Origin of the sequence: Nocardioides insulae DSM 17944, assembly GCF_000422825.1 — a bacterium.
In the GTDB taxonomy this organism is placed as follows: Bacteria; Actinomycetota; Actinomycetes; order Propionibacteriales; family Nocardioidaceae; genus Nocardioides; species Nocardioides insulae.
In genome coordinates, this window is record NZ_KE383929.1 from 688,086 (window position 1) to 803,428 (window position 115,343).

102 protein-coding genes and 2 tRNA genes (2 of these 104 cut by a window edge) are annotated in these 115,343 nt (G+C 71.2%); 46 read left to right on the forward strand and 58 right to left on the reverse strand.

Annotated elements, in window-relative coordinates; genetic code table 11:
• Positions 1-180, forward strand: partial view of a hypothetical protein gene (locus G515_RS0117695; protein ID WP_028661227.1) — the 3' portion only. It extends 414 nt beyond the left edge of the window; 180 of the gene's 594 nt are visible here — the last part of the coding sequence; its start codon lies off the left edge, out of view; its stop codon occupies positions 178-180.
• A 143-nt stretch (positions 181-323) separates the two neighbouring features.
• Here G515_RS0117695 and lysA read toward each other — a convergent pair whose 3' ends face one another.
• Positions 324-1,736, reverse strand: a complete 1,413-nt coding sequence (gene lysA, locus G515_RS0117700; RefSeq protein WP_028661228.1) for a diaminopimelate decarboxylase — start codon at positions 1,734-1,736, stop codon at positions 324-326.
• 7 nt (positions 1,737-1,743) lie between these two features.
• Entirely contained in the window at positions 1,744-3,417 is a 1,674-nt protein-coding gene (gene argS / locus G515_RS0117705) for an arginine--tRNA ligase (protein ID WP_028661229.1), read from the reverse strand.
• Between the two features lie 97 nt (positions 3,418-3,514).
• On the opposite strand from argS, the gene G515_RS0117710 reads away from it, so the two are divergent.
• A tRNA-Arg gene (locus G515_RS0117710) sits at positions 3,515-3,587 on the forward strand.
• A gap of 89 nt (positions 3,588-3,676) precedes the next feature.
• Here the strand turns inward: G515_RS0117710 and G515_RS0117715 are convergent.
• The 3 genes from G515_RS0117715 to G515_RS0117725 form a co-directional block, all read right to left on the reverse strand.
• Complete coding sequence (locus G515_RS0117715) at positions 3,677-5,434, reverse strand: class I adenylate-forming enzyme family protein (RefSeq protein ID WP_036555949.1); 1,758 nt, start codon at positions 5,432-5,434, stop codon at positions 3,677-3,679.
• Positions 5,435-5,677: 243 nt separating this feature from the next.
• Complete coding sequence (locus tag G515_RS22835; RefSeq protein ID WP_157571179.1) at positions 5,678-6,529, reverse strand: glycerophosphodiester phosphodiesterase; 852 nt, start codon at positions 6,527-6,529, stop codon at positions 5,678-5,680.
• Between the two features lie 97 nt (positions 6,530-6,626).
• Complete coding sequence (locus G515_RS0117725) at positions 6,627-7,544, reverse strand: LysR family transcriptional regulator (protein WP_036555951.1); 918 nt, start codon at positions 7,542-7,544, stop codon at positions 6,627-6,629.
• 70 nt (positions 7,545-7,614) lie between these two features.
• Here G515_RS0117725 and G515_RS22185 point away from each other — a divergent pair, with 70 nt between their 5' ends.
• A complete protein-coding gene (locus G515_RS22185) occupies positions 7,615-8,700 on the forward strand; it encodes a YeiH family protein (protein ID WP_084653693.1) in 1,086 nt (361 codons plus the stop codon).
• 93 nt (positions 8,701-8,793) lie between these two features.
• Here the strand turns inward: G515_RS22185 and G515_RS0117735 are convergent, their stop codons facing one another.
• Both G515_RS0117735 and G515_RS0117740 read right to left on the reverse strand, forming a co-directional pair.
• A complete protein-coding gene (locus G515_RS0117735) occupies positions 8,794-9,738 on the reverse strand; it encodes an LCP family protein (RefSeq protein ID WP_245565459.1) in 945 nt (314 codons plus the stop codon).
• Entirely contained in the window at positions 9,735-10,442 is a 708-nt protein-coding gene (locus G515_RS0117740; RefSeq protein ID WP_028661234.1) for a hypothetical protein, read from the reverse strand. The genes G515_RS0117735 and G515_RS0117740 overlap by 4 nt, the downstream gene beginning before the upstream one ends.
• 242 nt (positions 10,443-10,684) lie before the next feature.
• Here G515_RS0117740 and G515_RS0117745 point away from each other — a divergent pair, with 242 nt between their 5' ends.
• Entirely contained in the window at positions 10,685-14,398 is a 3,714-nt protein-coding gene (locus tag G515_RS0117745) for a multifunctional oxoglutarate decarboxylase/oxoglutarate dehydrogenase thiamine pyrophosphate-binding subunit/dihydrolipoyllysine-residue succinyltransferase subunit (RefSeq protein WP_245565460.1), read from the forward strand.
• Positions 14,399-14,529: 131 nt separating this feature from the next.
• Positions 14,530-14,706 carry a DUF6104 family protein gene (locus G515_RS23525; protein WP_169570674.1) on the forward strand — a complete coding sequence of 59 codons (177 nt, stop codon included), beginning with the start codon at positions 14,530-14,532 and terminating at the stop codon, positions 14,704-14,706.
• A 166-nt stretch (positions 14,707-14,872) separates the two neighbouring features.
• Here the strand turns inward: G515_RS23525 and G515_RS0117755 are convergent, their stop codons facing one another.
• The 4 genes from G515_RS0117755 to G515_RS0117770 form a co-directional block, all read right to left on the reverse strand.
• The gene (locus G515_RS0117755) at positions 14,873-15,550 is read right to left on the reverse strand and encodes an SDR family oxidoreductase (RefSeq protein ID WP_028661236.1); all 678 of its coding nucleotides are present in this window, start codon (positions 15,548-15,550) and stop codon (positions 14,873-14,875) included.
• Positions 15,547-16,515 (reverse strand): zinc-binding dehydrogenase, encoded by a 969-nt coding sequence (locus G515_RS0117760; RefSeq protein ID WP_028661237.1) that lies wholly within the window; start codon positions 16,513-16,515, stop codon positions 15,547-15,549. Before G515_RS0117760 ends, G515_RS0117755 begins: the two co-directional genes overlap by 4 nt.
• 135 nt (positions 16,516-16,650) lie before the next feature.
• A complete protein-coding gene (locus tag G515_RS22195; protein WP_036555958.1) occupies positions 16,651-17,835 on the reverse strand; it encodes an NAD(P)-dependent malic enzyme in 1,185 nt (394 codons plus the stop codon).
• A 195-nt stretch (positions 17,836-18,030) separates the two neighbouring features.
• Positions 18,031-18,393 (reverse strand): S26 family signal peptidase, encoded by a 363-nt coding sequence (locus G515_RS0117770; protein WP_245565461.1) that lies wholly within the window; start codon positions 18,391-18,393, stop codon positions 18,031-18,033.
• Positions 18,394-18,466: 73 nt separating this feature from the next.
• On the opposite strand from G515_RS0117770, the gene sodN reads away from it, so the two are divergent.
• The 3 genes from sodN to G515_RS0117790 all read left to right on the forward strand — a co-directional run bounded on the left by sodN (position 18,467) and on the right by G515_RS0117790 (position 20,319).
• A complete protein-coding gene (gene sodN, locus G515_RS0117780; protein WP_028661239.1) occupies positions 18,467-18,868 on the forward strand; it encodes a superoxide dismutase, Ni in 402 nt (133 codons plus the stop codon).
• A gap of 124 nt (positions 18,869-18,992) precedes the next feature.
• On the forward strand, positions 18,993-19,409 hold the full coding sequence (locus tag G515_RS0117785; RefSeq protein ID WP_028661240.1) for an ATP-binding protein: 417 nt from the start codon (positions 18,993-18,995) through the stop codon (positions 19,407-19,409).
• A 13-nt stretch (positions 19,410-19,422) separates the two neighbouring features.
• Positions 19,423-20,319 carry an RNA polymerase sigma factor SigF gene (locus G515_RS0117790; RefSeq protein ID WP_211221072.1) on the forward strand — a complete coding sequence of 299 codons (897 nt, stop codon included), beginning with the start codon at positions 19,423-19,425 and terminating at the stop codon, positions 20,317-20,319.
• A 26-nt stretch (positions 20,320-20,345) separates the two neighbouring features.
• On the opposite strand, the gene G515_RS0117795 is transcribed toward G515_RS0117790, so the two are convergent.
• Positions 20,346-20,723: a hypothetical protein gene (locus tag G515_RS0117795; protein ID WP_028661242.1), complete on the reverse strand. Its 378-nt coding sequence runs from the start codon at positions 20,721-20,723 to the stop codon at positions 20,346-20,348.
• 231 nt (positions 20,724-20,954) lie between these two features.
• On the opposite strand from G515_RS0117795, the gene G515_RS0117800 reads away from it, so the two are divergent.
• On the forward strand, positions 20,955-21,209 hold the full coding sequence (locus G515_RS0117800; protein WP_028661243.1) for a WhiB family transcriptional regulator: 255 nt from the start codon (positions 20,955-20,957) through the stop codon (positions 21,207-21,209).
• A 78-nt stretch (positions 21,210-21,287) separates the two neighbouring features.
• Here the strand turns inward: G515_RS0117800 and G515_RS0117805 are convergent, their stop codons facing one another.
• Positions 21,288-22,760 carry a sensor histidine kinase gene (locus G515_RS0117805; RefSeq protein WP_028661244.1) on the reverse strand — a complete coding sequence of 491 codons (1,473 nt, stop codon included), beginning with the start codon at positions 22,758-22,760 and terminating at the stop codon, positions 21,288-21,290.
• A gap of 83 nt (positions 22,761-22,843) precedes the next feature.
• On the opposite strand from G515_RS0117805, the gene G515_RS0117810 reads away from it, so the two are divergent.
• From G515_RS0117810 to G515_RS24030, 4 genes are all read left to right on the forward strand, one after another.
• On the forward strand, positions 22,844-23,686 hold the full coding sequence (locus tag G515_RS0117810; protein WP_028661245.1) for a DUF2785 domain-containing protein: 843 nt from the start codon (positions 22,844-22,846) through the stop codon (positions 23,684-23,686).
• A gap of 65 nt (positions 23,687-23,751) precedes the next feature.
• The gene (locus G515_RS0117815; protein WP_036555961.1) at positions 23,752-25,410 is read left to right on the forward strand and encodes an acetolactate synthase; all 1,659 of its coding nucleotides are present in this window, start codon (positions 23,752-23,754) and stop codon (positions 25,408-25,410) included.
• 3 nt (positions 25,411-25,413) lie between these two features.
• Positions 25,414-25,800 carry a thioesterase family protein gene (locus G515_RS0117820; protein ID WP_028661247.1) on the forward strand — a complete coding sequence of 129 codons (387 nt, stop codon included), beginning with the start codon at positions 25,414-25,416 and terminating at the stop codon, positions 25,798-25,800.
• 168 nt (positions 25,801-25,968) lie between these two features.
• Positions 25,969-26,043, forward strand: a complete 75-nt coding sequence (locus G515_RS24030; RefSeq protein WP_369759046.1) for a 50S ribosomal protein bL37 — start codon at positions 25,969-25,971, stop codon at positions 26,041-26,043.
• A gap of 92 nt (positions 26,044-26,135) precedes the next feature.
• Here G515_RS24030 and rsrA read toward each other — a convergent pair whose 3' ends face one another.
• Both rsrA and G515_RS22200 read right to left on the reverse strand, forming a co-directional pair.
• Positions 26,136-26,411 carry a mycothiol system anti-sigma-R factor gene (gene rsrA, locus G515_RS0117825; RefSeq protein WP_028661248.1) on the reverse strand — a complete coding sequence of 92 codons (276 nt, stop codon included), beginning with the start codon at positions 26,409-26,411 and terminating at the stop codon, positions 26,136-26,138.
• A complete protein-coding gene (locus tag G515_RS22200; protein ID WP_036556253.1) occupies positions 26,408-27,058 on the reverse strand; it encodes a sigma-70 family RNA polymerase sigma factor in 651 nt (216 codons plus the stop codon). Before G515_RS22200 ends, rsrA begins: the two co-directional genes overlap by 4 nt.
• A gap of 333 nt (positions 27,059-27,391) precedes the next feature.
• On the opposite strand from G515_RS22200, the gene G515_RS0117835 reads away from it, so the two are divergent.
• Positions 27,392-29,263, forward strand: a complete 1,872-nt coding sequence (locus tag G515_RS0117835) for an alkyl/aryl-sulfatase (protein ID WP_028661249.1) — start codon at positions 27,392-27,394, stop codon at positions 29,261-29,263.
• Positions 29,264-29,337: 74 nt separating this feature from the next.
• Here G515_RS0117835 and G515_RS0117840 read toward each other — a convergent pair whose 3' ends face one another.
• The 3 genes from G515_RS0117840 to G515_RS22205 all read right to left on the reverse strand — a co-directional run bounded on the left by G515_RS0117840 (position 29,338) and on the right by G515_RS22205 (position 31,582).
• The gene (locus tag G515_RS0117840; RefSeq protein ID WP_245565462.1) at positions 29,338-29,985 is read right to left on the reverse strand and encodes an alpha/beta hydrolase family protein; all 648 of its coding nucleotides are present in this window, start codon (positions 29,983-29,985) and stop codon (positions 29,338-29,340) included.
• Entirely contained in the window at positions 29,982-30,758 is a 777-nt protein-coding gene (locus G515_RS0117845; RefSeq protein ID WP_036555965.1) for an SOS response-associated peptidase, read from the reverse strand. Before G515_RS0117845 ends, G515_RS0117840 begins: the two co-directional genes overlap by 4 nt.
• Before the next feature lie 137 nt (positions 30,759-30,895).
• Positions 30,896-31,582: a hypothetical protein gene (locus G515_RS22205; RefSeq protein ID WP_051218536.1), complete on the reverse strand. Its 687-nt coding sequence runs from the start codon at positions 31,580-31,582 to the stop codon at positions 30,896-30,898.
• A 130-nt stretch (positions 31,583-31,712) separates the two neighbouring features.
• Here G515_RS22205 and G515_RS22840 point away from each other — a divergent pair, with 130 nt between their 5' ends.
• Genes G515_RS22840 through G515_RS0117885 form a run of 7 tightly spaced genes read left to right on the forward strand, consistent with a single transcriptional unit; the run spans position 31,713 to position 39,029 of the window.
• Complete coding sequence (locus G515_RS22840; protein ID WP_084653696.1) at positions 31,713-34,325, forward strand: sigma-70 family RNA polymerase sigma factor; 2,613 nt, start codon at positions 31,713-31,715, stop codon at positions 34,323-34,325.
• Between the two features lie 56 nt (positions 34,326-34,381).
• Positions 34,382-34,906: a DoxX family membrane protein gene (locus G515_RS0117860; protein WP_028661252.1), complete on the forward strand. Its 525-nt coding sequence runs from the start codon at positions 34,382-34,384 to the stop codon at positions 34,904-34,906.
• A 49-nt stretch (positions 34,907-34,955) separates the two neighbouring features.
• On the forward strand, positions 34,956-36,248 hold the full coding sequence (gene aroA / locus G515_RS0117865) for a 3-phosphoshikimate 1-carboxyvinyltransferase (protein WP_028661253.1): 1,293 nt from the start codon (positions 34,956-34,958) through the stop codon (positions 36,246-36,248).
• Positions 36,249-36,261: 13 nt separating this feature from the next.
• The gene (gene rsgA, locus G515_RS0117870; protein WP_028661254.1) at positions 36,262-37,260 is read left to right on the forward strand and encodes a ribosome small subunit-dependent GTPase A; all 999 of its coding nucleotides are present in this window, start codon (positions 36,262-36,264) and stop codon (positions 37,258-37,260) included.
• A 5-nt stretch (positions 37,261-37,265) separates the two neighbouring features.
• Positions 37,266-38,135 carry a histidinol-phosphatase gene (gene hisN, locus G515_RS0117875; RefSeq protein WP_036555968.1) on the forward strand — a complete coding sequence of 290 codons (870 nt, stop codon included), beginning with the start codon at positions 37,266-37,268 and terminating at the stop codon, positions 38,133-38,135.
• A gap of 39 nt (positions 38,136-38,174) precedes the next feature.
• Entirely contained in the window at positions 38,175-38,609 is a 435-nt protein-coding gene (locus G515_RS0117880; RefSeq protein WP_028661256.1) for a CBS domain-containing protein, read from the forward strand.
• Between the two features lie 51 nt (positions 38,610-38,660).
• Positions 38,661-39,029, forward strand: coding sequence for an FKBP-type peptidyl-prolyl cis-trans isomerase (locus tag G515_RS0117885; protein WP_028661257.1), 369 nt, complete (start codon positions 38,661-38,663; stop codon positions 39,027-39,029).
• A gap of 157 nt (positions 39,030-39,186) precedes the next feature.
• On the opposite strand, the gene G515_RS0117890 is transcribed toward G515_RS0117885, so the two are convergent.
• A complete protein-coding gene (locus tag G515_RS0117890) occupies positions 39,187-39,447 on the reverse strand; it encodes an RNA-binding S4 domain-containing protein (protein WP_028661258.1) in 261 nt (86 codons plus the stop codon).
• Between the two features lie 70 nt (positions 39,448-39,517).
• Positions 39,518-40,780: a DUF445 domain-containing protein gene (locus G515_RS0117895; RefSeq protein WP_028661259.1), complete on the reverse strand. Its 1,263-nt coding sequence runs from the start codon at positions 40,778-40,780 to the stop codon at positions 39,518-39,520.
• A 43-nt stretch (positions 40,781-40,823) separates the two neighbouring features.
• On the opposite strand from G515_RS0117895, the gene G515_RS0117900 reads away from it, so the two are divergent.
• Together G515_RS0117900 and trxA are read left to right on the forward strand one after the other, a co-directional pair.
• A complete protein-coding gene (locus G515_RS0117900; protein WP_028661260.1) occupies positions 40,824-41,219 on the forward strand; it encodes an FAD synthase family protein in 396 nt (131 codons plus the stop codon).
• Between the two features lie 95 nt (positions 41,220-41,314).
• Positions 41,315-41,695 carry a thioredoxin gene (gene trxA / locus G515_RS0117905; protein ID WP_028661261.1) on the forward strand — a complete coding sequence of 127 codons (381 nt, stop codon included), beginning with the start codon at positions 41,315-41,317 and terminating at the stop codon, positions 41,693-41,695.
• Positions 41,696-42,002: 307 nt separating this feature from the next.
• On the opposite strand, the gene G515_RS0117910 is transcribed toward trxA, so the two are convergent.
• The 4 genes from G515_RS0117910 to G515_RS0117925 all read right to left on the reverse strand — a co-directional run bounded on the left by G515_RS0117910 (position 42,003) and on the right by G515_RS0117925 (position 47,689).
• Positions 42,003-44,087 (reverse strand): DEAD/DEAH box helicase, encoded by a 2,085-nt coding sequence (locus tag G515_RS0117910; protein WP_245565463.1) that lies wholly within the window; start codon positions 44,085-44,087, stop codon positions 42,003-42,005.
• A gap of 364 nt (positions 44,088-44,451) precedes the next feature.
• Positions 44,452-45,642 carry a fumarylacetoacetase gene (gene fahA, locus G515_RS0117915; RefSeq protein ID WP_028661263.1) on the reverse strand — a complete coding sequence of 397 codons (1,191 nt, stop codon included), beginning with the start codon at positions 45,640-45,642 and terminating at the stop codon, positions 44,452-44,454.
• Positions 45,639-46,508, reverse strand: coding sequence for a hypothetical protein (locus G515_RS0117920; protein WP_028661264.1), 870 nt, complete (start codon positions 46,506-46,508; stop codon positions 45,639-45,641). Before G515_RS0117920 ends, fahA begins: the two co-directional genes overlap by 4 nt.
• A complete protein-coding gene (locus tag G515_RS0117925) occupies positions 46,505-47,689 on the reverse strand; it encodes a homogentisate 1,2-dioxygenase (RefSeq protein ID WP_028661265.1) in 1,185 nt (394 codons plus the stop codon). Before G515_RS0117925 ends, G515_RS0117920 begins: the two co-directional genes overlap by 4 nt.
• 285 nt (positions 47,690-47,974) lie before the next feature.
• Between G515_RS0117925 and G515_RS0117930 the strand changes: the two genes are divergently transcribed.
• Positions 47,975-51,436 (forward strand): glycosyl hydrolase, encoded by a 3,462-nt coding sequence (locus G515_RS0117930; protein WP_084653698.1) that lies wholly within the window; start codon positions 47,975-47,977, stop codon positions 51,434-51,436.
• 252 nt (positions 51,437-51,688) lie between these two features.
• On the forward strand, positions 51,689-51,880 hold the full coding sequence (locus tag G515_RS0117935; protein WP_157571181.1) for a hypothetical protein: 192 nt from the start codon (positions 51,689-51,691) through the stop codon (positions 51,878-51,880).
• A 10-nt stretch (positions 51,881-51,890) separates the two neighbouring features.
• Here G515_RS0117935 and G515_RS0117940 read toward each other — a convergent pair whose 3' ends face one another.
• From G515_RS0117940 to G515_RS0117950, 3 genes are all read right to left on the reverse strand, one after another.
• The gene (locus G515_RS0117940; protein ID WP_245565464.1) at positions 51,891-52,514 is read right to left on the reverse strand and encodes a PaaI family thioesterase; all 624 of its coding nucleotides are present in this window, start codon (positions 52,512-52,514) and stop codon (positions 51,891-51,893) included.
• Positions 52,511-54,214: an AMP-binding protein gene (locus G515_RS0117945; RefSeq protein WP_051218538.1), complete on the reverse strand. Its 1,704-nt coding sequence runs from the start codon at positions 54,212-54,214 to the stop codon at positions 52,511-52,513. Before G515_RS0117945 ends, G515_RS0117940 begins: the two co-directional genes overlap by 4 nt.
• 145 nt (positions 54,215-54,359) lie before the next feature.
• Positions 54,360-55,559: a 4-hydroxybenzoate 3-monooxygenase gene (locus G515_RS0117950; RefSeq protein WP_028661270.1), complete on the reverse strand. Its 1,200-nt coding sequence runs from the start codon at positions 55,557-55,559 to the stop codon at positions 54,360-54,362.
• Positions 55,560-55,697: 138 nt separating this feature from the next.
• On the opposite strand from G515_RS0117950, the gene G515_RS0117955 reads away from it, so the two are divergent.
• Complete coding sequence (locus tag G515_RS0117955) at positions 55,698-56,027, forward strand: DUF4286 family protein (protein WP_036555975.1); 330 nt, start codon at positions 55,698-55,700, stop codon at positions 56,025-56,027.
• A gap of 109 nt (positions 56,028-56,136) precedes the next feature.
• Here the strand turns inward: G515_RS0117955 and G515_RS0117960 are convergent, their stop codons facing one another.
• Positions 56,137-56,877 carry an IclR family transcriptional regulator gene (locus G515_RS0117960; RefSeq protein ID WP_028661272.1) on the reverse strand — a complete coding sequence of 247 codons (741 nt, stop codon included), beginning with the start codon at positions 56,875-56,877 and terminating at the stop codon, positions 56,137-56,139.
• A gap of 77 nt (positions 56,878-56,954) precedes the next feature.
• Between G515_RS0117960 and pcaH the strand changes: the two genes are divergently transcribed.
• From pcaH to pcaC, 4 genes are read left to right on the forward strand one after another with little or no spacing between them, the layout of a single operon-like run.
• The gene (pcaH, locus tag G515_RS0117965) at positions 56,955-57,716 is read left to right on the forward strand and encodes a protocatechuate 3,4-dioxygenase subunit beta (protein ID WP_028661273.1); all 762 of its coding nucleotides are present in this window, start codon (positions 56,955-56,957) and stop codon (positions 57,714-57,716) included.
• Positions 57,713-58,279, forward strand: a complete 567-nt coding sequence (pcaG, locus tag G515_RS0117970) for a protocatechuate 3,4-dioxygenase subunit alpha (protein WP_211221073.1) — start codon at positions 57,713-57,715, stop codon at positions 58,277-58,279. Before pcaH ends, pcaG begins: the two co-directional genes overlap by 4 nt.
• A gap of 37 nt (positions 58,280-58,316) precedes the next feature.
• A complete protein-coding gene (locus G515_RS22215; RefSeq protein ID WP_051218539.1) occupies positions 58,317-59,552 on the forward strand; it encodes a lyase family protein in 1,236 nt (411 codons plus the stop codon).
• The gene (gene pcaC / locus G515_RS0117980) at positions 59,549-59,983 is read left to right on the forward strand and encodes a 4-carboxymuconolactone decarboxylase (protein ID WP_084653699.1); all 435 of its coding nucleotides are present in this window, start codon (positions 59,549-59,551) and stop codon (positions 59,981-59,983) included. Before G515_RS22215 ends, pcaC begins: the two co-directional genes overlap by 4 nt.
• 29 nt (positions 59,984-60,012) lie before the next feature.
• Here the strand turns inward: pcaC and G515_RS0117985 are convergent, their stop codons facing one another.
• Positions 60,013-61,005, reverse strand: coding sequence for a LacI family DNA-binding transcriptional regulator (locus G515_RS0117985; RefSeq protein ID WP_028661276.1), 993 nt, complete (start codon positions 61,003-61,005; stop codon positions 60,013-60,015).
• Positions 61,006-61,137: 132 nt separating this feature from the next.
• Here G515_RS0117985 and G515_RS22845 point away from each other — a divergent pair, with 132 nt between their 5' ends.
• From G515_RS22845 to G515_RS0118015, 6 genes are all read left to right on the forward strand, one after another.
• Complete coding sequence (locus G515_RS22845; RefSeq protein ID WP_169570680.1) at positions 61,138-61,737, forward strand: TRAP transporter small permease; 600 nt, start codon at positions 61,138-61,140, stop codon at positions 61,735-61,737.
• Entirely contained in the window at positions 61,734-63,008 is a 1,275-nt protein-coding gene (locus G515_RS0117995) for a TRAP transporter large permease (protein ID WP_028661277.1), read from the forward strand. Before G515_RS22845 ends, G515_RS0117995 begins: the two co-directional genes overlap by 4 nt.
• A gap of 74 nt (positions 63,009-63,082) precedes the next feature.
• Positions 63,083-64,099, forward strand: coding sequence for a DctP family TRAP transporter solute-binding subunit (locus G515_RS0118000; protein WP_028661278.1), 1,017 nt, complete (start codon positions 63,083-63,085; stop codon positions 64,097-64,099).
• Entirely contained in the window at positions 64,096-65,091 is a 996-nt protein-coding gene (locus tag G515_RS0118005; RefSeq protein ID WP_051218541.1) for a phosphotriesterase family protein, read from the forward strand. Before G515_RS0118000 ends, G515_RS0118005 begins: the two co-directional genes overlap by 4 nt.
• Positions 65,088-65,966 carry a shikimate dehydrogenase gene (locus tag G515_RS0118010; RefSeq protein WP_036555977.1) on the forward strand — a complete coding sequence of 293 codons (879 nt, stop codon included), beginning with the start codon at positions 65,088-65,090 and terminating at the stop codon, positions 65,964-65,966. The genes G515_RS0118005 and G515_RS0118010 overlap by 4 nt, the downstream gene beginning before the upstream one ends.
• 50 nt (positions 65,967-66,016) lie before the next feature.
• On the forward strand, positions 66,017-67,861 hold the full coding sequence (locus tag G515_RS0118015; RefSeq protein ID WP_036555980.1) for a sugar phosphate isomerase/epimerase and 4-hydroxyphenylpyruvate domain-containing protein: 1,845 nt from the start codon (positions 66,017-66,019) through the stop codon (positions 67,859-67,861).
• 107 nt (positions 67,862-67,968) lie between these two features.
• Here the strand turns inward: G515_RS0118015 and G515_RS0118020 are convergent, their stop codons facing one another.
• The 6 genes from G515_RS0118020 to G515_RS0118045 are packed head-to-tail and all read right to left on the reverse strand — an operon-like array spanning position 67,969 to position 74,784.
• Positions 67,969-69,249 (reverse strand): ABC transporter substrate-binding protein, encoded by a 1,281-nt coding sequence (locus G515_RS0118020; RefSeq protein ID WP_245565465.1) that lies wholly within the window; start codon positions 69,247-69,249, stop codon positions 67,969-67,971.
• A 31-nt stretch (positions 69,250-69,280) separates the two neighbouring features.
• Complete coding sequence (locus tag G515_RS0118025) at positions 69,281-70,420, reverse strand: branched-chain amino acid ABC transporter permease (RefSeq protein WP_169570683.1); 1,140 nt, start codon at positions 70,418-70,420, stop codon at positions 69,281-69,283.
• Complete coding sequence (locus G515_RS0118030; RefSeq protein WP_028661284.1) at positions 70,417-71,328, reverse strand: branched-chain amino acid ABC transporter permease; 912 nt, start codon at positions 71,326-71,328, stop codon at positions 70,417-70,419. The genes G515_RS0118025 and G515_RS0118030 overlap by 4 nt, the downstream gene beginning before the upstream one ends.
• Positions 71,325-73,217, reverse strand: a complete 1,893-nt coding sequence (locus tag G515_RS0118035; RefSeq protein WP_051218542.1) for an AMP-dependent synthetase/ligase — start codon at positions 73,215-73,217, stop codon at positions 71,325-71,327. The genes G515_RS0118030 and G515_RS0118035 overlap by 4 nt, the downstream gene beginning before the upstream one ends.
• On the reverse strand, positions 73,214-73,999 hold the full coding sequence (locus G515_RS0118040; protein WP_028661286.1) for an ABC transporter ATP-binding protein: 786 nt from the start codon (positions 73,997-73,999) through the stop codon (positions 73,214-73,216). The genes G515_RS0118035 and G515_RS0118040 overlap by 4 nt, the downstream gene beginning before the upstream one ends.
• Entirely contained in the window at positions 73,996-74,784 is a 789-nt protein-coding gene (locus G515_RS0118045; protein ID WP_028661287.1) for an ABC transporter ATP-binding protein, read from the reverse strand. Before G515_RS0118045 ends, G515_RS0118040 begins: the two co-directional genes overlap by 4 nt.
• Positions 74,785-74,951: 167 nt before the next feature.
• Here G515_RS0118045 and G515_RS22225 point away from each other — a divergent pair, with 167 nt between their 5' ends.
• The gene (locus G515_RS22225; protein ID WP_169570686.1) at positions 74,952-76,175 is read left to right on the forward strand and encodes a PucR family transcriptional regulator; all 1,224 of its coding nucleotides are present in this window, start codon (positions 74,952-74,954) and stop codon (positions 76,173-76,175) included.
• Between the two features lie 47 nt (positions 76,176-76,222).
• Here G515_RS22225 and G515_RS0118055 read toward each other — a convergent pair whose 3' ends face one another.
• Positions 76,223-77,725: a hypothetical protein gene (locus tag G515_RS0118055; RefSeq protein ID WP_028661288.1), complete on the reverse strand. Its 1,503-nt coding sequence runs from the start codon at positions 77,723-77,725 to the stop codon at positions 76,223-76,225.
• A gap of 216 nt (positions 77,726-77,941) precedes the next feature.
• Here G515_RS0118055 and G515_RS0118060 point away from each other — a divergent pair, with 216 nt between their 5' ends.
• Complete coding sequence (locus G515_RS0118060) at positions 77,942-79,414, forward strand: AMP-binding protein (RefSeq protein ID WP_028661289.1); 1,473 nt, start codon at positions 77,942-77,944, stop codon at positions 79,412-79,414.
• A 26-nt stretch (positions 79,415-79,440) separates the two neighbouring features.
• On the opposite strand, the gene G515_RS0118065 is transcribed toward G515_RS0118060, so the two are convergent.
• A complete protein-coding gene (locus tag G515_RS0118065; RefSeq protein WP_036555982.1) occupies positions 79,441-79,950 on the reverse strand; it encodes an LURP-one-related/scramblase family protein in 510 nt (169 codons plus the stop codon).
• A gap of 203 nt (positions 79,951-80,153) precedes the next feature.
• Between G515_RS0118065 and kynU the strand changes: the two genes are divergently transcribed.
• On the forward strand, positions 80,154-81,398 hold the full coding sequence (kynU, locus tag G515_RS0118070) for a kynureninase (protein WP_028661291.1): 1,245 nt from the start codon (positions 80,154-80,156) through the stop codon (positions 81,396-81,398).
• Between the two features lie 38 nt (positions 81,399-81,436).
• Here the strand turns inward: kynU and G515_RS22230 are convergent, their stop codons facing one another.
• The 6 genes from G515_RS22230 to G515_RS22245 form a co-directional block, all read right to left on the reverse strand.
• Positions 81,437-82,435, reverse strand: coding sequence for an aldose epimerase family protein (locus tag G515_RS22230; RefSeq protein WP_169570689.1), 999 nt, complete (start codon positions 82,433-82,435; stop codon positions 81,437-81,439).
• 23 nt (positions 82,436-82,458) lie between these two features.
• Positions 82,459-83,472 (reverse strand): LacI family DNA-binding transcriptional regulator, encoded by a 1,014-nt coding sequence (locus G515_RS0118080; protein WP_028661292.1) that lies wholly within the window; start codon positions 83,470-83,472, stop codon positions 82,459-82,461.
• A gap of 251 nt (positions 83,473-83,723) precedes the next feature.
• Positions 83,724-93,035 (reverse strand): putative Ig domain-containing protein, encoded by a 9,312-nt coding sequence (locus tag G515_RS22850; protein WP_084653701.1) that lies wholly within the window; start codon positions 93,033-93,035, stop codon positions 83,724-83,726.
• Between the two features lie 207 nt (positions 93,036-93,242).
• Entirely contained in the window at positions 93,243-93,521 is a 279-nt protein-coding gene (locus G515_RS22855) for a vWA domain-containing protein (RefSeq protein WP_051218546.1), read from the reverse strand.
• 29 nt (positions 93,522-93,550) lie between these two features.
• Positions 93,551-93,688, reverse strand: coding sequence for a hypothetical protein (locus G515_RS23395; protein WP_157571183.1), 138 nt, complete (start codon positions 93,686-93,688; stop codon positions 93,551-93,553).
• Positions 93,689-93,761: 73 nt separating this feature from the next.
• On the reverse strand, positions 93,762-94,322 hold the full coding sequence (locus G515_RS22245; protein ID WP_084653702.1) for an SDR family NAD(P)-dependent oxidoreductase: 561 nt from the start codon (positions 94,320-94,322) through the stop codon (positions 93,762-93,764).
• 201 nt (positions 94,323-94,523) lie between these two features.
• Here G515_RS22245 and G515_RS0118095 point away from each other — a divergent pair, with 201 nt between their 5' ends.
• Together G515_RS0118095 and G515_RS0118100 are read left to right on the forward strand one after the other, a co-directional pair.
• A complete protein-coding gene (locus tag G515_RS0118095; RefSeq protein ID WP_028661293.1) occupies positions 94,524-94,961 on the forward strand; it encodes a universal stress protein in 438 nt (145 codons plus the stop codon).
• 252 nt (positions 94,962-95,213) lie between these two features.
• On the forward strand, positions 95,214-96,428 hold the full coding sequence (locus tag G515_RS0118100) for an oxygenase MpaB family protein (RefSeq protein WP_028661294.1): 1,215 nt from the start codon (positions 95,214-95,216) through the stop codon (positions 96,426-96,428).
• A gap of 25 nt (positions 96,429-96,453) precedes the next feature.
• Here G515_RS0118100 and G515_RS0118105 read toward each other — a convergent pair whose 3' ends face one another.
• Positions 96,454-97,620, reverse strand: coding sequence for a TetR/AcrR family transcriptional regulator (locus G515_RS0118105; RefSeq protein ID WP_028661295.1), 1,167 nt, complete (start codon positions 97,618-97,620; stop codon positions 96,454-96,456).
• Between the two features lie 249 nt (positions 97,621-97,869).
• Positions 97,870-97,946 (reverse strand) — tRNA-Met (locus G515_RS0118110).
• Positions 97,947-98,040: 94 nt separating this feature from the next.
• On the opposite strand from G515_RS0118110, the gene G515_RS0118115 reads away from it, so the two are divergent.
• The 5 genes from G515_RS0118115 to G515_RS0118135 all read left to right on the forward strand — a co-directional run bounded on the left by G515_RS0118115 (position 98,041) and on the right by G515_RS0118135 (position 102,499).
• Positions 98,041-98,547, forward strand: coding sequence for an O-acetyl-ADP-ribose deacetylase (locus G515_RS0118115; protein ID WP_028661296.1), 507 nt, complete (start codon positions 98,041-98,043; stop codon positions 98,545-98,547).
• Between the two features lie 365 nt (positions 98,548-98,912).
• The gene (locus G515_RS0118120) at positions 98,913-99,410 is read left to right on the forward strand and encodes a copper chaperone PCu(A)C (RefSeq protein WP_169570691.1); all 498 of its coding nucleotides are present in this window, start codon (positions 98,913-98,915) and stop codon (positions 99,408-99,410) included.
• Positions 99,411-99,433: 23 nt separating this feature from the next.
• Positions 99,434-100,669, forward strand: a complete 1,236-nt coding sequence (locus G515_RS0118125; RefSeq protein ID WP_028661298.1) for a Dyp-type peroxidase — start codon at positions 99,434-99,436, stop codon at positions 100,667-100,669.
• Positions 100,666-101,298, forward strand: a complete 633-nt coding sequence (locus G515_RS23675) for a copper resistance CopC family protein (RefSeq protein WP_051218548.1) — start codon at positions 100,666-100,668, stop codon at positions 101,296-101,298. The genes G515_RS0118125 and G515_RS23675 overlap by 4 nt, the downstream gene beginning before the upstream one ends.
• Entirely contained in the window at positions 101,279-102,499 is a 1,221-nt protein-coding gene (locus G515_RS0118135; protein WP_028661299.1) for an MFS transporter, read from the forward strand. The genes G515_RS23675 and G515_RS0118135 overlap by 20 nt, the downstream gene beginning before the upstream one ends.
• A 5-nt stretch (positions 102,500-102,504) precedes the next feature.
• Here the strand turns inward: G515_RS0118135 and G515_RS0118140 are convergent, their stop codons facing one another.
• The 13 genes from G515_RS0118140 to G515_RS0118200 all read right to left on the reverse strand — a co-directional run.
• Positions 102,505-105,348 (reverse strand): FAD/NAD(P)-binding protein, encoded by a 2,844-nt coding sequence (locus tag G515_RS0118140; RefSeq protein ID WP_051218549.1) that lies wholly within the window; start codon positions 105,346-105,348, stop codon positions 102,505-102,507.
• 19 nt (positions 105,349-105,367) lie between these two features.
• A complete protein-coding gene (locus tag G515_RS0118145; RefSeq protein WP_051218550.1) occupies positions 105,368-105,907 on the reverse strand; it encodes an NADPH-dependent FMN reductase in 540 nt (179 codons plus the stop codon).
• Between the two features lie 9 nt (positions 105,908-105,916).
• Positions 105,917-106,429, reverse strand: a complete 513-nt coding sequence (locus G515_RS0118150; RefSeq protein WP_028661302.1) for a flavin reductase family protein — start codon at positions 106,427-106,429, stop codon at positions 105,917-105,919.
• A gap of 52 nt (positions 106,430-106,481) precedes the next feature.
• Positions 106,482-107,189, reverse strand: a complete 708-nt coding sequence (locus tag G515_RS0118155; protein ID WP_028661303.1) for an alpha/beta hydrolase — start codon at positions 107,187-107,189, stop codon at positions 106,482-106,484.
• Positions 107,186-107,791, reverse strand: coding sequence for a cysteine dioxygenase family protein (locus tag G515_RS0118160; RefSeq protein ID WP_211221075.1), 606 nt, complete (start codon positions 107,789-107,791; stop codon positions 107,186-107,188). The genes G515_RS0118155 and G515_RS0118160 overlap by 4 nt, the downstream gene beginning before the upstream one ends.
• Positions 107,788-108,513: an enoyl-CoA hydratase/isomerase family protein gene (locus tag G515_RS22255; RefSeq protein ID WP_051218551.1), complete on the reverse strand. Its 726-nt coding sequence runs from the start codon at positions 108,511-108,513 to the stop codon at positions 107,788-107,790. The genes G515_RS0118160 and G515_RS22255 overlap by 4 nt, the downstream gene beginning before the upstream one ends.
• A gap of 67 nt (positions 108,514-108,580) precedes the next feature.
• Positions 108,581-109,729: a CaiB/BaiF CoA transferase family protein gene (locus G515_RS0118170; protein WP_028661305.1), complete on the reverse strand. Its 1,149-nt coding sequence runs from the start codon at positions 109,727-109,729 to the stop codon at positions 108,581-108,583.
• 1 nt (position 109,730) lies between these two features.
• On the reverse strand, positions 109,731-110,885 hold the full coding sequence (locus G515_RS22260) for an LLM class flavin-dependent oxidoreductase (RefSeq protein WP_051218552.1): 1,155 nt from the start codon (positions 110,883-110,885) through the stop codon (positions 109,731-109,733).
• Entirely contained in the window at positions 110,882-112,000 is a 1,119-nt protein-coding gene (locus G515_RS22265; RefSeq protein WP_084653707.1) for an ABC transporter ATP-binding protein, read from the reverse strand. The genes G515_RS22260 and G515_RS22265 overlap by 4 nt, the downstream gene beginning before the upstream one ends.
• Positions 111,997-113,088, reverse strand: a complete 1,092-nt coding sequence (locus G515_RS22270) for an ABC transporter ATP-binding protein (protein WP_084653708.1) — start codon at positions 113,086-113,088, stop codon at positions 111,997-111,999. The genes G515_RS22265 and G515_RS22270 overlap by 4 nt, the downstream gene beginning before the upstream one ends.
• A complete protein-coding gene (locus G515_RS22275; protein ID WP_051218553.1) occupies positions 113,072-114,013 on the reverse strand; it encodes an ABC transporter permease in 942 nt (313 codons plus the stop codon). The genes G515_RS22270 and G515_RS22275 overlap by 17 nt, the downstream gene beginning before the upstream one ends.
• Entirely contained in the window at positions 114,010-115,068 is a 1,059-nt protein-coding gene (locus tag G515_RS22280; RefSeq protein WP_084653709.1) for an ABC transporter permease, read from the reverse strand. Before G515_RS22280 ends, G515_RS22275 begins: the two co-directional genes overlap by 4 nt.
• On the reverse strand, positions 115,065-115,343 hold the 3' portion of the coding sequence (locus G515_RS0118200) for an ABC transporter substrate-binding protein (RefSeq protein ID WP_028661306.1). It continues 1,290 nt past the right edge of the window; 279 of the gene's 1,569 nt are visible here — the last part of the coding sequence; its start codon lies off the right edge, out of view — the gene reads right to left on this strand; it ends in the stop codon at positions 115,065-115,067. Before G515_RS0118200 ends, G515_RS22280 begins: the two co-directional genes overlap by 4 nt.

Here is a 115,343-nt window from a genome sequence, read left to right on the forward strand (position 1 = left end):
GTACTCGCGGAGCACCTGGCCACCTCGATCGGGCGGGAGAAGCGAGCGTTCAAGGCCGACGTACGGCGGCTCAAGGAGCTCGGTCTCACCGAGAGCCTTCCCGTCGGCTACCGCCTCTCCCCCCGCGGCGAGGCAGTGCTGGCCCGGTTCCGCTCCTCCCCCACCGACCAGTCCGGTTGAGTTGCGCCTCGTGGACGGTTCATTCGGTCCAAGTGGACGTGCCACGAGGCCCAACTCAACGTGCCACCAAGCCCAACTCGACGTGCCAGCAGGACCGACTCGACGTGCCAGCAGGACCGACTCGACGGGCGGGAGAGGGGCGGTCAGCCGAGGTCGGTGGCGAAGAGGTCGTCCTCGGTCTCGCGACGCACGATCACCCGGGCCTCGCCGTCCTTGACGGCGACCACGGGCGGGCGCAGGGCATGGTTGTAGTTGGAGGCCATCGATCGGCAGTACGCCCCGGTCGCGGGTACGGCGAGCAGGTCGCCCGGTCGGATGTCACCGGGCACGAACTCGTCCTTGACCACGATGTCGCCGGCTTCGCAGTGCTTGCCGACCACCCGACCCAGCACCGGCGGCGCGTCGGAGGAGCGCGAGGCCAGGGTGCAGGAGTAGTCGGCGTCGTACAGGGCGGTGCGGATGTTGTCGCTCATCCCACCGTCGACGGACACGTAGGTACGCCGGGCGCCGCCGTCGAGCGCGACCTCCTTGACCGTGCCCACGGTGTAGACCGTGCACATCGACGGACCGACGATCGCACGCCCGGGCTCGATCGAGAGCCGGGGGGCATCGATGCCGAGGGTCCGGCACTCGTGCGCCACGATCCGGGTCAGCTCCGCGGCGAGGTCGGCCGGGTCGGCCGGGTCGTCCTGGGAGGTGTAGGCGATGCCGAAGCCGCCGCCGAGGTCCATCTCCGGGAGAGTGGCACCGAGTTCGTCGGCGATCCGGGCGTGCAGCGCCAGCACGCGCCGGGCGGCCACCTCGAAGCCCGCGGAGTCGAAGATCTGCGAGCCGATGTGCGAGTGCAGTCCGAGCAGCTCCACCCCGCCGTCGGCCGGGTTGCCGGCCGCGAGCAGGCGACGGACCGCCTCGAACGCGTCGCCGGAGGAGATCGAGAAGCCGAACTTCTGGTCCTCGTGGGCGGTGGCGATGTACTCGTGGGTGTGGGCCTCCACGCCCGCGGTCACCCGCACCATCACCCGCGCGGTCAGGCCGGTCTCGCGGACGATCTCCACGACCCGGTCGACCTCGTGGAAGGAGTCGACGATGATCCGGCCGACGCCGAGCACGATCGCCCGGCGCAGCTCGGGAGCGCTCTTGTTGTTGCCGTGGTAGCCGATCATGGCCGGGTCGACCCCGGCCCGCTCGGCCGCCGTCAGCTCGCCGTTGGAGCAGACGTCGAGGAAGAGCCCCTCCTCGGCCACCCAGCGGGCGATAGCCGTGGACAGGAAGGACTTGCCGGCGTAGTAGACGTCGTAGTCGGCGAAGCCGTCGCGGAAGGCGCGGGCGCGGGCGCGGAAGTCGGCCTCGTCGAGGATGTACGCCGGTGTGTTGAGGTTGGCGACCAGCTCGGGCACCGGCAGCCCGCCGACGTGCAGCTCACCGTCGACCTTGGCGGCGGTGGCGGACCACAGTTGCGGCAAGAGCGCGTTGACGTCGCCCGGTGTAGCCAGCCAGGAGGGGCCGCGCAGGGCACCGGAGGCATGGGCCCACCCGGCCTCGTGGGTCGTGGTCATCGCCCGATCACATCCGCTCCGGCGCGGACACGCCGAGGATGTCGAGGCCGTTGGCGATCACGGTGCGGGTCGCCAGCACCAGCATCAGCCGGGACTCGTTGACCGGGCGGACCGGCTCGTCGCCCTGCGGCAGCATGCGGCACTCCTTGGTGTCGTACCACTTGTTGAACACCGACGCGGTGTCCTCCAGGTAGCGGGCCACCCGGTGCGGCTCGCGCAGCTCTGCGGCAGCGGCGATCACGCGCGGGAACTCGGCCAGGGCACGCAGCAGCTCGCCGTCGCGCGCATGGGTGAGCAGCGCGGGGTCGTACTCCTCGGCGGAGGGCACCTTCATCCCCAGGTCGGCGGCGTTGCGCATCATCGCACAGGTGCGGGCGTGGGCGTACTGGACGTAGTAGACCGGGTTCTCGTTGGAGGCCTTGGTGATCTCCGCGACGTCCAGGGTCAGGGGGCTGTCGGCGGGGTAGCGGGCGAGGGAGTAGCGCAGCGCGTCGACGCCGATCTCCTCGGTGAGCTCGTGCAGGGTGACGATGGTGCCGGCCCGCTTGGACAGCTTCATCTCGGCGCCGTCCCGCATGATCTTGACCAACTGCCCGATGAGGACCTCGAGGGTCTGGGCGGGGTCGTCGCCGGCGCAGGCCGCCATCGCCCGCAACCGGCCGACGTAGCCGTGGTGGTCGGCACCGAGCAGGTAGATGCAGCGGTCGAAGCCGCGGGAGCGCTTGTTGAGGTAGTAGGCGGTGTCGCTGGCGAAGTAGGTCAGGGCGCCGTCGGACTTGATCAGGACCCGGTCCTTGTCGTCGCCGAAGTCGGTGGTGCGCATCCACAGCGCGCCGTCCTGCTCGTAGACGTGGCCGAGCTCCTTGAGCCGGGCCAGGGTCTCGGGCACCTTGCCGGACTCGTGCAGGGAGACCTCGGAGAACCACACGTCGAAGTGGGTGTTGAAACCGTCGAGCTGGCCCTGCTGCTCGGCGAGCTGGAGCTCGTACCCCTTCGCCCGTACGGCGGCCAGCCGCTCGGACTCGGGCAGCTCGAAGATGCCGGGTGAGGCCTCCCCGACCTGCTTGGCGAGGTCGTCGATGTAGCCGCCGGCGTACCCGCCCTCGGGGGTCGGCAGACCGGTCGCGGCGGCGATGATCGAGGCGGCGAAGTGGTCCATCTGCACGCCGCGGTCGTTGATGTAGAACTCCCGGGTGACCTCGGCGCCGGCGGCGCTCAGCGCGCGGCCGATCGCGTCACCGAGTACCGCCCAGCGGGTGTGGCCCAGGTGGAGCGGACCGGTCGGGTTGGCCGAGATGAACTCGACGTTGACCCTCTGACCGGCCAGGGTCCGGGTGTGCCCGTAGGCCGACCCGGCGGCGACGATGTCGGCGGCGACCTCACCCTGCGCGCCCGCGTCGACGGTGATGTTGAGGAAGCCCGGCCCGGCCACCTCCACCTCGGTGATCCCGTCGTTGGCCTCGAGCCCGGCCCTGATCAGTTCGCCGAGGGCCCGGGGGTTGGTCCCGGCCTTCTTGGCCAGTTGCAGCGCCACGTTGGTCGCATAGTCCCCGTGCCCCTTCTGCCGGGGTCGCTCCACGGTGACGCTGGCAGGGACGCCGTCCGGGAGGGCGAGCTCGCCCCTCTCGGAGAGGGCCGTCAGAACGTCGACGATGGTGCTGGAGAGCTGCTGCGGAGTCACCCCCGAAGCCTAGCCGTGGGCCCGGTTTCCCGGTTATTCGATAGGGGCTGTAAGGTCTCCCTCGCACCGACCGGCCGTTCGCGGCAAGCCGGGGCGGGCCCTCGTAGCTCAGGGGATAGAGCACTGGTTTCCGGTACCAGGTGCCGCAGGTTCGAATCCTGCCGAGGGCGCGTTTTTCTTCACGAACATCACACGACACCCGGGTCCACGCCTCGCGCGGACCCGGGTGTCGTGTTTCTGGGGCCGGATCTCTCGGATCTCAGCGGCCGACCAGCTCCTCACGCAGGTCACGCTTGAGGATCTTGCCGGCCGGGTTGCGCGGCAGGTCGTCGTTGCGGAACCACACGTGCTCGGGCACCTTGAAGCCGGCCAGCCGCCCGCGGACGTGGGTCCGGATCTCCTCCACCGAGACCTGCTGACCGGGCTTGAGCTGGACGACGGTGCCGACCTCCTCGCCCAGGACCTGGTGGGGCACCGGGATGACTGCGGCGTCGAAGACCCCGGGGTGCTCGAAGAGCACCGCCTCGATCTCGGAGCAGTACACGTTCTCCCCGCCCCGGATGATCATGTCCTTGGCCCGGTCGACGATGAAGACGAACCCCTCCTCGTCGATCCTGGCGACGTCACCGGTGCGGAGCCAGCCAGCGGTGAAGGCCTTCTCGGTGGCCTCGGGCTTGCCCCAGTAGCCGCGCACCACGTTCGGACCGGCGATCCACAGCTCGCCGACCTCGCCCTGCGGCAGCTCGTTGTCCAGGGCGTCGACCACCTTGACCTCGCACACCGCCACGGGGACGCCGACGCTGTCGGGCTTGCGCAGGTAGTCGGTGCCACCGTTGCTCGTGGTCATGCTGGACGTCTCGGTCAGGCCGTAGCCGTTGGACGGCACCCGGCCCGGGAACATCTCGTCGATCCGGCGGACGAGCTCAGGCGGGGCCGGCGCACCGCCGTAGCCGATGGTCTGCACGCTGGAGAGGTCGCGCTTGTCGAAGTCGGGCGATTCGAGGACCTGCCAGACCATCGAGGGCACTCCCCCGAAGCTGGAGACCTGCTCCCGCTCGATCAGCTCGAGCGCCCGCTCGGCGTTCCACTTGTACATCATCACCAGCTTCGACCCCATCAGCATCGTGCCCTGGAGGACCGAGTGCGAGCCGGTCGCGTGGAAGAGCGGCACGGAGATCAGGGAGGCCAGCTGCGGCGCATCCGGGTCGACGACCGGCGCCACGGTCGGGTCGAAGCCGGGGGCGCGCATCGCGGCACGAGTGCCCGCGAAGGTCATCGAGACCACGTTGGTGGTGAAGTTGCGGTGGGTGCCCAGCGCCCCCTTCGGGCGGCCGGTCGTGCCCGAGGTGTACATGATGGTCGCGTCGTCCCCAGGCGCGATGTCGACCTCCGGCAGCGCCGGCGGGTTGGCCGGGTCGGGGTCGCCCACGACGTCCTCCCACCCGCGGGTGCCGTCGGACACCTCACCGCGCACCACGATCGTGCGCAGGCCGGACAGTCCGGGCAGGTCGTCGCGGAGCCGCTCGACGCGCTCGCCGTCGGCGACCAGCACCGTCGAGCCCGAGTCGGTGAGTCCGTAGAGCAACTCCGGCCCGGTCCACCAGGCGTTGAGCGGCACCACGATCGCACCCGCGGAGACCGCTCCGAAGAAGGCCATCGGCCACTCCGGGAAGTTGCGCATGGCGATGGCGACGCGGTCGCCCTTGCCCACGCCGTAGTCCTCGGTGAGGGCACGGGCGAAGGCCGCCGCCCGGGCGTAGAACTCGGCGTAGGTGTAGCGCTCGTCCTCGTAGACGATGAAGGTGGCCTCCCCGTGGGTGCGGCTCAGTTCGAGCAGTGCCCGCATCGAGGGCAGGGCACCCTTCCACGCCCGAGTGGGACGGCCGTCGATCTCGACGATCTCCATCTCGAAGGGCGCACCCGGCGCGGTGAGCGCCTGGTGGATGCTCGCGATCGGCATCGAGGACGCGCTCGGCCCCACGCTCGACCCCGCCTCCGTGGCTGCCTCGGCACTCATCGACCCACCTCCCCGCTGGTGACCTTCGGGTGTGTTCCAGGCGTCGACGTCATGCGTCCTCCTCGTCGGTGATGGCGCGATCCGGGTCGGCCCCGCCGCGTCGTCCGCGACCGGGCACCGGTGACCCGAATCACACTCCGGTGATCCGCCGCGACCCTAGCCCCTCACCGGGCACCGAGGTGTCCACCCTCCGCGGATCGGGCTGGCGAGTCACCGAACGAGATCCGGGCCGGGTCGGCCGGGTCAGCGCCGACGCCAGGCGGCGTACGCCGCAACGTCGCCGACCACCAGGCCACGGGCCCCCGCGGCATGGGCGCGCTGCCACCAGACCGGATTCGTGCTGCTCCGGATCAACACCTGCGCTCCACGGGCACGGAGCAGGCGTACCCGCGCCCGGGTGGCCTGACTGGCATGCAAGTTGACCCCGTCCGCGATCCCGGCGCCTCGGAGCGCGAGCCGCCAGCCGGGGGCGAGGTACTGGGTGTGGTTGTGCCGAGAGGCGAGCTCGATCCGCCGCAGGACAACCGGTCGGCGCGACAGGTAGCGCACCCGGTCGGCCATCCCCGCCCGCCGTACCATCGTCGTGACCACCCGGAAGTCGCGGACCCGCCACTGGAGCCCGCCCCGGGTCTTGATCTCCATCAGCAGGTTGGCCTCGTGATGGGACGCCCACTCCAAGAGCCCCCGGAGGGTGGGGATGGGGGTGCCTCGCACGCCGGTGCAGTGCTCCCGCAGCGAGCGCACGGTGCGCGCCGCGACCGGACCGCTGCAGGTGGTCGTGCGGTCGAGGGTGGCGTCGTGCATCAGCACCACCCGCCGGTCCGCGGTCAACCGCAGATCCACCTCCACCGCGCTCGCCCCGAAGTGGAGCGCGCGGGCCAGGGCCGGGATGGTGTTCTCGGTCTGCCAGCTCGCGGCGTCACCCCGATGGCCCACCAACCGGTAGTCGCCCGGCTCGGCCGCCCGCGCAGCGGGTGCCTGACCCAGACAGAGCGCCGCGAGGAACAGCGCGGTGCCCAGGGACGCGGCCCGACGCGGCCTGACGGAGCAGCGAGGGGCTCGCCAGGGCATGGGGAAGCGACGGCGGGGAAGCACCGCCCGATGCTATGGGCGCCGCGACCCCGGATGGCGCAGACTCCCCGGAGCGGGTGGAAGTTGCCGACACGCGTGTGGCCGGCCGACCCCCGCCGGGTCACTCCTCGCCCGGGCCGCCGACCGAGCCTTCGAGCGCCACGGCGACCAGGGCCCGGGCACCTGGTGCGAGCAGTTGTCCGGTACGCCACACCGCGGTGAGCGGACGGCGCAGATCCAGGTCGGGCACCGCCACCTCGACCAGCGAGCGTGCCGCCAGTTCCCGGCGTACCGCCAGACCCGAGACGATCACCGGAGCCACCCCGCCGGTGGCCGCCGAGACCAGTGCTGCGTTGGACCCCATGGTGACGGCGTTGGCGAGCGCCAGTCCCGCCCGATCGAGCGCCTCGTCGAGCGTCTCCCGGGTGCCGGAGCCCAACTCGCGGACCAGGACTCGCCCGGCCGCCACCCGCTCGGCCGTGACCTCTCCGCCGTCCGCCCAGGGGTGGTCGGGGCTGACCGCCACGACCAGCCGGTCCCAGCCGATCCTGCGGCGGCTGAACGCCGGCCGGATGCTCGGCGACTCCAGGAACCCGATGTCGACCTCCCCGCGCTCGACCAGATCGGCCACGTCGGTGGAGTTGTGCACCTCGAAGGAGATCTGGAACTCGGGTGCCACCTCCTGGAGCCTGACCAGCCAGCGCGGAGCGAGGTGCTCGGCGACGGTGAGGCTGACGGCCGCCCGGACGGTGCCAGTGCGCTCGGAGCGGAGCGCCGAGACCGACAGGCCGAAATCCTCCGCCGCGGCGAGCAACTGCTCGGACCAGCCCACCACCGCCTGTCCGGCCTCGGTCAGGCGGGTGCCCTGGCGGGAGCGCTCGAGGAGGGGCACCCCGATCTGGCGTTCCAGGGCGCTCATCCGTCTGCTCACGCTCGGCTGGGAGAGCCCCCGTCCCACGGCCGCCTTGCCGATGCTGCCGGAGGTCGCGACGTCGACGAACAGGGCCAGGTCGTCGAGGTCGGGCAACCGTTGGGTCATACGCCCAGCGTATGACGTGATGCCGAACTGCCGGCTACCGGCGACCCGGCAGATCCCGGACCGTTGTCCTATGGCCCAGATCCAGACACCCGCAGCGCCGGTGACACCCCCCACCCGGTGGTCGAGCACCTCGCTCTCCGAGTGGCTGGCCGGGCGCGTGCCCGGGTGGCTGCCCGGACTCGGCCTGGTCGCGCTGGGCGCCCTCGCCTCGTACGCCGGCCACAAGTTCGTGCCCGCGATCGGCGTGCTCACCTGGGCGGTGTTCCTCGGCATCGCCGTCGCCAACCTCGGACTGGTGCCGGCCGCGGCCGCTCGCTCGCTGCCCGCGATCACCAAGCGGACACTGCGGATCGGCGTGGTGCTGCTCGGCTTCTCGCTCTCGCTCTCAACGATCGCCGCCCTGGGCCTGCCCCTCATCGCGGTGATCGTGCTGACCCTGGTCGGCACCCTGGTCGGCACCCTGTGGCTGGGCTCGCGGCTCCGTCTGGGCTGGCCGCGACGCCTGCTGATCGCCACCGGATTCTCGATCTGCGGCGCCTCGGCGATCGCGGCGATGGAGGAGACCGCCCGGGCGGACGAGGACGATGTGGCGGTGTCGGTGGCGCTGGTGACCGTGTGCGGCACCGCCGCGATGGTGCTGATCCCGCTCCTCCAGGCCCCGCTGGGGCTCACCGACACCCAACTAGGGATCTGGGCCGGGGCCAGCGTCCACGAGGTCGGTCAGGTCGTCGGAGCGGCCGGCCCGGCGGGAGCCACCGCCGTCGCGATCGCGATCGCGGTCAAGCTGACCCGGGTCCTGTGCCTGGCTCCGGTGGTGGCCACCTTCTCCGCCCTGCACCGCCGTCAGGTCGTCCGTACGGCGTCGGCGTCGGGTGACACGGACCGCCCGGCCGGCCTTCCCCCGCTGGTGCCGCTGTTCGTGATCGGGTTCCTCGTCTGCGTCGGTCTCCGGACAGTCGGGGCGGTGCCGGCCGTCCTGGACGCGCCCATCACCGTCGTGCAGCAGACCACCCTGGCCGCGGCACTGTTCGGCATGGGCACCGCGGTGCACGTGAAGACCCTCGCCGGCGCGATGGGCCGGGCCTTCGTCCTCGCCGTCGTGGCCACGCTCACCGTCGCCGCACTGTCGCTGGCCGGCATCCTGCTCATCGCCTGAGCGGTCGACGCGGGTCCGAGACGATCCGCCCCGGCCGACCCAGCACGAACGGCCCGCCCCGAACACCGGCGCGGGCCGTTCGGCAGGACACCGTCAGCAGCGCTTGATGGTGGCGTCCTTGCGGGCGTCGTCGCCGTACCGCTTGGCGGCCGCGGTGTCGGGGAGAACGACGCTCGCCGCGCCCACCTGCCCGATACCACCCTGGACCACGCAGCCGGTGATCTTGGCGGGGTCGACGTCGGCGACGGCCTGGGCGAGGCGGTAGAGCTCCGCGGGCGGCACGTCGGTGTGCATGTGCTTCATGACGGTCAGGACGCCCTCGGCCATGAACCCGGGCTTGTCCTGCTTCTCGGCCACCGCGGCCTGGATGCCTTCCAGCACCCGCTGCTGGTTGGCCGAGCGGCCGAAGTCGCCGTCCGGCAGGGTCTTGCGGATCCGGGAGAACGCCATCGCGTCGTACCCGTTCAGCTTGATCCTGCCCGCCTTGAAGCCGTCGTCCTTGAGGTTCTCGTCGGAGAAGGCGCGCGGGTTGGCCACGGTGATGCCGCCGATGTCGTCGATCATGTCCTCGAAGAAGGGGAAGCGGGTCACGAACACGTAGTCCGGGTGGACACCCACCAGGTCGCCGACCGTCTCCCCCAGCAGCTTCGGGCCGCCGTAGTAGAGCGCCGCGTTCACCCGGTTGGAGCCGACGCCGGGGATCGACACCCAGGAGTCGCGCGGGATGCCGATCGACGTCGCCGCGCCCGTGCGCGTGTTGAGACCGACCAACTGGAGGGCGTCGCCCCGGGTGCGCGTCATGTCCTCGCCGGGGCGGGCGTCCGACCCGACGGCGAGGATCCAGATGGTCTCCGCGCCGACGTCGACTCCGGTGGCGCTCTCGGTCTTGACCAGGGTGGCCTCGGTGGAGGCGACCTCGCTGTCCGGCACCGCCAGGACCGTGAGGGCCAGCACGACGCCGAGCGCGACCGCACTCAGCAGCCGGCGGCCGAGGACCTTGCGCACCGGGCTCACCGGGGGTACTCGAAGGCTGCTCACTGGGACTCCTCGGAGGATGTGGCCGCGCCAGGGGCGGCGCTGGTGCTGGGGCTGCTGCTGGCACTCGAACCGGGGTTGCCCGCACTAGGGCCACCGGCCTTGCCGCGCCCGGCCGGGACTGCGGTGTTGCTCACGTCGAAGGCGAAGACCCGCCAGGTGCCCTCGACCTTGGTGAGGTCGAGCCGGGCGTTGACCCGGCGGCGCTGTTCGGCCTCGCCGGTGGTGTCGAAGACCATCGCGACGTTGGCCCGCGCGGCGACCGGCTTGCCCTTCGGCGCGAACAGGTCGACCTTGACGATCCGGCGCTTGGCCGTGGCGCCGTCGATGGTGCCGGCGATCGCGGCGTTGGTGGTGAGCTGGGCCTGGCGCGATGCCTGGGCGGCCGCGCCCTTGGTGAACCCCCGGAAGGACGCCGAAGCCAACTGCGGTCGCGTGCTCGGGTAGGTGCCGAGGTACGCCGCGTCCAGCCACCCGTCGACGACCTTGCCGACCGCCGCGCTGGCCTGCTGACGCTGAGCGCGGGGCAGCTTGCCGGTGACCACGCCGATCTTGAGATTCGTGGCGATGGGCGCGGGCGTCGTGCTCGGAGTGGGCGTCGGGCTCGCAGCCTCGCCGCCGTCGTCCTCGCCGCTGCACGCGCCGAGCCCCACGACGACGCCCAGCGCCGCGGTCGCGGCGAGGAGCCGCCTGGCCGATGACTGCATGTTCTCTCCTGCTTGTGTTCGACACCGTGTCGGTTCTTGGAAGGCTCGGGATCGGGTCCCGGCCGGCTCCGAGGGGCGGGTGGCGGCGACGAGCCACCACCAGGACCGCCCCAGAATGTGGCGCTGGCAACACCTTGACCGAATCCCGGGCCCGAGCCCTGCATTAGACGGTAGGTGGGTCTAGCCTTGACCCTCGGATACCACCCACCCATGCGCGCAATTCGGAAGAGGCGAAGCAAGCCGTGCCGCAGCCGTCAGGCAACCTGCCTACCACCGCACCCGTAGTCCCCGAGGAATTCGGGGCCAACGAGTGGCTCGTCGAGATGATGCACGACCAGTACCGCAAGGATCCAAATAGCGTGGATCAGGTCTGGAAGAGGTTCTTCGAGGGCGGTGGCGCGAACAGCGCGGCCGCGACCACGAGCCCGGCCAAGCCGGCCCCGGCCAAGCCGGCGGCCACCCCCGCCCCCTCCGCGGCGAAGCCCGCCGCCACGCGCACGCCGGCCCCGGCGGCCACTCCGCCGGCGGAGGCGAAGAGCGCGCAGCCGGCCAAGCCCGCCGCCGCGCCGGTGCCCAAGGAGTCGCCCAAGCCGGCTCCTGCCGCCGCCGACGACAAGCCGACCTTCACCGTGCTCCGTGGCGCCCCCGCCCGTACGGCGAAGAACATGGACGCCTCCCTGACCGTCCCCACGGCCACGTCGGTGCGCTCGGTGCCGGTGAAGCTGCTGTGGGACAACCGCACGGTCATCAACAACCATCTCGCCCGCGCCCGCGGCGGCAAGGTCTCCTTCACCCACATCATCGGCTACGCCCTGGTGCAGGCGGTCAAGGCGATGCCGGACATGAACGTCGGCTTCGACGTCGTGGACGGCAAGCCCAACCTGATCACCCCCGCCCACATCAACCTGGGCCTGGCCATCGACGTCCCGAAGCCGGACGGCTCCCGCCAATTGCTGGTGCCCAGCATCAAGGGCGCGGAGTCGATGGACTTCGCGGCGTTCTGGGCCGCCTACGAGGACGTCGTACGCAAGGCGCGCGACAACAAGCTCACCGTCGCTGACTTCCAGGGCACCTCGATCTCCCTGACCAACCCCGGTGGCATCGGCACCGTCCACTCGGTCCCCCGCCTGATGAACGGCCAGGGCGCCATCATCGGTGTCGGTGCGATGGAGTACCCCGCCGAGTGGCAGGGCGCCTCCGCCGAGGCGATCGCCCGTAGCGCGATCAGCAAGGTCATGACCCTGACCTCGACCTATGACCACCGCGTCATCCAGGGCGCTCAGTCCGGTGAGTTCCTCAAGGTCCTGCACCAGCTGCTGCTGGGCAAGGACGGCTTCTACGACGACATCTTCCGCTCGCTGCGGATCCCCTACGAGCCGATCCGGTGGGCGCAGGACATCGCGACCAGCCACGACGACGAGATCGGCAAGCAGGCCCGGATCCTGGAGCTGATCCACGCGTTCCGGGTGCGGGGTCACATGATGGCCGACACCGATCCGTTGGAGTACAAGCAGCGCTCGCACCCCGACCTCGAGGTCGAGTCGCACGGGCTGACCCTGTGGGATCTGGACCGGGAGTTCGCCACCGGCCGGTTCGGCAGCGACAACCAGCCGTTCATGAAGCTGCGCGACATCCTCGGCATCCTGCGCGACTCCTACGTCCGCACCACGGGCATCGAGTACATGCACATCCAGGATCCCGAGCAGCGCCGCTGGATCCAGGAGCGGGTCGAGCTCCCCCACGAGAAGACGCCCCGCGAGGAGCAGCTCCGGATCCTGGAGAAGCTCAACCAGGCCGAGGCGTTCGAGACCTTCCTGCAGACCAAGTTCGTCGGTCAGAAGCGGTTCTCCCTGGAGGGCGGCGAGACCGCCATCCCCGTGATCGACGAGATCTGCGAGGCCTCCGCCCAGAGCGGCCTGGACGAGGTCGCCATCGGCATGGCCCACCGCGGCCGGCTCAACGTGCTGGCCAACATCGTCGGCAAGAACTACAGCCAGATCTTCCAGGAGTTCGAGGGCAACATCGACCCTCGCACCGTGCAGGGCTCCGGAGACGTCAAGTACCACCTCGGTGCCGAGGGCGAGTTCCACGCCGGGTCCGGCGACACCGTCAAGGTCTCGGTCGCGGCCAACCCGTCCCACCTCGAGACCGTCGACCCGGTGCTGGAGGGCATCGCCCGGGCCAAGCAGGACGTGCTCGACCAGGGCGAGGTGTTCCCCGTGCTGCCGCTGCTGGTGCACGGTGACGCCGCGTTCGCGGGCCAGGGTGTGGTCGCCGAGACCCTCAACCTCTCCCAGCTGCGCGGCTACCGCACCGGCGGCACCATCCACGTGGTGATCAACAACCAGGTCGGCTTCACGACCTCGCCGGCCGCCTCGCGCTCCTCGCTCTACTGCACCGACGTGGCACGGATGGTCCAGGCGCCGATCTTCCACGTCAACGGCGACGACCCCGAGGCCTGCGTCCGGGTGGCCCGGCTGGCCTTCGAGTACCGCCAGGCCTTCCACAAGGACGTCGTCATCGACCTGGTGTGCTACCGCCGCCGTGGTCACAACGAGGGCGACGACCCGTCGTTCACCCAGCCCCTGATGTACGACCTGATCGAGCAGAAGCGCTCGGTGCGCAAGCTCTACACCGAGTCCCTGATCGGCCGCGGCGACATCAGCATCGAAGAGGCCGAGGAGGTGCTGCTCAACTACCAGCAGCTCCTCGAGCGGGTCTTCACCGAGGTGCGCGAGGCCACCAGCCAGCCGTCCAGCTGGACCACGGTGCCCGACTACCCCGACAAGCCCGCGCTGGAGGCGACCACCGCGGTCACCCCCGAGGTGCTCAAGCGGATCGCGGACGCCTACGTCTCGCCGCCGGAGGGCTTCACCGTCCACCCCAAGGTGATGCCGCAGCTGCAGCGCCGGGCCACCGCCATCACCGAGGGCAACATCGACTGGGCCACCGGCGAGATGCTCGCCTTCGGCTCGCTGCTGATGGACGGCCGCCCGGTCCGCATGGCCGGCCAGGACTCCCGCCGGGGCACCTTCACCCAGCGCTTCGCCACCATCATCGACCGGATCACCGCGGCCGAGTGGACCCCGCTCTCGCACCTGACCGACGACCAGGCGAAGTTCCTCATCTACGACTCCCTGCTCAGCGAGTACGCCGCGCTCGGCTTCGAGTACGGCTACTCGGTGGCCCGCCCGGAGGCCCTGGTGCTGTGGGAGGCGCAGTTCGGCGACTTCGTCAACGGCGCCCAGACCGTCATCGACGAGTACATCTCCTCGGGCAAGACCAAGTGGGGCCAGGACTCCGGCGTGGTCATGCTGCTGCCGCACGGGTACGAGGGCCAGGGCCCCGACCACTCCTCCGCCCGGATCGAGCGGTTCTTGATGTTGGCCGCCGAGGACGCCTTCGTGGTGGCCCAGCCGTCCAGCCCGGCGTCGTACTTCCACCTGCTCCGCAAGCACTCCCTCACCGGCGAGCACAAGCCGATGATCGTCTTCACGCCGAAGTCGATGCTGCGTCGCAAGGAGGCTGCGGCCGCGCCGGCGGAGTTCACCTCCGGCACGTTCCGGCCGGTGATCGGCGACGACCCGACCGACCCCGGCAAGGTCGAGACCCTGCTGCTGTGCTCGGGCCGGGTCACCTGGGACCTCAAGGTCGAGCAGGGCAAGCGGGAGAACGCCGACCGCTACGCCATCGCCCGGGTGGAGCAGCTCTACCCCTACCCGGTCGAGTCGCTGCAGGCCGAGCTGGCGAAGTACCCCAACCTGAAGACGGTCCGCTGGGTGCAGGACGAGCCGGCGAACCAGGGTCCCTGGCCGAGCTACGCGCTCAACGTCTTCCCGCAGCTGGACCTCGCGGTCGAGCCGATCACGCGGCCGGCGTCGAGCACCACCGCGGTGGGCACGATGAAGCGTCACGTCGCCGAGCAGAAGGGGCTCGTCGACCGCGCCTTCGCCTGACCTTGCATCGCCAGGGCCCGGTGCGGCGACCGATCCGGTCGCCGCACCGGGCCTTCGGCGTATGTCGTCCTCGGGTGGTCATCGGCCCCGGCGACTTCCTGGCCTCCGCGACCGGATGGGATGATGGGCGCATGTACTTCACCGACCGCGGCATCGAGGAGCTGGAGAAGCGGCGGGGTGATGAGGAGGTCACCCTGGCCTGGCTGGCCGAGCAGCTCCAGGCCTTCGTCGACGTCCACCCGGAGTTCGAGACGCCGGTGGAGCGGCTGGCGACCTGGTTGGCGCGCCTCGACGACCCGGAGGACTGACCCGCCCGGTCCCCTGTCGTGGGGTCCGGGCGCGACGGGCTGCCTGGCGCCTGCATCCTGATCCGCGGCGCCGAAGCCCGACGGGGTCGACCGCTACGGGTCAGGACGAGGCCAGGTTGCCGGCGTCGTCGGGTCCAGGCGGCTCAGCCTTCAGCCGAGCCCGTCCTCACCGCGGCCGGATCGTGATCTCCGGGATGACGGCGTCCTCGGGTGCGTCGATCGCGGAGAGGATCGCCTCGGCGACCGTCTCCGGCCGGATCCAGCGGGCCTCGTCGTACTGCTGCCCCTCCTGATCGTGCACCTTGCGCTGCATCGGTGTCGCGGTGCGTCCGGGGAAGACCGAGGTGACCCGCACGCCCTGCTCCCGCTCCTCCTCGCGCAGCGCGTCGGCCAGCGCCCGCAGCCCGAACTTGGAGGCGGCGTACGCGGCCCAGTCGGGGTTGGCCCGCAGACCCGCCCCGGAGTTGACGAACACGACCGTGCCGCGTGCCGCCCGGAGCCCGGGCAGGAGCCGCCGGGTGAGGACGGCCGGGGCGACCAGGTTGACCGCGAGCTGACGCTGCCAGTCCTCGGTCGAGAGGTCGCCGACCCTACCCAGCTCCACCACTCCGGCGGCGTGGGTCACGGAGGCGACCTCGGGGCACTCGGGTGCGGCGAGCACCGCACCCGGATCGGCGAGGTCGACCACGACGATCTCGGCCTCCGGAAACACCGGGGTCAGCTCCTCGACCCGCTGGTGCGAGCGGACCGGCAGGAGCAGCCTGGCCCCACGGTCACGCAGGCGAAGGGCGACCTCGCGCCCGATCCCCGACGCGGCCCCCGTGACGACGTGGGTGGCGCTCATCTGGTCAGGACGATCTTGCCGAACAGGTCGCCGGCGGCCATCGCCTCGAAGCCCTCGCGGGCCTTCTCCATCGGGAGGACCCGGTCGATCAGCGGCGCGGTGCCGGTGGCGTCGAGCAGCTGCACCAGGGCGGCCAGCTCGCTGCGGGTGCCCATGGTGGAGCCCACGATGCGCAACTGGAGGAAGAAGATGTGGGTGAGCATGGCGTCGTCCAGCTTCGGCCCCGACGTGGTGCCCGAGGTGACGAGGGTGCCCCCGGGTCGCAGGGAGCGCACCGAGTGCTGCCAGGTGGCCCGCCCCACGGTCTCCATCACCGCGTCGACCTTGACCGGCAGCCTCTCGCCGGACTCGAAGACCTCGTGCGCACCGATCTCGAGGGCACGGGCCCGCTTCGCCTCGTCGCGGCTGGTGGCGTACACCCGCAGTCCGCCCGCGCGCGCCAAGGTGATCAGCGCGGTGGCCACGCCACCTCCGGCGCCCTGCACCAGCACGCTGTCACCGGCCTTGAGCTCACCGCGCCCGAACAGCATCCGGTACGCCGTCAGCCAGGCCGTCGGCAGGCAGGCGGCCTGCTCGAAGGAGAGCCCGGCCGGCTTGGGCACCACGTTGCGCCGGGGCACCACGACCCGGTCGGCGAAGGTCCCCTGGTGGCGCTCGGAGAGCAGCGACCGCTTCGGGTCGAGCGTCTCGTCGCCGGCCCAGTCCGGAGAGCTGATCACCGCGTGCACGACCACGTCGTTGCCGTCCTCGTCGACGCCGGCGGCGTCGCAGCCGAGGATCATCGGCAGGGCCTCCTGCTTGAGCCCCTGGCCCCGCAGCGACCACAGGTCGTGGTGGTTGAGGGAGGCCGCCTTGACCGACACGGTAGTCCAGCCGTCGGGTGCGACCGGGTCGGGGCGCTCCCCCAGGGCCAGGCCCTTGAGCGGGTCGTCGGGATCGATGGACTCGGCATAGACGGCGAACATGCCCCCGAACCTACCGAGGCCTCGCGGGCGGCGTCAGCCTGCTCACCCAGTGAGCCGGATCACGCGGCCGCGAGCCCCTGCACCGACCCACCTGACCGGATCAGGTGGGTCGGTGCAGGGGCCGACGAGCGGGGCTCAGGCGCGGGCGACGCGGTCCTGGCGGGCGGCCTCGGCGACGGCAGCGGCCACGGCCGGCCCGACCCTCGGGTCGAAGGGTGAGGGAATGACGAGGTCCTCGGCCAGGCCGGAGCCGACGAGATCGGCCAGCGCCTCGGCGGCGGCGAGCTTCATGCCCTCGGTGATCGCGCTGGCCCGGGCGTCGAAGGCGCCACGGAAGATGCCGGGGAAGGCCAGGACGTTGTTGATCTGGTTGGGGAAGTCCGACCGGCCGGTGGCGACCACTCGGGCGTAGCGGTGGGCGACGTCGGGGTGTACCTCGGGATCGGGGTTGGCCATCGCGAAGATGATCGCCTCCGGCGCCATCGTCGCCACGATCTCCTCGGGGACAGTCCCTCCGGAGACGCCGATGAAGACGTCGGCCCCCGCCATCGCCTCGGCGAGGGTGCCGCTGCGACCGGTGAGGTCCGCGGTCATCGCCGCCAGCCGACGCTTCACCGGGGTGAGGTCGGTGCGCTCGGAGGACACCACGCCCTTGCGGTCGGTGACCACCAGGTCCTTGACCCCCGCCTCGAGCAGGATGGTCGCGATCGCCACCCCGGCGGCACCCGCACCGGAGATCACCACCCGGGTCGACTCGGGGTTGCGTCCGGTGAGCTTGAGCGCGTTGGTGAGCGCGGCGAGCGTCACCACCGCGGTGCCGTGCTGATCGTCGTGGAAGACCGGGATGTCGAGGCGCTCCTTGAGCCGGGCCTCGATCTCGAAGCAGCGCGGCGCCGAGATGTCCTCGAGGTTGATCCCACCGAAGCTGGGCGCCAGCCGCGCCACGGTGTCGATGATCTCCTCGGTGTCGGTGGTGTCCAGGCAGATCGGCACCCCGTCCACGCCACCGAACTGCTTGAACAGGACCGCCTTGCCCTCCATCACCGGCATCGCCGCGGCGGGGCCGATGTCGCCGAGGCCCAGCACCGCGGTGCCGTCGGTGACCACGGCGACGGTGTTGGGCACCCAGGTGTAGTGCTGGGTCAGCGCTGGGTCCTCGGCGATCGCCGTACACACGCGGGCGACTCCGGGGGTGTAGGCCAAGGAGAGGTCCTCCTTGCCCTCCAGCGGGGTGGCGGCCACAGAGAGCTTGCCGCCGACATGCAGGTCGAAGACCGGGTCACCGGCGCGGGGGTGATTGACGGGAGAGGTGTGGGACATGGTCGTCACAGCTTTCTGGAGCGGAGAGAAGGGCCGACAGGGCTCGGACCGTGGCATCGGCGACACGGAAGCGGCACGGAGGCAACACGGACGGCGTGCGGACGACGGAGTGATGCGTCACGCAGCCACGAGGGGATGTTGGCCCCGGGCGAGTGTCTCACAAGCCCGCGTCGGATTCCGGGATCGTGGGCCGGGTCACGTCACCCTGCGCGGATGCGGCCACAACCGGGCACGCACCACACCGAGGACGTCGCCCTCCCCGATCGGTCCGCGGTGCCGGGAGTCGACGCCTGCCCGGGGGTCGTCGCTGAGCAGCCACCAGCCCGGCCGGCCCGAGACCGTCGTACGTCGCTCGGCGGCGCGCTTCACCACGATCGTGCCGTCGGGGAACCTGGCCACCACCACATCGCCGGGTCGAGGCGGGCGACGGTAGGAGACCCACAGCCGGTCGCCGGGACGCAGGCCGGGCCCCATCGAGGTCCCACGGACCCGCGCCAGCCCCCAGCGTGGGCCCGCCCCGACGGCACTCCCGGGGACACCCTGTGGCGCTGAAGTCACGCAGAGTAGTGTCGCATCAGCAAGCACACGTACTCAGCACGACCCAGCCTGTACGACTCGAGAGAGGACACACATGTTCGCGCGTCTGTTCGCCCCCACCATCGAGGTCTCGGCCCACTGTGACCTGCCCTGCGGCGTCTACGACCCGGCCCAGGCACGGATCGAGGCGGAGTCGGTCAAGGCCATCATCGCCAAGGCCAACGACAGCGACGACCCTGACTTCCGCACCCGCGCGGTGCTGATCAAGGAGCAGCGCTCCCAGCTGGTCAAGGAGCACCTGTGGGTGCTGTGGACCGACTACTTCAAGCCCCCGCACTTCGAGAAGTACCCGCAGCTGCACACGCTGGTCAACGAGGCCACCAAGCTCGCGGGTGCCGGTGGCACCAAGGGCACGATGGACGCCGACGCGGCCGACCAGCTGCTCGCCAAGATCGATGAGATCGCGGAGATCTTCTGGGCCACCAAGCAGGGCTGAGCCCCCTGCTCCGATCTGCTCCCGACGCCGCCCGGTCCGAGACCGGGCGGCGTCGCGCATCTGGCACCATGGCCGACGGGCCGCCGCAGCGGTCCGAGACGCCGAGCACACGAAGGACCACGACATGTCCGAGAACGGGTCGCCCGAGTCAGCGCTGGCTCGCCCCGACGTCGAGCTTCGCCTGCCTGCGGACGGTGCCTACGTCTCCGTGCTTCGCACCACCGCGGCCGGCCTGGCCGCCCGCCTCGACTTCACCCTCGACGACATCGAGGACCTGCGGATGGCGGTGGGCGAGGCCAGCGCCCTCGTGCTCGACGCCGCCGCTGAGGGCAGCGACCTCACCGCGGCCTTCTGGCTCGCCCCCGGGCTGATGACGGTGACCGTGGGTGCCGGAACGGACACGCCGTCGCAGCCCGATCAGGACAGCTTCGCCTGGCAGGTGCTCACCGCCCTCGCCGAGGACGCCAGCGCGGAGGCGGCCCAGGGCCGGCTCACGGTCACCTTCGCGATGGAGTCGACCCCGCTCGGCGCCGGCCTGTGACATGGGTCCCGAGATGAATCCCGAGCCGGACGTCGGGACGGGCCCCGACCGGGCCGCCGAGACAGACCAGGGCGCGGACTCCCAGACCCTCGAGCCGGTCGCGTTCGAGGAGATCTACGCGCGCGTGGACTCCCGCTCGGTCGGGATCGAGGAGACCCGGCGACGCAGCGCCGAACTGTTCGTCGCGCTTCGGGACGACGACCTCCCGGCCGGGCGCAGGCAGCACGCCCGCGACGACCTCGTCCACCTGCACCTCCCCCTGGTGGAGCACTGTGCCCGGCGCTTCCGCAACCGGGGTGAGCCCTTCGAGGATCTTGTCCAGGTCGGCACCATCGGACTGCTCAAGTCGGTCGATCGGTTCGACACCGAGCGCGGCGTCGAGTTCTCCACCTACGCCACCCCCACGATCATCGGCGAGATCAAGCGGCACTTCCGCGACAAGGGCTGGGCGATCCGGGTGCCGCGCCGGCTCCAGGAACTCCGGATGCAGATCAACTCCACCACGGCCGAGCTCACCCAGTCCCTCGGCCGCTCCCCCACGGCGCGCGAACTGGCCGAGGCGATCGGCTGCTCGGTGGAGGAGATCGTCGAGGGCCTCGAGTCGGGCCACGCCTACTCGACCCTGTCCCTGGACGCCGGCGACCAGGACGACGACGGACCCGGCTCCAGCCTGCTCGACACGCTCGGGTCCGAGGACGCGAGCCTGGCCCACATCGAGACCCGCGAGTCGATCAAGCCATTGCTGCGCGGACTCGGCGAGCGGGAGAAGAAGATCCTGCTGCTCCGGTTCTTCAAGAACATGACCCAGGCCCAGATCGCCGAGGAGATCGGGGTGTCCCAGATGCACGTCAGCCGCCTGCTCAGCCGCACCCTCGGTCAGCTGCGCAGTGGCCTCGAGGATCCCGACTGACACCCACGAACGGGTCTCAGGAGTCCTCAGGAGTCATCGGCGTCCAGCGCCGCCGAGGTCGCCGGGTGCACGGCGCACACCAGCGTCGCCACCGCGAACGCGGCCAGCGCGAGCGCCACCATCGGCGCGTCCCGGAAGTTCCAGGCCAGGCCAAGCTGGATCAACTGGGTGAGCACCACCGGGCCGCGGGACCAGTACCGGTGCCCGAGCAGCCCCCACACGCACACGGCCAGGGCGGCGCCGTACCCGAGCAGGAAGATGCTGGTGGTGATCGCCATGGTGGCTCGGCCAGGGGTCAGGTCGAGCATCTCGAAGACCGCCCAGCCGATCAGCACCACGCTCTGCAGGGCGCCGAGACCGGCGGCGACGAGCAGGGGTACCGGGCGGAGGGACACGGTGTTCACAACGACCGAGCGTACGGGGAGCCGCGCGGCGCCCACCTATTCCCGGGGGTGACGCCGGCCTCTCGGTGATCAAACACACCACCGCCAGGGGTTGTTCAGCCGCCGTTTCCTTGGAACTCTTGGGGGTGCTCGTGAAGGCGTTCACATCGCCCTGCCCTCGAGCCACCCAGGGGCGCCGCAATCCGGCGCCACCTCCCTAATCACTTCCCAGAAAAGAGGGATTCCCAAGCCATGGATTGGCGCAGCGAATCGGCATGCCTCGACGAGGACCCCGAGCTCTTCTTCCCGATCGGCAACACGGGTCCCGCGATCCTACAGATCGAGGAGGCCAAGCAGGTCTGTCGGCGGTGCACCGTGCGTGAGCAGTGTCTCGCGTGGGCACTCGAGGCCGGACAGGACCACGGCGTGTGGGGCGGACTCTCCGAGGACGAGCGCCGCGCACTCAAGCGCCGTACCGCCCGCGCCCGCGTCCGAACCAGCGCCTGACACCCGACCCGGTCCGGCATATGCCGGCCGGGTCAGTCCCCTGAACGGCCCCCGGCTCGATCGAGCCGCTCGGGCCGTTCACGCTTTCTCCACCGGGATGTCGATGACGGCGCGGGCACCATTCGCGTCCTGCCGGTTCCCGAGCCGCAGCCGTCCCCCCAGTTCCGAGGCCACCAGCGTGCCCGCGATGGAGAGCCCCAGATTGGTCGAGGTCGCCAGGTCGAAGCCGTCCGGCAGCCCCTGGCCATCGTCCTCGACGACCACGCGCAGCCGTCCTCTGCCGCGCTCGACCAGCAGCCTCAGCGACGCATAGCCGGGCTCGGGATAGCCATGCTCGACGGCGTTCTGGAGGAGTTCGGTCAGCACCATCGCCAGCGGTGTGGCCGTGTCCGAGTGCAGGTCGCCGAAGGACCCCTCGCGGTGCAGCCGCGCGGAGACCCCCACGCCGCTCACGTCGGCGACCATCGCGCCGAGCCGGTCCGCGATCTCGTCGAAGTCGACGTTCTCCTGGGAGGCCTGGCTCAGTGTCTCGTGCACGAGCGCGATGGTGCCCACCCGACGCACCGCCTCGTCCAGGGCCTCGCGCGCGTCCGCGGAGTCGATCCGACGCGACTGGAGTCGGAGCAGCGCGGCGACGGTCTGCAGGTTGTTCTTCACCCGGTGATGGATCTCCCGGATGGTGGCGTCCTTGGTGATCAGTTCGCGGTCCCGCCGCCGCAGGTCGGTGACGTCGCGCACCAGCACGATCGCACCGATCCTGTCACCGGACGGACGGAGCGGGATCGCCCGGGCGATGAGCGCGGCGTTCTCGGTGTCGATCTCGGTGTCGCGCTGGGCACGCCCGCCGAGGACCGCGCTGAAGGTCTCCTCGTCGGGTCGCCGGCGCGGGGGCACCAGTTCGCGGGAGAGATCCACCAGCGACCGTCCGACCAGATCTCCGGACAGCCCGAACCGACGGTAGGCCGAGAGCGCGTTCGGGCTGGCGTACTCGACGACCCCGGCCCGGTCCAGCCGGATGAAGCCGTCGCCGACGCGTGGGGTGTCGGCGTGATCGCTGCGCGACACCATGGCGGGGAAGTACCCGGAGGCGATCATCTGGGTCAGGTCGGAGGCCGTCTGCAGGTAGGTGAGCTCGAGCCGGCTCGGGGTCCGGACGCCGAGCAGGTTGGTGTTGCGGGCCACCAGCGCGATCGTGCGGCCGGCACGACGCACCGGGATCGCCTCGACCCGCACAGGCACGTCCTCACGCCACTCGGGGTCACCCTCCCGGACCAGCCGGTCGCTCTCCCACGCCTGGTCGAGGAGCGCACGACGCCCCATCGGGACGAAGGTGCCGAGCACGTCCTCGCCGTACGCGGTCGCGCTGGTGGTGGGCCGGATCTGGCCGGCCGCCCAGAAGCCCTCCCCCCGGCGGTCCCGAAGCCACAGCACCAGGTCGGCGAAGGAGAGGTCGGCGACGATCTGCCAGTCGGCCTGGAGCCGCTGCAGCCAGGCGATGTCGTCCTCGTCGAGGTCGGTGTGGCTGCGGACCAGTTCGGTCAGGGTCGGCACGTCGGCAGGCTACGCCCCCGGTCCGGCCGATCTGCGGGCAGCCCACCCCACGGTCCCCGGCGAGGCTTTGGCACGATGGAGCCGTGTCGGAGTCGTACTGGAACCAGGTCGTCGCGACAGGTCTGGCCCTGCCAGATGACCGTCCTCTCGATGAGTTGACCGCGGAACTCACCAGCATGCTCGGCGACCCCGATCCGGAGGTGCGTGAGCGCACCGCCCTCCCCGCCCTGACCGCCTGGCTGCGGCGCGGCGTGTACGACGACCTGCTCGCCGGTCTCGGCGACGGGATAGCCGCCGGCCTACGCGCGGGGCTGGGTGAGACGGGCACCGACTCGGTGCTGCGTCGCAGTGCCTCGGCACAGTTGCTGGCGGCCTGCATCGAGCGTGACAACCAGCGGCCGCTGACCACCGGCGGCAAGGTGCTCGAATGGGGTGACCGGCTGGCCGCCTGGCTCCTGCGCGAGCAGGATCTGCGCTCCCGCGTGCCCGGAGGTGCTCAGGCTGAGGCGCTCGGGCACGGCGCCGACGCCATGACCGTGCTGGCGCGCTCGCCGCACCTGGCCAAGCCCGAGCTCACGGTGGTGCTGGACGTCATCGCCGACCGGGTGGTCGCGCCGGTGCCGACGCCGTACCTGCTGAGCGACAGCGACCGGCTGGCCTCGGCCACGATGGCGGTGCTCCGCCGCAACCTCATCCCGCTGTCGCTGGCCGAGCCGTGGATCGCCCGCATCTCCGCGGTCGCGCAGGGGGCGAGCGCGCCCCCGGCGGACGGGGACGAGACCGCCGTCCGCGCCGACGCCGAGGCCTTCCTGCGTTCGCTGTACCTCCAACTGGCCCTCGGACACCGGCCACCGCAGATCCGGGCCGACCTGCTCCTGGTGGTCGTCGAGGCCCTCAAGGCCGGCAACGGATTCCTCCGTCGCTGACCCCCTCAGGATCCCTGGGCCACGCCCCTGTCCACGGGTGCTGACTCGCACGTAGCCTGCGTCACATGACGCAGCTCTCCGGCCATGCCGGCGTCCTCGGAGTCGAGGTCGCTCGCGCCCACGGGATCCAGACCATGTACACGCTCTCGGGAGCACACGTGTTCCCGCTCTACGACGGGGCGGTGAAGGCCGATCCGCCGATGCGGCTGCTCGACGTCCGGCACGAGCAGACCGCGGCGTTCGCCGCGGAGGCGACCGGCAAGCTCACCCGGACCCCGGGCCTGGCTGTGCTCACCGCCGGACCGGGCGTGACCAACGGTGTCAGCGCCATCACCCAGGCGCATTTCTCCGGCTCCCCGATGGTCGTCGTCGGCGGGCGGGCGCCCAACAACCGCTGGGGCTCGGGCCTGCTCCAGGAGCTGGACCAGCCGCCGCTGGTCGCCCCGGTCACCAAGCTGGCCCGCACCATCGGCACCGCCGACGGTGTCCTCACCGGCCTGGACGAGGCGTTCCGGGTGGCCGGTTCCTCCCACCGCGGGCCGGTCTTCGTGGACGTCCCGATGGACGAGCTGTTCGGCTCGGCGGAAGGAGAGGTCCCCACCGTCCCCGAGCGCGCGCCCCTGGTGCCGGACGGAGACGCACTGGAGCGCATCGCGGGGCTGCTCGCCGGCGCGGAGCGCCCGGTGCTCGTGCTCGGCACCGACGTATGGGCCGATCGGGCCGAGGCGGCCGCCCTGCGGCTGGTCGAGCTCACCGGCGTACCCGCGATCACCAATGGGATGGGTCGTGGCGTGGTTCCCGGCGGACACCCCCTGCTGGTCACCAAGGCCCGGGGCCAGGCACTCGGCGGCGCCGACCTGGTGATCGTGGTCGGTACGCCGCTCGACTTCCGGCTCGGGTTCGGCGTCTTCGGCGGCAAGGACGGCGCCCAGCCGGCCGCCGTCGTCCACGTGGCCGACTCCCCCGACCAACTCGCCACGCACGTCCCGCTCGCGAACTCCGTGGCCGGTGACCTGACCCTGGTGCTCGACGGGCTGCTGGAGGCCCTCGAGCGCAGCCCCGAGCGCCGGTCCTCCGCCTGGAAGAGCTGGGTCGCCGGCCTCCAGGAGACCGTCGCCGCGGCCACCGATCGCGACCGGGCGATGCTCACCGCCGACGCCGACCCGATCCATCCCGGCCGCATCTACGGCGAACTCAACCGTCGCCTCGCCGAGGACGCCGTGGTGATCGGCGACGGCGGCGACTTCGTCAGTTTCGCCGGGAAGTTCGTCGAGCCCAAGCAGCCCGGCGGCTGGCTCGACCCCGGCCCCTACGGTTGCCTCGGCGCCGGTCTCGGCGCCGCGATCGCCGCGCGGATCGCGCGGCCCTCCGCACAGGTGGTGCTGCTGCTCGGCGACGGCGCCGCCGGCTTCTCCCTGATGGACGTCGACACCCTGGTGCGGCACGATCTGCCGGTCGTGATGATCGTGGGCAACAACTCCGCCTGGGGCCTGGAGAAGGGGCCGATGCAGATGCTCTACGGCTACGACGTCGCCGCCGACCTCGGGCGCCACACCAAGTACGACGAGGTGGTCCGCGCCCTCGGTGGCGCGGGCGAGACCGTTGCCGACCCGCGCCAGATCGGACCCGCGCTCGACCGCGCCTTCGCCTCCGGGGTGCCCTACCTGGTCAACGTGCTCACCGATGTCGAGGCGACCTACCCGCGCACCACCTCGGGGATCTGAGGGATGAGCACCGCCACCCTGCGTTTCACGGTCACTGACGCCGATACCGCCCGGGCGATGGGCTCGGGCAGCCTCCCGGTGCTGGGCACCCCCCGGGTCCTCGCCTGGCTGGAAGCCGCCACCTGTCGTGCGATCGAGGCGGAGCTGGCGCCGGGCGCGACCTCGGTCGGCACCAGGGTCGCCGTCGAGCACCAGGCAGCCAGCGCCGTGGGCCAGCTCGTCGAGGTCACCGCCGCGACGGCGTACACCGACGGCCGGTTGCGCCGTTTCTCGGTCGCCGCCCGGCACGTCGGCGCCGACGGGACGCCGGCCAAGACCGTGGCCACCGGCGAGATCACCCGGGTGATCGTCGACGGCGAACGCTTCCTCGCCCGCGTGCCCGCCCCCTGATCCTCATGCCCCCGAGTCCCGCACAGCGCTCCCGGACCGTCCTGCTCGCGGGCGGTACGCCGGTGCCGATCGGGAGCGGACCCCGACTCGATTAACGACGGCGCGCGGGGATTTGAGATACTTCGCCGAGGCCCTTCGGGGTCGTCGATTCGATCCAGGAGGAACGCCATGGGCAAGACCGGCCGCAAGCGTCGCGCTCGCAAGAAGAAGGGCGCCAACCACGGCAAGCGTCCCAACGCCTGACCACAGGCGCAACAGCAGGGCCCCCGACCAGTTCGGTCGGGGGCCCTGCTGTGTTGTCGGAGGCTCTGCGCGCCGTCGGTCCGGAGCGGTGCTCAGGCCTCGGTGATCTGGATGCGCACCTGCTGGAGGCGGAAACGCACCCGGTCGCGGAGCTCCGCCGGAGCGGGCTCGCTGCACGAGCGGGCGATCACGGCCTTGACGGTCCGCTGGACGTCGTACCTCTCCAGGCAGGGGTGGCAGGTGTCCAGGTGGGCTCGCACCTCGGCACATTCGGCGTCGGCGAGCTCGTTGTCGAGCAGGTAGACGATCTGGTCGAGGAAGTCCGCACACTCGCGGGCGGAGATGTCGTCGAAGGGGTCGGTGCTCATTTGCCCGCTGCCTCCCGTCCGGCAGAGGTGAGCAGGTCGTTGGCCCGCACGTAGTCGGAGAGCAGGTCGCGCAGCTGGCGACGACCACGATGCAACCGCGACATGACGGTGCCGATGGGAGTGTCCATGATCTCCGCGATCTCCTTGTAGGCGAATCCCTCGACATCGGCGAGGTAGACCGCGAGCCGGAACTCCTCGGGCAGGCGCTGGAGCGCGTCCTTGACCTGGGAGTCCGGAAGGTGCTCGAGCGCCTCGGTCTCCGCCGACTTCAGGCCGGTGGAGCTGTGCGACTCGGCACGAGCGAGCTGCCAGTCCTCGACGTCCTCGGACATCGACTTCTGCGGCTCCCGCTGCTTCTTGCGGTAGGTGTTGATGAAGGTGTTGGTGAGGATGCGGTACAGCCAGGCCTTCAGGTTGGTGCCCGGCTTGAACTGGTGGAAGGAGGCGTACGCCTTGGCGAAGGTCTCCTGCACCAGGTCTTCGGCGTCCGCCGGATTGCGCGTCATCCGCATGGCTGCGGAGTAGAGCTGATCCAGGAACGGCAGCGCCTCGGTCTCGAACCGCAACGACCGCTCGGCCTCGGTCTCGGTGGCCGGGTCGGCCGCCGAGGCGGGAGCGGTGATGGTCTCACTCGTGGGATCGGTCATCACCCTCCAGCCTACGCCGGTGGACACGTGGCCCACGTCGGCACGGTCGAGAAGAGCTGCGGTCATGGTTGGTTCAACCATCGCTGCGCGGTTCTCATTCCCAGCCTTTTCTTGGCAGGAGCTTCGTTTCCCGTCGGCGTCGCGATCAGCCGTCGGCCATCGGCGTCGGTCGCTCTCCTGAGCCTGGTGGCGCGGCTCACAGGGCGGCAGGCGGGTACCTCGATGCGGGTCGTGGACGGCCCGTGTGCTCCCCAGTAGCGTGGCTCGCGGACGTTCACGTCCTGCATCCGGGCTGCCGTCGGGGTGGTCCGGGCAACGAAGAGGAGCGCACTAGTGGATCAGAACGAACCGGCTCCGTCGATCGAGGCAGCGCACACATCGCTGCTGGACTCGCTTCCGCTCAGCGATGTGGAGGATTTCGCTGACGCCGATCGCGGTTTCCTCGGAACGCTGGAGGACCCGGCGATCCGCAACGCGGCCGGCGAGGTCGTTTGGGACGCCTCGACGTACGACTTCCTCTCCGGCGAGGCCCCGACGTCGGTGAACCCGAGCCTGTGGCGGCAGGCGCAGCTGGTCGCCAAGCACGGCCTGTACGAGGTCGTCGAGGGGCTCTACCAGGTGCGCGGCTTCGATCTCTCGGTCGTCTCGTTCGTCGAGGGTGAGACCGGGGTGATCGTGGTGGACCCGTTGCTGACGGCCGAGACCGGAGCTGCCGCACTGGCGCTCTACCGCCGACACCGGGGCGACCGGCCGATCAACGCGATCGTGTACACCCACTCCCACATCGACCACTTCGGTGGTGTCTTCGGGATGGTGACCCAGGATGAGGTCGATTCCGGCCGGGTGCAGATCATCGCCCCGGACGGTTTCTTGGAGCATGCCATCGCCGAGAACGTCTACGCCGGTACCGCGATGTCGCGACGATCCGCCTACATGTACGGCGCTCCCCTGGCCCGCGGGCCGAAGGGTCAGGTCGGTGCGGGTCTGGGACAGAGCACCTCGACCGGCGAGCCCGGCCTCATCGTCCCGACGCTGCTGGTCACGACCACGGGTGAGACCCACACCTTCGACGGTGTCGAGATCGAGTTCCAGATGGCCCCGGGGACCGAGGCGCCCAGCGAGATGCACCTGTACTTCCCGAAGTTCCGCGCGCTGTGCATGGCCGAGAACGCCACCCACACCCTGCACAACATCCTCACCCTCCGAGGAGCCGTGGTTCGCGATCCGCACGTGTGGTCGCAGTACCTCACCGAGGCGATCGTGCGGTACGGCGAGAAGACCGAGGTGCTGTTCGCGCCGCACCACTGGCCCACGTGGGGCAAGGACAAGGTGCGCGCTCATCTGGCCGTCCAGCGCGACCTCTACGCCTACCTGCACGACCAGACCCTGCGGATGATCAACAAGGGTCTCACCGGCGCCGAGATCGCCGAGGTCATCGAGTTGCCGCCGGCGATCACCAACACCTGGAGCACCCACGGCTACTACGGGTCTGTGTCGCACAACGTCAAGGCGATCTACCAGCGCTACATGGGTTGGTTCGACGGCAACCCCGCCCGGTTGTGGGCCCACCCGCCCCAGGCCTCGGCGGAGCGGCACGTGGCCGCCATCGGTGGCATCGACCGGACCGTCGAGCTCGCCCAGGATGCCTACGACGCCGGCGACTTCCGCTGGGCCGCGACGCTGCTCGACTACGCGGTTTTCGCCGACGAGGGCCACGCCGGGGCGCGGACGTTGTACGCCGACACCCTGGAGCAGCTCGGCTACGGGTCCGAGAACGGCACCTGGCGCAACTTCTTCCTCGCCGGCGCCACCGAACTCCGCGAGGGCAACTTCGGCACGCCACTGGTCGCCAACTCGCCGACCATCCTCACCCAGCTGTCTCCTGAGCAGATCTTCGACTCGATCGCGATCACCATCGACGGACCGCGTGCGTGGGACCTCGACCTCGCCTTCGACATCACCTTCAGCGACCTCGGCCGGAGCTTCCATCTCACGCTGCGCAACGGTGTCCTGATCTACATCGACCAGGAGCCCGACGGCTCCGCGCCACTGCGCCTCACCCTGACCAAGCCGCGCCTGCTCGCGCTGTTGGGTGGGGACACCGCCTCCGAGGGTCTGGACGTGGACGGCGACATCGGCGTCCTGCAAGCACTGGTCGGCGTGCTCGACCCGGGCGACCCCGACTTCGACATCGTCGTCCCGTAACCCGGGCCAACGCTCCGGGGAGAGGCTCGAGGAGGCTCTCCCCGGAGCGCCGGCGACGTGCTCGGGCTGGAGCCTCAGCCCAGCTCGCCGACGATCTCGCGGACGAGCCACTCCAGCGTCGACTCGACCACGATCTCCCATGCGACGTCCTGGGGGATGGGGCCGGACTTGGCCACCTTGAGACCGTGGTCCGCCCCGGGGACGACGGCGAGGTCGACCCCCGACAGTTGCGGGAACTCCTCGGGCCGGCCCATGGGGTCGCGTTCGCCCTGGATCACCAGGGTGGGCAGACCGGTGCCCCGGAGCTCCTCGACCCGGGACTTCTCGGGCTTCCCCGGCGGATGCAGCGGGAAGGAGAGCGCCAGACACCCGACCGCACCCAGCGACTTCGCGACCCGGCAGGAGGCACGGGCACCCGCCGAACGCCCGCCGATCACCAGCGGAGTACGCGCCCGCATGAAGTCGGCGGCCGCAATCAGGCCGACATCCAGGGTCGCGGGGGCCGAGGCCACCGGACGGCCGGCGACCTTCCAGGGCTGCTCGAACAGGACGACCGAGACGCCCTGGCGGGGCAGATCCGCGCCGAGCGCCTCCAGGTCGGCCGTGTCGATGCCGTTCCCGGCCCCGTGGGTGAGCAGCAGGGTCGCCTTCGGCGAGCGCGCCCGGTGGGCGACCATCCTGCCCTCGCCGTACCGGGTGGGGATGACGTACTCGTTGCTCACCACAGGGTCTCCGCTCCCTCACCGGCAGCCTCGGCGGGCAGCGGCTCGATCAACTCCGGTCCGTTGTTGCGCACATTGCTCACGAGGGTCGAGACCGGGAAGGCCTCCAGCCGGCCCGGGGCGGCCGGCACCAGCAGATCGAGCTCACCCGGCCGGGTCGGGTCCAGCCAGTGCGCCCAGCGATCGCGCTCGACCATGAGCGGCATCCGGTCGTGGATCTGGCCGAGGTCGTCCTCCGCCTCGGTGGTGATCACCGTGCAGGACCACACCCACCGGGACGGGTCGTCGGCCTCCTTGGCGGGGTCCGGCCAGAGCTCGTAGAGGCCGGCCATGGCGAGGACGCCCCGGTCGGCCGGACGGATGAAGAAGGGCTGCTTGACCGGCTTGCCGTTCTTCCCGGTGCGCTGGGTGGGGTACCACTCGAAGTAGCCGTCGGCGGGCAGCAGGCAGCGACGCTTCTCGAAGGCCCGGCGGTACGCCGGCTTCTCGGCCACCGTCTCCATCCGTGCGTTGATCATCCGGGAGCCGATCGAGACATCCTTGGCCCAGGACGGGACCAGCCCCCACCGGACCGTGCGCAGTTGGCGCTGCGGGGCCTCCGGCTGTGTGGATTCACTCTCGGACCTCGGTGGACGCTCCACCACGGCGTACACCTCGTCGGTGGGGGCGACGTTGTAGCTGCTCTCCAGCGGCGCGGCGACCCGGGCGTCGACGACCTCGAACTCCTCGATGAGGTCCTCGGGGCGTCGACTGGACGCATAGCGGCCGCACATGCCGCTCACCCTAGGCGACTGCCGAACGGGACGGGCGAAAAGCGGTGCCGTGGGCACCATCGGCCCGGTGGGCGAGGGCAGGCACCGGATCGCGCCGGCCATGCTCACCCCACCCGGCGTCGGGGCGCGCGGATGGGTCAGCTGCGGGCGAGTTCGTCGAGCAGGCGCCCGGCCGACTCGTCGGTGCCGGGCAGCCCTTCGATCCAGACGCGATCGGCGAGCTGGTCGGCCATCCGACGCAGCAGCGAGGTGCGGGGGGCGATCAGCTCGTCGCGGGGGGCGAGGACCACCAGCCTGGCCCGGCCCACCTGACCGATCGTCTCGAGCCCTCCGAACACGCTCCGGGCGTGCCGGCCGAGCAGCGTCATCTGCCTCGCCTGGCGCCATCGGTCGGGTTCGGTGATCCGGGCCTCGGTGACCACCAGCGCGTGGGAACGATGCTCGGGTCTACTGCGGTAGAGCTCCGAGAGCCGCTCGCGCAGATGCGCCTGGGTGGCCAGGCCGGTGAGCGGATCTGCGCAGGAGAGTCCGTGGAGGTAGCTCAGGGTCGCCTCGCTCCAGCCCGTCGCCACCGCGCACGTCTCGTCGTACGACGGGTCCCGGCCGCGCATCAGGGAGGTGGTGCGTCGGAGTTGCTCGAGTGCCTCGGCCAGGGAGAGACCCTGCTCCGCCAGCCGGCCGCCGGTGATCGAACAGCGCTCCGCGAGGACGCCGCCATCCGCGGCGGGCCCCTCGGCGAGAACCTCGGCGACCCCGATGAAGGCGTCCGGCACCGAGATCCGGGCCGCTTCCGGCCGGCGCCCTCGTACGCGTCCCAGCCCCACTCCGCCCTCCTCGCGAACCGCGCCCACGGCGCGCCTGGATCCACTCCCCCACCGACGAGACGTGTGGGGCGGCCGGTCATGACGCGGAATCGCCGGTTCTTTCGCCTTCCTCGTCACGGACGGTCGGTTCATGCGTCAATGGAGCGTGACCGAACCAGGACACGGGCTTGAGAGCGCCCTGACGCCACTGGACGAGCCGAGCGATGCCGAGCTCATCTCGTCCGTGCGCGCGGGTGACGTCGACGCCTACGGCCTGATGTTCGAGCGACACGTGGACGCCGCCCGCCGACTGGCGCGACAACTGGTGCCCCCCGCGGATGCCGACGACCTGGTGTCCGAGGCGTTCGCCAAGGTGCTGGGGGTGCTCCAGCGAGGTGGCGGGCCCGACCTCGCCTTCCGCGCCTACCTGCTCACCGCCCTGCGGCGCATCCACGTCGACCGGATCCGGGCCAACGCCCGCCTGCAGCCGACCGACGACCTGACGCCGTACGACCCCGGAGTGCCGTTCCAGGACACCGCGGTCGCGGGGTTCGACAACCAGGCCGCCGCGAAGGCCTTCGCCCAACTGCCCGAGCGCTGGCAGCAGGTGCTCTGGCACACCGAGGTCGAGGGGCAGAAGCCCGCGGACATCGCGCCGCTGCTCGGCATCAGCCCCAACTCCGTCTCCGCGCTCGCCTACCGTGCGCGGGAGGGCCTGCGTCAGGCGTTCATCTCCGTGCACGCCCAGGATGCCGTCGAGGACGCATGCGCCACCACCCGGGCGAACCTCGGTGCCTACATCCGCAACGGCGTCTCCCGTCGCGACGCCGCCCGGGTGGAGGCGCACCTCCAGGAGTGTCGGCCGTGCTCGGCGATCTACCTCGAACTCATGGAGGTCAACTCCGACCTCGGTGCCCTGTTGGCCCCCCTCGTGCTCGGCACGGCCGGGGCCGGCTACCTGGCCTCCGCCGGACTCGCGCAGGGCGGGCTGGTGGCCTCGCTGGCCCAGGGGCGGGACCGGCTGCTCAACAACCCGGCGGGCATGGCGCTGGCGGTCTCCGGCCTGGTCGGCGTCGCGGTGGCCGGAGTCGTGCTCGGGCTGGTGGTGACCTCCGAGGACGAGCAGCCCACCGCCACACCGCCGTCGGCCTCCGCTCCCCCGGCCGATCCAGGTGGCCCCGGGCAGGCCGGGCCGGACCCCGCCCAACCGCCCCAGCAACAACCCCAGCAAGGCCAGCAACCCCAGCAACCCGAGCAAGGCCCGGACCGCTCCGCGGCGCCGCCGTCCTCACCCCAGACCAGCGACCAGACCGGCGACCAGACCAGCGACCAGACCAGCGACCAGACCAGCGACCAGACCAGCGACCAGACCAGCGCGCCGCCGGCGGGAGCCCCCGATCCGCCCGGCTCCCCCACCGCACCACAGCCGCCCGAGGGTCCTTCGCCCTCGGACCCGAGCGGCCCCTCGCCCGATGATGACCCCTCTCCCGATGGCCCACCGTCGGGCCCGCCATCGGGTGGCGCGCCGGTCATCGACCGGGATCTGGTGTCGGTCGACACCCCCGGACCTGGCAGGCCGGTCACCATCGAGGTCACCCGCGGCGCGAGCGACCCCGACGGCGACCGGGTCACCGTCGCGTCGGCCCGGGTCGCACGCCCCTCGCACGGGCGGGTCACCCTCGGGCGTGGCAGTGCCCGGGCGCTCGACGAGGGCCTGTCGGGACGGGCCGCGCCCGGCCGGTCAGCAGCGGGGCGCCCCCGGGGAGCCACCGCCCTCACCTACACCTCCCACGCCGCCTGGCGGGGCGCCGACACCGTCGTCTACGTCCTGACCGACCCGGACGGCAACACCGCGACCGGCCGGGTGCGCGTGCGTACGCCGAACGCACCGCCGGTGGCCCGGGCCGCTGCTGCGGAGGTGCCGGCCTGGCGAGCGCGGGCCCACCAGGTGCGGATCGATCTCGCCCGCCGGGTCAGCGACGTCAACCGCGACGCCCTGCGGATCCGGTCGGTGGCCGCGCCGGCGTACGGCGGTGTGCGGATCGCCGGACCGACCAGCCTCGTCTACACCGCCCCACCGGGCGTGGGCGCCTTCCCGGTGCGCTTCGCCTACACCGTGGTCGACGGTCACGGCGGCTCCGACACCGCGACCGTGACCGTGCGCCGCCGTCCCGATCTGCCCCCGGTCGCCGTGGACGACTCGGTGCGCACCGGGTTCGGAGTCGAGGCCGAGATCGACGTGCTCGCCAACGACACCGACGAGGCACGTGGCGCGCTCGCGCTCACCGGCACGACCGACGGGCAGCACGGTGAGGTCCGGGTCGAGCGCGGGCTGGTCGTCTACTCGCCCGACCCGGTGTTCAGCGGCACCGACGTCTTCTCCTACACGATCACCGATGTCCTGGGCGCGACCTCGACCGCGCGGGTCACCGTGACGGTGGCCGACCCGGACTTCGAACTCATACCCGAGCACATCGAATTCGGGTCCTACCAGCATCTGCTCTTCACGGTCGGCGCGCTCCCCGAGGGACGGACCGCCACCTTCCGGCTCACCGTGCGCGGCACCACCGGGTGGAGCGTGGTCCCCACCTCGCAGTTCTGCGAGATACCACCGGAGGTCAGCGGCACCTGGACCCTCACCTGCACCGTGCCCGGCGACGGCTCGGCCGGCCTGGAGATCCTGCATGCCGACGTGGAGGTGGAGGAGGGATGGAGCTTCGCCACGGATCTCGACGTCTCGCTCACCCTGGACCCGGTCGGGTGAGGGACGGATCCGTGTCGCCCTTGCGTAGGAACCCTCCGCCCGGGTACTTCTCGGGTATGACCCTCAGTCGAGTCCTCGCCCGTCCCATGCTGACCGCCGTCTTCGCCCTCGGCACGATCAACGCGTGGAAGAACGCGGACAAGATGCGGGAGCGGGTCAGGCCCGTCACCGATCCGGTGGTGCGGGCCGGACAGAAACTCGGGCTGCCCGTCCCCGAGGATCCGGCCACGCTGGTGAGGATCAACGCCGGCGTCCAGGGTGTCGCCGCGGCGGCACTGGCCACCGGCCGCTTCCCGCGCACGGCCGCCACCATCCTGGTCGCCTCGATGGTGCCGACCACGGTCGCGGGTCATGCGTTCTGGAAGTCCGAGACGCCCGAGGAGCGCAAGGCCCAGATGCTCCAGTTCGCCAAGAACCTGTCCATCACCGGCGGGCTGATCCTGGCGGCCGTGGACACCGAGGCGAAGCCCGGACTGGCCTGGCGCGCCCGCGCGGCCACCCGCCAGGCGCGTCGAGAGGCCCGCCACCTGGCCCATTCCGCCCGCCAGGAGGCACGGGTCGCCAAGGCCTCCCTGACGTGACCCGACCTGCGCCACCCGCCCGCCGGCGCGAACTCGATAGCCTGGGTGGGTGAGTGCAGCGATCAGTGACCCCTGGCCGGCCCCCCGTGTGAAGGAGCCGCTCGACGCGGTGGTCCGCCTGCCCGGCAGCAAGTCGCTCACCAACCGCGCCCTGGTGCTGGCCGCGATCGCCGAGGGCCCCTCCGTCGTACGCCGTGCGCTGCGCTCGCGCGACAGTCTGCTGATGGCCAGGGCGCTCACCGCGCTGGGCAGCACCGTCGACACCTCCGGGGACGACTGGACCGTCACCCCCGGTGAGTTCGTCCGCGACGCCGAGATCGACTGCGGCCTGGCGGGCACGGTGATGCGGTTCGTGCCGCCGCTGGCCGCCCTGTCCGCGGGCACGGTCTCCTTCGACGGTGACCCGCACATGCGCAACCGCCCGGTCGGACCGGTGCTCTCCGCGCTGGGTGACCTCGGGGTGCCGGTCACCGGCACCGCGCTGCCGTTCTCGGTGGTGGGCACCGGTCAGGTGCGCGGGGGCACCGTCGTCCTCGACGCCAGCGGCTCCAGCCAGTTCGTCTCGGCCCTGCTGCTCGCCGGTGCCCGCTACGAGCGCGGCATCGAGATCCGCCACAACGGCCCCTCCGTCCCTTCGCTCCCCCACATCGACATGACGGTGTCGATCCTGCGTGAGCACGGCGTCGAGGTGGAGGCCCCCGAGCCGGGGGCGCCGGCCACGCGGTGGCGGGTCGTCCCCGGGCCGATCGCGGCCGTCGATCACACCATCGAGCCCGACCTGTCCAACGCGGCGCCCTTCCTCGCGCTGGCCGCGCTCTCCGGCGGGTCCGTCACGGTGCCCGGCTGGCCCCAGCACACCGACCAGCCCGGCGACCGGCTGCGCGACCTGCTCACCGAGATGGGCTGCACCGTCCAGCTCCACCACGACGGGCTCACCCTCACCGGCCCGACCCCGGGCACCCTGCGCGGCCTGGACGCCGATCTGCACGACGTCGGCGAACTCACTCCCGCGGTCGCCGCCCTGTGCGCCCTTGCCTCGACCCCGTCCAGGCTCACCGGGGTCGGCCACATCCGGGCCCACGAGACCGACCGGCTCAGCGCGCTCGCCGCCGAGCTCGGCGGGCTCGGCGCCGACGTCACCGAGCACCCCGACGGGCTCGAACTCCGCCCCGCGTCCCTGCACGGTGGCCTCTTCCACACCTACGCCGACCACCGGATGGCCCACGCCGGTGTGATCGTCGGGGCAGCCGTCGACGGGGTCGAGGTGGAGAACGTCGCCACCACCAGCAAGACCTTCCCCGACTTCGCGCCGTTCTGGGCCGACCTGACCCGGACGGCCTGAGGAGCACCGCAGGATGGGGCGCGCCCGCTACACCGACGAGGACGTCGAGCACTACGACCGACCGCGCCGGCGTACCAGACCCCGCACCAAGGAGCGCCCCACCTACGACGACGCACTCGACGGGTTGGTCGTCACCGTCGACCGTGGTCGCCTCACCCTGCTGGTCGAGGGCCGCACGGTGCTGGCGGTCAAGGCCCGGCCGCTCGGCCGCAAGGGTGTCGTGGTCGGCGACCGGGTCCGCGTCGTCGGTGACGTGTCCGGCTCCGAGGGCACGCTGGCCCGCATCGTGGAGGTGCAGCCGCGGGCGAGCATCCTGCGGCGTACCGCCGACGACGACGACCCGGTCGAGCGCGTCATCGTCGCGAACGCCGGACAACTGGTGGTGGTCACGGCCCTCGCCGACCCCGAGCCCCGGAACGGTCTGATCGACCGCGCCCTGGTGGCGGCCTACGACGCCGGCCTGGAGCCGCTGCTGTGCCTGACCAAGGCGGATCTGGCCGACCCCGAGTCGTTCCTGTCCACCTACCGTTCGCTGGGCGTGCCGTGGGTGGTCACCCGTAAGGGCGGCGACCTGACCGAACTGCGCGATCGGCTGACCGGCCGGATCAGCGTCCTGCTGGGCCACAGCGGGGTGGGCAAGTCCACCCTGGTCAACGCGCTGGTGCCGGACGCCGACCGGCAGGTGGGCCACGTCAATGCGGTGACCGGACGCGGTCGGCACACCTCCACCTCCGCCCTGATGCTGCCGCTCCCCGGCGGGGACGCGGCCGGGTGGATCATCGACACGCCGGGCATCCGCTCCTTCGGCCTGGCCCATGTGGAGCCACAGCAGCTGATCTCCGCCTTTCCCGATCTCGAGGCGCTCACCGAGGTCTGTCCCCGCGGCTGCACGCACGGCGAGGACGCGCCCGAGTGCGGCCTGGACGAGGGCGTCGAGGCAGGGCGGGCCGACCCGGACCGGGTCCAGTCCTTCCGTCGCCTGCTCGCGGCCCGCAGCGAACAGGCATACTGACGCCCGTGCCCACCCCCGACTACACCGACGACCTCCGGCTCGCGCACCTGCTCGCCGATGATGCCGACTCGCTCACCACCGCGCGGTTCAAGGCTCTCGACCTGCACGTCATGACCAAGCCCGACCTCACCCCGGTGAGCGACGCCGACCAGGCCGTCGAGGAGTCGATCCGGCGTACCCTCGGCCGCGCCCGCTCGCGAGACGCCGTCCTCGGCGAGGAGCAGGGCGCCAGCGGGCACAGCCAGCGCCGCTGGATCATCGACCCGATCGACGGCACCAAGAACTTCGTCCGCGGCGTCCCGGTGTGGGCCACCCTGATCGCGCTCGAGGTCGACAACGAGATCGTCCTCTCGGTCGTCTCCGCTCCGCAGCTGCAGCGCCGCTGGTGGGCGATGACCGGCCAGGGCGCCTGGACCGGCAAGTCCCTGATGAAGGCGACCCGGTGCCAGGTCTCCGACATACGCCGCCTCGAGGACGCCTCGCTGTCCTACTCCTCCCTCAGCGGCTGGGAGGACCGGGAGCGGCTCGAGGACGTCCTCTCCCTGATGCGTCGGGTGTGGCGCACCCGCGCGTACGGTGACTTCTGGTCCTACATGCTGGTCGCCGAGGGGGCGGTCGACATCGCGACCGAGCCCGAGCTGGAGACCTACGACATGGCCGCGCTCGACATCATCGTCCGGGAGGCCGGCGGCACCTTCACCTCCCTCGACGGCAGCGACGGCCCCTGGGGGGGCAACGCCTTGGCGACCAACGGACACCTGCACGAGTCCGTGCTGGCGTTCCTCGGCACCGGTCGCCTCGACGGTGAGGATCCCGACCTTCCGCGCAGCGGTCACGGCACCGTGTCGACCCTGCGTCCCCGACCCGAGTCCTGACCTCTTCCCACAACCCCTCCCAGGGCCTACCGTCGAAAGATGCACATCACCGAGATCCTGGCGCGCAAGGCCTCCTCGGAGGTGGTCACCGTCCACCCCGACAGCGGCGTTCGCGATCTGTTGGCCCTGCTGGCCCAGTACAACATCGGCGCGGCCGTGGTGAGCTCGGATCGCAGCACGGTGGAGGGCATCGTCAGTGAGCGCGACGTGGTGCGTCGCCTCGACACCGACGGCGAGCGCATCCTCGACCAGCCGGTCGGCACGATCATGACCCGAGTGGTCGCCACCTGCACCGGCGCCGACACGGTCGACGCGCTGATGGCCGTGATGACCGAGAAGCGGGTCCGTCACGTCCCCGTCGTGGAGGAGGGCGAGTTGAAGGGCGTGATCAGCATCGGTGACCTGGTCAAGCACCGCATCGATGAGCTCACCTTCGAGCGCGACCAGTTGGAGGGCTACCTCCACCAGGTCTAACCGGCCCACCGGCGGTTCGCACCCCGCCGCCGGCACCGTAGGCTGAGCCCCATGGAGAAGCCTGAGATCGATTTCGTCGACCCAACCCCGCCGACCGACCTCGTGGTCACCGACCTGTCCGTGGGTGACGGCGATGAGGCCGTCGCCGGCCAGCCGGTGAGCGTCCACTACGTCGGCGTCGCGCACAGCACCGGCGAGGAGTTCGACGCGTCGTACAACCGCGGCGAACCGCTGCGCTTCCGCCTCGGTGTCGGTCAGGTCATCGAGGGCTGGGACAAGGGCGTCCAGGGGATGAAGGTCGGCGGTCGCCGTCAGATCGTGATCCCCCCGCACCTCGGGTACGGCGACCGCGGCGCCGGCGGTGTGATCAAGCCCGGCGAGACCCTCGTCTTCGTCGTCGACCTGCTCCAGGTCGGCTGATCGTCTCTTCCGTCGCGAGCGTCCCCTGTCGCTGAGTCCCTCGGCGACAGGGGACGCGGGCGTGTGAGGTCGGCCGGACTCGCGGGCGGCAACCAGTCCGCCGGGTACCGCGCCGCCAAGATCTGAGCCGTCCGACCGCGCGACTCGACGGCCCGCGTCACCAGGGCAGGCCGTCGTCGTACGACGCCTCGTCGGCGACGCGGGAGGATTGGCGGCCCAGGGTGACCACATCGCCGTGCACGAGCTGCCGGCCGCGCCGGGTCTCCACCTCGCCGTTGACGCTCACCTGACCGCCCGCGATCACCGGCTTGGCGTCGGCACCGCTCTCCACCAGGTTGGCGAGCTTGAGGAACTGGCCGAGCCGGATGGACTCGTCCCGGATCGGTACGTCGACGGGGTCGGGCGCTGGGGTGTTCACCCGACCAGTCTCCCACCGGTGCGGCACCGCCCCGACCGCCCCTCGTCGTCCGCGTGGGCGGCGACACGGTTCAGGGCAGCAGCACGGTGACGGTGTGGATGAGCACGCCGACCAGGCCACCGACGATGGTGCCGTTGATCCTGATGAACTGCAGGTCGCGGCCGACGTGCAGTTCGATCTTGCGGGCCGCCTCGCGGCCGTCCCAGCGGTCGATGGTGTGGGTGATGATCCCGGTGACCTCGACGCCGTACCTGTCGACCGCGAACACCGCGGCGTCGGCGAGGTGAGCGTCGATCCGGTGCTGCAGCTCGGTGTCGCCGGCCAGCCGGCGAGCGAACGCCGTCACCTCGGTGACCAGGGTGGCCCGCACCGCCCCGTCGGGATCGTGCAGCGAGGTCGTGAGGGCACGGCGTAGGGCGTTCCACAGCGAGATGCTGGAGGCGATCACCTGGGGGTGGTCCAGCACCCGCTCCTTGAACCGCTCCGCCTTCTCCTGCGTCTCGGGGTCGTGGAGCAGGTCCTCGGCCAGGGTGGCGAGCATCGAGTCGAGGGCCTTGCGCGCCCGGTGGTGCGGGTCGTCTCGGATGTCGGCGACCCAGCGCACCAGTTCGAGGTGGATCCGCCCGGTCACCCGGTCACTGATCGCGGGGGGCGTCCACCACGGAGCCCGCTCACCGAGCACCTCGGTGACGGTGTCGGGGTTCTCGACCAGCCATTCGTGCAGCTCGACCAGCGCGAGATCGACCAGACTGTGGTGGAGACCGTCCCGGACGGTCTCCTCGAGCAGTCCCCCGGCCAGCGGGGCCAACGACTCCTCGCGCAGCCGGGGCACCACAGCCTCGTTGATCAGGCCGGCCACGTGCTCGTCGCGGACGCGCTCCAGGCCGATCGCGGCCACCTCGGCGACCTCGTCGACGACCCGCTTGGCGTGGCGGGGCTCGCTGAGCCAGACCGCGACCCGCCTGGAGATCTCGGAGGAGGCCAGCTTGTCGCGGACGACCGTCTCCTGGAGGAAGTTCTCCCCCACGAACTCCTCCAGCCCGCGACCCAGATCGTCCTTGCGGCGCGGGATCAGCGCGGTGTGCGGAATCGGCAGACCGAGCGGGTGGCGGAAGAGTGCTGTGACGGCGAACCAGTCCGCGATGGCACCCACCATCGACGCCTCGGCGCCGGCGTTGACGAAGCCCCACACCCCGTCGGTGTCGCGGGTCGCGACGTACACGACGGCGGCGAACAGCAGTAGTCCCAGCGCGATCGCCTGCATCCGGCGTAGCGCCCGCAGCCGTTCGGCGTCACCGGCTTGGTCCCCGACAATCATCCCCAGAGTGGTCACGCTCTGATTCTTCCCTGTGTGGCAAGCGTGCAAGAATCCCCCAATGCCGCGCACCGTCCTGACCTTCGGCACGTTCGACGTGTTCCACCTCGGCCACCTGCGCATCATCGAGCGCGCAGCCAGCTACGGGGAGCGGCTCGTGGTCGGCGTCAGCGCAGACAAGCTCAACCTGCTCAAGAAGGACCGGCTCCCGGTCTTCAGCGAGGACGAGCGACTCGCGATCATCGCCGCGCTCAAGCCCGTCGACGAGGTGTTCGTGGAGGAGAGCCTCGAGCTCAAGCGGCACTACATCGAGCGCTACAACGCCGACGTCCTGGTGATGGGCGACGACTGGGCCGGCCGGTTCGACGAGTTCAGCGACATCTGCGAGGTCGTCTATCTGCCCCGTACGCCGGCGATCTCCACCACGGCCCTGATCGAGAAGATCAGCGCGACCTGAGCTTCGTGCTCGCGGGCGGCGTCCCGGTTCGAGCGCCGGGAACATCGCACCCGGATACGGCGTTGCCCCTCAAGCCGACGACCGGAAGGAATTCCATGGCCACCATCGCACTGGGCGCTGAGAACTTCGAAGAGACCGTGACGAGCAACGACATCGTGCTCGTCGACTTCTGGGCCTCGTGGTGCGGCCCCTGCCGCAACTTCGCCCCCGTCTTCGAGAGCGCCTCCGCCGAGTACCCCGAGATCGTCTTCGGCAAGGTCGACACCGAGGCCGAGCAGGCGCTCGCCGGTGCCGCCCAGATCACCTCGATCCCGACCCTGATGGCCTTCAAGCAGGGCCACCTGGTCTTCTCCCAGCCGGGCGCGCTGCCCAAGCAGGCCCTCGACCAGGTGATCGGTGCCGTCGTCGACCTCGACATCGACAAGGCCCTCGCCGACCAGGCCGACAAGGGCGGCCAGGCCGAGACCGACGCCTGAGGCACCCGGCCTCGGGGCGGGGCGTAGTTCCCGCCGCGGTACGCCGCGCGCCTCGCCGCACGGCTGAGCGTGGGGCACCCTCACGCAGTAGGTCAGCGCACGCCCGCCGGGCTCGTCGAGTTGCCTCGACGAGCCCGGCGGGCGCATTCCTGACCCTCGGCGCTCATCTGGATCCACCGATCGTCGCCGTGCGAGCCACTCCGGACGGGTGTGTCGACGAGGCGCCGCCGACGGCTGGCCGCAAGCCCGCCGAGGCGCGACAGCGCGGCCGGGCTGACCGGCGCCGCAGCGGCCGCAGGGTCGAGGCTCAGACCAGCCGGCGCTCGCGCTCCTCGAGGGCATCGGTGAGCATGCTGACCAGGGCCTCGAGCTGGACGTCGGCGGAGCTGGTGATCTCCTCGTCCGAACCGTCCAGGGCACGGGCGGCGAGCCCGGCCTTGGCGTCGATCAGCTCGGCGATCCGGGTGTCGACGGTCTGCGAGGCGATGATCCGCCAGGCGGTGACCGGCTCGTCCTGGCCGATCCGGTGGACCCGGTCGATCGCCTGGGTCTGCTCGGCGTCGGTCCAGGACAGCTCGGCGAGGACCAGGTTGGAGGCCACCTGGAGGTTGAGCCCCACCCCGGCCGCGGTGAGCGAGCAGACCACGATCGCCACGTCGGGGTCGGTGGTGAAGTCGTCGATCGCCTTCTTCCGCGCGGATGCGGACTGGTCGCCGCGGATCGAGGTGTAGCGGAGTCCGGCCTTCTCGAAGGTCGCCTCGGCCTCGTCCATCACGTCGATGTGCTTGGCGAAGAAGACCACCTTGCCCACGCTCCGGGCGAGCTGGGCGGCGTAGTCGGCGGCCAGGCCGGCCTTGGCCTGGCCGATGCGACGCATCATGCCGAACACGTTCTCGCCGGTCTCGGTGGCGCTGTCCTCGCGCTCCCAGGTGGCCACCTGGCGCACCAGGCGGTGGTCGATCCCCTCGACCGTCCGTCCCGAGGTGCGCGTCTCGATCGCCTTGTCGTAGCGCTCCACCAGCCGCCGGGCCAGCTCGCGCTCGGCCGCGCGGATCGAGCGACCCTCGGCGTCGTCCAGCTCCACCGGCAGGTCGGCCACGCGGCGGGCGGGGATGTCGGCGGCCACGTCGACCTTGCGCCGACGCACGATCCCGCGGTCGATCACGGTCTGCCTGGCCGCCGGGTAGAAGCCGGGGTCGGCCGGGGTGAGGCCGGTGTCCTCGAGCCGGTCCATCAGCTCGTCGAGCGGCCGCTTGTCGTCGATCCAGCCGAGGAACTGCCAGATCGCCCGGAAGTCCTCGATGTCGTTGATCAGCGGCGTGCCGGTGAGCGCCATCAGCAGGGGGCGTGCGGTCCAGGAGCGGATCTGCTCGGAGAGGTGGAGCACGTGTCGCGAGCGCTGCGAGCTCTTGTTCTTGATGAAGTGCGCCTCGTCGACGACCATCCCCTTGAACCCGAAGCGGCTCATCCAGCCGACGTGCCGGTCGAGGATCTCGTAGTTGATCACGAAGATGTCGGCGTAGGCGTCCATCGCCTCGCCGTTGCCGTGGATGACGGTCGCCTTCTTGCCCGGCGTCCACATGTCGGCCTCGCGGGCCCAGTTGACCTTCACGACATTGGGGACGACGACCAGCAGCGGGTAGGCGTCGGCGGCGTAGGCCGCGGTGAGCGCCTGGGCGGTCTTGCCCAGACCGGGCTCGTCCGCGAGCAAGAAGGTGCGGTGGCCCGAGGCCGCGGACGCGACCAGTTGGGCCTGGTGGCCCATCAGCGGCAGACCGCCGGGGGCCTTCTCCACCAGGGCTCCGTGCAGCGTGGGATCGGGCAGAGGCATGCAGGCGCCGGCGCCGCTGCCGACGTACTCGAAGGATCGGAACAGCGGCCCGAGCAGCTCCCAGGTCGCGAGCCGCTGGTGCTCGACGTACGGACGGACGCCGCTGAAGTCGGGCACCAGGAAGGGGTTGGCGAGTCGCCGGGAGGTCACCTGCGGAGGTACGACGCGGTGGTCGGTCTCCAGGTGGGCGGCCGGGTCGTCGGGCGAGGGCTCGGGCTCCGGCGGCGGGGTCAGGCCCGCCTGTTCGAGCATCTCTCGCTTGAGTTCCTTGGCGGAGTCGCTGATCTCGGCGTCCTCGGCCAGCAGGTCGAACAGCGTAGGGGCGGCGGCCGCGGTCTTGGCCAGGATCGTGCCGATGCCGTCGAGGCGCTTGAGCTGCTCGGCGGTCTGGGCGTCGCTGGCGGTCTCGTCCGCCTTGACCCGGTGGCGCTCCTCGCGGGCGAGCAGCGCGATCACCTGGTACTTGGTACGCACCGAGGACGCCTGCCCGCGCTGGACGGCGGTCTCGACCTCGCGGACCGCCTTGGCGAGCACCGGGATGATGCCTTCGTTGTCGAGCACCTTGCGCTTGCCGCGCTGGTTGCGGCGAGCGCCGGACTGTCCTCGTGACTGTCCACGAGAACGTCCTCGTGACTGGCCCTGTTGAGCCACAGACTCCTCCTGTAACCGCGTGGAGGGCTCCTCCCCCGACACGCAGGCGACGCGCGGGTCCTGGTGACCCGCCATCAACACATTGCGCCACCGCGCGACCGGGCAGTCCCGGACGCGGAGCCGGCGGGCAATTGTGGTCACCATCGCGGTGACCGGCACGGGCGTCGGCCGCTCTGGAGGGACCTCACGCCGGTGCGCTCCAGCAAGGATACCCGGTCGGGTCCCCGATCCCGCCCTCAGGGTCGGGCGCGTCCCCAGGACAGGTGAGGGGACGCTAGCTCGGCGGCTCGACGGGGGCCGGCACGATCCGTCCACGCGCCTCGCCGAAGCCGATCCACGCGCCCTCCGGACCGGGCGCCACTGCCCGCAGGACCACCTCGTCGCCGTCCTCGAGGAAGGAGCGCTCCTCGCCGCCGACCAGGACCGGCTCGGCGCCGCCCCAGGTCAGCTCGATGAAGGCACCGCGCTGGTCCTTGGCCGGCCCGGAGACCGTGCCGGACGCGAACAGGTCCCCGGTGCGGGTGGGCGCGCCGTTGACGGTCTGGTGGGCCAGCATCTGGGCGGGCGACCAGTACATCGAGGCGTACGGCGGGCGCGAGACCACCTGACCGTTCCACTCCACCTCGAGCCGGAGGTCGAGTCCCCAGGGCCGGTCCAGCCGAAGGTAGGGCAGCACCTCGGGCTCCTGCGGCGGGGTCGCCACCCGGGCATGGTCCAGCGCGAGCAGCGGCACCACCCACGGTGAGATGGTCGAGGCGAAGCTCTTGCCCAGGTTGGGACCGAGCGGGACGTACTCCCAGGCCTGGATGTCGCGCGCCGACCAGTCGTTGAACAGCACCAGGCCGAAGATGTGATCCTCGGCCGCGTCCACGGCGATCGGGTGACCCATCGCGTTGCCGGTGCCGACCACGAAACCGACCTCGGCCTCGATGTCCAGCCGGGTGGTGGGCCCGAAGACGGGTGCGTCCTCGGCCGGGGGCTTGCGCTGCCCGTTCGGTCGGACGATGTCGGTGCCGGAGACCACGATCGACGCCGACCGGCCGTGATAGCCGACCGGGAGATGCTTCCAGTTCGGCATCAGCGGGTCCGGGTTGTGCGGCCGGAAGAGCCGGCCGAGGTTGGCGGCGTGGTGCTCGGAGGCGTAGTAGTCGACATAGTCGGCGACCTCGAAGGGCAGATGCATCCTGACGGCGTCCAGCGGGTGCACCGCCTCCGGCGACACCTCGCCCCGGACCAGTCGGGCGATCCGGGCCCGGACCTCCACCCAGCTGCCGCGTCCGCTCGCCATGAACGGGTTGAGGCTGGGCCGGGCGAACACGTCCTCGCCGGTCAGCGCAGCCAGGTCGATCACCTGATCCCCGAGCCGGGTGGCGACCCGCGGGGTCTGCCCGGGCACCGAGTAGACACCGTAGGGAAGGTTGGCCAGGCCGAACAACGAGTCCTCGGCGAGATCGAGCCGGGTCACCCCCGCACGCCGCCCGCCGGGTCGAGCAGGCCCGCGGGCAGCAGGCCGAGAGCGGCCAGTTCCTGGGCCGGCTCGCGGACCGAGCAGGTGCCGAAGGAGCGGAACTGCCGCCGGACGCGGGGCTGGGCGTCGCGGACCAGGCCGGCCAGTCGGGGACCATCGCGGTCCTCCAGAACGGAGACCAGGTCGGCCACGGCGGCCCCTTCCAGGGCGGCCGCGGTCGTCGCGAGCAGGTTCAGGAATCCGTGCTGCTCGAACCCGGTCACAGGATCGGTGTTGCGCACCGCATGATGCAGCCCGGCGGTCGCCTTGAACGGCACGCCGGCGCGAACGGCGCTCCGGATCCCGCCGGCCAGTTCGGCCGCGTCCGGGTAGAGCGCCGCACGCACTCCCCCGGTGCGGAACTTGGCCAGGTGGCGGGTACCGCTCAGCTCACCGAGCAGTGCGGCGCGGCGCTGGTCGCGCGGGATCTCGACGTACGCCGTCACCCCGGACGGCACGCGCGCCTCCAGCCTCCCCACGACCGCGGACGGGGCGAATCCGTCGGGAAGGACGACCTCCAACCCCACCAGTCGGACCGTCGGCAAGGCGCCCACCCGGCTCACCGCGCCGGAGACCTCGGCCAGCGGGAGCGTCAGCGACACCTCCAGCTCGGCCGGCAGCTCGGGCAGAGCCCCGAGCCGGTCGAGGTCCGTGGCCGCGAGGACCAGCGGCCCCACCAACGCGGCATACCCGCTCCGCCGGTGAGTGACATGGGCCGGGACCGCTTCGACCAACGGCAGGTTGCCGGGTGGGAACACAGCTGCGTCGTCACACAGCCCGGCGAACATCCGGGAGATGCCGGCCCGCGTGGTCAGGGCGGTCATGAGTTGCGCTCCCAGGAGTAGACATAGGTGCCGTCGTCGGTGGCACGGCCGGCCTCACCGAGCAGGAGCGGCCGGAAGGTGTCGACCATGATCGCGAGTTCGTCGAAGTACTCGATCCCGAGCGAACGCTCCATCGCGCCGGGCTGCGGGCCGTGGGGGTGGCCGCCGGGATGCAGCGAGATCGACCCCTGGCCGATCCCTGACCCCTTCCGGGCCTCGTAGTCGCCGCCGCAGTAGAACATCACCTCGTCGGAGTCGACATTGGAGTGGTAGTAGGGCACCGGGACGGCCAGCGGGTGGTAGTCGACCTTGCGAGGCACGAAGTTGCAGATGACGAAGTTGTTGCCCTCGAACACCTGGTGCGCCGGCGGCGGCTGATGCACGCGACCCGTGATCGGCTCGAAGTCGCGCACGTTGAACGCGAACGGGTACAGGCAGCCGTCCCAGCCGACGACGTCGAAGGGATGCTGCGGCAGGGTGTGGACCGTGCCCACGACACCGCGAGGGCCCCGGTGCTTGAGATGCACCTCGACGTTCTCCTCCTCGACCACCCTCGGGTCGGTCGGCAGCCGGAGGTCCCGCTCACAGAAGGGGGCATGCTCGAGCAGTTGGCCGTGCTTGGAGAGGTAGCGGCGGGCCGGCGTGATGTGGGAGTTGGCCTCCACGGCGTACACCCGCACGGAGCCGCCGAGCGGGACGAAACGGTAGGTCGTGGCGCGAGGGATCACGACGTAGTCGCCCTGGCCGACGGTGAGATCCCCGAAGATCGTCTCGACCAGCGCGTCGCCCTCCTCGAGATAGAGGCACTCGTCGCCGATCCCGTTGCGGTAGTAGGGCGAGACCGAGTCGGCGACGACGTAGGCGATCCGGACGTCGTCGTTCCCCAACAGCAGGCGGCGGCCGGTGACGGCGTCCACGCCCGTGTCACCCTCGGCGAAGATCTTGTGGGTGGAGAGATGCCGCGGGATCAGCGGATGGTTGGGCACCAGGGTCTGGTCCCGCAGCTCCCACTCCCGGTACGCGCGGATCGCGGAGGGGAGGAAGCGGTGGTAGAGCAGCGAGGAGTCGGAGGAGAAGCCCTCCTCCCCCATCAGTTCCTCGTAGTAGAGCTGCCCGTGCTCGTCCCGGTGCTGGGTGTGGCGCTTGGGGGGTACGAGCCCGGCGGAGTGGTAGTAGGGCATGGGTGGCCTCCTCGCAATGGTGCTGCGTACGTCGGATCACGACGGCGCGATCGTACCTTCGAGTGTGACTCACACCACACACTGACCCGGACTCTGCGGTGGCGGGCGCCGGCGCGGCCGTTGGATCCCTCCGTCACCACCACCCGCGGTCGCGTGGCCGGATCCGGACGCATCGGCGCTGAATCGTTCCAATCCGGGCCTTCCCGGGCTTACCCTCCGCTGGGCGCTCCCTGTGTGTCACCAGTCACAAGCGCCTCAGTCGATCTCGAAGGGACCTCAGGGAACGTGAATCGCCATCAGACTCGCACGCGCGGCCTGCTCGCCGGCTCCATCGCCCTCTCGGCCGTGGCCGGCCTGGCCGTGACCGCCTCGCCACCCAGCAGCGCAGCACCGGCGGGTGCCTCGGCCACCGGACAGGTGAGCCAGGACCGCGGGTTCTCGGCCGCGGACTTCGCCGACCCGCGCAAGGACAGCCGACCATCGTTCTACTGGTACTGGACGGGCAACGTCACCCCGGAGGTGGTGGACGCCCAGATGGCCGAGATGCGCGACAAGGGCGTCTACGAGGCGGTCCTGTTCCCGTACGGCGGCGAGAAGATGCAGCCGGCCTTCCTCACCCCGGAGTGGTTCGACATCGTCGAGCACGTGCTTCGCACCGCCCAGCGCACCGGGATGCGGATCTGGCTGTTCAACGACAGCAACTTCCCCAGCGGCAAGGCCGGTGGGGTGATCGCCAACGGCGGCAAGGTCGGGGATCGCGAGGTCCAGGCGCGCCCCGAGCTCCGGCTCAAGGCGTTGCAGCGCTCGACGCGTGTCGTCGAGGGACCGGCGACCGTCGACCCGGCCGAGTCCAGCGGGCTGAGCGTCGAGGGCGGTCGCCTGATCGTGGACGGCTCTCTGCGCGAGGGTGCCCACCCGATCGCCGGCGGAGCGGCGTGGGACGACTACACCGTGACCGGCAAGGCGGGCTTCACCGCCTCCGGCGTCCAGCTGATGGTGCGCTCCTCCGCCGACGGCAGCAAGGGCTACCTCGTCGACGTCGACGTCAAGGGGCGGGCGAGCGTCTGGCGGCTCGACGGCGAGACCCGGACGCAGCTGACCACCGGCGTACCCACGCCGGGCTTCTCGCCCCGGCGCGAGCAGACCATCAGCGTCACCGTGACCGGTGACCAGATCCAGCCGGTGATCAACAAGACGGTGCAGCCCGCGGCGCACGACGCGACGTACCCGACCGGTTCGGCCGCCGTCAGCGCCGAGTTCGGTGGGGTGGGCGTGGAGGACGCGGTCGAGGGGCTCCAGCGGGTGCAGTGGGCCGACCTGACCGTGACCGGTGCGGACGGCTCGGAACTGTGGTCCCAGGCCTTCGAGGACAGCGAGGCGATCGGCGACTTCGGCGGACCGCTGATCCGACTCGACGGCGCGGTCGCCGCCTCGGCGCGCCCGGCGGGCTCGACCGACGGTGAGGACCTGGTCGAGCTGACACCCAAGCTCGAAGACGGCTCCTGGCAGGTACCCGCCGGTCGCTGGCAGATCGACACCTTCGAGTCGGTGACGCTCGTCGACGACACCAGCGGCTACCACCGCGGCTACCTGAACCTGCTCGACCCCCGGGCCACCGATGCACTGCTCGACACCGTCCAGGGTGAGTACCTCCGCCGCTTCGGGTGGGCGATGGGCTCGGTCGTGCCCGGCTTCTGGGACGACGAGCCCTTCATCTCCTCCGCCGAGCCGTGGCCCTTCAAGCGGCTCCCGTGGTCGAGCGGACTCGCCGACCTGATCGACCAGGCCGGCGCGACCCCCGGTGTCGCCTTCACGGCGGCCGCCGACGAGCTGGGTCGCACCGGGGAGGAGTACTCCGGGGCCTACTGGCGAGCGGTCAACGACGCGTTCGCCACCAACTACTACCAGCGTCAGGCCGCCTGGATGGAGGACCACGGCCTGAAGCTGATCACCAACCCGCTGCTGGACGAGGAGGGCCCTCAGCAGCGGATGCACAGTACCGGCGACCTGGCCAAGAACAACCAGTACGCCCAGGTGCCCGGCACCGACATGATCACCGAGGACTACCAGGCCGGTCACCAGACCATGCTCGTCCGCAACGCCGCCTCGGCCGCGCACCAGAGCGGCGCGGAGCGCGCCCTGGTGGAGGTCTTCGGCAACTCCGGCTGGGACGTCGCACCGGACTTCATGCGCGCCACGGTCGGCGCCCTCGCCACGCGCGGGGCCAACTCCACGGCCCTGCACGCGATGTGGACCGACGAGAAGCAGGTCTACTTCGCGCCGCCGTTCGGCCCGGTCAACCCCTACTGGGACGCGATGGGCGACGTCGACGCCTGGATCGGCCGGGTGATGGAGATGGGCCGCGGCGAGTCGCTCGCCAGGACCGCGGTGATCCAGCCGCAACGCGCGGCCGAGCAGACCCGGACCACGGACACCGAGCACCGACTCGACGCCAACCTGAGCGGCGCCGCCTACGCCCTCGAACGCGGTCAGGTCGACTTCGACCTGCTCAGCGACGGGGCGCTCTCCGGCGACCCGCACACCCGCTACCAGGGCCGCACCCGGCTGGGCCGGCTGGAGGTCGGCGAGGCGAGCTACTCGATGCTGGTCCTTCCGGAGACGACCGTCCTCGACCTGGAGACGGCGCAGCGACTCCAGCGCTTCGTGCTCGCCGGCGGCCGTCTGGTCGCCGTGGGCGAGCTCCCCCGACTCGAGGCGCGGGGCCGGACGCAGGCCCTGGCCCGCGAGCTGGACACCCTGTTCGGCAGGGCCGGCACGGGGTGGAGCCGGCACGGGCTCGGCCGCGTCGCCCTGGTGCCGGACACCGAGACGCTCGGCGACCTGGCGGCCGCCGCCGGCGTCGCAGCAGCCGACCTGTCCCCGGCCGCGCCGGCGGTCCGCGTGATCCGGACCGAGCGCGAGGGCGAGGTCGCCTTCCTGATCAACAACGAGAGCGACCAGACCGTCACCACCAACGCGACCCTCCCGGTCGACGGCGTACCGGAGCTCTGGGATCCGCGCACCGGCACCACCGAGGTCGCGACCGCCTACGACGAGAGCGGCCTCGGCCGGACGACGGTGCCGCTCGACCTGGACCCCTACGAGACCCTCGCGGTCGTCTTCGAGCGCGGCACCAAGGCGTCCCCGCACCTGCTCGGTGACCAGCCGGCCGAGTCGGTCACGGCGACGCGCCACGGGCTGGACGCGACCATGGTGCTCCCCGAGCCGGGCACCTCCGAGCTGACCGGTCGGGACGGCCTGCGGACCTATCGCGGCGAGGTCACCGTGACCGACGCGCTGACGCCGATCGCCCTGGACGGACCGTGGAGCGTACGGCTCGACCGGGAGGGTGAGAGTGAACAGACCCGACCGCTGGGATCGTGGACCGACCTCGACCCGCGCTTCTCCGGCAGCGCCGTCTACCGCACCTCGGTCGACCTCACCGACCAGGACCTGGCCGACCGGCGGATGATGCTCGACCTGGGCGAAGTGCACGACATCGCCAAGGTGAGCGTGAACGGCACCGTGTTGCCGCGTGCCCTGTGGGCGCCGTACGTCGTGGATGTGACCGACGCGCTGCGGGCGGGTGGGAACACGATCGAGGTCCGCGTCACCAACACCCTGCTCAACGAGCGCGGCAAGGCGAACCAGGTGCCTCCCACCTCGGGCCTTCTCGGCCCGGTCTCCCTGCGCCCGCAGGCCGTGGTCGTCGCCCACCTGGAGCGCCGGCTCCCCGGCCGCCCCTGACCGCCCCTGACTGAGGGCCTGCGGCGGCGCCGAGCGCCGCCCGGGCGGGTCCCCGGCCGTGGGTGTCGACACCCACGACCGGGACCGCCGGACGTCGGCCGTCGTCCCCTTCGCGGGAGGACGGCCGGCGTCGGAGCGGCCCAGCGGGTGCGAGGACCCTCAGGTAGCGACCGGTCCCCGTCCGCCCTTGAAGCGGCCGACGGCGCGCGCGACGATGAAGACCCAGTGTCCGAGACCGCGAGGGAGGCCACGATGAGTTCGATGGACCAGGCCGCCGAGGCCGACCTGCTCGACCAGCAGCACGCCGTCGAGGAGGCGGATGAGATCCTCATCCCCCACCCGGCCACCGCGCTCGAGGAGGCCAGCGAGGGCGACCTGCTCGAGCAGGAGCAGAGCGTGACCGGTGACGACGACCTCTACCCGTACGGCGCGGAGGAGGAGTGAGGCAGCCCCCTCACTGCTGACCGGGGCGGAGCTCGAGGAACAGCGCCTCCGCCTCGGCACACACCACGTCACCGTGGGTGATCTCCCCGCGCACGAACCGCTTACGGCCCTCGACCCGCTCGATCCAGCACCGCACGCCCAGGGTGACGTCGATGGGCGCGATGGCCCGGTAGTCGGTCTTGAGGTACGCCGTCCGGCTGGGCACCGGACCGGCCCAGTGCGCCACCGTGCCGAGCAGGTCGTCGAAGAGCACCGAGAGCGCGCCACCGTGCACTGCGCCGTTCACCCCGAGGTGGAAGGCGCCGAAGCGCACCGTGCCGGCCAGGTGGCGCTCTCCCCGCTCAGTCCGGGTGAAGACCGGTACGAGGGCCTGCCCGCGCCCCGGCGTACGCCGCACGCGACCGTAGTGCCGCTCGGCCTCGGGGACCCGACGCACCTCCATCCGGCGCCGCCACGACGCCAGGTCGGCACGGAGCTCGGCGGCGGTGTCGGGATCCAGGGAGGCCATCGCCAGCGCGTCCAGGAAGCCGCGCAGTTCCGCGGCCATGCCCACCATCTCGGAGTGCAGGTCCGCTGACATCGCCTCCTTGCCGCGGCGGCCCATCATCGCCTCGATGCCGTCGACGCCGCTCACGAGGCGTCCCCGGACGGGTCGGCGACCTGCGCCGCGGCCCAGGCGGACTCAGCGGTCCGCAGGTCGCGGTGGTCGTCCTCCCCGACCACGAAGCGCCGCAGGTCGGCCTTGTTGATCTTGCTGATCGTGGACCTCGGCAGCGCCCGGACGACGTAGACCTCACGCGGGACCTTGAAGTCGGCGAGCAGGTCGCGGCAGGCGCCGGTGACCACGGCGGCGAGTCGTGCCTCGACATCGGCCGAGGCGGTCGGGGCGCCCGAAACCCCGTCGTCGGCTGGGACGACGAAGGCGACCGGCACCTGGTCCAGCTTGCTGTCCGGCGCGGCCACCACGGCGACCTCACCCACCTCGGGCAGGGCCGCGATCACCCGCTCGATCTCGGAGGCGGCGACGTTCTCCGCTCCCACCTTGAGCATGTCCTTGAGCCGGTCGACGAAGGTGAGCGTCCCGTCGTCGTTGAGCCGGACCAGGTCGCCGGTGGCGAACCAGCCCTCGGCGTCGAAGCCCGACCGGGTCGCCTCGGGGTTGTTCCAGTACTCCGCGAACATCGAGATCCCGCGCACGCCGCGGACGAACAGCTCACCGGTCTCGCCACACCCGACCGGGCTGCCGTCGGGCCGGCTGACCCGGATGTCGTACTCCGGGGCGGGCCGGCCGATCGACCCCTGCATGGCCGGCAGCCGACCGCTGGAGCAGATGCCGTGGCTGACCGTCTCGGTCATGCCCCACCAGGTGACGCACTCGACCCCGAAGAGCTCCTGGAACGGTGCGACGACCGGGCTGCCGAAGCAGCGGTAGTCGTGCTCGGGCGGCGCCTCTGCGGCGAGCACGGCACGCAGGGACAGCCCCATCAGGGAGAGCCAGGTGCACCCGTGCGCCAGGGAGATCTCCCAGAACCTGCTGGTCGACCACTTGTGGATCAGCACGAACCGCGCGCCGACCCACAGACTGGCCAGCACGGAGTAGGCCATCGCGTTGGTGTGGAACAACGGCATGTAGGTCAGGTGGACGTCGTCCTTCCGCAACCCCTCGTGGGTCGCGTTGCACTGGCCCGCCCACAGCCCGTTGGCATGGGTCCACAACACGCCCTTGGGACGAGCGGTCGTGCCGGAGGTGTACTGGATGCTCAGCGGCGCACCCGGCTCGGCCGGCGGGCTGAGGAGTCGCCGCGGGTCGGCGTACAGCTCATCGAAGCGGAGCACGCCCGCGGGCAGCGGCAGCGCCGGCTCCCCGAGCGGTACGCCGGGATCCTGGTCCACTGCGGCGACGAAGGCGAGGGCGGGCCCGGCCGCACCGAGGAGTGACGCGAACCGCGGCTGGGTGATCGCGGCGGTGGCGCCGCTGTCCTCGATGTAGTAGCGCAGCTCGTCCTCGGATGCGCGCGCGTTGGTGGTCACCGCCACCGCGTGCACCTGGGCACAGGCGAACCAGGCGAGCAGGAACTCCGGGCAGTTCTCCAGGTGGATGACCACCCGGTCACCGGCACCGATGCCGCGCTCCTGCAACCCGGCGGCCACGGCCCGCACCTCGGCGAGGAAGACCGCATAGGTCCAGGTCCGCGGCGCGCCCTCGAAGGGCTGCCAGGTCACGAAGTCGTCGTCGGGGTGCTCGGCCGCCCGTTCCGTCAGCAGTCGGGCGACGTCCGTGCCGGTGTAGGGATGCAGCGGCGGGATAGGGAGGCGTGGTTCGCTGGCCTGCACGATCGACCTTTCGGGGCGACTGGTCAGGCTTCCGGACACCCGACGTGAAAGTGGTCCCGAGGATGGCCGTCCCCGGGACCACTGTCAACCAGCAACTGAACGTCCGATCAGTGGCCGTTCAGGGTCGCGCGTCGCGCGTAGGCGCTCAGCCCCTGTCGGGCCACCCGGTGTAGCCCTCGGCGAGGTAGGTCTTGCCCGCCTCGGAGGCGACCAGGGTGGCCAGCTCGCCGAGCTGGCGGCGCTCGTCGAACGGCGTGCTCTCCGGCAGCTGGTGGAGCATCGTGGTCATCCAGTAGGAGAAGTGCTGGGCCTTCCACACGCGGGCGAGCGCGCGGTCGGTGTAGGTGTCCAGGGCCTCGGCCTCACCCTTGGAGACGGTCCGCTCGATCACCTCGGCCAGCACGCGCACGTCGGCCAGGGCGAGGTTGAGCCCCTTGGCGCCGGTCGGCGGGACCGTGTGCGCCGCATCGCCGGCGAGCAGCAGGCGACCGTGCCGCATCGGCGTCTGCACGAAGCTGCGGAAGGGCAGGACCGACTTGTCGATGACCGGTCCCTCGTTGAGGCGGAAGCCGTCCGGGCCGGCCACCCGGCCCTGCAGCTGCTCCCAGATCCGGTCGTCGGACCAGTCCGCGGGGTTCTCGCTCGGGTCGCACTGGAAGTACATCCGCTGCACGTCCGCGGTGCGCTGGCTGATCAGCGCGAAGCCCTGCTCACCACGGGTGTAGATCAGCTCCGGAGCGGAGGTCGGCGCCTCGACCAGTACGCCGAACCACGCGAAGGGGTACTCCCGGAAGTACTGCGTGCGCGGCTCGACCAGGTCGCGGCAGATGCTGCGGGAGCCGTCGGCCCCGACCACCAGCTCGGCGGTGACCTCGTGCCGCGCCCCCTCCGGGTCCAGGTAGGTGACCCGCGGACCTGTGCTCGACGCGCCGACCTCGTGCACCTCGGCACCGGAGATGCCGTAGCGCAGGTCGCCCGCGTCGCGGGTGCGGGCGGCATGCAGGTCGATGAAGACCTCGGTCTGGGGGTAGAGCCAGCAGGACGCGCCGACGTACTTCTGGAAGTCGATGCGGTGGCTCTCACCGCCGAAGCGCAGGTCGATGCCCTGGTGCTCGTGCCCGTCGGTCAGCACCCGGTCCGAAGCGCCCGAGTCCACCAGGAGGCGGACGCTGTCGCGCTCGAGGATGCCGGCGCGGTGGGTGGTGGCGATCTCGTCGTAGGTGCGGTGGTCGAGCACCACGCTCTCGATCCCGGCCACGTGGAGCAGATGCGAGAGCATCAGCCCCGCCGGGCCTCCTCCCACGATCGCCACCTGGGTCCGTGTGCTGCTGGTCACCGTCGTCATGAGGGCGACGGTATGACCCGGGTCTCCTTCCCGCGAGATCGCTTCTGCTCAGCGGAAACGCTAGCCAAAACGGTGCCACCCTGTCATCGTCTGAGCGATCGTTCAATCCATCTCTCCCCCAATCCCCTGGAGGAATCCGTGGCCGCAGCAGAAACTTCCGAGAACCACGGCGTCCTGGTGGTCTTCACCAGCCCCGCGGACCCGTCGCGCGAGGATGAGTTCAACGCCTGGTACACCGGCACCCACGTGCCCGAGATCGTCGAGAAGGTCGACGGGATCTCCGGTGCCCAGCGCTACCAGCTCGGCAACGGCTCCCCCGAGGGCCCGCGCCCCTACCTGGCGCTCTACACGCTCACCGAGCCGGCCGAGAAGGTGCAGGCCGCCTTCTTCGCCGCGCTGCCGACCTTCACCATGTCCGACGCCATCGCGGGTGACCCTGTGCTCGCGTTCTACGACGCACGGGACTGAGCCTCGAACCCAGGCTGAGCCCACCCCGGCCGGGACACCGCTCGGTGTCCCGGCCGGTCGCGCATCGCCCGGCCGCCCCTCACCATCGCGCCCCTCACAGGCGCCGGACTCACAGCTGGCGGCCGATACCGCGGGCGGCGACCTGGAGGGCCGCGATCAGACGGCCCCGGTCGTCCTCCAGTGAAGGCACCACGACGCCGAGCGCCGCGACGATGGTGTTGCGCTGGCGGATGGGCACCGCGGCCGAGCAGGCGCCGAGCGTCATCTCCTGCGCGGTCGCCGAGAATCCCTCGCGTCGCACCCCCGCCAGCTGTTCCTCGAGGAGCTGCGGATCGGTGACGGTGAACGGGGTCATCGGCACCAGGTCAGCGAGCACCCGGCGCCGGACGTCGTCGGGGGCGTGGGCGAGCAGCACCTTCCCGACCCCCGTGGCGTACATCGGCAGGCGCGAGCCGACCTTGCTCACCACCGGCACCGAGGCCCGCCCGGCGAGTCGTTCGAGGTAGAGGACCGAGTCACCGTCGCGGACCGCGAGCTGGACCGTCGCCAGGGTCGCCGCATAGATGTCGTGCAGGAAGGGAGACGCCGCGTCACGCAGCGTCTCCTGCACGGGCGCGAGCAGGCCGATGTCCCAGATCCGGCGCCCGACGACGTACTCGCGGCCGACCATCGCCAGCGCCCTGTGTGACACCAACTCCGCCACCAGCCGGTGGGTCGTGGAGAGCGGGAGATCCGCACGCCGGGCGATCGAGCTGAGCGCGAGCTGCGGGTGGTCCTTGTCGAAGGCGGAGAGCACGGCGAGCACGCGGGCCGTGACGGTGGCGCCCGGGGTGCGGGTGTTGCCGGCCATGCCTCGATGATCACACACTTCTTCCGCTGAGCAGAAGGAACTTGGCGCGACTCACACCACGGGGTCATCGTCGTGGCATGGAACTGGAGACACAGTCGGTCATCGACGCCGAGATCTCGGCGATCGCACAGGCCACCGAACAGGCCGGGGCCGGTGAGCTCCAGCCGCACGTGGACTACCCGCCCTACCGCAGCAGCATCCTGCGGCACCCCACCAAGGATCTGCGCCACACCGACCCGGAGACGATCGAGCGCTGGGCACCCTGCTTCAGCCACCGCGACGTCGACCCGCTCGAGTCCGACCTGACCATCGGCCAGCGGGGCGAGCCCGTCGGCGAGCGGATCATCGTCACCGGTCGGGTCACCGACGGCGAGGGGCGCCCGGTCCGCAACCAGTTGGTCGAGATCTGGCAGGCCAATGCCGGCGGCCGCTACGTCCACAAGCGCGACCAGCACCACGCCGCGCTCGACCCCAACTTCACCGGCGCGGGCCGCTGCCTGACCGACGACGAGGGCAACTACCGCTTCGTCAGCATCAAGCCCGGCCCGTACCCGTGGAAGAACCACCTCAACGCCTGGCGGCCGGCGCACATCCACTTCTCCCTGTTCGGCACCGACTTCACCCAGCGGCTGGTGACCCAGATGTACTTCCCGGGAGACCCGCTCTTCTCCCGTGACCCCATCTACCAGGCCATCACGGATCCCAAGGCGCGCGAGATGCTCGTGGCCACCTACGACCACGACCTCACCCAGCCCGAGTGGGCCACCGGCTACCGCTGGGACATCGTGCTCACCGGCAGCAACCGCACCTACACCGAGTCCGAGGACAGCGACCTGTGAACACCACCGCATCCGGCATGAGCACCCCCGGTCAGACCGTCGGCCCGTTCTTCCACTACGGACTCCCCTACGACGGCGACCGCGACCTGGTGACCCCCGGCAGCCCGGGCTCCATCCGGCTTCACGGCACCGTGTACGACGGCAACGGTGCGCCCGTCCAGGACTCCCTCATCGAGATCTGGCAGGCCCGGCCCGACGGCACGGTCCCCCAGGAGCCGGGCTCGCTGCGCCGCGACGGCTGGACCTTCACCGGCTTCGGCCGGGCGAGCACGTCGCGGGACGGCTCGTTCTACTTCAGCACCCTCGCGCCCGGGGCGACCGAGCCGGGAGCCGCCCCGTTCTTCGCGGTCACCGTGTTCGCCCGCGGACTGCTCGACCGGCTCTTCACCCGGGCCTACCTGCCCGAGGACGAGGCCGCCCTGGCCGCCGACCCGCTGCTCTCCTCGCTGGAGCCGGAGCGCCGTCGTACCCTCGTCGCGGAGAAGGACGAGCAGGGCTACCGGTTCGACATCCGGTTGCAGGGCGAGGACGAGACCGTCTTCCTCCTCTTCCCCGGCCGGTGAGTCCACGCCGTCCCGTCCCGGCTGTGAGGATGGTCCGGTGAGCGACCTCTTCTGGCCCGGCGACGAGCGCGCCGGCGACCTGCTGACCGAGGCCACCTGGCTGGGTGCGATGGTACGGGTGGAGCAGGCCTGGCTGGACGCCCTGGTGGCGGCCGGGCTGGCCGCACCCGCCACGCTCGACGGCCTGGTCGGCGTCGACGATATCGACCTGCTCGCCCGTGGCAGCGAGTCCACCGGCAACCCCGTGCCCGGCCTGGTCAAGCTCCTGCGCGAGCGGAGCGGCCAGGCCTGGGTGCATCGGGGCCTGACCAGCCAGGACGTCGTCGACACCGCCCTGATGCTGTGCGCCCGGGATCTTCTCGAACGGCTCGACGCCGAGCTCGACGCGCAGATCGGTGCGCTCTCGGCCCTGGCCGAGGAGCACCGCGCCACCGTGATGGCCGGCCGCACCCTGACCCAGCACGCCGTACCGATCACCTTCGGGCTCAAGGCGGCCGGCTGGCTGACCGGTGTGCTCGACGCCGCGGACGCCATCCGGGCCCTCGAGCTGCCCGCGCAGCTCGGCGGCGCCGCCGGCACCCTGTCGGCGGCCTCCGAGCTGGCCGGGTCCCCCGCCGGCGCACTGCGTCTGACCGCGGACGCCGCCGCCCGGCTCGGACTGGCCGACCTGCCGCCCTGGCACACCAGTCGACGACCGGTCAGCGCACTCGGGGACGCGCTGGTCGCGGCCAATGACGCGTGGGGGCGGCTCGCCGCCGACGTGACCACCCTGTCCCGCCCCGAGATCGCCGAACTCGCAGAGCCCGCCGGCCGAGGCGGCTCCTCGACCATGCCGCACAAGCAGAACCCCGCCCTGGCGGTGCTGGTCCGCCGGGCCGCGCTCGCCGCTCCCCCGCTCGCCTCCTCCCTCCACGTCGCCGCCGCAGCAGCGGTCGACGAGCGACCCGACGGGGCCTGGCACATCGAGTGGGCAACGGTGCGCACCCTCGGCCGGCGTACCGCCGTCGCGGCGTCGCAGGTCACCGAGCTGCTCACCGGCCTGAGGGTCCGCGAGGACCGGATCGCCGCGCACGTCGGGGAGGACGACCTGCTCGCCGAGCGTGACACGATCCGGGCCTTCGCCGGCCTCCCGGCAGCGCCCCTCTCGGGCCCGGGTGCCGGAGCCGCCGGCTACCTGGGCGGCAACGCCGAACTGATCGACCGGGTCCTGGCACGGGCCGGTCGTCTCCCCGCCCGCTCCACCCCGTCCACCCCTTCGGAGGAACAGCAGTGACCGACCAGCCGTCGACCCCCGACCGGCCCGCCGGCTCCCCCGCCACGCCCGAGGCCACCCTCGCCGAGGTGTACGACGCCGGCATGGCCGTGCGCCGTGAGGTGCTCGGCGACGCCCACGTCGACCGGGCGACCGCGGGGATCACCGAGCTCACCGCGGAGTTCCAGGAGATGATCACCCGCTATGCGTGGGGCGGCATCTGGACCCGCCCGGGCCTGGACCGGCGCAGCCGCTCGATGATCACGCTCACCGCGCTGATCGCCCGCGGACACCACGAGGAGTTCGCCATGCACGTCCGTGCGGCCCGCCGCAACGGGCTGACCGCGGAGGAGATCAAGGAGGTCATCCTCCAGTCCGCGATCTACTGCGGCGTCCCGGACGCCAACACCGCCTTCCGCCTCGCCCAGGGCGTCCTCGCCGAGGAGGGCTGAACCCGGCCCCGGGGGTGGTGCCGCCCGGCTCAGCCGCCGCTGCCCGGGCCCGACGAACGCCGGATGACCAGGTCGGACGGCAGCCGGAGCTGGGCCGGATGGTGACGCCCCGGCGGGTCGAGCAGCAGCTCGACCGCCAGCCGCCCCGCCTGGGCGCCCGGGGCGCCGAGGGTGGTCAGCGGGGGCTCGAGCAACTCGGCGGCGAAGATGTCGTCGAACCCCACCACCGAGACGTCCTCGGGTACGGCGACCCCGCGGTCCCGTAGCCGCCGTACGATGCCGATCGCGAGCAGGTCGTTGTGCGCGACGACCGCGGTCACCCCGGCCCGTAGCGCCCCGTCCGCGGCCACGGCGCCGTTGGCCACCGTCGGGGCGTAGGGCCCCACCCGGCGCAGGGTCAGCCCATGCTCCTCCGCACCGCCGCTCAGCGCGGCCCAGCGCTCGGCGCTCATCCAGGACGTCGGCGGCCCGGAGCAGTAGGCCACCTCGCGATGTCCCAGGGACGAGAGGTGCTCGAGGATCTGGCGGCATCCACCGCGCATGTCTCGCACGACGCTGGGGATGGGTGGCAGTTCCCGGTCGAGCAGCACCAGGCGATGCTTGCCGGCCAGTGCTCGCAGCTCGTCGTCGGAGAGCCTGCTGGCGGCCAGGATGAAGCCGTCGACCGCACCGGTCAGGCCCTGGATCTGCTCGAACTCGATCCGGCGGGACTCCTCGGCGTTGACGATCACCAGCGTGTTCCCGGCGACCCGGGCGCGTTGTTCGGCGCCTCGGATCAGCTCGAAGAAGTACGGGTTGGTGATGTCGGCCAGCATCAGTGCGATGGTCGCGTGCTTCCCGCTCTGGAGCGCGCGGGCGTGCGGATTGGGCACGTAGCCGAGCTCCTCGGCGGCGGCGACGACCTTCTGCCGGGTGCGCTCGCTGACCCTCCCCGGCACCCCGAAGGCACGGGAGACGGTGGAGGCGGCGACCCCTGCTCTGGTCGCGACGTCGTAGATCGTGGGCTCGGGCACGCTGCCCATCAAGGCACACGCTGGCAACTTTGGCAACCGATTGCCGAGGTTGTCGCGGCGGCCCTAGATTCGGCCCATCGTGTGATGACCGCCACGTTCCCCCGGCACCCCCGTGCCCGCGTGGCCCCGAAGGAGAATCAGGTGTCCGAGGAGACAGCAGCAACCGGCCCGCCCGGACCCCTCAAGCGTGTGGTCGGGTTCCTCACCACCGTCGAGCTCGGCATCTCCGCCCTCGCTGCCGCGATGATCTTCGTCCTGATCCTCGTCCAGGCCGGCCAGCGCTATCTGCCCATCGACGGCTGGACCTGGACCGGGGAGTTGGCCCGCTACGGCCTGGTGTGGCTCACCTTCTCCGCCTGCGGCGTGCTGGTGACCCGCGACGGTCACATCGCCCTGCAACTCGTCGACTCGATCCGCAACCAGGCGGTGGTCCGCTCCGTGCACGTCTTCGCCCTGCTCGTCGTGGCGGCGACCGGGGCCGGCTTCGCCTGGGCGTGCTGGACCCTGATCACCGAGTCGCAGAACCTCACCACCCCCTCACTCGGCATGCCGATGTGGGTGGTCTACCTGATCCCGCTGATCGGCTTCGTCAGTACGACGATCCGCGGCCTGTGTGCCGCGATCGGGGTGGCGCGTCACGGTGTCGGCTCCAGCCTCGAACCCGAGTCGCTGGCGGTCCAGGTCAACGGCCCGCAGCTGCCCGGTGGCACCGCCGACCCGAACGGGGAGGCCCAGCGATGACCGTCCTCTGGCTCCTCCTCGGGATCGCCCTGCTGCTCGTCCTGCGGGTCCCCGTCGCCTTCGCCTTCCTCGGCCCGGGGCTGGTCTACCTCCTCGCCACCGGCCAGTCGGTCGGACTGGCGATGCGGCTGATCACCGAGTCGACCGCCTCCTTCCCGCTGCTGGCCGTCCCCTTGTTCGTGCTGCTCGGCGTCCTCGCCAACCATGCCGGCATCGCCGACCGGCTCTTCGACTTCGCGCTCGCCCTGTTCGGCAAGGTGCGCGGCGGACTCGGCTACGTCAGCGTCGGGGTCAGCCTCGGGTTCTCCTGGATGAGCGGCTCTGCGGTCGCCGACGCGGCGGCGCTGAGCAAGGTCGAGATCCCCACCATGGTCAAGCAGGGCTACTCCCGGCGCTTCGCCCTCGGGGTGGTCGGCTCCTCCGCCCTGATCGCGCCGGTCATGCCGCCCAGCATCCCGGCGGTGATCTACGCCGGTCTGGCCGCCGTATCCACCGGTGCCCTCTTCGCCGCCTCGGTGATCCCCGCACTGCTGATGGCCCTCGGCCTGTGCATCGTCGTCTTCATCCAGGTGCGCCGCCAGCCCGACATCGTCGACATCGGCTTCTCCTGGTCGCGGCTCGGTACGACGTTCGGGCGGGTGCTCGCACCCCTGGGCGCTCCGATCCTGATCCTCGGCGGCATCCTGTGGGGGCTGTTCACCCCGACCGAGGCCGCCGCCGTGGGTGCGGCGTACATGATGGTGCTGGGTTTCGCCTACCGCACCCTGAGGATCCGCGACCTGCCCAAGGTCTTCGTGGAGACCATCCTGACCACCGCGGCGATCATGCTGATCGTCTCCAGCGCGGCGCTGCTCGGCTACGCGCTGGCCCGGGAACGGGTGCCCCAGGACCTCGCCGAACTCGTGCTCGGGTTCACCGACGACCCGCAGGTCTTCCTCCTCCTGGTCGCGGTGCTGATGCTGATCCTCGGCACGGTCATCGACCCGACCGCCGTGCTGGTGCTCGTCGTGCCGATCCTGATGCCGATCGCGCTCCGACTCGGCGTCGACCCGATCGTGCTCGGCGTGCTGATGATCCTCTCCCTGATGATCGGTCTGCTCACGCCACCGGTCGGCACGGTCCTCTACGTCCTCAGCTCGACGATCAAGGTCCCGGTCGGAGAGGTCTTCAAGGGCTCGCTGCCCTTCATCGTCCCTCTGCTGGTGATCTGTGCGGCGATCATCCTCGCCCCCGACCTGGTGACCTGGCTGCCCGAGAAACTCGGCCTCTAGCTCCGCCGCGGCCCGTCCCCTCCATCCCTCCAACCCCCGAGGCCATCCGGCCGATCCCCGAGGAAGGACCCATCATGAAGTCCACCCGCAAGCCGCTCGCCGTCGCAGCGGTGCTCGCCCTGCCACTCGTCCTCGCCGCCTGCGGCGACGATGACGGGGGCGACTCCGGGGGCTCCGACTCCGGCGTCGAGCTGACCCTGGCGCACAGCTACACCGAGGACCAGCCGCAGCACACCTGCGGCGCCCAGGTGATCAAGGACGAGGTCGAGGCCGCCGACGTGGGCGTCACGGTCGAGATCTACCCCAACAGCCAGCTCGGCGGCGATGCCGACCGGATCGCCTCGGTCCAGTCGGGCGACGTGGACATCGACATCCAGGGCGCCTCCGCGCTGGCCGCCGTCTACGAGCCGATCGGCGTCCTCGACGCGGCGTACGCCTTCGCGGACTCCGACCAGCTCCAGACCTTCATGGACAGCGACGCGGGCACGCAGCTGGCCACCGACTTCAAGGACGCCTCCGGAGTGAACGTGCTCGGCGCCTGGTCGGCCGGCGCCCGGCAGTTCACCGCCAACGACCCGATCCGCAGCCCGGAGGACCTCGACGGCCTGCGGATGCGGTTCCCCGGCTCGCCGCAGTTCCTGCTCAACGCCAAGGCACTCGGCGCCCAGGCGACCGAGGTCGCCTACGAGGAGCTCTACCTCGCCCTCCAGCAGGGCGTCGTGGACGGCCAGGAGAACCCGATCACCAACATCGACTCCAGCAACCTGGTCGAGGTGCAGGACTACCTCTCCATGTCCAACCACCAGCTGAACAGCAATCTGGTCGTCGCCGGCGGCACCTACGACGACCTGACCGACGAGCAGCGTCAGGCCGTCGACGACGCCGTCGCCTCGGCCGTGGAGCAGATGCCCGGCTGCGTCGAGGACGCCGAACAGGAGATCCTCGACGGGTGGGAGTCGGAGGGCAGCATCGAGATCGTCGACGACGTGGACACCGAGGCGTTCTCGACGCAGGCCGACGCCTGGTTCCGTGCCAACCTCGAGGGTGACTCGCTGAAGGTCTACGAGGACATCAAGGCGACCCAGCAGTGACCGCCGACCCCGCCGCCGGCGCCACCGTGCCCACCTACCGGGGCACGGTCGGCGCCGGCGTGCTGGGCCGCACCCTGATGCACGAGCACGTCTTCGTCCGCTCCCCCGAGCTCGACGTCGACTACCCGCACCCGGAGTGGGACCAGGTCTCCGCCGTGGAGACCGCGGTCCGCGGCCTGGAGGACCTCTACGACCTCGGCATCCGCACGGTCGTGGACCTGACCGTGCCCGGGCTGGGCCGGGACGTCGCGCTGGTGGCCCGGGTGGCCGCCCGGGTCAGGGTCAACCTGGTGGCGGCCACCGGCTGGTACACCGACGACGTCCTGCCGCCCTTCTTCCGCACCCACGGTCCGGGGCGCCTGGTGGGAGGCACCGACCCGCTGACCGACTTCTTCCTGCGCGACGTGCAGCACGGCATCGGCACGAGCGGTGTCCGCGCGGGCGTGGTCAAGGTCGTCACCGACGCCCCCGGGATGACCCCGGACGTCACCCGGATCCTCACCGCCGCCGCCACCGTGCACGCCGAGACCGGCGTCCTGATCAGCACCCACAGCAACCCCGCCCTGGGCACCGGCCTCGACCAGGCCCGGTTCCTGCTGGACCGCGCCGTGCGTGCCGACCACCTGATCATCGGGCACAGCGGCGACTCGACCGACCTGGACCAGCTCCGCCGCCTGCTCGGCATGGGCGTGACGCTCGGCTTCGACCGGTTCGGGATGGCCCACACCGGGGAGGACCAGCAGCGGGTCGACACCCTCCTCACCCTGCTCGGCGAGGGGTACGCCGGCCAACTGGTCGTCTCGCACGACGCGGCGTACTTCAGCCGGGTGACCCCGCCGTCGTGGCGCCGCAGCCACACCCCGCACTGGACCCACGACCACCTGAGCCGACGGATCCTGCCCCTGCTGCTCGAGCGAGGGGCCCGTCAGGAGGACCTCGACACGATGATGATCGACAACCCGGCCCGCCTGCTCGCCCCGGTGGCGCGATGAGCGGCTCCCTGACTCCGGCCGGCGAGCGCTACCGCGTCGGGTTGATCGGGCACGGCATCGGTCCGTCGCTCTCCCCCGCCCTGCACATGCGCGAGGCGAGGCTGCTCGGGCTGGACTACGACTACGTCGTGATCGACCTGTTGGACCGGGTCGCCGATCTCGGGGACGTGCTCACCCGGCTGGAGGAGGACGGCTTCGCGGCCACCAACATCACCCACCCGTTCAAGCAGGAGGTGCTGGCCCACGTCGGGACCCGGAGCACGGCGGTGGACCAGATCGGGGCGGCCAACCTGGTGCTGTTCACCGGGGAGGGCCGGGTCGCGCACAACACCGACGCCACCGGGTTCGGCGCGGCTCTGGACAGCTTCCTGGCGGCCCAGCCGGGCGGCGAGCACCGCGGCACCGTCGTCCAGGTCGGTGCCGGCGGAGCGGGCCTCGCCACGGCCTCGGCCCTGGTCGGCATGGGCTTCGAGCAGGTCGTCGTACACGACCGTGCGGCCGCGGCCGCGGCCGCCCTCGCCGCCCGCTTCGAGGGCGCCTGCGGCACGCGCGTCCGGGTGAGCGAGGGCGAACCCGACCGCTGGCTGGAGCGCGCCGACGGGGTCGTCCACGTGACCCCTGTCGGCATGAAGGAGCACCCCGGGGTCGCCTTCGACGTGGACCTGCTCCGGCCGGACGCCTGGCTCGCCGAGGTGGTCTACCGCCCGCTGGAGACCGAACTGGTACGCCGTGCCCGCCGGCGCGGCCTGGTCACCCTGGACGGCGGCGCGATGGCGGTCGGGCAGGCGGTCGACAGCCTGCACCTGATCACCGGCCGCACACCCGACCGCGAGAGAATGACCCTGCACTTCGACGAACTCGTCGCCGAGGCGTGAGGCCGCACCGGCGCGGCCCGACCGCCACCCAGATCCTTGGAGGAACCATCGTGTCCGTCACCCCCTCGCCCCGGCTCCGCCGAGCCATCGCCACGGTCTGCCTCAGCGGCAGCCTCGAGGAGAAGCTGACCGCCTGCGCGGAGGCCGGCTTCGACGGGGTCGAGATCTTCGAGCAGGACCTGGTGGTCAGCGACCTCAGCCCCGAGGAGGTGCGCGCCCGTGCCGACCGGCTCGGCCTGACCATCGACCTCTACCAGCCCTTCCGCGACTTCGAGGGGGTCGACGAGGAGCAGTTGGCCGACAACCTGCGCCGGGCCGAGGAGCGGTTCAAGGTGATGAAGCGGCTGGGCGCCGACCTCATCCTGGTGTGCAGCAACGTCGCCACCGCGACCGTCGACTCCGACGAGGTCTCCGCCGCCCAGCTACGGCAGCTGGGCGACCTGGCCGAGAAGTACGACGTCAGGATCGCCTTCGAGGCGCTGGCCTGGGGACGCTTCGTCAACGACTACCGGCGGGCCTGGCGGATCGTCGAACTGGCCGACCATCCTCGGGTGGGCACCTGCCTGGACAGCTTCCACATCCTCTCCCGCGGCCACGACCCGGCCGAGATCGAGCGGATCCCCGGGGACAAGATCTTCTTCGTCCAGCTCGCCGACGCGCCCGCGCTCTCCATGGACGTCCTGAGCTGGAGCCGGCACCACCGGCTCTTCCCGGGTGAGGGCGACTTCGAGCTCGGTGGGTTCGTGGCCCACCTGAGCCGCGCCGGCTACACCGGGCCGCTCTCCCTGGAGGTCTTCAACGACGTCTTCCGGCAGACCGACACCCAGCGCACCGCCCACCACGCGATGCGCTCCCTCGGCTGGGTCGAGGACCAGGCCGCCCGGGTGGTGGGCGCCGACCAGCAGGCCCCCACGCTGCCCCCGACCCGGCTCCCCCGGGCAGGTTCCGCGTGCGGCTACGACTATGTCGAGGTCAAGGCGGAGAACACCAGCGAGGTCGAGGCCGCGCTCTATCAGCTCGGGCTCACCTTCCGCGGCCGGCACCGCACCAAGCCGGTCCGGCTCTGGTCGGCCGGCGACATCCGGGTGGTGCTGAACGAGGAGCACGCCATCGGGGAGGAGCCCCACCTGGCCGGCGTCGGTTTCACCATGCCGTCGGCGGCCACCGCCACCGAGCGTGCCCGGGCGCTCTCCGCTCAGCCGGTCACCCGGCGTACCCACGCCGACGAGCAGCGCCTGGACGGCTTCGACTCCCCCAATGGGATGGAGGTCTTCTTCAACGACCCCGTCGAACCGGGCGAGCCCGGCTGGGTCGCGGAGTTCCTGCACGGCAACGAGGCGGACGCCGCGACGCCGTACTCCCGGATCGACCACATCAACCTGGTCCACCCCTGGGACGCCCACGACGAGGCGGTCCTCTTCTACACCAGCGTGCTGGGGCTCGAGGCGCCGCCGCCGGTGGAGGTCGCCAGCCCGCAGGGACTGGTCCGAAGCCAGGTGATGCGCAGCGCCGACGGCAGTGTCCGGCTGCCGCTCAACGTCGCCCCGGCACTGAGCCGCCACTACCCCGAGCACGTCGCTCTGGCCTGCGACGACATCGTCGCGGTGGCCCGACGGGCGCGCGAGCGTGGCATGAAGCTGCTCCGCATCCCGGCCAACTACTACGACGACCTGCGCGCCCGCTTCGGCCTCCCGGATGAGCAACTGGATCTGCTCCGCCGGCACGACCTGCTGCTCGACAGGGATGCGCACGGCGAGTTCTGGCACTTCTACACCGCCCGGCTCGGGCGGGTGTTCTTCGAGGTGGTGCAGCGGGTCGACGGGTACGACGGCTACGGCGCCGACAACGCCCCCGTCCGACTCGCCGCCCAGCAGCGCCGGGACGGGCGCAGCTAGGGCGACGCCCCGGCATCCGGTCTGGCTCACCCCTGGCCGCGGGGGGCTCGGCCCGGCCGAGCCCCCGGGTCGGGCCACCCGAACCGGGTCTTGGAGAGCCCACCGTCTCAGCCCTCGAAGCAGGCCCCCGTGAAGTCGTACCCGGCCGCGGTCTCGCCCTCGAAGAAGTCCTCCTCGACGACGACTCCGGTCGGGGCCTTCGGGTCCACGGAGCTGAGCAGGGTCTGGGTGAACACCGGCTGGTCGTCGGCGAAGTTGCCGGCGTCCTCGGGCAGCACGCCCTCGTAGTCGACGGTCTCCAGTGCCTGCACGGCCTCGAGCAGACCGGCCCGGGTCTTGTCGTAGTCGCCCTCGAGCCACTCCTCGAGCGCCGCCTTCAGCGGGTAGGACCAGACCCAGCCCGCGGTGTACCCGTCGTTGGGCTGATCGACCTGTCCCACCGCCTCCCGCATCGCGGCGTGCCCGTCGGTCTCGGTCGGCCACGGACCCCAGGGGCCGGACTGCATGTACATCGCCTCCAGCGCGGGCGCGGACGGCGTCTCCAGCAGGGCCGGGTTCCAGGTCGGGGAGAGTCCGATGAAGCGGCCCTGGTACCCCTGCGACGCCGCCTGCCCGACGATGACCGCCGTCTCGGTCGGACCGACCCCGAGCAACACCAGGTCGGGCTTCTCGCGCACGATCGAGCTGATCGCGCCACCCTGGTTCTCCTGGCCCGGCTCGGTCTCCACGCTGGAGAACTCCAGCCCGTGCCCGTCCGAGGCGATCTCCGCACCCGCCGCGCCGTCGCCGCCGTAGTCGCCCGGGAAGCCGACCGCCATCACCGAGCCGACGTCCATGTTCTCCACCGCGTAGTCGACGCTGTTCATGCCCTCGACGCAGTAGTTGGCACCGGACTCGAGGATGACGTCCTCGAAGGCCCACAGCGAGGTCCAGGAGGCCGGAGCCCCGATCATCTCGTCGCTCTCCATGTCCGGGAGGATCGCGAGCGTGGTCGGCGAGCCGAGGGTCTGCGCGAGCGCGAGCACATCGCCGGAGATCTCGCCGTAGACCTGCTGATGGGTCTGCGGGTTGTAGAGGTTGTCCTTGACGTAGGTGGAGACGTCGATGTCGTAGCCGCCGATCCCCCCGTCATCGTTGACCCGCTGCCAGAACGCCTTCTGCGCATCGACGATCGGAACGCCGAGCGCGGCGAAGGGCCCCTGGGTGAGGTCTGAGATCGAGCCGAGATAGATGCACCCGTTGCCGTCGTTGACCGGCGTGGGGCAGGGTTCATCGCTCACGCCGGGCGCGTCGACGGCCTCGCTGCCGCCGTCGTCGCCTCCTCCGCGGCAGCCCGCGGCGACCAGGCTCACCGCCACGAGGGCCACTCCGAATTTGATCAGTTTCACTGCGAACACTCCTTCTTGGTGGGGGGCCGGATCAGTAGCTGAACGGCCAGCTCTTCCAGTAGTTCCGGATCCGGATCCAGATCCCGAAGAGCCCGCGCGGCTCGAAGAGCAGGAAGCCCACGATGAGCAGGCCGTAGAGCACCTCCTGCAGTTGGAAGATGTTGGGGATGTCGGTGGGGCTGCCCGAGATGAAGGTGAGGTAGTCGGGGAGCTGCCGGGTGAGGGTGGGCAGCATCGAGATGAACAGCGCGCCCATGAGGGTGCCGCTGACGGTGCCCGCTCCGCCGATCAGCACCATCGCGATGAACTGCACCGAGAGCAGCAGGTTGAAGCTGCTCGGCTCGAAGAAGCCGATCAGGCTGTAGATGAGCGCGCCCGAGCAGCCGGCGTAGAACGAGGAGATCGCGAAGGCGACGGTCTTGGTGCGCGGCAGGTTGATCGCCATCATCTCCGCGGCCATGTCGCGGTCGCGTACGGCGGCGAAGGACCGTCCCACCCGCGACCGGGCCAGGTTGCGGGCCGCGAGGGCGAAGACCAGCAGCAGGACCAGCAGGGTCAGGTATGCCTTCTGGTCGCCGCTGAGGATCTCACCGGTGCGGGTCAGTTCCAGCCCGAAGAACTCCATCCTCGCGCCCTCGCGCCCCACCCCGGCGCCACCGGTCAGGTCGCTCCACTCCTCGAAGATGTGCTGCCCGATGAAGACCAGACCGAGCGTGACGATGGCCAGGTAGAGCCCGCGCAGCCGGGTCGCGATGGGGGCGATCACTACGCCGGTCAGCGCTGCCACCAGGCCGGCCGCGGGCAGCCAGATCGCGATGTTGGTGATCCCGAACCCGATCGTGCGGCCCTCCGGGTCGCCCGAGAGCGCCGCCGCGGTGTAAGCACCGACGCCGAGGAAGAAGGCGTGGCCGAGCGAGACCTGGCCGGCGAGACCGGTGATGATGTTGAGCCCCAGCGCACCGATGGCGAAGCCGAAGGCGATCGCCAGGGTCTCCAGGGTCGGGTCGGTGAGCAGGAACGGCAGCCCGAAGGCGACCAGGATGATCACGCCGACCCAGATCTGCTTCGGTCGGGTGTTGAACAGCGCGATCTCCTGCTCGTAGCTGCCGAAGAAGGCGGGTCGGCCCGGCAGCCGGCGGCTCCGGCGCGGCGTCTGGATGGTGGTCGTCATACCCGCCGTACCTCCGGAGTGCCGAAGAGGCCGTAGGGACGCACCAGCAGCACCACGAACATCAGCACGTACGGCGCCACGACCTGGAAGTTGTTGCCCAGCCAGGGCGCCCACTGGCCCTGGTAGCTGCCGACCAGCGACTCCACCACACCGACCGCGAGCCCACCGATCACCGCCCCGGCCAGCGAGTCGAGCCCGCCGAGGATGATCGCGGGCAGGGCGACCAGCGCGACGATCCAGATCTGGCGATCCACGCCGGCGCTGGTCGCGAGCAGGGTGCCGGCGACGGCGGCGAGGGCGCCGGCGATCGCCCAGGACATCGAGAAGACCGCGCCCACGCTGATGCCCTGGGTCATCGCCGCCTCCTGGTCGAAGGCGGTCGCCCGCATCGCGAGGCCGTGCCGGGTGTAGCGGAAGAACAGCACCAGGAGGAGGACGACCAGGGCGAGGATGCCCAGCGCCACCAGGTGCCGTTCCTGGATCCGGAGCCCGAGGATCTCGGTGCGCTCGAGCCCCCACGGGTTGGGCACCGGGCGGGCCCCCAGACCGATGAATCCCGAGGTGATGACGCGGACGGCGATGTCGATGCCGATGGTGATGATCGCGATGGTGAAGGCCGCCCGGCCGATCATCGGCCGGATCGCCAACCGCTCGATCGCCATCGCCACCAGCGCCGTGACCAGCGCCGCCGCGGTGACGGAGACGAAGAACGCGACCGCGCCGACCAGGGCCGCGCCCAGGGCCGGTGCGATGTAGCTGCTGATCACCGCCCCGGTCATCATCAGGGCGGGCTGCGCGAAGCTGATCGCGCCGGAGGACTTGTAGATGATCACGAAGCCCAGCGCGAGCAGCGCGTAGATCGCGCCGTTGCCCAGACCACGCAGGACGGACTCGAGGAACTCGGTCATGAGGCACTCCCCGCATAGAGCTCGTCGACCAGGTCGTGGAAGGACCGCTCGATCGCCGACCGCTTCACCTTCTGGGTGGCGGTGAGCTCGCCGTCCTCGTGATCGAGCTCCTTGGGCAGCAGTCGGAAGACCTTGATCTGCTCCACCTGGGCCAGCCGGAGGTTGACCTCGTCGACCACCCCCGCGACCAGCTCGACCACCTCGGGCTTCTCGGTCAGGTCGCGGTAGGTGCTGTAGCCGATCCGCTGCCGCTGCGCCCACTCGCCGACGGTCTCCAGCTCGATGCCGATCATCGCGGAGAGGTACCTGCGCCCGTCACCGAGCACGATCGCCTCACGGACGTACGGCGAGGCCTTCAGCTCGTTCTCGATCTGCGAGGGCGAGATGTTCTTGCCCCCGGCGGTGATGATGATGTCCTTCATCCGGTCGGTGATCTTCAGATGGGTGCCCTCGACCCACTCGCCGACGTCGCCGGTGCGCAGCCAGCCGTCCTCGGTGAGCGCGGCCCGGGTGGCGTCCGGCTTGTTCCAGTAGCCGGCGAACACCCCGGCGTGCCGGGTGAGGATCTCGCCGGTCAGCTCGTCGATCCGCAGCTCGGTGCCGGGATGCACCTCGCCGACCGTGCCGAGCCGGACCCGGCCGGGCCGGTTGGCGGTGGCGACCGCGGTGTTCTCGGTCATGCCGTAGACCTCGTGCATCGGCACCCCGATGCCCATGAAGAAGCGGAGCACGTCGGGGGCGATCGGAGCCGCCCCCGAGGCGGCGTACCGCACCTTCCGCATACCGAGCCGGTCCTTGAGAGCGCGGTAGTAACAGACCCAGCCGACGGCGTAGGTGAGCCGGGCGGCGACCGTGGGCGCGCCGCCGGTCTCGACCAGCCGGTGCCCGAGCCGGTCGGCGACCTTCAACCAGAAGCGCCCGACCCGGCGCTTGAGCCAGGAGGCGCCGGAGAGCCGGTTCTCGATCCCGGCCAGCTGCTTCTCCCAGATCCTCGGGACGCCGAACAGGATCGTCGGCTGGATCTCGCGCAGGTTGGCCGGCACCGTCTCGATCGACTCCGCGAAGTTGACCTGGGTGCCCGCGCCGGCGTTGAACCAGGTGCTGAAGATCCGCTCGGCGACGTGGGCGAGCGGCAGGTAGGACAGCGACAGGTCCTTCGGACCCGGTGGTGGATCGGTGAAGGCCCCCTGCGTGACCAGGATCTGGATCGCGAACTCGACGTTGGCGAGGGTGAGTTGCGCCCCCTTCGGGGGGCCGGTCGTACCCGAGGTGTAGATCAGCGTGGCCAGATCGGTGCTCTGCTGGGCGGCGATCACCTCACCGAGTGCCTGTGGCCGGTCCTCGCGGTACCGACGGCCGAGTTCGAGGAACTCCTCCCACGACATCAGCTTGTCGTGGGAGTAGCGCCCACGGATGCCGCGCGGCTCCAGGTAGACGATGTGCGCCAGTGCCGGGCACTCCTCGACCACCGCGAGGGTCTTGTCCAACTGCTCCTGGTCCTCGACCAGGATCACCCGGGCCCCGGAGTCGGCGAGCAGGTAGCCCACCTCGGCGGCGGGGTTGGTCGGGTAGACACCCACCGAAGCGGCCCGGGCAGCCATCGCGCCCATGTCGGCGATCAGCCACTCCGGGCGGTTCTCCGCATGGATGGCCACCCGGTCCCCCGGCGCGATGCCGAGCGCGAGGTAGGCGTGCCCGGCCGCCTCCACGTGCTCCCAGTACGACGCCCAGGTCCACTCCCGCCAGATGCCGAGGTGCTTGTCGCGCAGCGCGACGGCGTCCGGTCTGGCCGACGCGTGATCGCGGATCCGGGTCACCGGAGAGATCACCGGGGTGGCGCCGGGGCTGCTCCCGGCGCCGGTGACCGGTCCGGGGGTGGGCTCGCTCACGAGCTCAACTCCTCTCCCAGGTAGGCCCGCAGTACGTCGGGGTGGCGCTGCACCTCGTCGGGGGTGCCGGTCGCGATGGGCTCGCCGAAGTCGACGACCAGGATCCGGTCGGCCAGGTCCATGACCATCCCCATGTCGTGCTCGACCAGCACCATCGGGATGTCCAGCTCGTCCCGGATGTCGAGGATGTAGCGGGCGGTGTCCTCGGTCTCCTCGAGGTTCATGCCGGCCACCGGCTCGTCGAGCAGGAGCAGCTTGGGCTCCATCGCCAGCGCCCGGCCGAGCTCGACGCGCTTCTGCACGCCGTACGGAAGCAGCCCGACGGGCATCGCGCGCCACTGCTCCAACTCGAGGAAGTCGACGATCTCCTCCACCACTCTGCGGTGCTCGAGCTCCTGGCGGCGTGCCCGCCCACGCCACACCACCGCGGCCAGCGACCCGTAGGTGATGTGCTGGTGCCGGCCGAGCATCAGGTTGTCGATCACGGTCAGGTGCTCGAACAGCGCGATGTTCTGGAAGGTGCGCGCCATCCCCATTCCGGCGATCCGGTGCGGTCGCATGCCGCGGAGGTCCTGACCCAGGAACTCCACCCTCCCCTGCTGCGGCCGGTAGACCCCGGACATCACGTTGAACAGCGAGGTCTTCCCCGCTCCGTTCGGCCCGATCACGGCGAACAGTTCGCCGGGCCGCACCTCGAGGCCCACCCCGTTGATCGCCTTGACCGCGCCGAAGGAGAGATGCACGTCCTCCAGGCGCAGGACCGGCTGGTCGCGATCGCTCATGCCGACCACCGCTTCTTGCGTCGGTAGTGCTTGACCTCGCGGAAGGACTTGCGGCCGTCCTCACCAGGATGCAGGCCGAGGTAGAACTCCCGGATGTCGTCGTCCGCGAGCAGCCGGGTGGCGGGCTTGTCCAGCACCACCCGCCCGGTCTCCATGACGTAGCCGTGGCTGGCGATCGAGAGCGCCATCGTCGCGTTCTGCTCGATCAGCAGGACGCCGGTGCCCGCCTTGTTGATCTCCAGGATGACGTCGCGGATGGTCTCGACCAGCTTGGGTGCCAGGCCCAGGGTCGGTTCGTCGAGGAGGAGGTAGCGCGGGGAGGACATCATCGCCCGCCCGATCGCCAGCATCTGCTGCTCGCCCCCGGACAGATAGCCGGCGGTCCGCGAGCGCCGTTCCCGCAGGACGGGGAAGAGGTCGTAGACACGTTCCATGTTGGTGGCCATCTCGGAGCGGAGCGTGTGCGCCCCCGTCCTGAGGTTGTCCTCGATGCTCATCTCCACGAAGACCCGGCGACCCTCGAGGACCTGCCGGACCCCTCGCCGTACGATCCGCTCCGGCGCCAGGTGGTGGATCGGCTGCTCGTCGAGGGTGACGCGACCCTTGGTGATCTCGGCGTCGTGGACGTCGAGCAGACCGGTCAGCGCACGCAGCAGGGTGGTCTTGCCGGCGCCGTTGGAGCCGAGCAGCGCGATGATCTCCCCGTCGGGGATGTCGATGCTGACACCGCGCAGTGCCAGGACGACGTCGTCGTAGACGACCTCGAGGTTTCTCGCGCTCAGCATGGTGTCCTCCCGCCGCGCGGAGTGTGGCGTGCGTCTCATTGTTCTGACGCACCGCGAGGACGTCTTCGGAGGCGTGTCCAAGTTGTGACCCGTCGATTCGTGATCCGCCCACAATCGCGAGCCTGGCGCACTAATGTGGCGTGGATCACATCGACGAAGGGCCCGAGATGTCGCAGCGCGCTGTGAGCAGCACTGGTGAAGCCCGCCGGGTGGCCGACTCGTCCTGGCAGCATCTGGACGAGCACGCCCACCATGCCGCCCGCGCGATCTGGCGCGAGGTGTCCGACTATCGCGAACGCGCCGACCTCCAGCTCTTCGCCGAGGTGGAGGCGCACTGCCGGCAGGTGTTCGGGGTCTACGTCACCACCGTGCGCGAAGGCAGACCTCCGGAGCGGCGCGACTTCCCGTGGACCCCTCGGCACGCCAGGCGTCGCGCCGAGCTCGGCATCGGACTCTCCGACTTCCTCCAGGCCTTCCGGGTGGGTCAGATGACGCTGTGGGACGGGTTGAGGGCACGCTCGGAGGCCGGCGAGATCGGCGCGGACACCGTCTTGGAACTCGTCGGCCCGATGCTCCGCACGGTCGAGGTGGGCAGCACCGTGGCGGCGGAGACCTATCTCGAGGCGCAGCAGTACCAACTCGCCGACGCCGCCCGGCTGGCGAGGGACCTGCTGGAGGACCTGCTGGCCGGGCACCCGCCGACGGTCCGGGAGCGGCAGCAGGCGCTGCGCGCGGCGGGCCTGGGTGAGGAGAGCCGCTTGATCCTCGTCGTCGCGACCCTGCCCGACCTGGACGGCGAGGCTCCCGAGCTGCGCCGCCGAGTGCGCCAGGCGCTCACCGGCCCGGACCTCGGCCTGATCGTGAGCAGGCACGACGAGGCGGTCGCTCTGCTCCCCGTGCCCCCCGCAGGCGTGGGTCGGCTGCTGGACTCCGTGCGGTCCGTGGTGACCTCACTGCTGGGGAGCGGCATCGAGGCGCGGGTCGGGGTCAGCTCCGTGCACGCGGGCTGGGAGGCGATCCCCGCCGCGTACGACGAGGCCCGGTTGGCCCGGCAGTCCCTCGCCTGTCCCGGCCTACGGGCGATGACCGAGCTGTCCACCCTCGACCTGCTGGTCACCGGCCAGCACGGGCTCGCCCGGATGATCCCTCCGGAGGTCCGCGGGTTCGTCGAGGAGGATCTCGCCGCCGGCGGCATCCTCGTCGACACCCTCGCCGCCTACGTCGAGAACGACCTGAACGCGCGCTTGACCGCCGTACACCTCAACCACCACGTCAACACGATCTACTACCGCCTCGGCCGGATCGCCGAGCACACCGGTCGCGACGTCCGCTCCGCCCCCGACCTGATCGACCTGCTGCTCGCCGTACGACTCCTCCGCGCCGACCCCTGACGTCGGGGGCTCACACCGGGGGCTCACACCGGGGCTCGATCAGGGGCTCAGCCCCGGGCGCCGGCGTAGCCGAGCACCGCCGCCAGCCCGAGCGCGCTGCGGGGTTCGTAGGCCACCCGCCACAGACCGCCGTGGGCGGCGCCGTAGGCCTCGTCCTGCCAGGGGTGCTCGTGCTGGGGCGTGCCCGCGACCAGGTCGTGCACGAGGAGAGCGGCCATCAAGGTGTTGGAGGTCTCCGGTTCGAAGACCTCCACCCCGAAGCGGGGCGCCCCGGCGAAGGCGGCGGCGAGGGCGCGACTCTTGACCACCGACCGGGTGCGGGTCGAGGGCGCGATGTGGAAGCAGACCTCCTGCCCCTCCTGCCGGGCGACCGTGGCACGCCACCGCTGGATCCGCTTGGCCAGCGCGTAGTTGGGTCCCTGGACCGGCACCAGGCTGTCGGCGATCCCCGGATCCGCGGCGGGCGCGTAGGCGCGGTGCAGGAGCCGACCCCGCGAGGCCCAGCGCAGCGGCCGACCGACCAGTTTGCCGGTGCGGCTGCGGTCGGCGTAGGCCCGGTTGGCGTGCTCCACCGCCTCGCGCGGCACCACGAAGACGTCGGTCGGCGTGGCCAGGAAGGCGAGTGCGGTCTCCGGCCGGGCCCGGCTCACCCGCTGCGCCAGTACGTCGGCCGCGACCGAGACGCGGACGTGGGTCGCACCGTCGGCGTAGAGGTAGTTGCCCACCACCGGCCGGCCCTCCAACCCGAGGATCCAGTCGGCCACCGCCGGCACCTCGGCGAGCAGATCGGCACCGGCCACGCCCGCCAGCGGGGGGTCGTCCTCGACGGCGGCCGCCTTGGATCCCTCGACCGGAACCAGCAGTCGCCCCGCCTCTGCGCGGGCCGTGCGCAGCACCCGCTCCCAGACCGAACTCCGGGGCAGGTCGAGCGCAGCCACCGTGGCCCCCCAGTGCAGCAGTGGGCGGAGCGGGCCCATCTCGGCGCCGGCTCCGAGCACCACCATGGTCCTGCCGTCCAGTCTGAGCCACTCCGGGTGGGCGGCCACCTCGCCGATGATGTCGGCCACCGAGGGCTCGATGATTCCCCTGTCGGTCCAGTCGGCCAGTTGCGCGCGCAGCGCCGAACCGCGCAACGTCTTCCCACGGTAGGGCAGGCCGAACTCGGTCTCGGCCTCCCCCTCCCCGCGGACCTCCACGGTCTCCAGTCGGTGGCCGGCCGGGACGTCCAGCAGGGAGTCCAGCGGGAGGTCCGGGGCAGGCTCGCCGGTCGCGTCGGCCTCGGGCACGACCACCATCGCCGCATGGACCGCGTCCAAGCCGTGGGAAGCGATCCTCCGCCACGCGTCCGGGTCGGCCAGCCCCGCCTCGACCAGTCGCCGGAAATGGAGCGGGTACCGACTGCGCCATGCGGTCTCCTGTTCCGCGGCGCGCGCCCCGGCCGGGTCGACCGCCCGCAGCGCCTCGGCCACGATCCGCCGCCCGGCCGCGGTGGTGCTCCGCTGACCGGCGGGGTCCTCGGACTGGGCTGCGAAGGAGACTCCGTGCGTCATGGGCCCATCATGGCGGGTTCCCGGCAGCACGCGTCCACGGTCCGACGTACGACGGCCCGATGTACGACGGCGCGGCGAGCGGGGTAGGCGGAGGTGGCGCGGATGCTGGACAAGTGTGATCGCAACCACAGCCGGGTCCCTAGGATGGCCGCGCAGCCGTGCTCGGGCCGCGCGGGTGAGCCGCGCCCGGCCGTCCTCCGAGAGAAGCGAGAGAACGTGTTCGTCCCTGAAGAAGGCTTCCCGATCGGCAACATCCCCGCCGCCTACGCCGAGCGGATCCCCGACACCGTCGCGGTGCGATGTGCCGCGGACGAACTCACCTGGCGCGAACTGGATGCGGCCTCGGACGCCGCCGCACGCGGCCTGAGGGAGTACGGCGTCCGCCCCGGGGCCATCGTCACGCTGGTGCTCCCGACCGGCACCGACATCGTGGTGGCGGCGTACGCCTGCCTGCGGGCCGGAGCCACCCCGCAGCCGCTCTCCCCCAAGCTGGCCCCAGCCGAGGCCGCGGCCATCCTGGAGTTGGCGGGTTCGGCAGCGGTGATCACGACCGCCGAGCCGCCCGAGGGTCTCGCCGGGGCCACCACGACGACCCTTGCCGACCTCACCGCCCTGGGTGCGGGCACCCCGGCGCTCGGCACCCTGGTGGCGCCGTCGTGGAAGGCGCCCACCTCCGGCGGTTCGACCGGCCGGCCGAAGATCATCCTGGCCGGCAAGCCCGCGCTCTTCTCCCCCACCGACGGCGACCTGTGGCGCATCGGGCCCGGGGAGCGCGCACTCATCACCGCACCGCTGCACCACAACGCGCCGTTCTCCAACACCCTGATCGCGCTGAACAAGGGCGCCACCGTGACGCTGCTGCCGCGCTTCGACGCGGAGGGCACCCTGGCGGCCATCGAACGCGACCGGATCACCTGGCTCTACGTCGTACCGACGATGATGCGCCGGATCATCGCGCTGGACGAGGAGACCCGCTCCGGCTACGACCTCTCCTCGCTGCGCGACCTCTGGCACTGTGCCGAGCCGTGCCCGCGCTGGCTCAAGCGGGCCTTCATCGACTGGCTGGGCGCCGACCGGATCTGGGAGCTGTACGCCGGTACCGAGGCCCAGGCCGGCACCCAGATCAGCGGCACGGAGTGGCTCGAGCACCCCGGGTCGGTCGGTCGGATCCACTGGGGTGAGGCGAAGGTCATGGCGGCGGACGGCACCGAGGCCGACCCCGGTACTCCTGGCGAGATCTTCATGCGGGTCGCGCCCGGCAACCCCGACTCCTACCGCTACCTCGGGGCCGAGGCCCGGGAGGTCGACGGCTGGTCCTCACTGGGCGACATGGGTCATTTCGACGCCGACGGTTACCTCTACCTCGGTGACCGGCGCAGCGACATGATCACCGTCGGCGGGGTCAACGTCTACCCCGCCGAGGTGGAAGCGGCCCTGGTCGAGCACCCCTGCGTACACACCAGCGTGGTGATCGGGCTGCCCGACGCCGACCGCGGCAACCGGGTGCACGCGATCGTCTCGCTCGCTCCGGACGCGGAGGCGAGTGCGGAGGAACTCGCCGAGTTCCTGCGTCCCCGGCTCTCGGTGCACAAGCTGCCGCGGTCGATCGAGTTCGTCGACGAACCGCTGCGGGACGAGGCCGGCAAGGTGCGCCGCTCGGCGTTGCGGGCCGAGCGGCTCACCACCTGAGCCGGTCTGCCGGAGGGCGGGGCCGGTCAGTCGGTCATCGACTCCAGGGCGATCACCATCGCCAGGACCAGCGCCTCGTCCTCCCCCGCTGCCACCTCGACGCCGTAGGTGTCACGGATCCGGAACCACTTCTTGGAGATGGTCGCAACGGTGTCGCCGTCCCGCTCGATCTCGTACTCGTGGTCGACGATGTTGCCCTTGGCCTTGAGGTCGGACCCGCCCTCGACATCGATGTTGAACCGGTCGCGGATCCCGATCAGGGCCTTGTGCACGGTCGCGACCGTCTCGCCGTCCCGCTCGATGGCGACCTTGTCGCGCACGCTGAGCTTGCGCTCCTGGATGGTGGCCAGTTCACGTCCGGAGAGGTCCTCGAGCACGAAGGTGTCGCGCACCCGCATGGCCTTCCCGTTCGCCTTGTAGACCCGCTCGCCCTCGCCGTCCTCGATCCACGAGTCGTCCCCGATCGAGGCCAACTTCTCCCGCATCCGGAACCGGCGCCCGGCCGGCTCGTCCCGTCGTCCACGCAAGAACCCCACGACGCCATCCCTTCGCTCGGATCGACGCGTCCGCGCCGTGCCGCCACGGTAGAGCATGGGTGGTGTACGCCGGAGGGAGAGCGGGAGAGCACAGCCGCGCTCGGACGTCGTCCGCTCCAGCCGGGGTTCACCTTTTCGCGGGGGGGCGCAGTCGCGGCAGCATCCTGACTCCCTGCCCGTGCCGCCGGGCATAGGGTGAGGACGTGAGCGATCCCCTCTCCCGTGCCGTCGCCGTCGCCCGGGATCGAGCGGACCCGCTGCGCGAGTGGCGTGCCGAGTTCGCGCTGCCGCAGGAGGTGATCTACCTCGACGGCAACTCGCTGGGTGCCCTCCCCCGCCGTACCGCCGAGCGGGTCCGCCGGACCATCGAGGAGGAGTGGGGGCAGGGCCTGGTCCGGAGCTGGAACGACGCCGGCTGGTTCGACCAGCCGCGCACGCTCGGGGACCGGGTGGCCCCGCTGATCGGCGCGGGGCCAGGAGAGGTGGTGGTGTGCGACAGCACCTCGCTGAACCTGTTCAAGGTGCTCACCGCGGCGCTGGGTCAACGCCCTGGGCGGGACGTCGTGGTCACCGACCTGGACAGCTTCCCCACCGACCTCTACATGATCCAGGGAGCCACCAGCCTGCTTGGCGGCTACGAGTTGCGCTACCTCACCAGCACCGCTCCCGATCTCGACGACCTCCTCGACGAGCGCGTCGCCGCCGTCGTCCTGACCCACGTGGACTACCGCACCGGAGAGATGTACGACCTCGACGCAGTGACCCGGCGGGTGCAGGAGGCGGGCGCGCTGATGATCTGGGACCTGTGCCACAGCGTCGGCGCGGTCCCCGTCGACCTGACCGCCGCCGGTGCCGACTTCGCGGTCGGGTGCACCTACAAGTACCTCAACGGCGGCCCCGGCGCCCCCGCTTTCCTCTACGCCGCCGAGCGCCATCTCGACCGGGTCACCCAGCCGCTCTCCGGCTGGCACGGCCATGCCGCCCCGTTCGCCTTCACCCCGGACTACGAACCCGCCCCGGGCATCAGCCGTTTCCTCGTCGGTTCGCCCGGCCTGCTCGGCTACGCCGCCCTCGAGGCCAGCCTCGACCTGTGGGACCGGGTGCCGATGGCCGAGCTGCGGACCAAGAGCCTCGCCCTGACCGACCTGTTCCTCGATCTGGTCCAGGCTCGGCTGGGTGACCAGGTCGAACCGGTGACCCCGCGCGACCACGCCGTCCGCGGCAGTCAGGTCTCGCTGCGCCATCCGCACAGCTACGAGGTGATGCAGAACCTCATCGCCCGGGGCGTCATCGGCGACGTCCGAGCCCCCGACCTGATGCGCTTCGGCTTCACCCCGCTGTACGTGCGCTTCCAGGACGTCTGGGACGCCGTGGACGTGCTCGACGACATCCTCACCCGTGGCACCTGGCGCGAGCCCCGGTTCGCCGTACGGCGCCAGGTGACCTGATCCGGCCGCACTCCGATGCCTCGCGGAGGCCGCGCCCCTCAGGTCGCCGAGAAGACCCAGCGGTGGCGGGCACGGTAGACCTCCTGCGGACGGAGGATCGCGCTGGGCCACGCGGGGTTGTTCGGTGAGTCGGGAAAGAGCTGGGGCTCCAGGGCCAATCCGTCACCCTGGCGATACACGCCGCCGCCGGTCGCGGGCAACGTCCCGTCGAAGAAGTTGGCCGTGTAGACCTGAAGGCCGGGCTGGTCGGACCACAGTTCCATCCGGGTCCGGGTCGCGGGCGAGGTGAGCACGGCGGCGGCCCGCCACCCGGTCCCGCGCACCACCAGGTTGTGATCGACCCCCCGCGCCGAGCGCACCTGCTCGTGCGAGGAACGGGCGGCCGCCCCGACCCCGGCCGGCTCCCGGAAGTCGAACGGCGTGCCGGCGACCTCGGCATGGCCGTCGAGCGGGATGCCGGTCGCGTCCACCGGCGTGTACTCGTCGGCATGGACCTGGAGCAGGTGACCGTCGACCGACCCCGCCCCCTCCCCGTCGAGGTTGAAGTAGGTGTGGTTGGTCAGGTTGACCGGTGTCGGCGCGTCGGTGACCGCACGGAAGTCGAGCTGCACCGACCTCTCGTCCACGGTGAATCGCACCTCGGCCCGGAGCCGGCCGGGGAAGCCCTGATCGCCGTCCGGGCTCTCCAGCCGTAGGACGGCGTATCGTCCCGTCCGCTCCACGAGCTCCCACATCCGGGCGTCGAACCCGTCCGGACCACCGTGCAGGCTGTTGCCGCGGTCGGCGGTGCGCACCTGCACCTCGCGGCCGTCGAGGGGGAAGCGCCCGGCGGCGATCCGGTTGGCGTACCGCCCGATGGTGCCACCCAGGTGGCCTCCGCAACGACCGTAGTGGTGCTCGCTGGGGTGACCCAGGACGACGTTGCGCCGCACTCCGTCGCCACCGGTGACCTCGAGGCGATGAACCGCGGCCCCCTTGCGCAGCACCTCGAGGACGGGGCCCGGGGAGGCACCGAGGACCACCGACTCGTCGATCACGCCGAGCACGCTAACAGCGGGGCTCACCGTACGGCGAGCGCCGTGGAGGCTCGCACTATCAGCTCCGGCACGACGAGGTCGACCCGCGGGCTGGACTCCCCACGCAGGGAGCGTACGGCGAGATCGACGGCCGCCTCCCCGAGCCGGGAGAACTCCTGGCGGACGGTGGTGAGGCCCGGCCAGTAGTACGCCGACTGCGGGGCGTCGTCGAAACCGACCACGCTGACCTCCTCCGGCACCCGCCGCCCCAGCTCGTGCAGGGCACGGAACACGCCGAGGGCCATCGCGTCGTTCGCGGCCACGACCGCGGTCACCTCGGGATCGGCCCCGAGGGCGAGTCCGGCCTGGTAGCCGCTCCGCGCCGTCCAGTCGCCCACGATCTCCGGTCCCGGGCGCGCACCCCGGTGCTCGTGGCCCAGGCACCAGCCGTCCCGACGCTGGGTCGCCTCGATCCAGTCGAGCGGGCCGGTCACGTGGGCGATCCGGCGATGCCCGAGGTGCCACAGATGGTCGACGGCGAGCTCCGCACCGGCGGTCTGGTCGATGCCGGCGGCCATCGGTTGGTCGCGGGAGACCCCCTGCACCACCACGACCGGGATGTCGAGGTCCAGGTCGAGGGTGCGGGTCATCGCCTCCCGCTGGGCGACGGCCACCACCATCGCCTCCACGGACTCACCGAGCAGACGATCGACCGCACTCCCCAGTGCGTCGCCGCGCAGATCGGGAAGCCCGACCAACGAGACGTCGTATCCGGCCCGGTGTCCGGCCTGCTGAAGGGAGACGGCGATCATGCTCGGCCCGTAGTGGTCCAGATGCGCGGCGATGAGCCCGATCCGTCCGGACCGGTTGGTCGCGAGCATCCTCGCGGCGTTGTTGCGCCGGTAACCGACCAGCTCGATCGCCGCGAGGACCCGTGCCCGGGTCTCCGCACGCACCATCGGCGAGCCGTTGAGGACCCGCGAGACGGTCTGGTGCGACACGCCGGCCCGAGCGGCGACGTCGGCCATGCTCGGTGCCCGCCCCCGCGCAGATCCCATCCCTCCACTCTAGGAGAGTGCTGAACCGGACGGGCGAGCGCGAGCGGGTCCGGTGTGTGCGACGGCAAGGCCGCCGAGTGCAGGCGTGGCGGGTCACTTCGATCGAGGCGAACGCCGCCGGCGCTCCACCGGTCCTCGCCTAGCCGCGCGGGCTGTTCAGCAGACTCCTGGGGAGAGTGGAAGGAGGTTGTGAGTCTCGGTGCGGGCCATCGGCCCCGGTGAGACTCACAACCTCCCGGTGTGGTGCTGGATCAGTTGGTCGCCGCGATGTCGACGTAATCGATCTTGGTGTTGGTGCCGCCCAGGGCGTCGATGGTGAGTCGCCCGTCGGAGACGGTCACGCTCACCGTGGCGGTCTTGTGGTGGCTCGCGCTGCCCGCCGCCCCGCTCGGCACGAAGTCCTCGATCGCCGGCGTGCCCTCGACGTTGAGGGTGTGGCTCTCCGGATCGGAGTTCGCCGCCGGGTCACCCGCCGCCACGGTGACGGCGTAGGTGCCGTTCGGGATCGCGATCTCCCAGCGGCCGTTCTCGGCGGTGCCGTTGAAGTTCGGCACGTCCTCGGCCTGCATGTGCATCAGGGTGTCCAGGCGCTGGTCGGACTGCGCGTTGCGGTCGCGGCCGTTGCCGGGTCCGGTGGTGCCGCCCACCGAGAGGTCGAGCGGCTGGACGCCGTCCTCCTGGATCCAGCCGTAGGACAGACCGGTGCCCTGGTCGGCGGCCGTGCGAGGACCGAAGGCCTGCCCGAAGTCACGCAGGTACCCGGTCGGCACCGGCGCCGCGGCGTTCTGGAAGTTCACCTTCTGCGCGAACGCGTCGGCGTCGTTCGGCGTCACGGCGATGGCCGGTGTCGAGTCAGAGTTCGCCGAGCCGGGGATCACCGCGCGGACCACGTAGTAGTACGTCGTGCCGTTGGTGACGCCGGTGTCGGTGAACGTCGTCCCCGTGAGCGCGTTCGGGCCGCTCACCCGGTGGGCGTCGTCCGCGGGCACGTCCGGGTCGGTGTCGCGCCACACCCGGTAGCTGACGCCCTCCTCGCCGGTCGCGGACCAGCTGAGCGTCACCTCGCCGTCACCGGCGGAGGCGCCGAGGCCCTGGGGCATCCGCAGCTTCTCGGGCTTGATGTTGCTGATCAGGTAGGTGTTGTCGTTGTAGTCGTAGTTGATCCCCGAGTAGTCCATCATCAGCAGGTAGCTGCCGGGCACCGCGACGCCGTCCCGGTCCTCTACCTGGAAGATCCGGACATGGTGGCCGCAGGGCTCCACGCAACCGTTGGCGAGGTCCGCGGTGTGGCTGTTCAGGGCCGGGTCGGACTTCTCGTTGTCGACGTCGAAACCGAACGCGGTCGCACCGGGGGTGAACGTGCCACTCGCCGGCGCTGTGGTCGACCCCGACTTGGGCGGCAGCAGCGACTGCGCCCACAGGTTGTTCATGTTGGTGATCGACTGCTTGCTCCCGGAGCCCTTGTCGAAGCGGCTGATCGTCGCCCCGTTCGGGTAGGTGTGGTATCCGGACAGCTGCCGCACCGTCACCGGCTTGGTGGTGTCCCTGCGGAACCAGTACGGCGAGAGCACCTCGTCGCCGACCGCCTCGACATGGCCGTCGGAGTTCAGGTTCGTCGGGATGTCGGTCCCCATCCCAAAGGCCCGCGCGATCTGCACGACCGAGGGCTCCTGGTTGTTCTCACTGAGCGACTGCCACAGACCACCGAGCCTGATCGTCTGCGAGCCGTTGCCGGCGTTGCTCTGCACCGTCAGGGTGCCGTTGTGCACCTTGGTCGCGGTCGCGGTGAACCGGATCGTGACGTCCTTGCTCGCACCCGGTGCGAGCGTGAACGGCAGGGCCGGCGGGTTATCCAGCGCGAAGGTGTCGGTGAGGCTGAGACCGGTGACCTGCATCGGCTCGGTGCCGGTGTTGCTGATCCGGACGACACCGGTGTCGGCGACCCGCTGCTGGGCGTCGGCCTGCGTCTGGATCCGGCTGAAGGCGATCTGGTCCGCGAACGGTGTGGGGTCCGGGTTGGCCACCTTCAGCACCGCCTTGCCGGCGTCCGGCAGGTACGGCTTCACGTTCTGCACCAGCAGGACGATGTCCTGGCTGTCGAAGCTCCCCGGGATCTCCTCGGTCGCGAGCACGTAGGAGTTCGGCACGGTGGTGCCGTCGGCCTTCTTGTACGGGTAGACCCGCACGTGGTGGGGCAGCGAGCTGTCCCAGGTGTTCAGCTTGTCCTCGGTGTAGGCCCTCCGGCCGGCGAAGGCCGGCCACTCGGAGTAGATCCCGAACGCGGTCTCCTCCCCCGGGTCGATGTTGGTGGTCTCACCGTCGGTGTCGATCATCAGACCCTGGAGGTCCTCGGCCGGGATGGTGTACTGCCGGTGCACCCCGTTGGCGGAGCCGGCCTCGTGCCAGCCCACGTGGACGTCGTCGGTCCGGGGGCCGAACATCGCCAGCGGCGTGATGCTGATCGGCGTGTCGAAGAGAGCCTTCTGGAACAGCTGGGCGGGCACCTCGTCGCCGATCATGCCCTGGGTGTTCGGCATGCCGGAGTCGTTCGGGTTGGGGTCACCGACGTTGATCGGGATCTCGTAGGTGTCCATGATCCGCTGCAAGGACGGTTCGTTGCCGCCCTCGTAGCCCGCCATCGCCAGGCCGCGCAGCCGCACGGTCTTGGTGCCCGCATCGGTCGCCACCGAGAGCGCTGCTCCCTTGACCCCGACGCTGGTCGGCTTGAACGCGACCGGGATGGTCGTGCTCTCCCCGGCCGGCACGGTCACCGGGTACGACGGAGCGGACGGCTGGCTGAACTGGCCGGCGTCGCCGCCGCTCAGTGAGGCACCGGTGACGACCAGGTCCTCCACCCCGGCATTGGTGATGACCGCGTCGAGCGTCTCGGAGGTCGCGTTGACCGGACCGCTGAAGACCAGCCGGTCGGTCGCCTGGCTCACCGGGCCGCCGCCACCGCCCTGCGGCTTGAGCACCCGGATGGCGGAGTGGCTGCCGTCCTGGGTCATCTCGGTGACGTACAGGTTGCCGGTCCGGTAGTCCTCGGCGATGTCCAGCGGAGCCTGCATGTTGGTCGTGCCGGTGAGGCCGAAGGTCTGCTTGGACAGGGTGCCGTCCGGCGCCGCGTCGAAGGAGACCACGTCGCTGCCGCTGCTGTAGCGCAGGTAGAGCAGCTTCCCGTTGAGGGCCCCACCGAAGGCGCCGCCCTTGTACTCCAGGGCGCCGTTGGCGCTGGCGTGCAGACCCGCGTTGTAGACCCCGGCGAGGTCGTAGTTCGGGTCGGCCTGCGTCCCCACGGGGTACTTGGAGTTCTCGAACTTGTCCGTGCCCGCGGTCGGGTTGCCGTTGTTGAGCACGTACTCGCACCGCGACGCGTTCGGGTGACCGTAGTAGCGGTCCTTCTTCACGTCGAAGACGTAGTCCGTCTCCTCGGGGTTGCCGTTCTGCGCGGCGACCTTCGGGCCGGGGTAGCTGCCCTCGGGACGGTTGGCGCAGGTCGCCGGGAGGTTGTCCGGCACGGCGGGCACGTTGCCTCCGGCAGCCGACCCGTTGGTCGGCACGTAGAGGTGTCCGTTGCTGTGCCACACCAGGTCGTAGGCGTTGCGGACGCCGCGGGCGTAGATGGTCAGCGGCGCGTTCGCGGCGAACGGGTTGTAGTTCCCCGCCTCACCGGTGCGAATGTTCACGCCCTTGGCCGGCAGGTTCGCCGGCAGCTTGGCGGTGTCCAGGCGCAGGATCGCGGCGGAGAGCAGCCGCTCGTCCCGGTTGCCCCAGGCGCCGTCGGGGGCACCCATCGCGTTGTTGGCACCCTGGCTGAAGTACAGCGCACCGTCGGGGCCGAAGGCGATCGAGTTGGTCTCGTGGTCCTTGACCGAGCGGGGCAGTCCGTCCAGGACGGCCGTGTAGTTCTCCAGGTTCGGCCCGGTCAGCTTCGCCAGGCGACCCGAGGAGTCCGGCACGTTGCTCTGCCCGAGGAAGGGCGCGTTGTCGGTGATCCACAGGGTCAGGTCGTCCGCCGTCGACGCGGGGTCGAAGGTGAGGCCGATGACCGTGCGCATGCCCTGGTTGTAGGTGTCGCCGACCTGCCGGCTGTAGTCCTGCACCGTGGTGATGATCGCGGGGGTACCCAGGGTGCCGTCGTCCTCGATCGGGAAACGGTAGATCTGTCCGGTGATCGAGCCGGCGTACAGGTTGCCGTCGGGACCCACGGTGACCGAGGTGTACTGCTTGCCCTGGGCCGCGCCGGTGTCGATCCGGTCGAAGGCCACCGGACCACCGCCACCGGTGGTCACACCGGTGGTGAACGCCGTGGCGTAGGGCAGGAAGCTGCGGCCGTCGACGTCGTGGACGTCTTCGCCGATCTCGAGCCGGTAGAGGGTGTTGGGGTCCAGTTCCGCCTTGGGCGAGAAGTTGATCGTGTCCGAGCCACCACTCGTCTGGACGTTGCCGTCGACCTCGCCGCCGTCGGCCAGATCGACCAGCCGGACGTGGTCTGCCAGGGTGCCGGGCTCCACACCCCCGCCGATCAGGTTGAGGTCACACACGACGCCGCCGGTCGGGCTGACGGCGGTGGCCAGGTTGCCCGGGGTGCACTTGAGCACCGAGGGACGCTGGGTCGCACCGGCCACGCTGTCCAGGGTGACCCAGTTGATCTTGGTGTTGGTGCCGCCCTGGGGCGTGACGGTGAGTCGGCCGTCGGTGACGTTGACGGTGCGGGTCGCTGCGCTCCAGTGGGTGGCGGCACCGTTGGCACCGGTCGACACGAAGCCGGCGATGGCGTTCTGGCCCTCGATGTTGAGCCAGTGCGTGCTGTCCAGCGAGGTGGCGTCACCGGCGGACACCGAGACCTGGTAGGTGCCGTTGGGCACCGCCATCTCCCAGTAGCCGGGGGTCTTCACGCCGCCGTCCGCGTTGGCGGGCAGCTGCATGTGCATCAGACCGGCCTGGAGGGCGGAGACACCGGCGGGCGGGTTGGCCCCGGTGTTCCGGTTGCGGCCGTTGCCGACCAGGCTGACCGGCTGATCGGTCGCGATCGCCTTCCAGCCGTAGGTCAGCCCCTCGCCCTGGTCCGCGCCGGTGCGAGCGCCGTACGCCTGGCCGAAGTCCTCGGCGTACCCCGCCGGCGGCGTGCTCGCCTCGTCGGAGAATCGGACCTTCGCGTGCACGTCGGGCTCGATCGGCTCGGTGGCGCTGTCGATCTCGAGGTAGTTGAGCTTGGTGTTGGTGCCGCCGGCGGCGTCGATGGTCAGTCGGCCGTCGGTCACCCGTGCGGTCACCGTGGCGGTCAGGTACTCCTGGGTCGCTCCGGCCTGGAAGCGGCTGATCGCCGGCATGCCTTCGACGTTGATCGAGTGCTGGCTGTCGTACGCCGTGGCACCCATCTGGTCGCCGACCGAGACCTTCACCTCGTACCAGCCGTCGGGAAGCGCCCGCTCGAAGGCACCGGGGGTCTTGTTGCCGTTGGTCCCGGCACCGCCGTCGACGTCGCCGTACTGCATGTGGATGACCCGGTTCTGCAGGTCAGAGATGCCGACGCGGGTGCGAACCCGGGTGTTGGTGGTGAGGTTCAGCGGAGCGTGCTGCTCACCCGCCAGGCTCTCCTGGGTGACCCAGCCGAGTCCGTTCGCGTCGGTCCAGGCCGCACCGTTGTTCTTGGTGTAGCCGGTGGGGACGGCGGTGTCCGCCGTCGTGGTGAAGCTGTACTTCTCGTGCACCTCCGGCAGCGCCTCGGTGGTGGCGGTGGCCTCCGCGGAGGCCGCCGAGGCGTTGCCGCTCTCGTCGACCGCGACCACCACGTAGTGGTAGGTCGTGCCGCCGGCGACGGTCTCGTCGGTGAAGGAGGCGTCGGTGATCGGCTCCGCACCCGAGACCGGGGCGCCGGTGGTGTCGACGTTCGCGGAGGTCGAGCGGTAGACGCGGTAGCCGGCGAGGTCGTCCTCGGAGTTGGCCTCCCAGGTCAGCTCGACCCCGTTGTCGGTGACGCTCGCCTCCAGACCGGCGGGAGCCGCCGGCGCGGTGATGTCGGGCGCCTCCAGACCGCGGACCTCGAAGTTCTCGAGGTCGACCACGATGTTCTCGCTCGCGGCGGCGTTGCGCTTGGTGCTGTAGACGCCGGCGAAGGAGACCGGGTCACCGGCCACGGCCGCCGCCTCGCCGTTCGCGAGGGCCACGCCGTCGAAGAACGCCTGCGGGATCGGCAGAGCCGTCGGGGCGACCTTGTTGGCGGCGTCGGTGAGCTGCTGGAGCGGACCGCCGTTGACCGAGTACTGCAGCGACGCGATGCCGCCGGCGCCCGGGGTGTCGTCGGCCCGCAGGACCAGCTTCACGTCCTGGCCGGCCGGGAACGGGGCCGAGTTCAGCTCGTACGTGTCCGACGGGAAGGCCACGGCGCCGCTCTCGGTGAGGAGCTGGACCTTGTTGGTGGTGGCACTGATCCGTGCCACCGAAGCCTTCACATAGTCGTCCTCGCCGAGGCCGAACCAGATCCCGCCCTGCTGCGAGCCGTTGGTGGCACCGGGGAACGTCGGGGCGACGACCGTGGTCTCGACCTCGTAGCCGCCCTCGGCGCCGGAGACGCCCACGCCCAGGGTGTTGAGCTGCGAGTTGGTGCCGGCCGAGTCGGCGGGCTTGCGATAGGCGATGCCCTTGGTGGCGGTCAGCTCGAGGTGTCCGTCGGTCGTGGCGACCAGGCCGGGCTCGTAGCCGGGGACGTCGGGGTTGCTCGGGGTCGCCGGGGCCGGGGCCTGGGCCACGTTGCCTCGAGCCGACGGCGCGTCGACCATGGTGAAGCCGGTGTCGTCCAGGCCGCCCTCGGTCCCGTCGAAGGACAGGCTGTAGGGCAGGTCGACCGGGATCTCGGCACAGGTGAGCGTCGAGATCGGCGCGCAGTCGGTGACCTCCTCGGCGATGGAGAAGGCGAGGTCGGCGGTGTCGCTCGCGTCGCTCGGGTCGGTGGCGAGGATGCTCGCCGTCACGTCGCCGGCCGTGGTCGGCGTACCGGCGATGGTGAGGGTGCCGTCGGCGTTGTCGGTCGCGCTCAGGCCGTCGGGCAGGTCGGTGGCGGAGAGTGTGAGGGCGTCGCCGTCCTCGTCGACGGCGACCACGGTCACCGTCTGCTCCAGGGGCTCGCCGACGGTGCCCTCCACGGAGGTCGGGTCGATCGAGGTGATCACCGGGGCGTCGTTGACGCCGTCGACCGTGATGGTGAAGGTGTCGGTGGCGGTGCCGCCGTTGCCGTCGTTCGCGGTCACGGTGACCTCGAAGACGCCGTCCTCGGTGGGCGTGCCGGAGATGGTCGCGGTCTCCGCGTCCCAGCTCAGGCCGGTGGGCAGCGTCGAGACGTCGATGCTGACCTCGTCGCCGTCCACGTCGGTGGCGGTGATCGTGATCGGGGCGATCGCCTCGTCCTCGGTCGCGGTGGCGTCGTCGACCGGGGTGATCACGGGGGCGTCGTTGACGTTCGCGACGGTGAGGGTGAAGGTCGCGCTATCGGCGAGGCCCTTCGCGTCGGTGGCGGTCACCGTGACGGCGTACTCCCCGGGCACGGTCGCGGTGCCGGTGATGGCGCCGTCGGCGTAGGTGAGGCCGGCCGGCAGGCCGGTCACGGTCACCGTGGCTGTGTCGCCCTGGTCGGGGTCGGTGACCTCGACGGCGATCGGCTCGATCGCCTCGTCCTCGGTCGCCTCCTGTGCGTCGATCTCGACGATGCTCGGAGCCTCGTTGACGTCGGTGACGTTCACGGTGACGGTTGCCTCGGCGCTCGCCGTGCCGGCGGTGACCGTGACGGTCAGCTCGTGGGTGGGATCGGTCTCGAAGTCCAGGTCGCCGGTGACTGTGAGGTCGCCTGACCTACCGTCGATCGCGAACAGACCCTTGTCATTGCCACCGGTGATCGCGTAGCTGATCGCGTCGCCGTCGGGATCGGAGGCCTCGACCGTGTCGATGCTGGTGCCCGGCGCGGTGGTCTCGGCGATTTCGAACCGCTGGTTCGTGATGACCGGGGGGTCATCGACGTCATTGCTGATGGTGATAGTCAGTGTCTCGTTCGCGGTACCGCCGTTGCCGTCGGTCACGCTCACCGGTACATGGAACTCCCCCGTGGCAGCGGTCAGGTTCGCATTACCGACAGTGACGACGCCGTCCGCGGCCACCCGGAACTCGTCCGAGGTGCTGGAGAAGGTCCGCACATCGCCGTCTTCATCAGTAGCCGCCAACTGGCCGATCTCAGTGCCCGGCTTCGCGTTCTGCTCGACAGTCAGCGGCTTGCCCACGACGAAGACCGGATCATCGTTGATGTTCCTCACGGTCAGGGTGAAGGTCTCGGTGTCCGCGAGACCGTCCCCGTCCTGGGCCGTGACGGTGACATCGGTGCTGCCGGGGACCTTCGGCGTGCCCGAGATGGTGGCCGTGTCGGCGTCCCAGTCCAGGCCCACCGGCAGGCTCGGCTTCGCGAACGTGACGTCGTCGCCGTCCTCGTCGGTGGCAGTCAAGGTGATCGGGTCCATCGCGACGTCCTCGTCGATCGAGATGTCCTCGATCGGGTCGATGACGGGAGCCTCGTTCACGTCTTTGATCTTGATCGAGACCGTGCCCTCCACGCTGGCCTGGCCGTCGGAGACGTCGACCGTGAGGCTGTAGGACGGCGTGGACTCGAAGTCGAGCGCTCCGTTGACGGTCAGCCGGCCCGTCTTCTGGTCGAGCGCGAACGCGCCGGCTTCGTTGCCGGCGAGGATCGTGTACGTGAGCGCGTCGCGGTCCACGTCGGAGCCCTTCAGCGCGGCTACCTGCGTGCCTGCCGGGGTGTCCTCGCTGATGCCCTCGAAGGTGTTACCGGTGAAGGTGGGCGCGTGGTTCTTCTTCGGGTCCTCGATCACGCGCAGGGTGAAGCTGCGGCGAGCGGTGGCCAGGCCGTCGGTGGCGGAGACGGTGGCCACCCATGCGTCCTTGGCAGCACCCGTCGGCGCGGTGCCGACGAGCTGGCCGGTGGCGGCGTTCAGCCGAAGCCAGGTCGGACGGACCGGCGAGGAGCCGATCCGTCGGTAGGAGACCGAGTAGCGCAACGCCTGGGGGCCGCGGTCGGGGTCGGTCACGGACGGCCGCACGATCAGCCGGTCGCCCTCGATGACGTTGCGGTTGCTCAGCGGAGCGAACTGGGGCGCCCGGTTGGCGGGGATCCGCACCTGGAAGCTGCGCTTGGCGCTGGCGCGACCGTCGGTGACCCGCAGGGTGACGCGCCAGCTGCGACCGGCGAACCGGACGGGGGCCACACCGCGCAGCACGCCGGTACGGCGGTTGAGCGTCAGCCAGCTCGGCTTGCCGGCGGCACGGAAGCGCAGCGCGCGCGGGCCGCGGTCACGGTCCTTCGCCTTCGGGCGGACGACGAGCAACTGCCCGGCGCGCACCAGCTGGGTGGCGATCGGCTTGAGCCGCGGCGCCTTGTTGCGCGCGGCTTCGGCGCTGGGCGAGACCAGCGCCAGCATCGAGACCGCGAGCAGCAGAGCCGTGGACAGGGTGATGAGGGCCGAGAGTGTGCGTCGAGCGGCCAGGAAAGGCAAAGGGCGCATGGATCCATTTCCCACGAGGTCGTTGGAGGGACCCGCGCACGCCTGACCACCCCGAAGTAAGCCGTGTGCCCCGTCGTCCCCACTGAGCAGCGTTTACTTTCCGCGATCCCGCAGCCCTTCGAACACGTTTCAACTACGCATACCGGAAATTGGGTATGTAAGCCCGAAATTCCTCCTTGGACAGCCGGTTCGAGGTATAAGCAGTCCTCACCGCTCGCGGAAGAGCGCGCTCACGGCGGGTGCGACATCCCGCTGCCCACCTATCAGGCGGAGTTCGCCGCGACCCGCGCGAGCCAGGGCCCGGCCGAGGTCGACGTCCTTCTCCCCACCCGTGTCGAGCAGCACATCGAGGCGGGGAAGCACCGCCGCCGCCCTTCGCGGGTCGGGCCCGGCGTTGTGCACGCAGTCCGAGAGGAGCAGCACTCGCGACTCGCGCTCATCGCGTCGGTTCAGTTGCGCCTTCGCCAACTCCAGCGGGAAGGCCACGTTGGTCAGCCCGCGCGCCGGGATCCGGATCAGCCGGTCGAGCAGGTCGAGCGGCCCGACTTGAGGTCGAAGGTTTGCAGCAGTGCCGCGTCCGACCAGAAGGCGATGACGGCGACGCGCTCACGGGCCAGTTCTGCGGCCAGTGCGCCGACGGTGGCGGCTGCCATACGCCGGCGTTCCCCTTTAGCCGAACCCGAGACGTCCACGCAGACGACGACCGAACGGACCGCCCGCACCCGGTCACGGACGACGATCTCGGCCGCCCCCGGCAACGGTTGTGTAGCCCAGCCCGCCCGGTGACTCGCCGCCGATCCCGGCGAGGCCGGCGGTGGAGCTGGTGAGCACGATGGCGCCACCCCTGCCGTGACCGAGCAGCGACTCCTTGGCCACCTCAACCGTGTGGTACACGCCGGTCAGATTGACCTCGACGACGTCGAACCAGGCCTGCGGATCGTTCTCGGCACCCGGCAAGGTCATCGGTGCGATGCCGGCGTTGGCCAGCACGATGTCGACGGCGCCCAACTCGGCCACCCCGGCATCGAAGGCCGCCTGGAGCGCTGCGCGGTCACGGACGTCGGCCTGGGCGACGTGGATCCTCCGGTCCAGCTCCTCGACGTCCTGCGCGGTCTGCGCCAAGTCGTCCGGGGTTGCCATCGGGTAGGCGACTGTATCGATCTGGCGGCAGATGTCGACCGCGATGATGTCGGCGCCCTCCTCCGCGAGCCGCGCCGCGTGGCTGCGCCCCTGCCCGCGCGCGGCACCGGTGATGAAAGCGACCTTGCCCTCGAGTGTCCCAGCCATGTCCTCCGCCTCTCGTGACGATGTGTGACCGCCACCACTCCACACTCGGACGGGACCCTCGGTAAAGAGGCGAGACCAGCGCACCAGCCAGGTCCGCCCCCTCCGGTACGGCGGGCCGCGGCGATCGCACCGGATCGTCGGGGCGCGGCTCATAGGATGTGGCAGGCAGGCCCGATTCCCCAGACGACAAGGAACCGATTGATGATCAGCACGATCGTGACCGGCGTGGATGGCACCGACACCGCCCGGGAGGCCGCCCGGACAGCGGCCCGACTGGCCCAGACGCATGGTGCGGCACTGCACCTCCTGTCCGCCTTCGGACCGGTGGATGTCAAGCGGGTCAACACCGAAGGCGTGAAGGTGGCCATCGACTTCAAGCAGCCGGCGGAGCAGACCGCGAGCGAGGAGACCGCGCTGTTGCGCTCCGAGTTCCCGGACCTGGAGATCACCGGGGGCGCTGCCGAGGGTAAGCCGGCGGACGCCCTCGTCGACGCCGCCGAACAACTCGGCGCCGACCTGATCGTGGTCGGAAACAAGCGAGTGCAGGGCCTGGCCCGCATCCTCGGCAGCATCGCCGCCGACGTCGCCCGCCATGCGCCGTGCGATGTCTACATCGCGCACACCCACCAGCGCAGCTGAGCACCACCCCGCTGAACCCGTCAGCGCTGACCCATCAGCACGAGGCCCGGACCACGTCGGTCCGGGCCTCGTTGGTTGCTGCACCCTGCGACGACGCGATGTCACACGATGGTTGCCGGTCGGTAACAACGCCGCTATGTTAATCGGAAATCACATCGGTGAGCGACCGGGAGCACGTGCTCTGCCCCCCTCGACAGGCATGCTGTCCTGCCCTCCCGGCTGCCCCGAACCATCTCGGAAGCGGGTAAGTAAATGAGTAATCTCAGTAGGCGTGGCGTTCTCAGTCTCGGGGCCGCCCTCGGTCTTGTCGGTGCCGCCGGCACCAGCCCGGCCTGGTCCTGGTCTCCTGCGGGCTCCGTGGCCGGCTCCGGCCAGATGAGCGACCCGCAGTGGGTCTGGGACGACGAGATCGACCGCCTGATGGCCTCCTACCTGGAGTCCGGCCAGGTGCCGGGCATCAACGCGGCGATGAAGTCGTGGACAGACAACGGCTCGGCGATCCCGTCAGCCTTCCCGGCCGAGCTCCGCACCTATCTGCAGCGCAGCACCAAGCTCCCGACATGGGCGGACCCTGAGAAGCTGCGCCTCGCCGCCGACTTCAACCGGCGCAAGGACACCTACCTGTTCATGCTCTACGGCCTGGGCAGCGGGATCATGAGCACGGTCATCCCGCGCGAGGCCAAGTCGGTCTACTGGTCGGCCGGCGGCGCCGACATGAAGGACCGCGCGGCCAAGACCTTCACCTTCGGCTACGACCTGGCGGACCTGAACGCCTTCGACCCGGACGGCCAGTTCCTGGTCACGGCCAACAAGACGCGCATGGTGCACGCCGCCGTACGACACCTGCTCCCGCAATCGCCGTACTGGAAGGCCGTCGCGGACGAGAACGACGGCATCCCGATCAGCAACGGCGACATCCTGGTGACCTTCCACAGCCTCGGCACCTTCGTGCACAAGAAGCTGAAGGACTGGAAGGTCCCGATGACCGCTGCGGAGGAGGATGCCTTCCTGCACCACTGGCAGGTCGCGATCTCACAGCTCGGTGTGCAGGACCGGTTCATCCCGAAGACCTGGGCGGACGCGCACGCCCAGTCCGCACAGGTGCTCACGCCGATCCTCGCGCACACACCCGAGGGCGAGGATCTGGCCGAGGTGCTGCTCAGCCTGACCGCCGAGCTCGACCTCGGACTGACGCGCGGACTCCTGAACGAGTTCGTCCGCTACATGCTCAGCGACGAGATCGGCGACTGGCTGGGCCTGCGCCGCGACTACGCCGCCGCCGCCACGATCCGCACCGTCTGGCCGGCCTACATCGGCTTCCGGGAGGGGACGATCAAGGTGGCGCCGGTCGGGTGGCGCACCTTCGACCAGCTCCTGCGGGCGATCGCGATGATGTTCCTCAACGAGGGATCCTCGACGCAGTCGACCGCGATCACGATCCCAACAGGCAACCGGGCCGGCATCTGACCCGACGCTCGCCGGCGTCTCCGGATCATTCCGGTGCATCCACCCCGAGCGCGCTCAACACCAGCCGGGTGACGGCGTCGCGGTTGCGCTGGGTGTTGTCCCACCGCAGCCGTCGCCCGGCCTCCACCACCACCCCGAAGCCCGCATGCACCAGCACGCGGGCCGCCCGGGCATCCAGCTCCGGCCGGGCCGAGCGCAACTGCTGGGCCCACACCGTGATGTGCTCGCGCTGGGCCAGCAGCAGCGGGCGCTGCACGTCGACCGGAAGACCGACCAGTTCGGCCTCCGCGACACTGGTCAGAGCGGTGTGCTCGAAGCTGAAGGCGACATACACCGCGGCCAGCGAGCGGACCGCCGCCTCGGCCTCCTCGACCCCGTCCAGTGATCGGTCCACCGCCTGGTTGAGGAGGGCGACGGCTTGCAGACAGGCCGCAGTGAGGATGTCGCCCTTGCCCGGGTAGTGGCGATAGATGGCCGACGGGGCCAGCCCCACCGCCTCGGCGATCCTGCCCATCGTGACCGTGGCGAAGCCGTCCCGGTGGAACAGGGGTACGGCGGCGGCGAGGATCTCGCCGCGACGCGTGCGCGGGGGCGGCTGGGCCGGCAGATCCACCGCCCGACCACCCAACGCTTCGCTCGGATCGGTCGACGCGACCCGACGAGCCGCGTCGAGCAGCAGTCCTTCGACCCGTCGCTGCGCGATCGAGGTGCGGTGCCGGGTGATCGAGCCGATCGCGCCCAGCGCCGCGGCTGCCCGCAGGTCCGCATCCGGCCATGGATGCTCGCGTCGTACCGACTCGGTGACCCGTCCGACCACGTCGCCGAACTTGCCCCGGAGCACCTCGCGGTCCGCCCGGTCGAGATAGCGGGCCTCCCAGCGATACACCCCACCGGTCTCACGGTGGTCGACGGTCACCCTGGTGATCGCAGCCAACCTCCTGGCCAGGTCGGCGTCGGGCGGGAGCCCGTCGAGGGCCTCGAGCAGCCGGTCGACCATGTTGTTCGCACACTGCGCGAACAGGGCGTACTTGTTCGGGAAGTGGCGGTACACCGCCGCAGCGGTGATACCCACCCGCGCTCCGATCTCCTCCATCGAGGCGCCGTGATAGCCGCGCTCGTTGAAGACCCGGCCCGCGGCGTCGGCGATCAACTGCTTGCGGTTGCGCGGTCGGGTGGCCGGTTCAGCGCTCACCGTGCCACCGGACGTGAGGCGTGAACGGACCGGACATGGCGCAAGTCAACCACCTGCCGGGCGACGGCCACGAGGCGTCCTAGGACTCGACGACCGGGATGCTCAGGCCCATCCGGCCCTCTGCCGGAGGGCCCTTCGACACGAGCGCACCTACACGGCTGATCCGCCGTCGCTCACTCGCTCGAGAAACACAACAGCGGGCCTACGTAAACGTAGGCCCGCTGTTGTCGATGTCCACCGACATCACATTGGTAGCGGGGGCAGGATTTGAACCTGCGACCTCTGGGTTATGAGCCCAGCGAGCTACCGAGCTGCTCCACCCCGCGTCGCTGAACAGGACACTACGCCATCCACCGGAGCCCACAGAATCGGGGGTGGTCGCAGGGTTGTCTCGGCGCTGCGGCGACCCAGAATCGGAACATGGCCACCCTCACTGCCATCCACGGAGACATCACTGCGCAGAGCGTCGATGCGGTGGTCAATGCCGCCAACAACGCGATGAGGGGCGGTGGGGGTGTGGACGGTGCGATCCATCGCGCCGGCGGGCCCGACGTACTCGCCGACTGCATCGCCCGATTCCCCGACGGGCTCGCCACCGGCGACGCCGGCTGGACGGTCGCGGGCAACCTCCCCGCCAGGTGGGTGATCCACACCGTGGGCCCCAACCATGCCGCGGGTCAGCGCGACCGGAGCCTGCTGATCTCGTGCTACCGACGCTGCCTCGAGGTGGCGGACGAACTCGGCGTGCGGAGCATGGCGTTCCCCCTCATCAGCGCGGGCGTGTACGGCTGGCCCAAGGACGACGCCATCGCAGCGGCGGTGGACACCCTGGCCTCATCCCCCACCGACGTCAGCGAGGTCCGATTGGTCGCTTTCGACCGTGCGACCCACGCGCTCCTCATCACCGCGGTCGAGGGTGCCGACTGAATCACACCGACACGCCCCACTCACCGATCATCACCGACCGAGCCGCACCCGACCGCCGGCCCAGCTGAGTCACCCGGCGCCGCCGTCCTCCCCCTTCCCTTGGGCCACTCCTGCACGGCTCCTCGATACCGGCTGCCGGCCGCCACCGTGGGAAGATGGGCGGCGGTTCGCCCCGTCCTATGGAGGTATCTGTGCGCACTCGACGCGTCTCGGCAGCACTCTGCGGCGCCGCCCTGACTCTGACCCTGGCCGCCTGCGGAGGGACCGATGAGGGGTCTGCGACGGCCTCGGAGAGCACCTCCTCCCCGAGTTCCTCGGGCGCGTCCGCCGGGACCGAGGAGGCCGCAGGGGACGAGGGTGCCGCGGTGACCGCGGTCGACCCCTGGATCAAGTCCGCTGAGAAGGGTGGGATGACCGCCTTGTTCGCCGACCTCACCAATGACGGGTCCACCGAGGTCGTGGTGACGGGGGCGAGCAGCCCCGCGGCCAGCACGGTCGAGTTGCACGAGACCACCCAGGGCAGCGATGGATCCTCGATGATGAAGCCGGTCGAGGGCGGGTTCACCGTGCCGGCTGGCGAGAGCCACGAACTCGAGCCGGGCGGCGACCACGTCATGCTGATGGGACTCACCAAGGCCCTCAAGCCCGGCGAGCGCGTCACCGTCGAACTCCAGTTGGAGGACGGCAGCACGTCCTCCGTGGAGGCGATCGTGAAGGACTTCGCCGGCGCCGACGAGAACTACGGCGACTCGGAGTCCGAGGACTCCATGGATGGCATGGACGACATGGACCACGACGACATGGGTGACATGGACGGGATGGACCATGGCGCCGACTCGCCCTCGAACGGCAGCGGTTCCTGAGACCGGTCCCTGAGGTAGTGCAGATGAGTTCATCCCCCCGACGCTGGGGCCGGCGCCAGGTCTTGCAGTCGAGCGCTGCCGCGCTCGGCGGTGCCGGGCTGGGCTGGTCGGCGGCGGCCGGGCTGCTCCCCGCCCCTGCCGCGGCGGAGGAGACGACCGGCGCACCAGCGACGACGACCGTCCCATCGCCGGGCAACGAGACCGTCTCCTTCCACGCGGCCCACCAGGCCGGGATCGCGACGCCGCCACAGGCGACCCTGACCCTGATCGGGCTCGACCTGCGGGACGGGGTGACGAAGCCCGACCTGGGCCGCATGCTGTCCCTGCTCAGTGACGACGCCGCCCGCCTCACCCGCGGCCTTCCCGCCCTGGCCGACACCGAACCCGAGCTCGCCGAGCACCCTGCACGGTTGAGCGTCACCTTCGGGTTCGGTCCCCGGGTGATGGACCAGCTCCTCGGCGGCCGGGTCGGTGGCCTCAAGGCGCTGCCCGATTTCAAGACCGACCGGCTCGATCCGGCCTGGGGACAGACCGATCTCGCGGTGCAGATCTGTGCCGAGGATCCCCTCACCCTCGCCCACGCCCGCCGGATGATCCTCAAGGACTCCGCCGACTTCGCCACCGTGCGCTGGCTGCAGGAGGGGTACCGCTACGCCCACGGCACGGTGCCCGACGGCACCACCATGCGCAACGTGATGGGCCAGGTGGACGGCACCGTCAACCCCGTCGAGGCCGACCCCGACTTCGCCTCGCTGGTGTGGTCGCAGCAGGCCGGCTTCGAGGGCGGCACCTTCATGGTGGTACGCCGGATGCGGACCGAACTCGACACCTGGGACAAGGTCGACCGCCCCGGGCGCGAGGCCACCATCGGCCGCACCCTCGACAACGGCGCCCCGCTGACCGGTACCTCCGAACACGACGAGCCCGACTTCGAGGCCACCGATGACCTGGGCTTCCCGGTGATCGACCCCGCCAGCCACGTCGCCCGGGCCCGGTCCGAGGACCCGGCGCAGCGGTTCCATCGACGCTCGTACAACTACACCGTCCCGGATCCCTCCCGTCCGACCGGGGAGGACAGCGGCCTGGTCTTCATCGCCTTCGCGGCCGACCTGGAGCGGCAGTTCGTGCCGGTGCAGGCCCGCCTCGCCGAACTCGACCGCCTCAACGAATGGGTGACCACCATCGGCTCAGCCGTCTACGCCATCCCGCCGGGCGCCGCGGAGGACGAGTACGTCGGCCAGGGGCTGGTGGAGCGATGAGCACCCGTCGTCCCGTGGCGGTCGCGATGCTGACCGCCCTGTTCGCAGCGTTCCTGATCGCGCTCGTCCCCTCCCCTGCCTCGGCCCACGCCACCCTGATCAGTTCGACGCCCGCCGACGGCGCCGAACTGGCCGAAGCGCCTCGCGAGGTGACCCTCGAGTTCAGCGATGAGATCGCCGATCCGTCGTACGTGATCGTCACCGACCCGCACGGCACCTCCATCGGGCTGGGCGACGCGGTCGTCGACGGCAACCTGGTGACCCTGCAGATCGGCAACGGCGGGGAGGGCAGCTACACGATGGCCTACCGCGCCACCTCCTCCGACGGCCACCAGATCAGTGGCGAGATCGGCTTCAGCGTCGGGACACCGTCCGAGTCCGGTGGCGAGACCGAGGGGCCCGACCAGGCGCCGTCCTCGGACGCCGGTGCCGATGCCGGTGCGAATGCGGACGAGGCTGCCGGTGACGAAGGCTCCGCAGCGGCGAAGCCGGCCGGATCGGGCTGGGACCGCACCACCGTCACGATCACCGTCGCGGTGCTGCTCTTCATCGGGGCGGCGATCCTGTTCCTGCTCGCCCGTCGTACGCCGATGCGCGAGGATCGTCCGGGTGAGTCTGGGCGAGGGTGAGGCGGCGCTGAGACCGGCCCGGCGGGCGGTCTCGGCGCTGTTCTTCGTCAATGCGGTCCTGTACGCCAACCTGATCCCGCGGCTGCCGGAGATCAAGGACCAATTGGGGCTGAGCAACGCCGGCCTCGGCACGGCGATCGCGGCGATGCCGTTCGGCGCCCTGGCCGCGGGCTTGCTGGCCCCGCTGCTCATCCAGCGCTTCGGGTCGGGACGGGTCGGCGCACTCGGGCTGGTGCTCCTGGCGTTCGCGGTGGCCGGTGTCCCGTTCGCCGGCAGTTGGCTCGGCCTCGCCGCGGTCATGCTGGTCGTGGGCAGCCTGGACGCCGTGGTGGATGTCGCCCAGAACGCGCACGCACTACGACTCCAGCGCCGTTACGACCGCTCGATCATCAACTCCTTCCACGGCATGTGGAGCCTCGGTGCCGTGACCGGCGGCCTGCTCGGGTCTGCCGCCGCCGGCCTCATCGTCCCGCTCGGCCTGCACCTGTTGATCTCCGCGGTGGTCTTCAGCGTGGTCGCCCTGGTGGCGGGCCGGTGGCTTCTGCCCGGCCCGGACGGCCAGGCACGTGCGCAGCGGACCACCACCCCGGTACGCCGTCCCACCGGGCGGGTCGTGCTCCTGGTGCTGGCGCTGGGTGTGCTCGCCTCCTGCGGGGTCTTCGTCGAGGACGCCGGGGCCACCTGGAGCGCCCTCTACCTGCGAGTCGAGGTCGGCGCGACGGCCGCGCTGGGTGGGCTCGCCTTCGTCGCCCTCCAGGCCGCGATGACCGTGGGCCGGTTCACCGGGGACCGCGCGGTGGACCGGTACGGCGCACCCCGTGTCGCGCTGGTCGGCGGAGCAGCGATCGCGCTGGGGATGGGGCTGGCCCTGACGGTGCCTTCCGTGCCGACGACCCTGGTCGGGTTCACCCTCGCCGGGCTCGGCACCGCGACCGTCATCCCGCTTGCCATGCACACCGCCGACGAGCTTCCCGGACTCGCCCCCGGTGTCGGTCTCACCGCGGTCAACTGGCTGCTGCGGGTGGGGCTGCTCCTTTCGCCGGTCGCCGTCGGGCTGGTCGCCGACGCGTCGAACCTCCGGGTCGCGCTGCTCAGCGTGGTCATCGCCGGTGTTGGGGTGATGCTGCTGGGTCGACTGCTCGGGCCACGGCAGCCATCGCCCGTCCCGGCCCCGTCGTCGGTCCGGCAGTGCGATGGCTGAGCCACTCACTCCGAGCCGAGTGTGATCGGGCTCGCCGACACCCTGCTCGCGAGCGCATGGGCGCGGCGCGCGTCCAGCGGTGAGTCCCGCCGCTCGAGCCGTTCGGAGAGGACGGCCGATGCGGCCTCCGCGTCGCCCGCGTGCACGAATCCGTAGAGCATGGCTTCCTCCACGACCTCGCGCTGCGCATCGGAACCCCCCACCCGGGGCAGCACCGGCAGAAGTTCCTGGAGGCGCTCGGCCGCCCCGCGCCAGTCCTTCTCCAGCAGGGAGCCGAAGGCGCGACACACCGGTGCCACGACGCTGCGCAGGGTCGGGTCGGCGGCCCCGAGCGCGTGGACGCCGAGTCGGCGAAGCCCCTCCGCGTCACCGGCAGCGGTCCGCGCGATCGCCGCATGCAGGGCCACGAAGGGAGTCTCCGGCCGCTCCAGCAGTGCGGGGTCGGCCGCCGCCAGGATCGGGCCGATCGGAGGCGTCGGCCCCTCCCCCGCGAACGCCGGCGCCGCGCCCATCGCCGCCGCGGCGGCGTCCCAGCCCGAGGTGGTGAGATGCCAGCGCCACAACAGTGAGGCCGAGTCCACCAGTGCTCTCACCCCCGTCACCGTGTCGGGGGCGAGCTGGGAGTAGTAGCGGTGGCGTACCGCCTCGGTGTCCCCCAGCGCGAGCTCGTGCAGCGCGGCATGCCAGGAGAAGTGTGCCCGGTGGCTGGCCGAGCGGCCGCTCTCCCGCACCCAATGGTCCAGCCAGGCCCGGCCCTCCTCGTGCTGGCCGGTCTCGTAGAACACGTGGGTCTGGGCGTGCACCGCATGCCCGGAGGTCGGCTCGCAGGAGAGCGCGCTCTCGGCGAGCATCCCCGCCTCCTCGAAGCGTCCCTGGTCCTGCCGGGTGAACGCGAGCAGGGAGATGTACCACCAGTGGTCGCCGTACGCCGGTGCCAGCCCCTCGACCAGGTCCCAGGCCTCGCGTCGTACGTCGGTCACCCCGGAGAAGGCGATGGTGGGCACCGCCGCCGACACCGCGAGAGCGTCCCGAGGGTGCGTCGCCACATGCGACATCAGCGCCTGGGCACCCGTCTCCCCCAGGTCCTCCACCCGGCGTCCGACCACCTCCACGAAGCTCGCCTCGCGGGCGTCGCCGCGGGTGAGGATCGACGCTCGGGCATCGCCGAGGCTGGCGCCGACGTCGATGTCCGCTCCCGCCTCGTGCCCGAGCAGCGCGAGCGCCGCGTGGGCGACGGCGAAGTCGGGGTCGAGCCGGGTCGCCTCGCGAATCAGGTCCTCACCGCCCGACTGCAACCGCATCACCCGCTCGAGGCCGGCGTTGTACGCGGCCGCGGCCTCGGCGGTGGTGGACAACGGCAGCCCCAGCGGGTCGCGGGGGCGTGCCACCGGGTGGTGCCCACCGACCCACCGGCCGTCCTCGAGCCGGCGCGGCAGCGGTGCGACGGCGTCCAGGATCGACGTCGCCACCCCGGATGCCTGGACCCGGATCTCGGGCACCGCCGTGGATTCCCACAGCTCGCCTCGGCGCAGCGCGCCGAGCGTCCAGATCGGGGCCTCGGTGTCACCGAGGCCGCCGATCAGTCGTCCGCGATCGGTGCTGAAACCCATCCCAGCGGAGGCGACCGAGGCGATCGCACCACCGGGGCGGGAACGCAGCAGGTCGTCGAGGAGCGGATTGCCCAGCGTCCGGATGTCGGCACGCGGGCCGGTGCAGTTGACCACCCAGCCGACGTCGCGGCGGCTCCCGTCGGAGAGGGAGACTCGCACGCCACCGCGCTGGAGCGGCTCCGCGTCGCCCACCGTGAGCGCCTCGACCCGCAGCCGTCCGGTACTCCGCAGCGAGTCGACCAGGGTCGCACTGGTGGGCGGCATCCGATGGCGCAGCGTGTTCCACCCGCCGGCGTGCTCGGCCACGAATCGATCGCGTTCGCCGTCGTCCAACCGCTCCCACAGTTCCGCGATCCGGTAGCGCAGCCCGTCGACCGCCGGCCGCCAGTCCCCTGTGGTCGCCCGTACGTCGTGCAGGTGCCGCTCGGCCCGCGGCAGGATCTCCTCGAGGGTGCCTCCCCAGTCGGAGATGTCGGGGATGGCCGCGAGCTTCGGCACCGCCAGGTGCGCGCGCGGCAGCCGGCCGGTGCGGGAGACCGCGTGCAGGGTCCGGTCGGGGCGGTTGTCCCCGGCGGAGAGCGAGAGCACGACGTCGACCATGGTGAGCCCCGCCCCCACGATGAGGACATCGGAGGGACCGGCCGCGTCCCGGCGTACGACGTCCAGCGCTCCCGTCGCCCATGGGTCGGGCACGAAGAAGGCGGAGTCGCGCAGCGACTCCGCCGCCCAGGAGTCACCCGCGCCGGGCAGACCGGTGGCGACCACGATGGCCTCCGCGGCCAGGCGGGCGCCTTCGCTGGTGAGCGCCGTCCAGCCCGACCCGGTCCGCAGTACCCCGACCGCGCGCGTGCGCAGGTGCCGCAGGGTGACCAGAGCGTCCGCCTGGAGTTCCTGGGTCAGGGTGTCGTCGAGGTATCGGGCGAACTGTCGCCGCGCCACGAAGGCGTTGGCATCGGCGTTGCTGCCGACCTCCTGACGACCGAGCCAGGCGACGAAGTGGCCCGGTTCCTCGGGCAGGGCTGACATCCCCGAGGCGGGCACGTTCAGCAGGTGGTCCTCGTCGGTCGTGCCGAACGCGACCCCCCGGGCCCAGCGGTCGGCCGGGTCGAGGAGGAGCACCTCGAGTCGCGTCGAGCGGCGGCGCGCAGCGCGGGCCAGGTGCAGCGCGGTCAGGGTGCCGGCGGCACCCCCGCCGGCGACGACGACACGGGGGCATTCCCCCGGTGCGCAGTCCCTCACGGGGCGCCCGCCCCACACCTCACACCACCGCCTTCGCCGCGAGCAGTGCGTCGAACACCGGGCGGGCCCGGTCGAGCCACGGCTGGTACACCGCGGGCTCGTCGTACTGCGCATCGATGACGTAGAGCCCGCCGGCGGGCACGGTCGCCCCGAGCTCGGAGAGCACCGGCCGCAGGGTGGTCTCGACCGCCAACGCGTGGCCGGGACCAGCACCGAGCATGAGCGGCGCCGCGAGGACGCCGTCCAGCCCGCCGCCGGGGAACCTGTCCATGAACGCCTTGAGCAATCCGGTGTAGGCGGCCTTGTACGTCGGGCTGGCCACCACGACGACGTCGGCGCCGGCGACGCTCTCCACCGCCTCGGAGACCTCGTGTGCGGACTGGTCGAAGAGCGAGCCGCCCAGCTCGGCCAGGTCGAGCACGATGTCCGGCTCGGTGTCGGTGAGTCCGCGGGCGAGGGTGGTCGCGGCGGCGAGGGTGCGCGACCGGGGCTTGGGATTGCCGACGACCACGGCGGTGCGCGGCGAGGTGGTGCGGATGCGGCGGGTATGGATCGACATCGGTTCCCCCTAGGCGGGCTGTTGCAGCGTGCCGAAGCCGCTGCGGTGGAAGATGAGCGGTGGCAGGGCGGTGGCGTGGTCGGCGTGCTCCACCCGGTGGAGTTGGAGCAGCACCAGGATGTGGTCGCCGGCGTCGACCTCGCGGTAGATCGTGCAGTCGAAGCGGGCCAGCCCCTCGTCGAGCAGTACCGCGCCCTCCTCGGTGGTCACCCGTGGGACACCGGCGAAACGTTCGTCCACCGGCCCGGCCAACTGCCGGCACACCGCTGCCTGCCCGTCGGCCAGCACGGTCACCCCCAGATGTTCTGCCCTGCGCAGCGCCGGCCAGGTCTTGGAGGTGACGGCGAGGTTGATCGAGACCAGCGGCGGGTCGAGGCTGACCGAGGTGAACGAACTGGCGGCGAGTCCGAGGGTCTCCCCTTCGACCTCGGCCGCCACCGCGACGACACCGGTGGGGAAGAAGCCGAATGCGTGCCGCAGTCGGGTCGGGTCGAGATCCTGATTGGTGTTCAGCGTGGTCACGAGAAGGTGCCTTTCGCTCGGGGATGCGTGGCAGAGGAACCGATGGGTGGGATCACGGGTGAGCGCTCACCACCTCGGGGAGACCGGACCCGAGCCGCAGTGACTCGAGGAACAGCACCACGGTCGCCGCGACCGAGCGGTGCGCGAGATCGTTGAGGACGTCGTGCCGCCCCCCTGCCACTACCCGCAGCCGGGCCCGCGGCGCGGTCTCGGCGAGCGCGGTCACCTGCGCCACCGGGGTGATGGTGTCGGCGGACCCGTGCAGCACCAGGAGCGGCCGCGTGGTGGGCAGCGTCCGAAGTTCGGGACCCGGAACCGGGTCGGCCAACCGCCCGCGGGTGAAGTCGGTGTCCTCACCGATCACCCGGCGATGGACCGGACAGGCGGTCCGAGCCTCCACCTCCTCCTCCCAGGAGTCGACGTGTGCAGGGGCTCCGGGCAGCGCGAGACCCGCCAACACGCCCGCGTCCGCGTCCACGCGGCCGAGGAGGCGCGCCACTGCGGCGGCCCCGCTGTCGGAGCCGAGCAGCACCCGCGGCGCCGGCAGCGACTCCTCGGCCAGGAGCTTCTCGATCCGCGCCCGCACCGCATCGGGCACGTCGAGCCCCTCGACGTACCGCACCCGATACGAGTCCGCAGCGAGGCGACGGCCCAACCGCGCGTACGACGCCGCCGTCTCGCCCCGTCCTGGTACCAGGATCACGGTGCCGCGCGGCGTACCACCGGTCGGCTCGTCCCAGCGTGTCTCCGGGCGTCTCATGCCGCCCACTCGCTGGTGAACCAGTGCACCGCGCCGGTCTCCGAGTCGTAGGAGCGACGTGGAAGGGTGCCGATGTCCGCGCCGTAGACGTGGATGCCGATCACCGGTTCGTCACCGCCGCAGCGCACCTGGTGGACGTCGTCGTCGGTGGTGCAGCAGACGGTCACCTGGCCCTGGGTCCACTCGTCCGTCCCCTCGGGCACCAGGGGTACGTCGGGAACGGCAGGCTTCTCGAAGCGGGTCTCGACCTCGACACCGCGGTAGATCCCGACCACGCCCCAGGTCTCGTGGCCATGGACGGGCGTGCCCTGACCTACGTTCCACACCGCGCTGGCGATGGAGAAGGAGCCGTCCCCCTCCACGTGCAGCGGGTACATCACGTAGCGATCGGGGTCGGGACGGGTCTTCTCACCGGGGAGCTCGAAGCCCGCGGCCAGCACCCTGGTCAACTCCTGCTGAATGGCTCGGGTGAGGGCCCGCTCGTCGAGGCCCGCTCCGATCAGGGCCCGCACGCGGGCGGCGAAGGCGTCCAGCTGCGGGACGTCACTGCGCACGGGCACCACGCGCCGGGTGTCGGGCTGGCTGGTCCGGGAACTGGTCATCTGTTCTCTCCTTCGGGGAGTGGGCGAGGTGCGGTGGGCAGCGAGGCCACGCCGGCGTAGGCGGCGATCCGATCCCGGAGACCGGGACGTGCGACCGAGCGGGCCAGCGCGGCGAGGGCGGCGTCGTGGTCGACCGGCGGTCGGCCGGCGGCCAGGAGTGCGGGGCGGGCACAAGGCTCGGTGGTCGACCAGTCCCGGAGCAGTCCGGGCAGGTCCTCGGGTGTTCCCGTCACCAGACCGCCGGTCTGCTCCGCGGTCAGTGGCGCTCCACCCGCCAGCCCGACCGATCGGCTGAGCGCGGCCAGGCGAGCGGTGCCGAGGACGACGCCGAAGCGGGCGCCGGGGAAGCGGAAGGTGGCCCTCGGCGACGCCAGGCGGTGGTCGCAGGCGGCGACCAGGTCGGCTCCGGCACCGACCGCGCTCCCCTCGACCACCGCGACGGTGAGGTACGGCGCCGTGGCGAGCCGCTCCAGGAGCTGCCCGATCCGCAGGAAGCGAACGGCCAGCGAGGCGTCGGACTCGTCGTGCAGCCCGGCCACGTCGAAGCCCGCGGCGAAGTGCCGCGGGTTGCCCCGCAGCACCACTGCGGTCGGCCGGGCGTGCTCGGCCTCGGCGAGCAGGGCAAGGAGCGACTCGACCAGGTGCGCGGAGAGCGCGTTGGCGCGCTCCGGGCGGTCCAGCGTGAGCGTCCAGACCCGGCCTCGATCAAGGATGAGGCTCATCTCTGCCCCCTACCGGTTGTTCGCCCGAGGCGCTTTCCGGAGGAGCCGTGTGCGTCGGTGGGGTGACTCATCGGCCGGCCCATTCGGCGTACACCTCCGGATCGGCGCCCAGGCGTGGGGCGCCCCGGTCCAGGCGGGGCGACTCCCCCTCGATCCGGACGGGGAAGACCACGGTCGAGGTCGGCCCGGCCAGCGGTACCTCGACCGTGCCGACCAGGCCGGTGGCCTCGACGTGCGGGTCGGCGAGGATCTGACCGAAGGTGTTGACCGGGCCGCAGGGCACGCCGCGCGCGCTCAGTTCGGTCAGCCAGTGTGCTCGCTTCTCCTCGGAGAACCTCGCCGACAGCAGCGACTCGAGTTCGACCTGGTTCCTCACCCGGTCGACCTGGGTGCCGAAGCGGGGATCCTCGACCAACTCGGGCCGTCCGACGACGTCCGCGACACAGGCCCAGAGGCGGTCGTTCCCCGCGGCGAGGGTGAATTCGCCGTCGGCCGCCGCGAACCCCTGATAGGGCGCATTGCGGGGATGGGCCGTGCCCAGCCTGGCCGGCTCGCGACCGGTTCCCCAGTACTCGCTGGTCTGCAGCGCCGAGATGCCCAGGAGGCAGTCGAGCATCGGGCAGTCCAACCTCACCGAACGACCGCTCGCACGGACCTGCGGGAGGACGGCGGCGATCGTGTACGCCGCATAGAGGCCGGCGGTGAAGTCGCCCACCGGGACGCCCGCCTTGACCGGTCCGCCATCGGGTTCGCCGGTGACGCTCATCAGGCCGGACATCCCCTGGATCACCACGTCGTAGGCGCCGTCGTGCGCGTAGGGACTGCTCAGCCCGTAGCCGGAGATGGAGCAGTACACCAGCCCGCGATGGTCCGCGGCGACCGTGTCGTACCCGAGCCCGAGCCGGTCCAGCACGCCGGGACGGTAGTTCTCCACGACCACGTCCGCCGCTGCCACGAGGGCTCGAGCGCGCTCGAGTCCGACCGGATCCTTCAGGTCGGCCACGACCGAGCGCTTGTTGCGGTTGACCGAGGCGAAGTTGTGGCTGAACCGTTCCTCGCCCTCGACGGCGAACGGCGGCCAGGCCCGCATCTGGTCTCCGCTCGGCGGCTCGACCTTGACCACGTCGGCGCCCAGGTCCGCGAGCAGCATGCCCGCGAACGGACCAGCCGCGACATGAGCCAGTTCGACGACCCGGATCCCCTCCAGCGGTCTCATCTCAGCCGACCGCCCGGGTGCGCTCGGCCGCGGCCGCACGGTGCGCCAACTCCTGTCGGACCAGCGGCAGCAGGTCGCGGCCGTAGCCGATCGCGTCGGCCAGCGGGTCGTAGCCGCGGATCAGCACGGTGTCGACCCCGATCTCGACGTAGTCGAGGATCGCCGCCGCAACCGTCTCCGGCGAGCCGACCAGGGCGGTCGAGTTGCCGCCTCCCCCGACCGCTGAGGCGGTCGGCGTCCACAGGCACCGGTCGTGCCACTCGCCCCGCGCGGCCACATCGAGCAGGCGTTGGGAGCCGGTGTTCTCCGGTGCCCGGCCGGTCGGGTGGAGCTTGCCGTGCCGTGGCTTGAAACGCGCCCCGACCTCACCGTTGATGGTGCCGAGGATCTCCTGCGCCCGTTCCCACGCCGCGGCGTCGGTCGCGCCCAGGATCGGCCGGAACGACACCGAGATCCGGGGACGTTCGGGACGTCCGGCCGCGACCGCCTGTTGAGCCACCGTGGCGATCTGCTCACCGGTCTCACGCAGCGGCTCACCCCACAGCATGTAGGTGTCCGCGTGCTTGGCCCCGACGACGTACGCCGCCGGCGAACTGCCGCCGAAGAAGAGCTCGAGGTGCCGGTCCTGATAGGGGAACACCTGCGGATCCGCGCCCTCGAAGCGGTAGTGGGTGCCCTCGAAGCTGCGCGGGCCGCGGGTGTCCCAGGCCGTCCGCAGGATCTGGAGGTACTCGTCGGTGCGGGCGTATCGCTCGTCCTTGAGCAGGTAGTCGCCCTCCCTCCGCTGCTCGGCATCGGTTCCGCCGCTGACGATGTTGAGCGCGACCCTGCCCCTACTGAAATGGTCGAGGGTGGTGAAGGTGCGCGCGGCGAGGGTCGGGTGGACCACACCCGGCCGGTGCGCCACCAGCAGACCGAGACGCTCCGTGTGCGCCGCGGCGTACGCCGCCACCTGGGTGCCCTCGGCCCAGCCGGAGCCGTAGCCGATGAGGACCCGGTCGAAGCCGCCGTCCTCGTGCGCCTTCGCGAATCGGGCGGTGTACTCGGGGTCGATGACCGGGCCGTGGCCGGGTCGGATCTCGGAGGAGTCCGAGGTGCCGATCATGCCGAGGAGCTCGACGTCTCGGTAGCGGGCTCGGGGATGGTGGGTGCTCATGCTGTTCTCCGATCGAGGCTCTGGGTGGGTACGGGCGAGGTGGCGGTGGTGGTGCCGCCGTCGGGGTCGGTGTCGAGGTGCCGGCGCCACTCGCCCGCCGCATGGCAGGCCGCCTCCCGACGGGGGTGCTCCGGCACTTCGGCGAGCTCCGGCTGGTCCTCGCACGCGTCGTGGACGAAGCGGCACCGCGCGGCGAACACGCAGGCGCGGGGACCCGGCTGGAGCCTCATCGCGGGGTCAGGCCGGAGCTGTTCCGGACGGATCCTGGATCCGTGGACCACACTGGGCGCCGAGGCCACGAGCAGGGCCGTGTAGGGATGGGCCGGTTCCTCGAGCACGCCGCGGACGGGGCCTTGCTCGACGATCCTGCCCCGATAGAAGACGGCGACCCGGTCGGCGATGCCGGCCAGCGAGCTCAGGTCGTGGGCGATGATCACCACCGCGAGGTCGAGTTCGGTACGCAACCGGTCGAGCAGGTTCAGCACGAGATTGCGGTTGGACACGTCCAGCGCGGAGACCGGTTCGTCACAGAAGAGCAGTCGGGGCCGGGTCGAGACGGCCCGCGCGATGGCCACCCGCTGACGCTGTCCTCCCGAGAGCTCACGAGGACGCCGTCCCGCGACCGTCTCCGGCTCGAGCCCGACCAGCCGGAGCGACTCGGCCACCCGTTCCTCCCGCTCGCGCGGGGAGAGAGCAGCGGCGATGTCCAGCGGCTCGCGGACCAGGTCCGCCACTGTGAGGTCGGGATCCAGCGAGCGGAGCGGGTCCTGGAAGACCAACTGCACCCTGCCGGAGCGGCGGAAGGCCCGCCGGGCCCGGCCGCGCAGCCCACCCAGGTCCTCGCCCGCGAACTCGATCGATCCAGCCACGGGCTGCACCAGGCCGACCGTCGCCCGGGCCAGGGTGGTCTTGCCGGAGCCCGTCTCACCGACGATGCCGACGATCTCCCCCGCCCGGACGTCGAGGTCGGCGTCGCTCAGGGCGGCGCCGGTGCCCAGGGCGGTGCCCTTCCGGGGCGGTGCGTAGGACACGGAGAGTCCGCGGACCCGTAGCAGGGGGCCCGCTGTCCGGACCTCGTCGTCGGTGAGGTGCGCGACGTCGTGGATCGTGCTCATGCCGAGAGCTCCTCGCTGATCGGGGTCGTGGCGCCGTCGGCGAGCCGGACGCAGCGGGCCAGGCGCCCCTCGCCGAGGTCGGTGACCGGGACCGGCCCGGCCAGGCAACGGTCGGTGACGGACGGGCAGCGCGGGGCGAAGCGGCATCCCGGCATCTGCTCCCCCGCGGCCGGTGGCTGACCGGGGATGACGTCCAGTGTGCGGCGCTCCCACGAGCCGATGGACGCGACGCTCATCAGCGCCTGGGTGTAGGGGTGCCGCGGATCGCCGAGCACCTCCTCGGTCGGGCCGCTCTCGACGATCTGCCCGCCGTACATCACCAGGATCCGCTCGCAGGTCTCGGCCACCACCGCCAGGTCGTGGGTGACCAGGAGCAGCGAGAGCCGGTGGGTCTCGCGCAGCCGGCGGAGCAGGGTGAGGATCTCGGCCTGGATGACGACGTCGAGCGCGGTGGTGGCCTCGTCGGCGATGAGCAGGTCGGGCTCGCAGGAGATGGCGATGGCGATCAGGACTCGCTGCAGCATCCCGCCGGAGAGCTGGTGCGGGAACTGGTGGAAGACGCTGCCCGGGTCGTGCAGGCCGACCTCGCCGAACAGTTCGACCGCCCTCAGGTTCGCCGCGCGGCGGGAGAGGCCTCGCTTGACCCGCAGTTGCTCGGCCAACTGATGCCCCACCGTCAGCGACGGATTGAGGTAGGAGGCGGGGTCCTGGAAGACCGCGCCCACCCGCGCCCCCCGGATCTCGTCCCAGGTGGCGCGTCCGGCGGCGGTGAGGTCGACGCTCCCCGCGCCCTCGCCCAGGGTGATCCGGCCCTCGTCGACGTGGCCGCTGTCGGGCAGGAGCCCGAGCACGGCCCGGCAGGTCAAGGTCTTCCCGCTCCCCGACTCGCCGACCAGGCCCACGGACTCGCCGCGACCGATCTCGAAGGAGACGTCCTGGACGGCTACCAGGTGATCGGCAACGGAGACCTGGAGACCGCTCACCCGCAGTGTGCGTTCGCGGTGCTCTTCGACGTGCCCGGCGACCGCACCGGACCGGTGGTCCTGGGGGTGCGCGTGCTGGAGGTCGGGGTCAGACAGGGACGACATCGTGCTGCTCCTTCCGGGGCGCGGGGACGTGGCTGATTCCCCGGCGGCGCCGGCGACGGCGCCGGGGCGCCGCGCCGGTGACGTCCCGGATGGCGTCGGCCAGCAGGTTGAGCGAGCCGACGGTCGCCATCATCAGGGCCACCGGGAAGATCGGGGCCCAGGGCTGCTGGGCCAGGTAGCCGAGGTCGGCCGAGAGCATCCCGCCCCAGGTCGGTGCCGGGGGCGTGACGCCGAGTCCGAGGAAGGAGAGGGAGGCGACGACCAGGAGCGCCGAGCCGGTGGCCTGGGCCGAGGTGACCGCGACGTTGGGGAGCACCTTGCTCCAGATGTGGGTGCGCAGGGTCCACCATTCGGTGGCGCCCATCAGTTCGGCCGCCTCGACGTACTGCGCCTTGCGCAGGCCGAGGGCCACCGAGCGGGTGATCCGGTAGAAGGTGGGGCTGATCAGGACGCCCACCGCGATCATGGCCTGCTGGAGACCGTTGCCCAGGGTGCCGGCGACCGCGATCGCGAACACGGTGAAGGGCAGGATGACCAGGGTGTCGCTGATCCGCAGCGAGATCCATTCGAGCCGGGGGCCCAGCCACACCGACGCGAGCCCGGTGGGGACGCCGAGCGCGGCACCGATCAGCACGGCCTCGACGGCGCCGAGGACGGAGAGTCGGGTGCCTGCCATCAGCCGGCTCAGTACGTCGCGCCCGACGTAGTCGGTTCCGAGCAGATGAGCCGCGCTGGGCCCTTGGAGGACCTCGTCGGTGTACTGCTTGATCGGGTCGTGAGGGGCCAGCGCCTCGCCGAAGACCGCGAGGAACGCGATCCCGGCCAGGACGAGCAACGCCACCCGGGCGCTGGGAATGCGCCACAGCGCCGTGAGCGCCGCAGGAAGCGCGGGCCGGCGACCCTGTGCGCGCGTGGACGTCCTCATCGCGCACCCCCTCGCGCAGCCCGGGCCACCCCGTCGCTCCGGCGGGCCGCGGGGTTGAGCAGGTTCTGGAGGATGTTCACGACCAGACTCGCGGCGACCACGATCACCGCGGTGACCAGCAGGGTGCCGAGCACGACGGGCACATCGCCCTTCTCCGCGGCGTCCAGTGACAGTTGGGCGATCCCGGGGAGCGCGAAGAGCTTCTCGGTCACGACCGCACCGCCGATGACCAGCGGGATGGCCAGGCCGATCACGGCAAGGGTCGGCCCGGCGGCGTTGCGAAGCACATGGCCGAACAGCACGCGGCGCCGGCGGAAGCCGCGCATCTCGGCACCGATCGCGTAGTTCTGGTGCAGCTCCCCGACCAGCGAGGTGCGCAACTGGCGCGCGATCGACGAGGCGACGTCCAGGCTGAGCGCGAAGCTCGGCAGGATCGCGAACCGGAGCCACTGGACCGGGTCCTGCTCGAGGGCGACGTAGCCGCCCGCGGGAAGGAGCTGGAGCTTCACCGAGAACAGGACGATCAGACCCATGCCCATCACGAACGGCGGCAGCGTGCCCAGCAGCGAGCACACCAGCGTGACTCCGCGGTCGAGGATTCCGCCATTGCTGAGCGCGGCACCGATGCCGGCGCTGCCGCCGATGACCAGGGCGAGCAGCAGTGCCAGCGCGGCGATCGAGAGGTCCACCGGGAGTGCCGTCCGGATACTGTCGGTGACCGGGATGGTCGTGAACCACGACCTGCCCAGGTCGCCGGTCAGGGCGTTTCCGACCCAGGAGAGGTACTGCACCACGAGCGGCCGGTCGAGGCCGAACTCGTGGTTCATCCGCGCGATGTCCTCCTCGGTGGCGGTCTCACCCAGCACGGCGGCGGCCGGGTTGCTGTCGCTGAGCGCACCCAGGGCGAAGGTGATCAGCGAGGCCAGGAAGAGCACGGTGGCCGTGACCAGGACGACTCCGCGCAGGGAGACGGCCCAACCGCGGACCCGCGCCAGCCGCTCTCCCCGTCCCCGGACCGCACCCCACCCGGTGGCTGCGGTGGCCGTGAGGCTCACGAGACCTTCACCCCCTCGAAGCGACGCAGGCTCGGCAGGGCCGGGAGCTCCGAGACGCCCTGACGCGCGATGATGTTCGGCACCAGGTACAGGAACGTGTTGGGGAACGCCCTGACCGCGATCTCGGTCGCCTTCTGCAGCAGCGCGGGATAGTCCGGATCGTCGGTGGGGGTCTGCTTGACCTTGGTGAGCTGGGCCTCCAGGTCGGGATCGGTCTCGCGTCCCGGGTTCATCAGCCCCTCGGCGCCGAACAGCACCTGGAAGGCCTGCACCGG

What these genes read in the sequence shown, in the direction of transcription:
- G515_RS22270 (WP_084653708.1), bottom strand. Translation starts at nt 113,088, where the DNA reads ATGTCGTCCCTGTCTGACCCCGACCTCCAGCACGCGCACCCCCAGGAC.
- G515_RS0117935 (WP_157571181.1), top strand. Translation starts at nt 51,689, where the DNA reads ATGAGTTCGATGGACCAGGCCGCCGAGGCCGACCTGCTCGACCAGCAG.
- G515_RS0117740 (WP_028661234.1), bottom strand. Translation starts at nt 10,442, where the DNA reads ATGCAGTCATCGGCCAGGCGGCTCCTCGCCGCGACCGCGGCGCTGGGC.
- G515_RS0117995 (WP_028661277.1), top strand. Translation starts at nt 61,734, where the DNA reads ATGACCGTCCTCTGGCTCCTCCTCGGGATCGCCCTGCTGCTCGTCCTG.
- G515_RS22255 (WP_051218551.1), bottom strand. Translation starts at nt 108,513, where the DNA reads ATGAGCCTCATCCTTGATCGAGGCCGGGTCTGGACGCTCACGCTGGAC.
- G515_RS0118100 (WP_028661294.1), top strand. Translation starts at nt 95,214, where the DNA reads ATGAGTAATCTCAGTAGGCGTGGCGTTCTCAGTCTCGGGGCCGCCCTC.
- G515_RS22185 (WP_084653693.1), top strand. Translation starts at nt 7,615, where the DNA reads ATGGCCCAGATCCAGACACCCGCAGCGCCGGTGACACCCCCCACCCGG.
- G515_RS22195 (WP_036555958.1), bottom strand. Translation starts at nt 17,835, where the DNA reads ATGTCCCACACCTCTCCCGTCAATCACCCCCGCGCCGGTGACCCGGTC.
- G515_RS0118040 (WP_028661286.1), bottom strand. Translation starts at nt 73,999, where the DNA reads ATGAGCGATCGCGACCAGCCGGTCCTGCGCCTGGAGGACGTGCATCTC.
- G515_RS22200 (WP_036556253.1), bottom strand. Translation starts at nt 27,058, where the DNA reads ATGACCGATCCCACGAGTGAGACCATCACCGCTCCCGCCTCGGCGGCC.
- G515_RS0118030 (WP_028661284.1), bottom strand. Translation starts at nt 71,328, where the DNA reads ATGACCGAGTTCCTCGAGTCCGTCCTGCGTGGTCTGGGCAACGGCGCG.
- G515_RS0117900 (WP_028661260.1), top strand. Translation starts at nt 40,824, where the DNA reads ATGCCGCGCACCGTCCTGACCTTCGGCACGTTCGACGTGTTCCACCTC.
- G515_RS0118010 (WP_036555977.1), top strand. Translation starts at nt 65,088, where the DNA reads ATGAGCGGCTCCCTGACTCCGGCCGGCGAGCGCTACCGCGTCGGGTTG.
- G515_RS0118155 (WP_028661303.1), bottom strand. Translation starts at nt 107,189, where the DNA reads ATGAGACGCCCGGAGACACGCTGGGACGAGCCGACCGGTGGTACGCCG.
- G515_RS0117925 (WP_028661265.1), bottom strand. Translation starts at nt 47,689, where the DNA reads ATGCCCTACTACCACTCCGCCGGGCTCGTACCCCCCAAGCGCCACACC.
- rsrA (WP_028661248.1), bottom strand. Translation starts at nt 26,411, where the DNA reads ATGAGCACCGACCCCTTCGACGACATCTCCGCCCGCGAGTGTGCGGAC.
- lysA (WP_028661228.1), bottom strand. Translation starts at nt 1,736, where the DNA reads ATGACCACGACCCACGAGGCCGGGTGGGCCCATGCCTCCGGTGCCCTG.
- G515_RS22850 (WP_084653701.1), bottom strand. Translation starts at nt 93,035, where the DNA reads ATGCGCCCTTTGCCTTTCCTGGCCGCTCGACGCACACTCTCGGCCCTC.
- G515_RS0117790 (WP_211221072.1), top strand. Translation starts at nt 19,423, where the DNA reads ATGAATCCCGAGCCGGACGTCGGGACGGGCCCCGACCGGGCCGCCGAG.
- G515_RS0118025 (WP_169570683.1), bottom strand. Translation starts at nt 70,420, where the DNA reads ATGACGACCACCATCCAGACGCCGCGCCGGAGCCGCCGGCTGCCGGGC.
- G515_RS23675 (WP_051218548.1), top strand. Translation starts at nt 100,666, where the DNA reads ATGAGCACCCGTCGTCCCGTGGCGGTCGCGATGCTGACCGCCCTGTTC.
- G515_RS0117845 (WP_036555965.1), bottom strand. Translation starts at nt 30,758, where the DNA reads ATGTGCGGCCGCTATGCGTCCAGTCGACGCCCCGAGGACCTCATCGAG.
- G515_RS0117755 (WP_028661236.1), bottom strand. Translation starts at nt 15,550, where the DNA reads ATGAGCGCCACCCACGTCGTCACGGGGGCCGCGTCGGGGATCGGGCGC.
- G515_RS22225 (WP_169570686.1), top strand. Translation starts at nt 74,952, where the DNA reads ATGTCGCAGCGCGCTGTGAGCAGCACTGGTGAAGCCCGCCGGGTGGCC.
- G515_RS0117715 (WP_036555949.1), bottom strand. Translation starts at nt 5,434, where the DNA reads ATGAGTGCCGAGGCAGCCACGGAGGCGGGGTCGAGCGTGGGGCCGAGC.
- G515_RS0118125 (WP_028661298.1), top strand. Translation starts at nt 99,434, where the DNA reads ATGAGTTCATCCCCCCGACGCTGGGGCCGGCGCCAGGTCTTGCAGTCG.
- G515_RS0117785 (WP_028661240.1), top strand. Translation starts at nt 18,993, where the DNA reads ATGTCCGAGAACGGGTCGCCCGAGTCAGCGCTGGCTCGCCCCGACGTC.
- G515_RS22840 (WP_084653696.1), top strand. Translation starts at nt 31,713, where the DNA reads ATGCGTCAATGGAGCGTGACCGAACCAGGACACGGGCTTGAGAGCGCC.
- pcaH (WP_028661273.1), top strand. Translation starts at nt 56,955, where the DNA reads ATGGAACTGGAGACACAGTCGGTCATCGACGCCGAGATCTCGGCGATC.
- G515_RS0118115 (WP_028661296.1), top strand. Translation starts at nt 98,041, where the DNA reads ATGGCCACCCTCACTGCCATCCACGGAGACATCACTGCGCAGAGCGTC.
- G515_RS0117985 (WP_028661276.1), bottom strand. Translation starts at nt 61,005, where the DNA reads ATGGGCAGCGTGCCCGAGCCCACGATCTACGACGTCGCGACCAGAGCA.
- G515_RS0117800 (WP_028661243.1), top strand. Translation starts at nt 20,955, where the DNA reads ATGGATTGGCGCAGCGAATCGGCATGCCTCGACGAGGACCCCGAGCTC.
- rsgA (WP_028661254.1), top strand. Translation starts at nt 36,262, where the DNA reads ATGGGGCGCGCCCGCTACACCGACGAGGACGTCGAGCACTACGACCGA.
- G515_RS0118095 (WP_028661293.1), top strand. Translation starts at nt 94,524, where the DNA reads ATGATCAGCACGATCGTGACCGGCGTGGATGGCACCGACACCGCCCGG.
- G515_RS0117960 (WP_028661272.1), bottom strand. Translation starts at nt 56,877, where the DNA reads ATGGCCGGCAACACCCGCACCCCGGGCGCCACCGTCACGGCCCGCGTG.
- G515_RS22245 (WP_084653702.1), bottom strand. Translation starts at nt 94,322, where the DNA reads ATGGCTGGGACACTCGAGGGCAAGGTCGCTTTCATCACCGGTGCCGCG.
- G515_RS0117950 (WP_028661270.1), bottom strand. Translation starts at nt 55,559, where the DNA reads ATGACGACGGTGACCAGCAGCACACGGACCCAGGTGGCGATCGTGGGA.
- G515_RS0118045 (WP_028661287.1), bottom strand. Translation starts at nt 74,784, where the DNA reads ATGCTGAGCGCGAGAAACCTCGAGGTCGTCTACGACGACGTCGTCCTG.
- G515_RS0118000 (WP_028661278.1), top strand. Translation starts at nt 63,083, where the DNA reads ATGAAGTCCACCCGCAAGCCGCTCGCCGTCGCAGCGGTGCTCGCCCTG.
- G515_RS0118145 (WP_051218550.1), bottom strand. Translation starts at nt 105,907, where the DNA reads ATGTCGATCCATACCCGCCGCATCCGCACCACCTCGCCGCGCACCGCC.
- G515_RS0117760 (WP_028661237.1), bottom strand. Translation starts at nt 16,515, where the DNA reads ATGTTCGCCGTCTATGCCGAGTCCATCGATCCCGACGACCCGCTCAAG.
- G515_RS0117885 (WP_028661257.1), top strand. Translation starts at nt 38,661, where the DNA reads ATGGAGAAGCCTGAGATCGATTTCGTCGACCCAACCCCGCCGACCGAC.
- G515_RS0117725 (WP_036555951.1), bottom strand. Translation starts at nt 7,544, where the DNA reads ATGACCCAACGGTTGCCCGACCTCGACGACCTGGCCCTGTTCGTCGAC.
- G515_RS0118170 (WP_028661305.1), bottom strand. Translation starts at nt 109,729, where the DNA reads ATGAGACCGCTGGAGGGGATCCGGGTCGTCGAACTGGCTCATGTCGCG.
- G515_RS0117820 (WP_028661247.1), top strand. Translation starts at nt 25,414, where the DNA reads ATGAGCACCGCCACCCTGCGTTTCACGGTCACTGACGCCGATACCGCC.
- trxA (WP_028661261.1), top strand. Translation starts at nt 41,315, where the DNA reads ATGGCCACCATCGCACTGGGCGCTGAGAACTTCGAAGAGACCGTGACG.
- G515_RS0118160 (WP_211221075.1), bottom strand. Translation starts at nt 107,791, where the DNA reads ATGACCAGTTCCCGGACCAGCCAGCCCGACACCCGGCGCGTGGTGCCC.
- G515_RS0117880 (WP_028661256.1), top strand. Translation starts at nt 38,175, where the DNA reads ATGCACATCACCGAGATCCTGGCGCGCAAGGCCTCCTCGGAGGTGGTC.
- G515_RS0117860 (WP_028661252.1), top strand. Translation starts at nt 34,382, where the DNA reads ATGACCCTCAGTCGAGTCCTCGCCCGTCCCATGCTGACCGCCGTCTTC.
- G515_RS0117815 (WP_036555961.1), top strand. Translation starts at nt 23,752, where the DNA reads ATGACGCAGCTCTCCGGCCATGCCGGCGTCCTCGGAGTCGAGGTCGCT.
- sodN (WP_028661239.1), top strand. Translation starts at nt 18,467, where the DNA reads ATGTTCGCGCGTCTGTTCGCCCCCACCATCGAGGTCTCGGCCCACTGT.
- G515_RS23395 (WP_157571183.1), bottom strand. Translation starts at nt 93,688, where the DNA reads ATGGCAGCCGCCACCGTCGGCGCACTGGCCGCAGAACTGGCCCGTGAG.
- G515_RS22275 (WP_051218553.1), bottom strand. Translation starts at nt 114,013, where the DNA reads ATGAGGACGTCCACGCGCGCACAGGGTCGCCGGCCCGCGCTTCCTGCG.
- G515_RS0118055 (WP_028661288.1), bottom strand. Translation starts at nt 77,725, where the DNA reads ATGACGCACGGAGTCTCCTTCGCAGCCCAGTCCGAGGACCCCGCCGGT.
- G515_RS0117920 (WP_028661264.1), bottom strand. Translation starts at nt 46,508, where the DNA reads ATGACCGCCCTGACCACGCGGGCCGGCATCTCCCGGATGTTCGCCGGG.
- G515_RS22265 (WP_084653707.1), bottom strand. Translation starts at nt 112,000, where the DNA reads ATGAGCACGATCCACGACGTCGCGCACCTCACCGACGACGAGGTCCGG.
- G515_RS23525 (WP_169570674.1), top strand. Translation starts at nt 14,530, where the DNA reads ATGTACTTCACCGACCGCGGCATCGAGGAGCTGGAGAAGCGGCGGGGT.
- G515_RS0118080 (WP_028661292.1), bottom strand. Translation starts at nt 83,472, where the DNA reads ATGGGATCTGCGCGGGGGCGGGCACCGAGCATGGCCGACGTCGCCGCT.
- G515_RS22260 (WP_051218552.1), bottom strand. Translation starts at nt 110,885, where the DNA reads ATGAGCACCCACCATCCCCGAGCCCGCTACCGAGACGTCGAGCTCCTC.